Below are 115,343 nucleotides of genomic sequence, written 5' to 3'. Positions count from 1 at the left end.
ACGCTTCGGCGATAACTTACAGGCCTGGCTGGAGTCCCGCTTGGCCCATATTACGAGGAGTCAGCATGAGTAACGCCATGATGATGGGGCCAGCGTTAATGCTGGCGCTACTGGTGACGGGGTGTACGCCACGTATCGAAGTGGCGGCACCGACCCAGCCGATCACCATCAATATGAATGTGAAGATCGAACATGATATTCACATCACCTTGGATAAAGAGGTGGAAGCCCTGTTGAAGTCTAAACCCGGCCTATTCTAAGGGGGACGCGTGAATCGTTATCTTACAGGATTGCTGGGCATACTGTTGGCACTGAGCCTGGCGTCACCGGCCTGGGCCTTGACGCTGGATGAGGCGCGTGCCAGTGGACGTGTGGGGGAGACGTTAAGCGGTTACCTGGCGGCGCGTAGTCAGGATGCCGAGACCTTGGCGCTGGTGGCGCGGGTTAATCAGGGCCGAGCGCAGAGCTACCAGGCTCTGGCGCAGAGCAATGGCGTCAGTCGTGAGAGTGTGGCGCGTCTGGCCGGTGAGAAGTTGGTCGCACGCGCCCCGCGTGGGGAGTACGTCCAAGGGATCAATGGATTGTGGCTGCGTAAGCCCTAAGCCCTAAGCGCGTGCGGCGTGTCCTCGTCGGGTGCGCTTCGCTGTCCCGAGGTGTGAGAGCAGGGGGAGACGTCCGCGCGCGGGTAAGCGACGGTGTGTTTGGGCGGGGGAAAACCGACCCGACCCTCGATGGCGTTGCTTTTTCGGCGCGACGACGCGTGTTGGAGAGGGAAATTGCGCGCGGCGTCACACTCCGATGCGACGCCGTGCTGTGGTAAGATAGTCACATACCCGGATATTAACTGCCGCGTCGGCGCCTGTTTGCCTATCGGCACCTTTCCAATCCAAGGAATTCTGATCGTGAAATCCCCACTTGCTGCGCTGGTCGACCAGCTTGATGATGTCATGCTGCGCGATCGTCAGCGTTTACTGCGCCGTATCCAGGGCGCCAAGAAGATGACTCAGCCCGCCGCCGTGCAGGCGATCGCCGAGACGTTGGCCGGTGATATCGCTCAGGCGCGTCAGGTGACCGCCAATCGACGTGCCGCCTGTCCGACGATTAGTTATCCGCCAGGGCTTCCCGTCAGTCAGAAACGTGATGCGTTATTGGCGGCGATCCGAGACCATCAGGTGGTGATCGTCGCCGGGGAGACCGGTTCGGGTAAGACCACCCAGCTACCCAAGATGTGCCTCGAGTTAGGACGTGGCGTGCGCGGGATGATTGGCCACAGTCAGCCACGTCGTCTGGCCGCGCGTTCGGTCGCCGAGCGTATCGCTCATGAGCTTGAGACCCCGCTGGGAGGATGCGTTGGCTACAAGGTGCGCTTTAGCGATCAGGTGGGCGAGAATACCCTGGTTAAGTTGATGACCGACGGTATTCTGCTGGCGGAGATCCAGCAAGACCGCATGTTGATGCAATATGACACGTTGATCATCGACGAGGCGCACGAACGTAGCCTCAATATCGACTTCATCCTGGGCTATCTACGCCAGCTATTGCCGAAGCGTCCAGACCTGAAGGTGATCATCACCTCGGCGACCATCGATCCGCAGCGTTTCTCTCGCCACTTCAATCAGGCTCCCATCATCGAGGTCTCCGGGCGTACCTACCCGGTCGAGGTGCGCTACCGGCCGATTGCCGATGGCGACGGTGAGCGGGATCAGACGCAGGCGATCATCGACGCGGTCGACGAATTGGGTCACGAGGCACCGGGGGATATTCTGATCTTTATGAGCGGTGAACGGGAGATCCGTGATACTGCCGATGCCCTGACACGCCTGGCGCTGCCGCATACCGAGGTGCTACCGCTATATGCCCGCCTCTCCGCCGCCGAACAGAACCGTGTGTTTCACTCCCATAGCGGACGGCGCATCGTGCTGGCGACTAACGTGGCAGAGACCTCGCTGACGGTGCCAGGAATTAAATACGTTATCGATCCCGGTACCGCACGAATTAGCCGTTATAGCTATCGAACGAAGGTACAACGCCTGCCGATTGAGCCGATCTCTCAGGCCTCCGCCAATCAACGTAAGGGGCGGTGTGGACGTGTCTCCGACGGTATCTGCATCCGTCTGTATGATGAGCAAGATTTCCTGTCTCGTCCCGCCTTTACCGATCCGGAGATCTTGCGTACCAATCTGGCCTCGGTGATCTTGCAGATGACGGCGTTGGGACTGGGGGATATCGCCGCCTTTCCTTTCGTCGAGGCACCGGATAAGCGCAATATCCAGGACGGGGTTCGCTTGCTGGAAGAGTTGGGCGCGGTGACGTTGAATCAGCGTGGTCATCAGCAATTGACCGCCTTGGGACGTCAACTGGCCCAGTTGCCCATCGATCCGCGCTTGGCGCGCATGGTGATCGAAGGGGAACGTAACGGCGCCTTACGTGAGGTGATGGTGATTGCCGCCGGTTTGTCGATCCAGGATCCGCGTGAGCGTCCCGCCGATCGTCCTCAGGCCGCGGATGAGAAACATCGACGCTTCCAGGACAAGGAGAGTGATTTCCTGGCGCTAGTCAATTTGTGGGACTATCTGCGCGAGCAGCAACAGGCGCTCTCCAGTAATCAGCTACGCCGTCTGTGCAAGAGTGAGTTTCTCAATTATCTGCGGGTGCGCGAGTGGCAGGATATCTATACCCAGTTGCGTCAGGTGGTGAAGTCACTCGGTTTTCATATCAATAGCGCCCCGGCCGATTATCGCGCGTTACATTGCGCGCTGCTGAGCGGGCTGTTGTCCCATATCGGCCAGAAGGATGTCGAGAAGCAGGAGTTTACCGGGGCGCGTAACGCACGTTTCGCCATCTTCCCCGGCTCGGCCCTGTTTAAGAAGCCGCCCAAATGGACCATGGTGGCGGAGTTGGTGGAGACCTCGCGCTTGTGGGGACGCGTGGCGGCGCGCATCGATCCAGAATGGATCGAGCCATTGGCCCAGCATCTGATCAAACGCAGCTACAGTGACCCGCATTGGGAGAAGAGCCAGGGCGCGGTGATGGCCAGCGAGAAGGTCACCCTCTATGGTTTGCCGATCGTCAATGAGCGACGCGTCAATTACGGGCGTATCGATCCGCTGTTGTGTCGCGAGCTCTTTATTCGTCATGCCTTGGTGCAAGGGGAGTGGCAGGCTAAATACGCCTTCCTGCGCGCCAACCAACGTCTGCGCAGCGAGGTTGAGGAGCTAGAGCATAAGTCGCGGCGGCGCGATATTCTGGTAGATGATGAGACGCTGTTCGCCTTCTACGATCAACGCATCGGCCAAGAGGTGGTATCGACACGCCATTTCGATAGCTGGTGGAAGAAGGCGGGCGCCGCTCAACCCGAGCTGCTCAACTTCGAGAAGTCGATGCTGATCAAGGAGGGGGCCACGCGCATCAGTGCACAGGACTATCCCAACGTCTGGCAGCAGGGCAACTTCCGTCTGCGTCTCTCCTATCAGTTTGAGCCGGGAGCCGACGCCGATGGGGTGACGGTACATATCCCTTTGGCGATCCTTAATCAGATCGAGGATCACGGCTTCGATTGGCAGATCCCGGGTATCCGTCGCGAGCGGGTGATCGCGCTGATTAAGTCGTTGCCCAAGCCGCTGCGGCGTAATTTTGTGCCGGCACCGAACTACGCCGAGGCCTTCCTGGCTCGAGCCACGCCGTTAGCGTTGCCGTTGCTGGAGTCGTTGGAACGCGAGCTGCGTCGCATGACGGGAGTGACAGTGTCACGCGATGATTGGCAATTGGCGCAGGTCGCGGATCACCTCAGCGTCACCTTCCGGGTGGTCGATGAGCGTAACCGCCCGTTGGCCGAGGGCAAGTCACTGGAGGCGTTGAAGCTGCGTCTCAAGGATCGATTACAACAGACCCTCTCTGCCGTGGCCGATGACGGACTGGAGCAGCAGGGGTTACATCTGTGGAGTTTCGGTGAGCTGCCGCAGTGTTACGAGCAGAAGCGTGGTAACTACGCTATCAAGGCCTATCCGGCGCTGGTGGACGACAAGGACAGCGTGGCGATCAAGCTGTTCGAAACCGAGCAGGAGCAACAGCAGGCGATGGGCGCCGGCTTGCGCCGCTTGCTGCTGTTAAACATTCCCTCACCGGTGAAATACTTGCACGAGAAGCTGCCCAACAAGGCTAAGCTCGGCCTGTACTTCAACCCCTATGGCAAGGTGTTGGAGTTGATCGATGACTGCATCGCGTGCGGTGTGGATGCGTTGATAGCCCGTCATGGCGGCGCCGTTTGGCAGGCGTCGGCCTTCGCCGCGCTGCACGAGCAGGTGCGCGCCGAGCTCAATGAGACGGTGGTGACCATCGCCGCCCAGGTCGAGCGTATCCTGACCTGCGCCAACGGCATCAATAAGCGGCTGAAGGGGCGGGTCGATATGACGATGGCCTTGGCGCTCTCCGATATCAAAGCACAGATGGGGGGATTGATTTACCGGGGCTTCGTCACCGCGACCGGCGCCGAACGTCTGGCGGATGTGGAGCGCTATCTGCATGCCATCGAGCGGCGTCTGGAGAAGTTAGGCGTCGATCCGCATCGCGATCGGGCGCAGATGCTGCGTGTCGAGCAGGTACAGCAGGCCTGGCAACAGTGGATCCAGCGTCTGCCTGCCGTGCGACGCCAGGCGCCCGAGGTGCAGGCGATCCGTTGGATGATCGAGGAGCTGCGCGTCAGCTACTTTGCCCAGCAACTGGGCACGCCCTATCCGGTCTCCGATAAGCGTATTCAGCAGGCGATGGAGGCGTTGGAGCAGGGGTAAACATGTCGGGAGCGGCATGGCGCCGGCGTCGCTCCCTTCGCCCTGTTATTGCATCAGGCGTTGCAGCCCGCCTTGTAGGGCGGTGACCGCCACCGCATGGTTGTCGGCCAAGGCTCGGTTTTCCGGCGCGGGCGCCGAGCTTTGAATGGCGACTAACGTCCATCCCTTATCGTTTCGCATCAACAACGGTGAACCGCTATCGCCCGGTAGGGTATCGCAACGATGGCTCAAGACGCCACTCTGGGCCCAGCCGGTGATCAGACAGTCCTGATGGCGGTAGAGACCGTCCAGATGGTCCTGCGGATAACCGGCCTGGGTCACCTGACGTCGCTGCGCCTTCAGTGCGGCGCTCAACGCCGGTGCCGTGCCTTGCCAGACCGGCAGTGGGCGGATGTCAGGCAGCGGGCCGCCGCTGATTTCGACCAGACCATAATCCTGCGGCGCGGCCGCCGGCGGGACGATCCAGCCATCGCCGTCCGCCTTGAGTTTATTCTGCAACTGGGGATTGACCCGGGTACGCAGTTGGTGTGTCTGATAGCGCCACTTCCCATCGTTGGCGATGAAGCGCAGCGCTACGGCACGATCGATCTTCCCCGGCGGCGCCAGTAGGCAGTGACCGGCGGTCAATGCCCAACGAGGGGCGATCAGCGTGGCGGTACATAAGTTGCCGCTGGCCGTCTCCACCTGACCGATGGCCTGCCAAGGCCAGGCTGTGACATCGTTGACTTGGCTACGATCATCATGACCGAAGAAGAGTTGGCGTTGTTGCGCCGGGGTAAGGCCATCATCCGCTTGCGCAGTGGCTGGCAGCCAAGGGGTCAATAACAGCGTGAGACTCAATAGAGCGGGGAAACGCATAATCAAATCCATATGTCGTATGTCACAATCAACAGTATAGTCAATAAGTTGCCTGCCATGTCGGCCCGTGTCTTTGCTACAGATAAAAACTGGCTGCGATGAGACCGCATAGGATCAGCAACAATAGCAGCAGTTCGAAGCGATAGTGACGAAACATAGCGATACCCTGATGGTGCGGGCTGGCGATGATATTATGGTAGAAGATTACCGGGATGACGACTGTGGCAGAATGGTTTCGGCATGTAACCCTTTGTACGTCGTCAGGTAACCATGGCCCTTTCCCTCATCACGGGTATCCTCTTATCGCCGCGTCCACGCCATGCCGGGCGACGGGGCTTACAGTCGCCTGATCAACCTGGCGGGATTTCCGGCATAAATACCGGTTATCTCGATGGGTTTAACGACCACCGCCCCGGCGCCAATGACCGAGCCGCTACAAATGTAGGGCGATAGGATGGTGGCTCCGCTACCGACGACGACAGCCTCGGCGAGGGCGATCCTCAGCCAGCTTTTCGCCGACGGATCGGGCGTGCCGCTGCGAAACAGATCGTTGGCGAAGGTCACATTATGGCCAATAAAGCAGCGCTGCCCCAGCGTGACGTTTTGGCAGATAAAGGTATGTGACTGGATGCGACTCGCGTTACCGATCACGCACCCTTGCTGTATTTCGACAAAGGGGCCGACAAAGACGTCATCGCCAAGCTCGCATTCATAAATATTGGCCGGTTTAATGATGGTAACGTTTTTCCCACAAATGACGTCACGGATTTCACTCTCGACTATTCTCATCGTCCTAGCTCCAATGGCGGGGGAAGGGGCGCGAGCGGCAGGATAGCGCCGTGATACGCGTTATCGGCTCCTCGCTCGGAGGCCTGGGTGCTGGCGATTCCGTCGAGCAGAGAGCGAGGCGTGCCTGCATACCCGCGTTGTGATATCTGTTAGCTCGCGCAATACGTGAGGTCACCGGCACTAGGGTCGCGAGTAGTGTGATGACCGAGTGCGGTCGCGATAGCGAGCAGAAAGAGCAGAACAAAAAAACGGCGTAATGTAAATGTCCCTGATGATTTTCGCGGCGTAGTAGAGCGGGCTTGCGCAGATCGTCCCACCAATTGGCTCGCGCCAGGAAATCGCTCGCCTTATCGCTGGTTAGCGGCTAGTCACGGGCTGGGGCGAGAGCGACGCCGCGACATAACGAGAGCGTGTCGCCTACATTTACGTTAATTAGTTACAACATACATATGATCATGTTTTCTCCCTCTCCTGAAACCCATACGCCAACGAAAAGTTACCGCCACTCTTCAGGGAAGAAGGGAGACCTCTGACACACCACCGGGCAAGGGGGCTCTTTGACGGCCGCCTGACTGAGCTCTGATACTGATAAGGGGAAGGGAGATCGCTCTTTATGCATGTAGCAGGCCCGGGGAGGGCGCAGGGCGTCTTTCCCGGGCCGTACCGGCGTAAGATTACTGTGCTGCGTGATTCAGCACCGCATTAAATTGTTCGACCGGACAGAAGCCGTTGGCATCTATCGGACAGCCGCTGAGTGCAAGTGTCACCCGCTGCGGCGGTGACGCCAGCGTCAGGGGGGCGGCATCGCGTAGCTGGCGGGTGCTTTGATACAGGTACTCAATCTTCATCATCTCTCGGTTTTTTGCCGTATCTCGCCAGCGCTGGAATACGATTTTTCCGCCGATGGGCGTACGTTCATACTGGTCATGCAGCCGGTAGGGTTTGAAATCCAGCGCCGTCAGCAGCGAGGCGATGTTCGAATCATGTCCCACCAGTAGGGTTATTTTCGGCGCTTTCGCCGCGTCGGTCACCAGTGCCTTATCCAGGTATTTTACCAGCGGCTTGGCGACGTTACGCGCTACCGCCGGGGAGGTAAACAGGCTGTCTTGATAGCCGTTTTTCAGCTGCGACAAGCGCCGCCACTGCGCGTCGGTGTTGATCTCGCCCCATGCGACCTGATCCGCCGGAAAACCTTGGTAATACTGCAGGGTAAATGCATCGACCAGCGAATTACCGATCTTCAGCGGCCCGGAGACGCTCGGCTCCTGCCCCAGGTTGGCGCTAAAATGATCCTTTCCGTCCGCCAGCGAACACAGGTGCTTCTCTTTGCATGCCGGGGAGTCTTGATAGTCTACGATCTTCGCCAGCAGCCTGTAGCTATCGCCCAGCTGCATTTTTTGCCGCTCACTCTCCATCGCCTTCAGCGCCTGTTCGCGAAACGCCGGAGAGGCATCCGTAATCACCGGATTAAACGTGGGATCCATGGTGCCCATCTTATCCTGGTGATGCACCACGATATCGCACCCCGGAAACGCGCCGGTAATGAAGAACTGCGCAGTAGCGACGGTGCGCTGCAGGCTGTTGGCGTAGGCATATACCGCATCGGGGGCAGGACATTCGCCGCTGCTGATAAGCCCCTGTTGCACCAGCCATTCACGCACATAGTGTCCCATGTACACCTCGAGCACGCCGCCTTTGGTGGTGAGCTGTCCGCCTGGGACATCCCACTGCGGCCAGGCTTTGGCGGTTGATTGCTCCAGCACGCTCCCGTTATTGGCCAGTGGGGCTCGTAGATTGTGCCGGCTCATGATCAGCACCTGCTGCAACTGGTATCCCTGCGGTTCACTTTGCGCCTGTGCGGCACCGGCCGCCAGCAGCACCCCGACAACGACCGCGACTATCTGTTTTTTCATCCCAAACTCCTTACGCTTCTTTGATACGCCGTAAAAGTGTGACAGGTTGGCGATAATTTGCCTGGCGCTATACCGCAAAGTTACACCTACGCTGCATGTAGACTTTATCGGCAGGCGCTGGCCATGGGCATAAGTGGTAGAGGTCATTCGGCGTCTCTCAGCCGGAAAGGCGCCCGCGGCTTTTCCGTTTTATCTCCACAGGAGCGGCGCCTAGGCGCCATTAGGACAGAGTGCGGGCTCAGCGTGCAGGTTAGGCATACAGGAGATAATGTTGATGTGTTATTTTATTGTCTTGTAAGATTTTTTCTCATTATGGCCTGCTGTAACCTCACGCCCCGGCAGACAGGGAACCCTCTCTCCACCACATGAAAACCATGTCGTATAAAGAACCGTTCGGCAGCCTGGCTGACATTTGACGTAAGCGCACTCACGCCGAGTCGGATGGCCTCTTCATGCAGGCGATTCATCAGTAATGTCCCGACGCCTTGGCCGGAGCAGGCTCCCGAGACAAAGAAATGGTCTATGTATCCATTGGGCTGAAGATCGGCGTATCCAGCGATTTCGCCATTCATCTCAACGATAAAGGGGCGCAGCTCCCTCATATGGCGGGCCCATTGTTCTGGGTCGATATCGGCGGGAGCCCAGGCTGCGATTTGTTCACGAGTGTAGTAGCGTGATGCAATGGTATGTACAGAAGAGAAAAAGACGCGGAATAACGCCATTTCATCCCCATGTCTAAACCTTCTTATTTTCATCAAACCTCGCGGGTCAGGTGGGGGGAGCCCGGCTGATAAAGCCTCGTTCATGCCGTTCGATCTGCTGTTGCAACGTTATCCCGGCGCTTTCAGCCACAACCAACCTCAACCGACAAGGGGCGTAACTCCCTGGCGTGAGGCGCGGTGCTTGGCGAGGCTCCGTTGATAAAGCGCGACGTCATAACGGCCCCTCTGATGCAGAAAAAACGGAGCCGCCAGCGAATAGAATGGACTTGCGGCGCATTGCGCACACGCTGTTTATGCCTAACAGGCTCCGAGATCCCGCGCTGCGTCGCTAATAACGTCGAGAGCGGGATCGCGTCATGATTTTCTAGGCTATTGAGACAGACGATCATCGTCCATGCCCTCCCGCGGCGCGGAAGGTGCACACATGCCTTATCGTAAACACTCCTCTGTTTCCTGCGGGGAGCCAAGATAGCGTTGCTCCAGATGGCGCCGCAGGTAATCTGGGTTCAGCGGCTCCCCACAGGCGTTACGGATCAGGGTGTCGGTATCCCAGCGTGAACCATGGCGCCAGACATGCTCACGCAGCCAGTCGCTGACCGGCGCCAACATACCGGCCGCCACCTGGGCGGATAGATCGGGAATCGCTCGCTCAGCGGCGGCATACAATTGGGCGGCGTACATGGCGCCGAGGGTATAGGTCGGGAAGTAGCCGAAGGAGCCATCCGTCCAGTGAATATCCTGCATGCAACCATCGCGATCATTCCCTGCGGTACTTAACCCCAATGACTGGCGCATCTTCTCATCCCACAGCGCGGGAATGTCCTCCACCTCGATATCGCCTTCGATCAGAGCGCGTTCGATCTCATAGCGTAGGATGACGTGGGCCGGGTAGCTCACTTCATCGGCATCGACGCGGATGTAGCCAGGTGCGACGGATTGATTGAGGCGAACAAAATTGTCGGCACTAAAGGCGGGATCGTCGCCAAAGGCTTCGATGACCCAGGGGCGCAGGAAGTTCAGGAAGCCATGGCTACGGGCAATTTGCATCTCAAAGAACAAACTTTGTGATTCATGGATGGCGGTAGATCGCGCCTCCCCAATGGGTTGTCCAGCCCACTGTGTAGGGAGATTCTGCTCATAGCGCGCATGGCCGGTCTCATGCACGATCCCCAACAAGGCGCTGAGGAAATCGTCGTTGTCGTAACGGGTTGTGATGCGGACATCCTGTGGAACCCCGCCGCAGAAGGGATGCGCGCTGATATCCAGACGACCATGCTGGAAGTCGAAGCCCAAGCGCTCCATGATGCGCAACCCGAGTCGCCGCTGCGCCTCGGTGGCGAAGGGGCCACGTGGCTGATGTGCAGGCTGGCGCCGCTGCCGTTCCACGACACGTTGCAGTAACGCGGGGAGCCAGCCCTTGATATCGCCGAAGAGGCTATCGAGACGGGTGCTATTCATGCCAGGTTCATACAAATCCAGCAGGGCATCGTAGCGGCTGACGCCCGCGTGTTCGGCACGGATGCGTGCCTCTTCACGGCTTAGACGAACGACCGGACGGAAGTTTTCCATGAAACCTTGCCAGTCATTCTGCTGGCGCTGCGTGCGCCAGGCGTGTTCACAGCGCATACCCGCCAGGGATTTCTCTTCGACCAGCGCGGCGGGGAGTAGGCTGGCCTGCTGGTAGCGACGTTGCATCTCGGCCAGGTTAGCGCGCTGCTCCTCGCTGAGACTCTCTTGCTCCGCGCGTTGCAACCATTGACCGGTCTGTGCATCGCTCAAGATTTGATGCATCAGTAGGCTGAGTTCGGTCAGCGCCTCAGCTCGCGCGACGCTCCCGCCGGCAGGCATGTTGGTCTGCATATCCCAGCCCGTGATCGCGGAGAGATGGCCGAAACGAGCCAGGCGTTGAAAGGTATGTTCCAGATGCTGATAGGCATTTGTCATGATAGGACCTCCACGGCTCGTGTCGCGAGCCGTCTAATCGATTAGTCGAGATCAGGCCGAGGGTAACGGCGCTGATGGTAGGGCGGCGGCGTGACGTGGCCAGGTGAACAGGAAACTGGCGCCACCGAGCGAGGAGCTGCTGATGGTGATTTGACCCTGATAGGCCTGAACGATGCTGGCAACGATGGCTAATCCTAATCCACAACCGCCGGTGGCTCGATCACGGCTGGGATCGAGGCGGACAAAGGGTTCAAAGACCCGATCTCGCTCGGAGGCCGGAATCCCCGGGCCATCGTCCTCGACCTGTAGGCAAGCCTGATCACCGTCGAGCCACAGTCCAATGCGTAGTTTATCCTGATTGTAACGTAAGGCGTTGTTAATCAGATTATCTAACAAGCGTTCCAACAGGCGCACATCAATGGCGCCAAAGTCGCCACGATGCGGTATATCCAAGATGATCGCTTGCTGCGGATGCATCTGGCGTAACTCTGCGACCTTTTCATCCAGCCAGAGCGGTAGATCGAGCGCCTCAAGGTGGGTGCTGACTTGAGGGCGATCGAGCCGGGCATAGGTCAATAGCTCGTCGATCAAGCCTTCTAACTGACCAATGTCGCGGTTAATCGCGGTTTGCTCCTCGACACTGAGACTATCGCTCATCGCCAGGCGATAACGTAAACGCACCAAGGGTGTGCGCAGCTCATGGGCGATGCCGTCGATGAGCTGTTTCTTACTGGCGATCAGAGTATTGATATTATCCGCCATGCGGTTGAAGGCGACCCCTAGGCGATGCAGGCTTGAGGTGCTATCGAAATGGGTACGCTCTTCGAGATGCCCCTCGCCAAGGCGTTGAGCGGCATTTTCCAGTTTGAGTAAATCTTGCCAGTGGGGACGCATCCAGAGAAAGACCGGTAACGCTAACGATAGGCCGATGAGTAGCATCAGGGCGAAATCGAATAGGCGCATCTCATGCAAGAAGAACAGGTAGGGAATGGGGCCAACCGCCAACACGTAGTGACTGCGTGGAATACGCTGTAAAAAGGTGTACTCGTCGTCCAGCGCGACGATCTCGCCATCGCGGAGCTTGCGCTCCTGATTCGCCGAGAGCTGGCGCTTGCCGAGTGGCTCGATATGAAACTGAAAGGAGAGATTCCAGTCCAGTTTATTGATGGTCTTGTTCCAGTCACGCGGCGGAATCTCGCGTAACTGGCTGCGGATCAGGTATAACGAGCTTTTCATCAGATCATCCATCGACTGGCGGCCGGCTCGCTCGGCGGTGACCTTGTAGACCAGGCCCACCAACATGGCCATCACCAAGAAGCAGACAAACAGCAAGAGATAGAACTGGATGAATAATTTGCGCATCGCGTTACTCCCAGGCGTGGGGCGCGAAGAGATATCCCTTATTGCGAACGGTCTTGATGCGCAAGGGTTCCGGGCCGGTGTCGTGGAGCTTACGCCGTAAGCGTGAGATGGCGACATCGATGCTGCGATCCAGCCCGTCATAGCTAACGCCGCGCAGGTTTTGCAGCAGGGCATCGCGATCCATGATGGTACCCGCGTGGGTGGCCAGCTCCCAGAGCAGATCAAAATCAGACGTGGAGAGATGCACCTCATCGGCAGCGAGGCGTACCGCCCGGTTCACCGGGTCGATGTATAGCTGGCCGATCGTAAGCGGATTGAGGCGAGCCGAGGGTGAAGGCGCATGGTTCGCCTCAGGCTGCGGCGTTGCATGTTGACGCAGGTGTAGACGTAACCGCGCCAGCAGCACCGCCGGCGGGGTAGTCTTGAGGATATAGTCGTTAGCACCCATTTCCAGCGAGAGAATATGGTTCATGTCGCTATCGAGTGAGGTGAGTAGCACGATAGGCCCGTTATAGAGCGGGCGCAGGTCGCGGCATAAGCTCATGCCATCCTTTCCCGGCAGCATAATGTCGAGCAAGGCCAGGTCGGGTTTCAGTCGGGTGATGGTCTCCAAGGCGGTATCACCGCGTGGCTCTAATGTGACATCAATGTCATGTTTACCCAGATAGGCCGCAATCAGTTGACCAACATCGGGATCGTCTTCAACAAATACAATTCTGTTCATCGTCTCTTAGCCTGGTTAGCGCAGGGGGCGGCCACCGTCGACCCCTATGGTACGACCGGTAATGAAACGACTATTCAACAGGAAGTCAATGGCGTTGACAATTTCTTGTTCGCCTGCGGCAATTTTCATCAATGATTTGTCTAGCGCCTTGTGTCGATAGGTCTCATCATCCTCAGGGTTGAACAGGATCAAGGCGGGGGCGATGGCGTTGACTTTGACCTCTGGCGCTAACTTGCGAGCAAAAGAGCGGGTCATATTATCCAGCGCCGCCTTACTGGCCGCATACGCGATATGGCCGTCACTCCCGCGTTCGACCACATAGTCGGTGATATGGATGATATCGGCCCCGGCCTCGCCTTGGCCGCGTAGCTGTGGCTCAAGCAACTGGTTAAGGAGGTAAGGGGTATAGACATGAATTTGCAACATGGCGCTCAGCGTCTGCTCGGGCGGGACGCTACTCGACTCCGCCTGCCAGGCGCTCGCGTTATGGATCACCGCCCGCAGCTGTGGCGTGGCCTGCTGTACCCGCCGAGCGAAGTCATAGATCCCCGCGGTGGTTGAAAAGTCGCTTGCTAGACACTGTACTCCCGCCTGACGTAGCTGAGTCAGGGCAGGGTATTCGCTGCGGTAGGCAACGATGACCGGAATCGCCCGGGCGCGTAGTGCTAACGCGAGTGCTAGCCCGACACGACGGGCACCGCCGGTGATGAGAACCGGTGCGCTCGGTTGATTGTCCATCTCTATCTTTTCCTGTTAACAATATGGATGTGGAATGCGTAAATATTATGCCATTTGCTGCATGGCGATATCTATGGCGTTAATTCGATGTAAATAAATATAGGATAATACCAAAATAGTGCAATAGTGCACCTGATAACGGGAGTGCGAGATGGAGCGTGATCTTCGTCACCATTATTGACGACGATTGGAATAGCTTGCGGTAAAACAGTGCGTAACACTAGAGGTAATTATGTAAATAAAGACAACCACCTCATGGTTAATATGTCGTTATCTTTTTAAATACGTTTTTCCCTATCGTTGAAATACGCCATACCTATTAAGTTTTATCTCTTTAAATCAAAGTGTTGTTTATTTTTTGTTGTGCAGCTTATGTTAACTCGCTGCTAATAAACTGGGTCTGAAGTTAACCTGTTGATACGAGTATCATAGGCTATTTGTATGTTTAATCCTTGGCAGCCTAAAAGCCACAACTTTTATATTGAACTCTCACCAGTGAGTTGGAATAATAGCCCGATAGCGTAGAAATAAAATGCTATGCGCTATTCATGGATGTACTCAGCGCCAGCGTGATGCGATTAGGAGTCTGGAATATGTCTGATCTTCATCAGTCTGTCGGAAAACACGAACGGGTCTGTTTTGACTATACCCATTTTTTATCTGCATCTTGTAATAAGCGTTGGCGCTTCGTTGATGCCATTTGTGGCGTGATGCCGCTGTTTGGTATGGTGACTCGCGATAGCGGGGCCACCGAGCGCATCAGCCATAGTTCACGCCTTGGTCAGTTGGCGCTTCAGGTACTGTCGACCCAAGTGAGCGATGAGACCAACATTCTGCGTCTGATCGAGCTGGTGAATCATCAGGGCTTGCCGGAGATAGAGATTCAGCTACCCTATGCACTGGAAGAGTCTCAGTTGCACGCCATCGCCGCCCAGTCCACCATTCCAGTCCGTATCGAGCTGCATGGTGAGCGCCTCTTGATCGCACTCGAGTAAGCGTCAGGTATCGCGGGCTGGCCCGTCGTAGTGAAATAACTAAAAAGAAAAGGTGGCTAGGCCACCTTTTTGTGTTGTGGGATGGCGCCCCTTGGGGCGCGCATGTCTTAATGCAGGATAAACCACCCGGCGGGTAGGGTCGCCAAGAGCAACAGGCAGATCCCCCCTCGCTCTAGCAGACTCATGCGTTGACGATCTGTCAATGCCCGACGGGCGTACATAAAGACCAGCAGGCCCGGAGCGTATAGCAGCACCGACATCAGTAGATGCGTCAGGCCAGAGGCATACAACAGCCATAAGCCGTAGGCGCAGGCGCCGAGTGCCGCCAGGGTGATCCAACGGTCGCCACGCTGCCGCGCCACCTTATACAAGAACGCGCCAACCAGGAAGTAGGGTACCAAGATCATCTCTGAGGCGATGGTCAGCAGATTGTTGTAGTTGGCACCGGTCGCCCAGATGAGGATCAGGGTGATTTGGGCCGCCCCATTGGTCAGCCAGAGCGATGAGGCGGGCGCCTCTTTGGCATTCTGGCGGGCGAAGATCTTGGGAAATGCACCATGCTGTGAGGCGAGGAATGGAACCTCCGCCGCCATGATGGTCCAACTCAGGTAGGCTCCGCAGACGGAGACAATCAGACCCGCCGCGATCAAGAGTTCACCGACTGGACCAATCATCTTCACCATCAGCCCGGCCATCGAGGGATTACGCATCTCGGCCAACTCGGCACGCGGCACCACACCCAGAGAAAGCAGGGTGATCAGCAGGTAAACCACCAGCGCGGAGACGACCGCCAACATGGTGGCGCGTCCGACATCGCGTTTATGGCGGGCACGCGCGGAAACCACGACCGCGCCCTCGACCCCGATGAACACCCACAAGGTGAACAACATGGTGTCTTTTACCTGCTCCCAAACCGGCACCCCCATCTTCACGCCAGTGAAGTCGATCGTAAAGGTGTCTAGGCGGAAGGCGATGGCGGCGAGGATGGCGAAGAGGCCCAGCGGTAACAGTTTGGCCAGGGTCGCCACCAGATTGATACCGGCGGCCGTCTTCACGCCCCGCAGCACCATGAAATGCACGACCCATAATAGGATCGACTCACCCAATACCGCCTGCCAGGTGTTGCCATCACCGAAAATTGTCTGCTGTGCCGAGTCGGTAAAGAAACTCAAGGCGGCGAAAACGATCACCAGATAAGAGACGTTAGCGATTACCGCGCACAGCCAGTAGCCCCATGCCGAGCAGAAACCGACTAGCTCACCGAACCCCTCTTTGGCATAGGTGAAGATGCCACCATCCAGATCGGGACGCAGACGGGTCAACAGCAGCATGGCGAGCGCTAATAAGAGAATGCCGACGCCGGTAATGGCCCAGCCGATCAACAAGGCTGCGGGGCTTGCCACCTCCGCCATATTTTGCGGCAGGCTGAATACACCGGCACCGAGCATGGAGCTCAGAACCAGCGCCGTCAGAGCGGTAAGTCCGAGTTTTTTTTCCAAGGCGAAATCCAACAGATAGATAAATTAACCCATATTTTACATTGCTATGATGTAAAAACTGACGATTACCGAAGTCCATCGCGGAGCGTGGTAAAAGTGGCGCCGATTGTACGGAGTGTGCGCCGAGGGCGCAATGGAAGACTATGCAATTTGAGTAAAAAATTATTCAAAAATAGCCGGTGATACGAGGTTTATCATGGGAAAACGGCCCCGTAGGGCCGTCAATAGCAGCAAGTGTGGTTTATTTAAACAGATCGGCGCTAACGGTCAGGTTACCGCCGCTCTGATTCTGCCACTGGCGCGTGATGTGGTAATACTTCGCCCCTTTGGCTGCCGCCCGTTTTGCCGTCTCTATCGACATGTCGGTCATGCTGTTAAAACGACCGCTGAAGGTGATGGAGTCGAAGGGAACCATCTGTGCGGCGGTGGCGTTATTCAGTTCCTGGATCTGCTTACCGTCGGGGAGCGTGACAGTGTAACGATTTGCGGTGGAGGATTGCGTCTGCCAGAATTGACCGACGCTATGGCTCATGCTGGAAGAGGTCGCGACGCCCGGGATCTCGACATTGGCGGCCGCGGCACCCCCGGCGGCGAGCGCCGCGCGCCCCGCGTCAGAGTCTGCGGGAATGGCGTCGGGGCTCTGTACCTGGCGCTTAGGCGCATCAGCCTTAAAGACATAGGCGGTGACGCTCTGATTCCCACCATTGTTGGTATCGATCTGACGGACAATATAGAAGGCAGCGGCATCTTTCTTCTTCGCAGCCCGGGCTATCGCGTCATTCACCTCCGGCTGGCTATTGAAGAAGCCATTGACCGTGACCGTATCGAAAGGCTGTAAGCGGACGGCTTCCTGCTTGGGGAGCTCCTTGACGCCGAAGAACGTCCGGTAGGTTTGCGCGTTATCGACACTCGGCGCATCTTTCTTATAGATATCGGCGACGACACGCCAGTTACCACCGCCGTTGCTGGCATTAGTATCCTGAATATAAAAATAGGCGGCGCCTAATTGATCGGCACGACGGGAGACGGCATCGGCCGCCTCACTCAGCATATTGAAGCGGCCGGTGATGGTGATACGCTCGAAAGGCTTTAGCTCCGCGGCTTTCTCGGGCGAGAGCTCCTGGGCCGCCTGGGCAGAGCATGCCGCCGCGGAGAGGAGGGCCGACGCAATGAGGGTGGTTTTCAGCTTCATATCAAAAAATCCTTTACGCCTTATTCAGTTATATTGGTTAGCGGCAGAAGCGCACACCGAGGCATCCCACTTTTGCCAAACCTTGCCGCGCTTAACAATGACGACACACAATAATGCGCTCGATTATTACATGTAATTGCCTGCCTTGCCTCAGGATTTTATACGATAAATGCTTTGTGGGCCTGTTCACCTCGGCGTGCATCAAGCGAACTTGGCGGCAACACGATCGGCCTCCTTTAACATCCATTGATCCAGCCTCGCCACCCCGCAGATGCCCATTACACGCTTTAGTGTGTGTTTTTAGGCTGGAAACGGTGCAATAAATGTCCAGAAATCAGATGCTAGCCAGCATTACTATGACAAATAGGCAGATTTTATAATTTTACTGTCAAGCGTGATGAACAATAGTGGATCGGCGCATCTGTTTTCAGTAGTTTATAACAAGCTATTCAGCAATCTTCGCTAACAGCATACAAGGTCATCGCAGATTATGGATGACGCTCATCTTATTGACAGGTGAAAAGGGACGATTATGCGTATTGGTGTACCAAAAGAGCGGTTGGCCAATGAAGCCCGCGTAGCAGCGACGCCGAAGACGGTCGAACAACTGCTTAAACTGGGTTTCACGGTGGCTATCGAGAGCGGGGCCGGCAAGCTGGCCAGCTTTGAGGATGCAGCCTATCAACAGGCTGGCGCCGAGGTGGTTACGTTGGATGAGGTGTGGCAGAGTGATGTGATCCTCAAGGTCAATGCGCCGGAGGATGACGAGATTGCGCGCATGAAGGCCGGTACGACGTTGATCAGCTTTATCTGGCCGGCGCAGAATCAGCCGTTGCTCGATAAGCTCGCACAGCGTCAGGTGACGGTGATGGCGATGGATTCGGTGCCGCGTATTTCGCGCGCTCAGTCGATGGATGCCCTGAGCTCAATGGCCAATATCGCCGGTTACCGAGCTATCGTGGAGGCGGCGCATGAGTTTGGCCGTTTCTTTACCGGGCAGATCACGGCAGCGGGTAAAGTCCCGCCGGCGAAAGTGATGGTGATTGGGGCCGGTGTCGCCGGGTTGGCCGCCATCGGTGCCGCTGGGAGCCTGGGGGCGATTGTGCGCGCCTTCGATACTCGTCCAGAAGTGAAGGAGCAGGTGCAGAGTATGGGCGCCGAGTTCCTCGAACTGGATTTCGAAGAGGAGGCGGGCAGTGGCGATGGCTATGCCAAGGTGATGTCTGAGGCTTTCATCAAGGCGGAGATGGCACTGTTCGCCGCCCAGGCACAAGAGGTCGATATCATCGTCACCACGGCGTTGATTCCGGGCAAGCCAGCACCGCGTTTGATCACCAAAGAGATGGTCGCCACCATGAAACCGGGGAGTGTCATCGTCGATCTGGCGGCACAGACCGGTGGTAACTGCGAGCTGACGCAGGCCGACCACGTCGTGACCACGGAGAATGGCGTTAAGATCATCGGTTATACCGATTTGCCTAGCCGCTTGCCTACACAGTCTTCCCAGCTGTATGCCACCAACCTGGTTAACTTGCTCAAGCTATTGTGTAAAGAGAAGGATGGGACGCTACACGTGGACTTCGAGGATGTCATCATCCGCGGGGTAACCGTGACGCAGGACGGGGAGATTACCTGGCCGGCACCAGCGATTAAGGTCTCCGCGCAACCACAGGCGGCGAAAGTCGAACCTGTCGCTGCCGTGGCCGCCAAACCGACCTCACCGTGGCGGAAGTATCTGCTGATCGCCTTGGCCATTGTGTTGTTTGGCTGGATGGCCAGCGTGGCGCCGAGTGAGTTTCTCTCCCACTTTACCGTCTTCGCGCTCTCCTGCGTGGTGGGGTACTACGTGGTGTGGAATGTGAGCCATGCGTTGCATACACCGCTGATGTCGGTCACGAATGCAATCTCTGGCATCATCGTGGTCGGTGCGCTGTTGCAGATTGGGCATGGCGGTTGGATCACCTTCTTTGCCTTTATTGCGGTGTTGATCGCCAGTATCAACATCTTCGGTGGTTTCACCGTCACCCAGCGCATGCTGAAAATGTTTCGCAAGAACTGAAGGAGGTAACAAATGTCTGGAGGATTAGTAACCGCAGCATACATTGTTGCCGCCATCCTGTTTATTTTTAGTCTGGCTGGCTTGTCCAAGCATGAGACATCGAAGCAGGGTAACACCTTCGGTATGGTCGGTATGGCCATCGCCCTGATCGCGACCATCTGTGGCCCTGACGCCGCAAACATCGGTTGGATCATTGTGGCGATGGTGATCGGGGGGGCTATCGGTATCTATCTGGCGCGCAAGGTTGAAATGACCGAGATGCCGGAGCTGGTTGCCGTGCTGCATAGCTTCGTCGGTTTGGCCGCCGTCCTGGTAGGTTACAATAGCTATATCGAGCATGAGCCGGGCAGTATGGCGCAGGTGCTGGAGAACATCCATCTGGTGGAGGTTTTCCTCGGCGTCTTCATCGGTGCGGTGACCTTTACCGGGTCGATCGTCGCGTTTGGTAAACTACGCGGTATCATTTCGTCCAAGCCGTTGATGCTGCCTCATCGCCACAAGCTGAATCTGGCGGCGTTGGTCGTCTCATTCCTGTTGCTATTGTGGTTTGTGAACACCGGATCTACCGGCGCGCAGGTCGTTGCCTTGTTGCTGATGACCGTGATCGCACTGGCCTTCGGCTGGCACTTGGTGGCCTCCATCGGCGGTGCCGACATGCCGGTCGTGGTGTCGATGTTGAACTCCTATTCGGGTTGGGCCGCGGCGGCCGCCGGCTTTATGCTGAGCAACGATCTGCTGATCGTCACCGGCGCGTTGGTCGGTTCTTCCGGTGCCATCCTCTCTTACATCATGTGTAAGGCGATGAATCGCTCCTTCATCAGCGTAATCGCCGGTGGTTTCGGGACCGATGGTTCGTCGACGGGCGATGAAGGTGAGATGGGCGAATACCGTGAGGCGAGCGCCGAAGAGGTGGCCGAGATGCTGAAGAACTCCTCGTCGGTCATCATCACCCCGGGCTATGGTATGGCCGTCGCTCAGGCTCAGTATCCGGTAGCCGAGATCACCCAGAAGCTGCGCGATCGTGGTGTGAAGGTGCGTTTCGGTATCCACCCGGTCGCGGGGCGACTGCCTGGCCATATGAACGTGCTGCTGGCCGAGGCCAAGGTGCCTTATGACGTGGTGCTGGAGATGGACGAGATCAACGATGATTTCGCCGATACGGATACGGTGCTGGTTATCGGTGCTAACGACACGGTCAACCCGGCGGCGATGGAGGATCCCCGTAGTCCGATCGCGGGGATGCCGGTATTGGAGGTGTGGAAGGCGCAAAACGTCATCGTGTTCAAGCGCTCAATGAATACCGGTTATGCCGGGGTTCAGAACCCGCTGTTCTTTAAAGAGAATACTCAGATGCTGTTCGGCGATGCCAAGGATAGCGTCGAGGCGATTCTACGCGCATTATAAGCGTGATGGGCGGCCCGGCATGATGCCGGGCCTGCTCGTGATATCCAGCGCCCAACCGGGCGCTTTTTTTATGCGCGCCGGACTGATTAATCGTCTGCGTCGTCATCGATCTGTGCAGTGCCAGCGAGTGGCGACTGGTAGCCGTCGGGTTTTATCGCTAGCAGATCACACGTGAGGTGATCGATCACATGTTCAGCGGTATTGCCAATAAACGCCGCCGAGATACCGGTACGCCCCAGGGTGCCGAGGACGACTACCCCGGCATTGAGACGCCGCGCCACGTCGGGGATCACCTCTTCAGGTAGGCCATGTTCGACATGAGTGTGGCTTTCCGGGATGGCGAACTTCTGCCGGAGCGCCTTCATCGCGACCAGATGCTGGCCGCGAATGGCTTCGTTGTATACGCGTGGATCGAAGTCAGGTATCTCGATAGAGACATTGACCGGTGTGACGGGGTAGGCGGCGACCAGATGGATGTCGCTATGACCGACGCCTTTCGCCAGATCTAACGATTCGCGGATCAGTTTCACATTCAGCGGATCGTGATAAGGCTCTTCACTGGAGAGGTTCACCGCCACCAGCGCCGCGCCATTCTCCGGCCAGGGCTGATCCTTGACCATCCAGACAGGGCAAGGGCACTTGCGCAGCAGATGCCAGTCGGTCGGGGTGAAGATCACCGATTCGAGACGATCATGTTGGTGGGTCATCTTCAGTAATAGATCATGGCCGCCTTGGATCACCTCTTGGATGATGGCCTCATAGGGGCGGTTATGCCAGATGACCTTAATCTCGATGGCGACCCCCGCCTCCAGGTAGTAGTGGCACTGCTCACGGATCCAGGCTGTCCGTTGCGTTATCACCCCTTGGCGCATGGTAATGCGCTCGCTCGGCGATAACAGCGTGGTCATTTCATAGGACAGATCATAGATGGGGAGAAATGCCAAAATCTGGCCGCCGTTACGCTGCACCAGGTATACCGCGCGGCGGAGCGCCGGTTGGTCATCCTGGTTCGGATCGATAGCCACCAGTATTTTCTGATAGTCGGCCATATACCTTCTCCTTACTTCACCGTGATAGCCATATTTATACGATAAACTCATAGCTCACCATACAATAGAATAGGTAAGGAAAATGCTACTGGGCGACAAATTGCAAAATATAATCGTGAAGCAGGGCGAGGGGGCTGCGCCGATAAAAAAAACGGCGCATGCGCCGTTTCTTGTTAACCGCTTATCACGATTTACTCACAGGGAGTGCGTGGGTTACCCGCTAATTGGGCTAAAGCATCAATATCCTGAATTGTAATGTATTTACCTTTCACGCTCAGAATATCGCTTTTCTGGAAACGGCCAAGCAGGCGACTGATGGTCTCGACGGTGAGGCCAAGATAATTACCGATATCGCCGCGTGTCATGGTCAACCGGAACTCACGTGGCGAGAAGCCGCGCTGGGCAAAGCGACGGGAGAGGTTATAGATGAAGGCGGCCAGACGCTCTTCGGCGTTCTTCTTCGACAACAGTAGGATCATATCCTGATCGCCTTTAATCTCACCGCTCATCAGGCGCATCATCTGCTGACGTAGGCTAGGCATCTTGCCAGACAGATCATCCAGCGTCTCGAAGGGGATCTCGCACACCATCGAGGTTTCCAATGCCTGGGCGAAGCTGGGATGCATCTGTGCCCCGATGGCGTCGAACCCCACGAGGTCGCCTGCGAGGTGGAATGCGGTGATCTGCTCGTCGCCCTGTTCGGTGATGGTATAGCTCTTAATGGTTCCGGAACGGATCGCATACAGCGATTTCAGCTCATCCCCCGCCTTAAACAGCGCCTGGCCCTTTTGAATCGGCTTTTTCCGCTCAATGATGTTATCAAGCTGGTCCAGCTCATGCTCATTAAGCGTAAACGGGATACACAGCTGGCTGATGCTGCAATCCTGACAGTGGATCGCACAACCACCAGACTGGATTCGACGAATGACACGTTTTTCCGGAATCATAGGTGTTGCCTAAATAATATTGATATCGGTCAATTTTAACATCTTTTATGTGGGATAATAAACCCTATTGTTGATCCAGATGGTGAGATGCGAATTAAGGCACAATTCGTGTATAAGCTGTGATGCATCGCACATTATTGATTAGTGACATTGTCACTGGAATATGATTAGCGACATTAATTATGTTAGGGCTATGATTTTTCCTGTTGATGTGATGTTATTTCAGGCTAATGATAAGGGGTAAAAATAAGCGTTAGGGTAGAGTAGATGCGGCTTAGCCGTGAGGCAACGATCAGCGCGGAAATTAAAAGTTACAGCTTAGCCCCGAATAAAATCATACAAAATCACGCAAACCGTGAATACGGTATAAAAAGGTAATTTAATTATGATAACACGTCGGGTCGATGAGCGAATAGTCGCCGACTTCGCGTACCGCTGAGGCCACCAGGCATCAATGGCGAGAAATTCGTGTGGCCAGCCTTGTAACTCCCCCTGACGCGACTACAATAGCGCCGTTTTACACACTAACCACGGTAACTGCATGCGCCAACCCACGAACAAGCTTGAACTCCTCAGTCCCGCCCGCGAGGCGGCCATCGGCCGCGAGGCCATCCTGCACGGCGCCGACGCGGTTTACATCGGCGGGCCGAGCTTTGGCGCGCGCCATAATGCCGGCAACTCGCTGAGCGACATCGCCGGATTGACCAGCTTCGCTCACCGCTATGGGGCGAAAGTCTTCGTCACCTTGAATACCATCCTGCATGACAACGAGCTGGAGCCGGCTCGGCGACTGATCCACCAACTCTATGATGCTGGTGTCGATGCGCTGATCGTGCAGGATATGGGGATCCTACAGATGGATATCCCGCCGATCGATCTCCACGCCAGTACCCAGTGTGACATTCGCACCGTCGAGAAGGCCCGCTTTCTCTCCCAGGTGGGGTTCTCCCAGATCGTGCTGGCGCGTGAATTAAGCCTGACGCAGATCGCCGATATCCGTGACAATATCGATGCCAACATCGAGTTCTTTATTCATGGTGCGCTATGTGTGGCTTACTCGGGCCAGTGCTATATCTCTCATGCCCAGACTGGGCGCAGCGCTAACCGTGGCGATTGTTCTCAGGCTTGTCGTCTGCCCTATACCCTGAAGGATGAACAGGGGCGGGTCGTTGCCTATGAGAAACATCTGCTGTCGCTTAAGGACAATGATCAGAGCCATAACTTGGCGGCGCTGATCGAGGCTGGTGTACGCTCCTTCAAGATCGAGGGGCGTTATAAGGATATGAGCTATGTGAAGAATATCACGGCATATTATCGCCAGCAGTTAGATGCCCTCCTGGAGCAGCGTCCTGAGTTGAGTCGTGCCTCACTGGGACGGACCCACCATTTCTTCACCCCATCACCCGATAAGACCTTCCACCGCGGCAATACCGACTACTTCGTGCGTGAGCGGCAGATCGACATCGGTGCCTTCGACTCGCCGAAGTTTATCGGTGTGCCAATCGGTGAACTCACGGCCGTTGCGGCAACGCACCTGGATGTTGCCGTGAACGTCGAATTGCATAATGGTGATGGCTTAAACGTATTGGTTAAACGGGAGATCGTCGGCCTACGCGCGAATACGGTAGAGGCGCGCGGCGCAGGGCGTTACCGTGTCTGGCCTAACGAGATGCCGGCGGAGTTGGCGAAGCTGCGCCTGCCGCATCCCCTGAACCGTAACCTGGATCATGATTGGCAACAGGCGCTCCTGAAAACCTCCAGCGAACGTCGGCTAGCGCTCGATCTGCATCTGAGTGGGACGGCGCAGCAGTTGCAACTTACGGTCACCAGCGAGGATGGCGTCAGCGCGACGCAGTCATTGGCTGGGCCATTCGAACCCGCACGCCAGGCGGAGCGGGCGGAGCAGGGGTTACGCGATGGTTTAAGTAAGCTGGGACAAACCTTGTACCAGGCACGTACGGTTACGATCGATCTCGCGCAGCCCTATTTTGTTCCGAATAGCCAACTGAACCAGCTGCGTCGTGAGGCGATTGAGCGGCTGGATGCGTTGCGTGCGGGCCAAGATAATCGTCCACGACGCAAACCCGCGCTGATGCCGCCGGTGTTGTATCCGCAGACACACCTGACTTATCTGGACAACGTCTATAACCACCTGGCGCGCGAGTTTTACCAGCAGCACGGGGTGACGTTGATCGAGGCTGCCTATGAGGCGCATGCCGAGAAGGGCGAGGTACCGGTGATGATCACCAAGCACTGCCTGCGCTTCGCCTTTAATCTCTGCCCGAAACAGGCACGCGGTATCCAGGGGGTGAAGGGGCGCGCCTCACCGATGCAATTGGTGCATCAAGATGAGGTCCTAACCCTGAAATTCGATTGCAAGCAGTGTGAAATGCAGGTCATTGGGAAGATCAAACCTCATGTCCTCAAGATGGCGCTACCGGGGAGTATCGTGGCGAGCATTACACCGGATGATCTGCTGAAAACTTTACCGAATAGAAGAAAATAACGCGCTTACGCCCATCCATCTCAAGTCCTCAACCATGGCGGGAGGTTCTCTCCCGCCAAAAACCTGATCTAGCTTATATTTCTGACTTCTCATCTGGCAGTGCCTACCATCGATATTCTCGCAATCACCTGTTTTAAAAGGGTAAATTTTATTTACCTATTTTGAGATTATCATCAACATACATTTCGCGTAAGTCGTGGCCGACAGGGCGTTATATATTCAGGTATAGAATATCCATACAATTAACGTGGAGAAGTCATTATGTCACTTCGTTTGTCTGAGGCCGATGCTGATGCGGCATTGGCGCGCCTACGCCGTCACTACCGAGTCTATGCGCCGGTGGCGGAGTACCGCGGCGGACGTTTTTCCGATACCGATAATATCGTTTACCAAGAGGTAAGCCGCTGGCGAGATATCGTCTGGCAGGAAAAATCCCATATGGCCCCCAGTACGGTGATCTCCCCGATCACCGAGACGTTGTTCCACTTCGATCATGATGTCATCCAAATTGCCGAGGTTGACCGTCGCCCGCGTTTGATCTTAGCTCGCGCCTGTGACATTAACGCGATGAGTCGCCTCGACTATATGTATCTAAAGAATGGGAATAATGCCGACTATAGCTATGCCTTGATCCGCGATAGCATCAAGTTTGTCTTGATGGAGTGCGCGAGCAGCTTCGAAAACTGTTTCTGTGTCTCGATGGGGACGAACCGTACCGATAACTACAGTGCCGCGTTACGTTTCGATGAGCAGGGGGTGAATGTCGAAATCACCGATCCTGCGTTGCAAGAGGCCTTTGCTGACTTGGGGCAGGCATGCGATTACCATGCCGGCTTCGTCAGCGAGAACCCAGAGAAGGTCGTCACTCCCGACCAGGTCTGTGATGACCCGAAACGGGTACGTCAGATCCTACAGGACAGTCCATTGTGGAATGACTATCAACACCGTTGCATCGGCTGTGGCCGCTGCACCACCGGTTGCCCAACCTGTACCTGCTATAGCATCTTCGATGTCGCCTATGCCGAGAATCCACAGCGCGGTGAGCGCCGTCGCCAATGGGCCAGTTGCATGGTCGAGGGATTTACCGATATGGCCGGTGGCCATCACTTCCGTAATAAGGTCAGCGAGCGACTCCGTTTCCGCGCGCTACATAAGGTGAATGACTATCGCGCCAGAGCTAAAGAGGGCGAACATATGTGTGTCGGCTGTGGCCGCTGCGATGATCGTTGCCCTCAGTACATTAAATTCTCAAATATTATTAACAAGATGAGTGCTGAGGTCGCCCGCGTACTGCAGCAGGAGGAGCAGAAATAATGTGTAACGGTAACTGTGAGAAACGTCATCAAGTCCTGCTACCGGCGGCCTATCCGATCCTGGATATTGAGAAACACACCGATCTGGAGTGGAACTTCCGTGTCGCCTGTGATTTCCCGGTACATTATGGCCAATTTGTCGAGGTATCATTGCCACGTGTCGGTGAGGCACCGATTTCAGTCTCTGACTACGGCGATGGTTGGGTCGATCTGCTGATCCGTCGGGTTGGGACGGTGACCGATGCGCTATTCGCCTTGCAGGTTGGCGATCGGGTGTGGCTGCGTGGCGCCTATGGCAATGGTTACGATCTGACAAAGTTCCATGGTAAACGCCTGGTGGTGGTAGCCGGGGGGACCGGTGTCGCGCCGGTAAAAGGACTACTGCGCCATTTTTGTGAGCATCCCGATCAGGTGAAAAGCCTGGATATGATCCTCGGTTACAAGAATCCGCAGAGTGTGCTGTATAAGCGTGAGCTGGATTTCTGGCGGGGTCAGCACAATCTCTGCCTAACCTTGGATGAGGGTGAGCCGGTCGCCGAGTACTACCACTTAGGTCGAGTGACCGACCATCTGCCATACCTCGATTTTAGTGCGCCGGAAGAGGTCCAAGCCATCGTGGTTGGGCCACCGGTGATGATCCGTGCGACGGTGGCGTTGTTACAGGACAACGGCCTGCGCGATGAGCAAATCTGGGTCGACTATGAGCGGCGCATGGCTTGCTCGGTCGGGAAGTGCGGCCATTGCCGCATGGGGGATGTCTATATCTGTGTGGATGGGCCGGTATTTAACTATGCCGACGCGCGCACCATGGTCGATTAAAGGAGCCAACAATGAGTATCGATGTCGATATCTACCGCGCCCGAGCGCTAAATGAATACCGCTTCTCTAAGGTTCGCTCCGAAGCCATGGTCAGCGTGCGGATACCCGGCGGTATCCTGCCGGCGCGCCTGTTGAGCGTCGCCCAACAGATCGCCGAGCAGTACGGTAATGGTCTGATCCATCTGACGACCCGCCAGAAGTTAGCGATGCCAGGGATCCGTTATGAGGATATGGATAAGGTCAACGCCGCGCTAGAACCCTTCATCCGCGAGATAGAAATTGAGACTTGCGGCATCGAGGTGGAGGATCCGAAAGCGGGCTACCAGGCCATCGGCGGACGTAATATCGTCGCTTGCCAGGGTAACCGTATCTGCCAGAAGGCAAACACGGATACCACCGGCATGGCGCAGCGTCTGGAGAAACTGGTCTACCCGAGTCGCTATCACTTGAAGGTGGTGTTGGCGGGTTGCCCCAACGACTGCGCCAAGGCCACTATGGCCGACTTGGGTGTCTTGGGGATCGCGCGCATTAAGTTTACGCCTGAGCGTTGTATCGGCTGTGGCGCCTGTGTGCGTGCCTGTAAGCATCATGCCGTCGACTGCCTGTCATTACATAATGGTAAGGCCAGCAAGCAGGAGAGCCTATGCATCGGTTGTGGCGAGTGTGTGTTGGCTTGTCCAACGCTGGCTTGGCAACGGCAACCCGATCAACTGTATCAGGTGCGTCTGGGGGGGCGTACCAGTAAGAAGACGCCACGCGTCGGTAAAGTGTTCCTCAACTGGGTCACCGAGGATGTAATTCAGGCGGTCATTCGCAACATTTTTGAGTTCGAGCGTGAGATGTTAGACGGTACTCCGGTTTACCTACACATGGGGCACCTGATCGATCGCGCTGGTTACAATAACTTTAAACAGCGAGTGTTGCGTGGGGTGACGTTAAATCCTGGTGCCCAGGTCGCCGAACGCATGCATTGGCACGAAGATACCTATGTCGGCAATGTGCATCTGAAGTCGGTATAACCTTGTCCCATTGTCATTCTGTGGAGGCCCGTTGCGTACGGGCCTTTTGGTTTTTATAACCTGTAAAACTGGTTGTATATATTATTATTAATCGTTTTTATTAATTATTAATTTGTTTTACTCTAGACACAGTTGATAATTAATGAGGGTAATGTGATGAAAGACGTCGTCGATAAATGCAGTAATAAAGGGTGTGCAATCGATATTGGCTCCGTGCTGGATAACGACAATTGCACGACTGTCATCACCCAAGCCTATGCGACACGCGATGAAGCGGAAAAACAGCTGGCGCGCTTAACCAGTAAGGCTCAAGGTGTCGCTCAGTCCGAGTATCCCTGTGTGATTACCCATCAGATTAATGAAAAAGAAGGAGAGTTCGTTTTAGATGCTCACTTTACTTTTTCTTGTCAGGCAGAAACCGTTATTTTTGAGCTTTCATTGCGCCACGCTTAAGTAGTAGGGGATAATGTCATGGTTAGAGACAAGTTTATTTTAAAAAGTTTTTCAACCATTAAAGTATGGATCGCTAGTCATGTCCATTTGGGAATTAAGAGTGCCGATGTAGTCGCTATTTCTGGTTATTCCCGCTCTTATTTTCTACGTGAGTTTGAATTAGCGACAGGCATGACATTAGCCAACTACATCCGTCAGGAGCGACTTAAACGTTCGTTACAACAGTTGGAAGAGACGGATATGCGTATTAAGGAGATTAGCCATTCACTTGGTTATCCCAGCCAGAGTACCTTCTGCCAGATATTTAAGAATCAATATCGTGTTTCTCCTTCTGAGTATCGTCTACTGTGCCGTCGAACCGCGCGTCTGGCCAGTTAGTCTCTCCTGTCAGCGTGGTTGCGCCACGCTGACTTGTTTATCTTGGCAATGATACTCCCCGCCGACACACACTAAGTAACACATTGAAACCATTCTCTGGGGATCAACCACTCAAGTTTATGCCCGTAGCGCCGTTAGTTATAAGACAACATTATTAAGATTTATCTTACTGACTACACAGGCAGGTTTCTCATGTTCGATTCTATTCGGGCACGTATTCTCGCCACGACGGGTATCATTGTTGTGGTATCCCTTTGCGTTAATACATTAATTAATTATCGGATTGCTAATGATGCCAATAACGAGGCGATACAACATACACTCAGCTCATTGACCGCGAGCCATACTGCGACAGTTCAGCAATGGGTAGAGAACCAACGTGCATTAATCGCTTCCTTGACACCCCATGTGAGTGACAGCGATCCGCGACCACTCTTAAAGCAGATCGCCAATGCCGGCGGATTTATCAGTGTCGATATTGGTTATGCCAATAAGGTCGAACTCTCCTCTGATCCCAGCAGTGTCCCTGCCGGATTCGATCCCACGACCCGCGCCTGGTTTAATAATGCGCGTAAGGCGGGGAGGCCGATCGTGACGGCCCCCTATATGGATGCGAATACCCATACTTTAGTCGTGACCTTTGCCGCGCCCGGACAGGCAAAAGCCGGTGCGGTCGACGGTGTCGTGGAGGGGGATGTCCACATGGATAAGGTCATCGCCAACGTGCGTTCGATCCATCCGACACCGAAAAGTTTCGGCATGCTGCTTAATGACGATGGTACCATTATTGCTCATCCCGATGAGCAATTGACGCTGATGCCACTGTCCGAGATCGCGCCGCATCTCAGTCTGAGCCAGTTATTGACCACGAACCAGCCGGTAGACGCGACGCTTTCTGGCCGTGATATGTTACTGCTGGCGATGCCCGTTGCCGGAACGCATTGGTTTACGGTGGTCGCGATGGATAAAGCTGAAGCGACAGCGGGTATGCGTTCCTTATTACTCGCTTCGATGATCGCCTTATTGGTGTTAATCGTCATTTCGACGCTGGTTATCGGCTGGGTTACCACTCGTGCTTTACGCCCGCTATATCATATCCGTCTGGCGATGGAAAATATTGGTGCTGGGAATAATGCCGATCTGAGTAAACGGCTGACGATAGAAGGGAACGATGAGGTATCGCAGATCGCACGAGCCTTCAATCAGTTTGTCGATAAACTGGCCGGTGTGATGACATCCATCCATAGCACCAGCGAATCGGTACGCATCGCCGCGCGGGAGATCGCGGCCGGTAACGAGGATCTCTCAAGTCGCACCGAGTCCGCAGCCGCCAGTCTGCAACAAACTTCCGCAGCGTTGGAACAGATCTCCGCAACGGTAGCGCAATCGGCGGCCTCGGCACAGCAGGCCAATGAAGCCGTCGGTTCCGCCGCTCAAGTTGCCGAACGGGGTGGGGCGATGATCAGCCAAGTCATTTCAACCATGTCTTCGATTGAGGTGGCCTCGGCCAAAATTGGCGATATTACCGGAGTGATCGATGGTATTGCTTTCCAGACTAATATTCTGGCGTTGAATGCGGCAGTCGAGGCGGCACGCGCCGGCGAGCAGGGGCGCGGTTTCGCCGTGGTAGCCGGGGAGGTCAGAACCTTGGCGCAACGTAGTGCCCAGGCAGCTAAAGAGATTAAAGTGTTGATCGACTCGACCGTTAGCAGTGTCGCTTCGGGCTCGCATCAAGTTCGCCAAAGTGGTGAAACCATGACCGAGATCGTGAATAGCGTCGGTATGGTTAGCGCCATTATGGGAGAGATCACGAATGCAGCACAAGAGCAGAATCGTGGTATCAGTGAGATCAACCGTGCGGTGATCCAGTTAGATACCATGGTGCAGCAGAATGCCGCTTTAGTTGAACAATCGACGGCCGCGTCTTCCGCCTTACAAGGGCAGGCGGGTGAGTTGGCCGATGCGGTAGGTCAGTTCCAGATGTAATGTCCCCAACTGCGGAGCACAGTATCCTACCATTCTGTTCTCCGCAGTTTACACAATATATTCATATTATTTATATAATCCCACGACTCCTGCTATTCCTTCCTAATTCCCCTTGACGAATAGTCGCTATACTTACTACCAGCGCCATAATTATTCGGTGCCAATTTACCGTTGCTAGGCAAGATCATGCAATCTATTACGGGAGAGCACGATGAAATTGAAATATTCTCTATGGGCTGTGTTAGCTTGCGCCCCATTCGTATTAGGCGGTTGCGCCTCCGTCCCCGCAAGTATTCAGGGGAATAATAGCCCAATTTTACAGAAAAACTTCAGCCAGATACGCATGGCACCTAACCTGTATAACGGTCAGCAGGTCCGTTTGGGCGGGCAAGTTATCAATGTGATCAATCAGCCTAAACAGACGCTACTCGAAATTGCCATATTACCGCTCAATAGCGCGGCTAGGCCGGAGTTAGGTCAAGGATATCAAGGGCGTGTCATCGCCCGTAGCGATCATTTTCTCGATCCGGTCAATTATCGTCATCACTTAGTCACGGTATTGGGTACACTGAGTGGTAGTGAGCAAGGTAAGGTTGGTGCGACGCCTTATACCTTTGTTACCCTAAATATCAAGGGGATACAAGTATGGCGAGTCGATGAAACCTTGCCGCCGGTTGCAGAGTGGGATTATGGTATCGGCCCGAACTGGCCGTCAACCTGGCAAAACAATATGGATCCCGGCTGGGGATGGTATCCGGCGCTGCAACCTGAGGCCGTCGCCAACCGCTGATTGGATAAATAGACAACAAGTTGTATTAAATAGCCGCCAATATTGTGAGTATTGACGGCTTTTTTTTGCACAAAACAGGCTGCGCTAGGTAAAATCTCGTGGGTAATCCCTCGCATAAAATCTCAGATTTCACCTAGCGTTACCGATGGAGCAGGGGGATAAACGGTATCCGTATCGGCCTCGCGATACCAAACTGGTCGGAAAGGTGTAGCCGCGGGATTATAAGACGTTATTTGGCCATTTCACTATGGCGAGGCAGGATGTTTCATGCTGCCGATAGCGTTAGTTGAAGTGAAGGCCGGACGACAAGATCGATGCCGATAGCGAGCAACCGTCAGGCAAAACAGATCAGCGGATCGATACCGGCGATAACATGTGCGCATGCAGTATAGGAGAAGTAGGAAGAATGAGTTGGCGTTGGTGTGTAACACGCTTATCATCGCGGGCCATAGCTAAGGAAGTCCGAGTCGACATTGAACTTGAACTAATGTGGTACGCGAATGGCATAACGTTACTCAACCACAATCAGCTAAAGGTAAGGCACCATAGATCGTGTATAACCCGATGCTCGTACGGTCTAGGAGTCCAAGCCATCGCAAACTAGTAGCATGACTATGATTATAGTCTTTAGCATAGCGTCATTATACAAACCAAAATTTAATTATATTTTCATAAAGTAATGTAGCCAGAATAGAACTTATCATCCCTAATATAACTACGGAAGTAATTGATACCAAAAGAGATATAACTGGATGGGATTTAACAAAGTCAACCCATCTATAATATAATGGTTTTTTTATCCTTCTAATTTCATTCTTTATGCCTTGAATCAAGTTTAGAGGCATATTCTTTCCGTGAAATTTATGCTCACAATCTCTACATACTATTGGGAAGGAGCAGGACTCAACTAAATCCGTTTTTATACCATTCATATCAAACAAACAGCCTTTGGTCTCATCATGAGTAAAGCCAATAACGCTATCATAACCAGGTATCTCGTTGTCATTCTTCATATAAGCCATTGAATATGCGTACAAAACTCGAAGAATGGCGTTTTCCAAAGGAATGTTTGCGTATTCAAGAAAATCTTTGATTTCATGAAATGTAAACAGAACTCTATTATTACTCAGTCGTCTGCTATACCAATTATTTTCTAGTGGGACATTCGTTATTGCTATCAAGAAGTCATGCTCACGTATTTCTGGAAGTTGCTCTGACATAAGTCTATCTGAGAAGGCCCAGTCTTCTATATCTGAATCACATGTCAAAGAGTAATTATCAATACTTTTATCAATGCTGAAATATGATGACTTCCATTTTAATATTTTTTTCTTGTCAAACCTTGCTGGGATATGACCGAGTGTAACTAGTTTTATTTTTATTTCGCCCATAATTTATCTCTGATAGTCATTGCTTTTATTTCTATACGAGGTTTTATCTACAGCCTGCCAATCCTGCAATAGACACACGATTGGTTGAATTTTCACCGAAAAGCAGTTCGAGGTTCTGTGATACCCGAACTTTACCCCGGTTTCCCGGAGCTTTTCCTTTGTATATCATATCATTGAAGCTATTTCCTTTTACCGAAAATTTCCTCAGAACGTGACTGCAATGTCTTCAATGCTTCTAACATATCGTCGCCGTTTAGTGAGCACTGGGATTTTTTCTCGGCTGGTTTTCTGCGTCACCACGAAGGACTATAACCGGCAGGGATCTCCTGTGAATGATTGTTGTCGCGTTTATCTTGAACCAGTTTGATAAATTCGAGTATACGTCAGAGGCGCTTGTTGTCCACAATAACACCCAGGTCGATTTCCGAGAGGCATCATAAGTGGAGTAGGGAAGATCTGTACCGTTAAGCCGGAGCTCTTTTCATCCATCAGGATAATGCCAGACATCAATATATTTTCCGATAGCCTTTCGGCTTAGCTCTGTATCTTCTCCCGTGCCAATGTGGGACCAATATCTGAATAGCGTTCCCGGAGATACTCAACGCCGTTTCGCTCAGTGATGCTGGCAGCAGGCGATTTCCAGCGTGGCCACAACTTTGATTATTCATACCAAGCGGCCCGGACTGACGATGACGTTTTAGTAGTATTTCCGCAGTTTGGGCAGGACGTAGATTGCGATCGATGACATCCTGAATGATTTTGAGGAGGTTGATTTCTTTCACGGAGAACAAATAGACATTAGCATTGAGTCTCCATATGGGAAGTTCGCATAATGTATATTATGTTAAATTGATGCTGGCCATTAGGAACCCTGGCCGCTTCTCTACTCTGGGGCCAGATTCTCTATCTGGCGGCACCATATATTGGTAATGTTAACCGTACTTTCCCCCACCCTTGCTCCAAGAGAGGATGCTCATACTATGCATTACTCGTCGAGAATACAGCGTGAACCCGTGCTCTAGCGGGATCGCGACTAGTGGATATCATCTCGGTGATTGTCTAATACGGTTAGTGCGTGAGTCGATTAGAACATCGACACCGCCCAACACCATGTGTAGAGATCGTCTTTATGCATCAATGCGATGGTCACCGCCGCTGGAAATAAAGCCGCAGGTAAAGATGGCCTCTGATAATCTGGCGATCGCCGCTTTCTTTGCACTATCACGGATCGCTTTCACTCATGACTTTTTCTCGCTGTTCCGTGGCCAAATTTTAGCAATAGCGAGGCAGAAAATTACCTGGCGATAAGCGGACTAAAGTAGCGTCGCAGCTGCTGTTTCCCCTACTCTATTATTGGTAACGCTAGGTGAAATCTAAGATTTTATGCGAGGGATTACCCGCGAAATTTCACCTAACACACGCAAATGTGCGTAAAAAGCAGACTGCTTGCGGGCGGTGTTGATGCTAGTTTGAGCGATACTTGAGGGATTAGGTCTCTGGATAGCCTATTCCCGGTATTGATTTCCTAGGTGAGCGAGGCTGATTAGCGATTCCTACTCACCAAGAGCGTCAGGATCAACCAACCCTCGGGCGTCTTTTATCGTGATTTAACGGTTTACCGACAGTACCATCTTGTTCGAGAAGCATGCACCGATCGGTGATGAGGATCATCAGTAAGTTGGACTAAAGTTAAGACGTTAAGATGCAGGATATAAAGGCATCACCACCGCTCAATCGACGACGTTAGCAGATGACTCACAGAGCTATGCTCTTTTCGGTAGCGTTCGGTGCCGCGTTAAGCGGCACCCTGACCAAGCTAAAAGTGACAACGTCACTTATCTATTTCCACTCACCCCTCTTGCCTGCATAAAGAGGCAGCAAAAGCACGGTGCGCCATCGATGGTTAGGCGCCGGAAAATAGATACTTGCTATTCACGTCCTGTGCCAACTGGGTGAACAGTTGATTAGTTAATTCCTGTGTAACCGTTAATGCCTCGGCGCATGCCTGAGCACAGAATTGTTGTATCAAGAGACGTGCCTTGAGGCTATCTGATCGGTAGATGGATAAATATTCTCGCTCCATCTCCTGGCGTAATACTTCAAAGTGAATCTCTAATTGCTGGTAGCGCTGCTGCACCTGCGGCGCATAGCGTGTATAGTTTTGCATCGCCAAGGTTTGTAATTTACGGAACTGCCACTGAGCTGAAATATCCTCAGCCGTACCATCGGTGACGGTGCGGTACGCTAAAGGAAAATCATCGATGGCTTGGGGATAGCAAGGGATATAGACGGAGAGACTGGGCATGCCGTAGGAGATATACTCGACGTCGGCCAACTCGGCCGGTAACCCGCTACGTGATTGTAAAATATGCGATTGCTGGGTACGGAATAGTGAGATTGGCCGCCAAGTATAGTCTGGTGTTTCCGCATAGGGTTGCCGGCCTAAATTCTGATAACTATTTCTCAACCCCTGCTTCACCGCCTCCACATCCAAGGGCGCTTGTGGCTGCTCGAATACCGCAAAGTCATGGGGGCGTTGCAGGTCGCGTGCCGTATCGGGAGTATATAATTGCTGTAAGGCGAACACACGCGGATAGTTGTAGTAATGATCGTGCGGGTCATCGTGGCGGGTATAGACTCGCTCAAAGTCGAAGGCACCATCGCGCTCGGCATCGTAGAAACCCTGTTGTTGAGCAAAGGTGATCAGCGTCGCCGAAGCCATATAGTTTTCCTGATCATCGGGATCATAGGCACGTAACCTCCCCTGATTACCGGTGACAAAATAGCGACTCTCCGGCAGACGGGTCGCTAGCCACTGATGGGCACTACCCGTCTCCAGATACCAGATCTCATCGCGGTCAATAAAGGCCACGCCGAATCCTTCACCGGCACCATAGGTTTCGATCAGTTCTCCCAGACGCGCGGCACCTTCTCGCGCCGAAGTGACGTACGGTAGGACGACGTCGGTGATGCTATCTTCGGTGATACCGCTGGTCGGTAGATAGGGATCGCAAGCCAATATCTGTGGGTTGGCAAAGATAGTCTCGGTGGCCGTCATCCCGACACCAGACTGATTAAACCCTGCTGCTCCCCACGTCATTTGCTCGGCGCTTTTACCGATCTTACCATTCGCGAAGACGCTATAGGCCTGCGCTAGCGCCGGTAACGGGCAGCGAAATGCATTCTCGTTAGCCTGGAAGTGTGACTGCTGCTGAGTTCGGGCCGGATGTTTAAGTAATACTTTGGAGAGTAGCGGATCGTGGTCCTCTGTACGCGCGATAATGCGTGAGCCATCGCGTGTCGCCGCACTACCAATCAGGATTGTGGTGCAGGAGTCAGGGCGCGCTTCTGTTGATGAGCGCATATCCTTAGGTGTATGGGGAGTGACATTCATTATGATGCTCCATCACAGAATAAGAAAAGCATAGGTTCAGAGGATGTGAACCTTTTCGTCACCTTTCAGCATACGCCATCGCTAAATAGTCTGCAGCCGCATCTGATAATTATTGCATGCGTTATCGTTACTTAGGTAGTGGCTGCGGAGGTTATGACTATTATTCATACATCAAACAGTTATTTTGTGTTACCGAATTCAAGATGATACGGCTAAATTTGAATAGTAGGGCCAATAGGAGAAACGATTATGTATAGCAATATAATGATACTACTTGACCTGAAAACGGCATCACAGGCGGATGAGCAGTTATTGGACAAGGGGGTGGCGTTGGCGACGAGCCTGCATGCCCAGGTTCATCCAGTTCACGTGGTGCTGGATATCGAGCCGGGCGAAAATGGCAACCAATCTTTGTATTTCAAACAGTTAGAGGAGCAGGCAAATCACTTGCAACAGTCACGCGGCGCCGCGTGTCCAGAGATCGCCATTATTATCAGTAACGACTTTTCCTCCTCTTTACAGGATTTTATTCAGCAGAAAAAGATCGATTTGATAATTCTCGGCCATCATAACAGTGCTTTCGCCCAGAAATTTGTTTCTTTCCTCTCCGTTGCCAAAAACACTATCGACACGATTAACATTGATACGTTGATCGTGCCGTTAAGCGGTAACTAACGCTATCGCAGGCTAATAGACCCGGCACGTTTAGCGCCGGGTGCTATTCTTAGGTTATCGATCCAGAACCGATGAATAGCCTGCCATGAAACCATCGCGTACCATTCCCTTTTATCTGCATATCGCCTCACTATTTATCGGGTTACTGGTAGTCTTTTCTGCACTGATCTTGTGGTACCAATATCATGCCAGCACCCGTCTATTATTGAGTACGACCGATAATCACTATCGAAATGTGGCGCTTGAAACGGCTAATGAAATGGAGCAAGCCTACCATAGCGGTGCCCTATTAGTTGAGCTATTGGCGAATCAGCGGATTAATCGTGCGGATGACACGTTGACGCAGCGCCTGACGCATCTCACTTTTTATATCACGGCGTTACGCAATAGTCCGAAGTTAACCGCGCTATACACTGGCTACGATAACGGCAGTTTCTTTCTGGTGCGCCGCTATACTCCTTCGGCTGAAATCATTCGTCAGTTTGATCCGCCACCAGATACGGCCTGGATCGTACAGAGTCAAAGCGCTAATTCGGCGGGTAAGATGTCTGGCGATTATCTGTTCTATAACGCGGATCTTATGCTCTTGCAGCAACGCAGCGTCGAAGCTTATCGCTTTGATCCCCGTCTGCGTAATTGGTATCAACTGGCGCAGCAGGCTGGCAAGCTTTCGAGTACCTCGCCTTATCGTTTTGCGAGCGGCGGGCTTTTGGGGATCACGGTTGCCACACGCATGATGTATGCCCCGGGCGTGGTCGGTAGCGATATTCAGATCGACGGGCTGGAGCGTTTGCTACAAGCGGCTCGTGTCACACCCAATAGTCACCTGGCATTATTGAATGCACAGGGGCAACTTCTGGCCAGTGATGTCGATCTGCCCACGATGGATATGACGTATGATGTTGCCCCGCCCCGGCTAGCTCAGATGCAGCACTCCCCGTTAGCACCACTGATCTCGCTCGATGATAAACCCGCGTTACAAATGATACCGCTACACCAGGCTGATGGCCGAGCGTGGCAAGGGATGGTTGTGAAGTTTAGCATACCCGGTGGTGAGGTATTGCGCCTGCTGATGGCCTCACCCGACAATGAGTTGATGGCTAATGTCAAAGAGGATGTCGGCCGTATTTTGCGCATCTCGATCTTGATCCTGCTATTGGGATTGGTTGGTGCACTCTGGTTGGCGCATAGAGCCTCTAAACCATTGAATCTTTTGCTTGAGGAGGTAGGTAAGATCGAAGCGTTTCGTTTTGATGAGCCTGTTACCATCAAGAGTAATATCATCGAGATCCATCGTCTGGCCAAGGCGTTCGCTCAGATGAAGGACAGTATTAATCACTTTATGACGATTTCTCAGGCGCTGGTCGCTGAGCGTCATCAACAGACGCTCTTGGCGCGAATATTGGCAGAGATGACCCAACAAACTCATGCCTGTGGTGGGTTAATCCTATTAGAGGAGACGGGAACGCTATATCCGGTGCAGTCCCGTTGGCAGGCAACGACGTCGAGCATTGAGTCGCCGCAGCGTACCTGGGTTTCTGCAACAGGAATGGTGCGATTACAGCAGGCTATCCAGCAGAATATCCATCACCAGCTTATCACCCCGGTGGAGTTCGCCGCCGCCTTTCCGGCGTTTCCCCCGGTCATCGCTCCCCTCACTTTGTTGGTCCTGCCGTTGAGCAATGCGGAACAGGAACGCCTTGGTCTATTGTTACTGTTCATCGATCCGCAGCAATTCCCCGTGTCACCCCGTATGCTTGCTTTCGCTCAAGCCTTAGCGGGGAGTGCCGCTGTCGCGTTGAATACTCAGCACTTGTTGAATGAGCAAAAGCGCTTACTTGAGGATTTTATTCGCATGATCGCCGGTGCTATCGATGCGAAGAGTCCACATACGGGCGAGCACTGCCAACGCGTCCCGATTTTGGCAAAAATGTTAGCCCAGGCAGCCTGTGAACAACAGCGCGGGCCATTCGCCAACTTTTCCCTGAATGAGGATGAATGGGAGGCATTGCGCATTGCCGCTTGGTTACATGACTGCGGCAAGATAACCACGCCGGATTATGTGATGGAGAAGGCAACGAAATTAGAGACACTCCATGATCGTATTCATGAGATCCGTCTGCGTTTCGAATTGTTAAAGCGAGATGCCGATCTCGCCTATTGGCAGGGGGCGGCCACTGGCGGTGATGTGGTAGCATTAGCTCAGGTACGCGACGAATTAAAGGCGAAGCTCGATGAGGAGTTTACTTTTATTGCCCACTGCAATCTCGGTGATACAACGCTTAAGCCTGATGATATCGCCCGTATACAGCGTATTGCGCAACGGACCTGGACTCGTACCCTCTCCGATCGGATCGGTATTTCTCATGAGGAGATGCAGCGGAAACAAAAAACACCGGAGATGCCGCTTCCGGTTGTCGAGCCCCTCTTAGCCGATCGCCCGGAACATATATTACCTCACACCTCATCAGCGAATGGTGCTACGAAGCGGGCTGCGTCGCATGGCTTTAATATGACGATGTCTGAACATCAGTATCACCGTGGCGAGTTACATAACTTAACGATACGCCAAGGAACGTTGAATAACGAAGAGCGTTTTAAGATCAACGAGCACATCATTCAAACCATCTTAATGTTGGAACAGCTCACCTTCCCTCGCCATCTCCGTCAAGTTCCTGAGATCGCCGGGAGTCATCATGAGCATATTGATGGCTCTGGCTACCCGCGGGGTTTGACTCAGGCGCAAATGTCTTTGCCCGCGCGTATCATGGTGATCGCCGATATTTTCGAGGCGCTCACCGCCAGCGATCGACCCTATAAACCGGCAAAGACGTTATCACAGACGCTTGCCATTATGAGTGATATGGTTCGACGGCAGCATATCGATGCCGATCTCTTTCGTCTATTCGTACAGAGCGGCACTTACCTGGAGTATGCACGTCATTATCTGCAACCCGAGCAGATTGATCGGGTCGATGTCACCCACCTACTGCGTCAGTTGGCTGATATCTCAGCGGTGGTCCACTAAAAGGATGGCGCTCCGTAGACTAGAGCGCCTATCGTTAAGCACTATACTATTTTTTACAGGCGTGTTCGCAAAGTGCATTGCGTAATAATATATAGGTGTGGTTTGTAATAATACCCAGTCATTTCGGCGTCAATAGAATTAGACAAGTCGAAACTATCAAAACAGAGAATAAAGATAAACCAACAATCCTTTTGTCATGTCAGCGTTGATTATGGATTTCGATGAGAACAATCACACCATTTGTCGTATTGGTTGAGCTTGTATGTATTTTTACATAGCCTTTAATATAGGCAGTAGGATATCAGCTGTTTTTTATAGTATATCTATTTTATATGGCGTGCTAGTCTGCCCAACTTATTTTCACCCGCCTATCCGCTGATACGGTTTGATATGGATTGAATTATTATCATGGTTACATCCTGGGATAAATCTGGCATGATGCCAGCAGGTTTCAATGCGAGGGAGTGAGTATGAACGTGTTTATTACCGGTGCGAGCGCTGGGTTCGGCGCCGCTATCGCCCGTAAGTTTATCCACCATGGCCACCGTGTTATCGCTACAGGTCGGCGAGTCGAGCGTTTGCAGGCATTGCGCGATGAGTTAGGCGATGCCTTGACGATTTTACCTCTCGATGTGCGTAACCGTGCGGCGATCCGCAATGCGCTTGAGCAGCTAACACCGGCGCAGCGTACTATCGATCTATTGGTGAATAATGCCGGACTGGCTTTGGGGTTGGAGCCGGCGCATCAGGCCGATATCGAGGATTGGGATACCATGATCGATACCAACGTAAAAGGTGTGGTGAACATGACGCGCGCCCTACTACCTGACATGGTGGCACGCAACACGGGCCATATCATTAATATTGGCTCCACCGCCGGAAGCTGGCCTTACGCTGGCGGTAACGTATATGGCGCGACGAAGGCGTTTGTGCGTCAGTTTAGCCTAGGGTTACGCGCCGATCTGCATGGTACCCAAGTGCGGGTCAGCGACATTGAACCCGGTCTAGTCGAAGGCACGGAGTTTTCCAATGTGCGTTTTAAGGGCGATGAGCAACGTGTCGTCAATACCTATAAGAACAGCCATGCGCTGACGGCACAGGATATTGCCGAGGCTGTTTACTGGGTGGCCACATTGCCCGCTCACGTCAATATCAACACCATCGAAATGATGCCGGTATCCCAATCTTTCTCGCCGCTCGCCATATATCGTAGCGAGTAAGTTAACTTTTTATGGGGGGAACGGCTATAGCGGCGAAAGGAAAATCGTGGCAGAGTGAACCTATTGCACTCTGTATCATCTGAAGAGTGGCATTTTTGTTGAGGATAACACTGTGAAGAGAGAGAAACGATATCTACGCCGCGCCGCCCTCCCCATGGTGCTGCTGCTTGCTAACCTTGCCTGGCAAGGAAACGCGCTGGCGGCCAATTGTGAGGCTGGTAGTACCTGCGTATTTGGCTCTAGCGGCGGCCAAGATAATTCCCTGACCAAGGAGCAGGCGCGTGAGCAACGCGAGCAATGGGATAATACCCGTACGCTGCGCCATAAGGTGAATAACCATGTGGAAAAGGAGTTCGATAAGGCTGATCGCGCTGTCGATCAGCGAGAGCGCTGCGAAAGTAGCCTCAATGTGAACGCCTACTGGGAGGCGAATACGCGGCGCTGTTTAGATCGCCAGAGCGGTCGCCCATTAACCCCCTAATCTCCCCCTAACGTCACGATAGGTAACCTATGCGTAAGTCCCTTTTAGTCTCCCTATTACTGCTGACACCCTGGTTCGCTCAGGCTGCGGCGCTGGTCACCTGTGAGAGCATCCAGGAAGAAATTCAGCAGAAGATTCTAGCGAATGGTGTCCCGGCCGACGCCTTTACCCTGGAGATCGTGCCTAACGATCAGGCGCAACAAGCCGGGGGGCAAGTCGTTGGTCACTGTGGCAATGATACGCAGAAGATCATCTATCTTCGTACCGATGGCGCAGAGCCCGGCGCCTATAGCGGCAATCACGCGCCGCAGGATAGCCAGTAAGTGTGACGCCGGGCGACAACCCGGCGACTATTTTTTCTCATCGACTACCTCGATGCGCTCCCGTAATCCAGCACCTGCGGGGATCAACCAGGCTGCTAACAACGCTAACCAGGCGATCAGCGCGGCCGCGATGAATACCGCATGTAATGAGCTGGCGACCGGCATGAGTAGCTGGGAGACATCATCATTATGCTGTAGGCGATGCGCCATCAACTGTTGTACCGGATCGCTAACCTCTGGCAGGCGCCAGGCTAAGTTAAGGTTGAGGGTTGCCCCGAGGATCGCCGTCCCTAACGCCGACCCCAACATGCGGGTAAATACGGTACAGGCCGTCGCGATCCCACGCATCGCCTGCGGGGCACTATTCTGCACGGAAACCAGAAAGGTCGTGTTGGTCATCCCCATCGCGGCACCGATGATGAAGGCCGAGATCCTCCCCCACCATAGGCTGCCTTGCGGAGTTTGCCACAGTAGACATAGGCTACCGATGATTAACAGCATGCTACCGATTAACGCCGTCGTGCGATAAGAGGTGCGTAGCATCAGATGGCCACTCAGGGTACTGGCGATTGGCCAGCCGATCGACATCAATGCCAGCGTCATCCCCGCCTCTAGGGCCGAATGTCCCATTACGCCCTGAACATAGGTCGGTAAGAACGCGGCGACCCCCATCATCGAGGCGCCGACGATTAATCCACCGATATTGCCAGCCACCATAATGCGATCGCGCCAGAGTGCCGCAGGAAATAATGGCTCCGCCGCGCGTTGCTCTTGGCGCCAGAGCAACAGGCCACTTATCACCGCGATCGCCAGCAATACGATGAGCCAACGGCCAAGGAGCTCGGCCTGCAATAATGCGAGCAGTAGTGCGCTAACGCCGATAGCTAACCAAGCGGTGCCGGCGAGATCCAACACATGGCGCCGTGGGTGCAGTTGTTCCGGGAAATAGCGCCACAATAGATACATGGCACTACAACCGATGGGCAAGTTGATCCAGAAGACTAATGACCAGTGAAAATGTTGGACGATGAAAGCCCCCAAGAGCGGCCCGACGATCGCCGATATCCCCCATACACTGGAAAGGTAACCTTGGATGCGCGGTCGCTCCAGGGGGCTATAGACGTCGGCGATAATGGTGACTGCGATAGGGGTGATAGCGCCGGCGCCGGCTCCCTGTAAGGCGCGGAAGAGGATCAGCCATAGCATGTTCTGCGCGAAGCCACAGAGCACGGAGCCCAGCAAAAATAGCGTTGCCCCGATGTAAAACATCCGCTTGCGGCCATGCAGATCGGCTAGCCGGCCATAGATGGGGATCGAGATGGCCTGTGTTAATAAATAAGCGGCAAAGACCCACCCCAGCAGAGAGAAACCGCCGAGATCTGCAATGATAGTCGGCATGGCCGTGGAGACGATGGTCACCTCAATGGCCGCCATAAACGTCGCCAGCATACATGCTACTAGCACCAAGACCCGCTTGGGGTGAATTGCCTGTGTATCCGTACTCATAAGCCCCATATCACGACAAACGCTACTGGGAACATACTAGCACGCTATGTGGGAAACGCCGCGCCTTAGTTTCTACGCTAACCCATTGAAGGCGCACTGCTAGCGCCACCCACATCACCCTGTTCGTCGTGACATAATCGGGCATCAATACGGCACCACGCCCTCACACGCCGATACGACCGATTACCACCAGATCTCCGCTTGTACGCCAAAGCTTAACTGGTCAAGCTTATCGTCGTCGAAGGCAAACTGCGTGATCTCGTTTCGCTGCGTCTTCAGATAGGTGCTATAGAAACGGATCTCTGGGCGTGAGCGCAGCATGCTGGTATCGACCTTAAAAGCATGGAATAACGTCACCTTATATCCCTCTTCACGGTAGTCTCGTTGGTCGGCTCGATTCTTTTGGGTAAACCACCCCAACTCAATCCCAGTCTGGTTGAAGGTGTTCCAAATATAGGCTGGGCGGATCACTGCTCTGATCGCATCGAAGTCGCTATGAGCCATACGGGTCTCATAGCTATAGAGATCACTACCGTGAGCATAAACCAAGGCGTTCGCAACGATAATTTCTGGACAGAGATAGGCTTCACCTTGAGAGATTAAGCGAACCGCACTGCCATTAGTATGTTCACCACCATAGTACTCCCAGTTACCATAATGTGGGTTGGAGCTCGAAATACTCATGAAACCGCTGGCGACAGAGTTATTCGCACTCTGAAGCACAAATTCGTTGAAGCCGCCGCCAGCGAACTCTTGGCGTAGAATGATGGAGGCAAGATAGGCGTTTTTCATCGAAAAGTAGTCATCAGATTTCGCTTTGCTACTGCGATTAGCCATATCATAACGCCCCGCCAATTCTAACGTGGCTCCGTCCCATAACGGTAGGTTCCGGTAATGTAGTTCGATGGCATTGGTATTAACGTGGGTGTCCGATGCATAATCCCGGGTATAGAGTTTGAGATCTTGCCGCACCAGGGACAGATCCAGCAGGCCGGGCCCCAAGTTTACATTCTCGAGGCCGAACCCCCCTGCCGATAATGCCCAGTTGGTCTTCCAGTCCAACATCTGGATTTCATAGAAAGGCAAACTATTCTTTCCTACCCAGAAGGTTGCTTCGGGGAGAAAAGGAATAAAGCCGGTCGTATTAACAAAGAGATTGGAAAACTGTAATCGGTTATCTTCGAAGGTATTGAACCAACCGGAGGCATAGTCGTTGTTCACGTTACCATCTAATTGCACCACCGCATTGACCGTTTTACCCTCACGGGAGTACACTGGTTTGTCTAAGCGTAGATCGAACCAGGCACCATACTCGTTACCGAGACGCCCCAATGAGCCAACGGCGTAAGATTCGGCGCCCCCTCGCCGCGATGTTGCCCAGCCACTCCGGAAGTAGCCGGTATAGATCAACCCCATATCCTCTTTTCCCGTGCCGGGAGGGAGAGTCGCGCTGGGCGGGAGAGAGCCACTTTCGTCTTGAGGAATGCTCTCGCCCTCCTCGCTGAGTGGCTGGGTTGCTGGTGTCGATGAGGGCGTGGCTGGGTGTTGATACTCTTGTAATTGTTGTTGTGTCGCCTGTAATTCTTGTTTACTTTCCTGTAATGCCTTCTCCAATGACTCTAGACGCTGCTCCACCGAGAGCGGCGCCGCGCTAGCATAGCCACAGGATAATAGTATTGCGAGGAGTAATACGCTGCGCTTGAATCTGTATTCTTGATGCATGATGAATATTCCATGGCCGCGCATAAGAAGCGACAAAACTGAATGCGCCGTCGTTTCTCTAGCCGGATAATTTTTGTGATGAGTTCCGCGTCCAGTTCTATCGACACAACGGAAATATTCTTCGTCGCCTCTGTGTGAATGGCGTAAAGTGCCCTCAGTTGCCGATAAATAGCGGTAACTGATTGAGCGCTGTGTACAAACCATGATTAATCGTTAGGCTGAGGACATGATTTATCTCCTGGATCAACATTGTTATTTACTGTGCGGTAAGGTCTCGCCCGCATTCCATGCGTCTTGACCGTATCGTCATCTCGGCAATACGGCCTTATTGGGCTACTCTTTTCCCTGGCGTGCAGTGTGAATGGGCTACCTAACGTGCTGGACGATGGCGGCGTGGATGCCCCTTGTGCGCCAGGTAGTGAGAGTCCTGAGCGCTGGAAAGAGAGACTTCATGTGAGGAGACGGGGTCGAGGGTGCGTCGCCGCATGTTGATGACCAAGGTACGCGCATTACGCCTGCCACTAACCTGCGACTGACGCCAGATACGACGGCGCTCCTTGCCATACGTCCTGGCTGACCCGGTACCAACGCGCAATTGCAGAACCAGGATAACGGGTCAGATAGGTAATAATAACTTAATTTACCGTATTAGAATTCAGGCTAATCTATATCCATTTTTACGCTATCCCGCCCCCCTTTCTCTGAGGCATGAGCGCGGCTTAGTGCTGAAGCGAGGTCGACTCGACAATACCAATATCATTTCTGATAAGTATAGAGGATTGCTGTATTGGTATCGGTTATGACATAAATATAAGAGAACCACTTCACCATTACCTCTTTAGAGGTAATGGTGCATTCACGTTACGTCTATTTTTTACTTCAAGTCTTAACAAAGGCTAAACAGCATCATTATGTCACTTTGATTTTTCTTGAATATATATCTGAATTTAATGGATAGTGGCAGTCCAATAAAAAATGGATCTCTCCTTGTTATGCAAATATCAACGCACACCTTACCGAATGGGATCGCGCTATCTTGGTATCACCCTGCAGAAGAAGCAATTTCGCCAGTGATTATATTGTGCCACGGTTTCTGTGGTATTCAGCAGGCCTTGTTACCGGCGTTTGCGGAGGCTTTCGCTCAAGCGGGTTTCTCGGCATTGACCTTTGATTATCGAGGCTTTGGCGCCAGTGCCGGCGAGCGGGGTCGCCTGGTTCCCGCGTTACAGATCGCTGATATTATTAGCGTCATCGATTGGGCTACGACACAACCGGCCATCGATGCCGAGCGCATTGGACTGTGGGGCTCCTCATTAGGGGGTTGCCACGTCTTTGCCGCCGCCGCCGATGATAATCGAGTGAAGTGTGTCGTTAGCCAATTAGCTTTTGCTGACGGTGAGTCGATGGTGACGGGGCATATGAGCGCGGAAGAGAAAAGTACCTTTATCGCTTCACTGCTACGTATGGAAGAGAAAAAACACACTAGCGGTAAAGAGATGATGGTCGCCGTCACGCGAGTATTAAGCGATGAGGAATCTAAGGCCTTCTTTGCCGAATATCGCTTACGCTATCCACAGATGGATATCAAAATCCCTTTCTTGACGGTATTGGAGACCCTACGCTACCAGCCGGCTCGTTTTGCGGCACAGGTAAAATGCCCTGCGCTGGTGGTCGTGGCGGAACAAGATACGGTGAATCCGCCACAGCAAGGTATTGATTTATTCATGGCGCTGGGAGCGACCAACAAGCGTCTGTATATCGCGGATGGGGCGCGCCATTACGATATGTACGACGGGATGCATTTTCAGCGTGCTATTAGCGAACAGTTAGCATGGTTTAATGCCCACCTGTAAGTGAAATAACGGCTTCCTCTTGCGCCGCAGATGAAGTCATGCTGGATTGCTTGGATGTATGTCCTGCAATCCAGCACACCTTTCCTCACCTGTTCAATTCTCTCTTGTCCAATTTTCTCCCCCCTATTCCGAATAAAGATGGTGAGGTTAATAGATATTGCGTATCTGCTTTTCCTTTCTTTAATTATTCGATTGAGTCACAGCTAGTGTGAGAATTGAGGTATCCATCATATGGATATTTAACAAAATTTCCCCAGGCGCTGATGAGCAACAAAGTAACTTTCACCTTGTTTATTATGCTCATAGGTTATCAAAACTTACTACCGATAATGTCAACACCTGGCGCAAGTGTTGAGACCTCATGGTGCGAGGCAATAAAATCTTGTATATATAGTAGGTTAACCAGATCTCGTTCTGGCGCCTCGTGACAGCATCCGAAACGATATATTACAAAGAGGAATATACCAAGATAAAACACAGGATATTGTCATAGATTTACCATGATAGCGAAATTAGATTCTGTAAATCCTTTGTTAATCGCCGCACCCTATCCAAATGATAGGTGATGCCTAGCGCTATCGTTGACACTTATCAATTATCGCGGCGCTTCGCCCCGGCACTATGGGCGCGTCGGTTCGCCGGCATTTATCGGTTGCAGCCGCAGCCGTATTCGTACTCTCAAAAGGAGTTTTGTCACAATGAAAAAAATAACGAAATGGGCAGGCGGGATAGTTATTGCCGGTATTGCCTGTTACTTAGGGTTGGTCGGTTATGTCTACAATCACGATAAAGCGCGCAATACGTTGCCGAGTGAACCGGCAAGTTCTCCTCTTAACGCACAGGTCCTGGGCATCCTGAGCGAAAAGGGTTGCGACTACTGCCATACACCATCCTCGAACCTGCCGTTCTACGCTAAAGTTCCCGGCGTGAAGCAGTTGATGGAATATGACATGTACCAAGGATATAAGGCGTTCAACTTGATCCCGTTGCGGGAAAGTCTGTTGAAGCCTTCTCCGTGGAAGACCTCTAGTGGTCAACCGCCGACACTGACCGACCTGAATAAGCTGGAATGGGTTATCGAAAACCAAACCATGCCGCCGACCCGCTATACCATGATGCACTGGGCGGGTCGAATGTCTGAGGCCGATCGTGAGACTCTGCTGAAATGGATCAAGGATCAGCGTGAGAAATACTACACGACAACAGATATGGCGCCAGCGATGCGTAATGAGCCGATTCAGCCGATCCCTCAATCGCTAGCGGTCGATGCCGAAAAAGCTGCATTGGGCTTCCGCCTGTATCACGATCCGCGTCTCTCTGGCGATGACTCCATCGCTTGTGCCCACTGCCACCAGTTGTCCGCAGGTGGGGTCGACGGCCGCAAGACCTCGCTAGGGGTCGACGATCAAGTCGGGCCGATCAATGCGCCAACGGTGTTTAACGCGGCATTCAACATCGCCCAGTTCTGGGATGGCCGTGCGGCAACGCTACAGGATCAAGCGGGTGGCCCGCCGTTGAACCCGATCGAGATGTCATCGAAGTCATGGGATGAGATTATCGCGAAACTCGATAAGGATCAGGCCTTCAAGCAAGCGTTCCTCAAGGTGTATCCGCAAGGTTTCAGTGGTAAGACTATCACCAATGCGATCGCCGAGTTTGAACGAACCCTGATTACGCCGAACGCACCGTTTGACCGTTATTTACGGGGTGATGCGAGTGCGCTCACCGCGCAACAGAAGCATGGCTATCAGCTGTTCAAGGATAACCGTTGTGCGACCTGCCACGCCGGTGTATCCATGGGCGGTGAGTCCTATGAGCCGCTCGGTCTCATGGCCGATTATCCGTTTGGTAAGCTGACCAGCGCCGATATCGGTCGCATGAACGTGACTCAGGATCTGCGTGATCGTCTGCGCCAGAAGGTACCGACACTGCGTAACGTAGAGCTGACTGCCCCCTACTTCCATCGCGGCGACGTGAAGACGCTGGATGAGGCGGTGAAACTGATGCTGAAATACCAGGTCGGTGTCACGCTGCCCCAGAAAGATGTCGATGACATCGTCGCCTTCTTGAAGAGCCTCAACGGCGTCTATACGCCCTATCAGGCCGGACAGGAGAAGTCGATGAAAGCGGCACCGACCGGTGAGGCGAAGCCAGCAAGTGATGCTTCAGCCGCTCACGCCATGCCGGCAACATCTACATCGGCGGCCACGCCCGCCCACCCCTGATTGCCCTTCTCGAACGAACAAGGGCGTGCCAACGGCGCGCCCTTTTTTATCCATAATACACCACCGCTCAAGCGAGTCTCGAGTGTTGCTGTGATGTGTCGTATCACATTTCCCTGTTCCATACGGCCCTGAGCGATGACGAGCCCTGTGACTTCACGCCGCGATGTACCCTCTTCGCCTCATAACGTGCGCTCAGATGATAGGGATAACGCCTCCCGAGATGGATAACGGAAATCCTGTCATGCAATCACGCGACTCTGCATAGCGGGTTCGATAGGTGAGCGGAGAACAGCAGCGGAATGGTGTGCTAGAGAATGCCGCATCGTGCGGGCTGTATTTTATGCTGTACGGTACAATAACCCCCGTATCAAGCGGGGGTTAGAAAAAATACACGATATGGGTTAGGCGAGTGCGGAAAGATCGATATAACGTGCCAACGCCTTCTCTTCCGGCCGATAGAGATAAGGGATCTCACCCAATTGTGGCGCCGGTAACTTCTGACGCAAAGCATCGATGGTTTCGGCGTAATGCGATAGTCCAGGATTGATGCGGTTGGCAATCCAGCCGGCGAACGGCAGGCCGTCGTTGATGATCGCCTGCGCCGTCAGAATGGCATGACTGATACATCCCAGCTTGATCCCGACGACTAAAATGACCGGTAGTTGCTCCTGTACCACCCACTCTGACAAGGGGCGCAAGTCTTGCATTAAGACTCGCCAACCGCCGGTCCCTTGCACCACGACATGCTGAGCCTTGTCGCTCAACTGCTGCAATCCACGGCTCATGGCACCATAGTCCAGCGCTTCGCCGGTATACGCATTAGCAATCTCCTCACGCAAGGTGATCGGATTGACCTCGTCGTAGCTCAATGCCAGGCTCGAGGCATGCAACAGCGTCAATGCGTCGTGGTTACGCAGCCCCTGAGGTGTTTCTTCGCTGCCCACGGCAATCGGCTTATAACCGACGGCGCTTTCTCCTGTGGCCTGAATGGCTTGTAATAACGCACGAGACGCCACCGTTTTTCCAACTTCGGTGTCAGTGCCCGTAACGAATATGCGTTTTAACATGAAATAATGACTCCGGAGAGACTCCGATTAGTAATAAAAAAGCTCAGTGTGATCTGACCGGAATATGCTGTGTGCCCGCGATCACCGATAAACCGGAAAAGTCTAGGCGAAGCGTTGAGAGTACGGCTTGCGTTAGCTCAAATTTTTATTTATCGCATTGATGATTTTCCCGTTTTATGTCCGCAAAGTAACAAAATGGCAAAATTGCAGACACAAACGGGTTGCTTAACCAGGATTAGCCCTGCAAGAGTCGCAGTAGTAGTGAACCGTTGTACAACGCCTCTTTAACTAACGCGGCGGCCGGCATGGTGCCATGATTATGGAATTGACTGGCCTCGACGGCCAAATGTTGCGTGTAATGCGGCAGCGCTTGTTGACGGATGGCGCTGGCGATCGAGGGGTAAAGAATATCGGCCGCCTGATTCAACGGCGAACCGATGAGGATCTTCTCGGGATTAAACAGATTCACCATCACCGCCGCAATACGCCCAACGCTATGCCCGACACTGTTGATCAGATCGCGTCCAAGTTGGTCGCCTTGTAACGCCGCTTGGCAGAGCGCCTCAATGGTCAAGGGGCGTGTAGCGTGTAGCTGTGATGACGGTGACATCGCCAAGCGTTGTTCCGCTAGCGAGAGAATGTTCTGTAGGCCAGCGATGGTCTCAAGGCAACCATGGTTGCCGCAGTAGCACTGTTTACCATAGGGATCGACCTGGGTATGCCCTATTTCGACCAGGCTTTGACGACTGCCATTCAGCAAGCGTCCCTCGCTGATAACCCCGGCTCCCACGTTATAGTCGATGACGATCTGGATCAAATTTGCACACCCACTACCCGCGCCGAACAGTGACTCTGCCATGGTCCAGGCACAAACGTCATGCTGTAGATAGATCGGCAGCCCGGTGTGGCGTTCGAGCTCTTCGCTTAACGCCATATCCTGCACCTCGGCATAGTATGGCATGCGATGCACAATGCCCTGCGCCGCGTTAACCAGACCCGGCAATGTTACCGCGATGGCGGTCAGGCGCTCCAACTGGTGTTGATGACGCGTGAAGAAACGATCGATTTCGCCGATTAAGCGATTCAATAGCGGCACGTCACGTTGCGCCGGTAGCGCGATCTCCTCTTCGACCACCAAGGCACTGCTCAGATCGCGCAATGCTAACGTCATGGTACCGAGGCCGATGCGTACACAGAGGTAATGCCAAGAGGCCGTATCGAGGATCAGGCCAACGGCGGGACGCCCACGACACCCCGGCTCCTGAAACTCCGTCTCCTGCACCAGATGAGCCTCGAGCAGTTCGCGTACAATCTTGGTAATACTGGCGGGCGCCAGCTGTGCGCGTTTCGAAAGCTCAATGCGCGAAATAGGGCCAAACCGATCGATAAGACGATACACTGCCCCAGCATTTATCTGCTTGATTTGATCAATATGCCCCGGCTGACCGTCAGCAATCACCACCGCTACTCCCAGTTATTTTTCGCGCTTCAAAATAAATCTTACCGACAAAGGTGAGGATTTTACAAAAATGCGTAAACCATTTGATTCGTTATGTGATTAGGCGCACAAATACTTGCTTTTTCAGCCTAAGTTCTGTCCCGTTCGCTGCGCGTTAACGAACTTCTGCGGGGGCGCTGAGCAGCGCGATCAGGGCTTGAGCCTGGGCGCTTAACGGTCGCTGACGGTGATAGGCGAGCCAGATTTCGGTGTAGGCCTCCGGCTCCGCCAAGGGGCGATAACAGACACCATCCACCTGAATGCGCGTATAGGAGGCCGGTAAGATCGAGACGCCCAATCCTGCCGAGATCAATCCGACGATGGTCATCGCCTCGCCCACCTCTTGGGTAATGTAGGGAACGATCCCCGCGCGTTTGAGCAAGGTCAGCAGTTCGTCATAGAGCGCCGTGCCATCCCCGCGCGAGAAGAAGACGAAAGGCTGATCGGCCAAGTCGTTAAAGCGTAACGCCGCCTCCCGTTGCGCCAACGGATGATGGCGATGTAGCACGGCGACCAGGGGCTCACGTCGTAACACCTGATGGGTCAGGGTGCTGGGGAGTTTAGTATTGCGCAGGATACCGATATCCAGCTTGCCATCGTTCAACGGTTCGATCTGCTGTTTAGTATTCAATTCACGCATTTGCAGATGAACTTGGGGGTAATGTTGACGGTAGGCGAAAAGCGAGCGCGCGACCTGGGGAACAAACGGCATCGATGAGGTAAAGCCGATAGTCAGATCGCCACTCTCCCCACGATGCGCCCGTACCGCCTTTTCCGCCGCCTGCTCTAATTGCCCGACGATGGCATAGCACTCTTTTAAAAAGATTTGGCCTGCCTGAGTGAGGTTGACGCTACGGTTGGTTCGTAGCAAGAGACGGGCGCCAAGCTCTTTCTCCAATGCTTGGATCTGCTGGCTCAAGGGCGGTTGCGAGATGGCCAGTCGCTCGGCTGCACGATTGAAGTGCCGCTCTTCGGCGACGGCGATAAAGTATTTGAGGTGACGGATCTCGATACGCATAGCGATATTGATATCTTATAAATATTATTTGTTCTTATTAATATATTAGACATTCACTGGAGGCAATCCTATTCTCGGTGGCTAGTCGCTCTGCTAGCGATTCATGAGTGACAGTGTCACGTTTGTGTTTTACCCGTATTGAAGGATATTGTGTGAATACCTCCCCGGCAGATCTTGCGCCGGATGCCGCGATGCCGGCACCCGCACAAGCCAATGATGGCGTCAATGGCAAACTTCCCTTTATCACCCGTGAACGGCCCGATTTTAAACGCGTCACCCTGGCGCTCTTCTCCGCCGGTCTGGCAACCTTCGCCCTGCTCTACTGTGTCCAGCCGATCCTACCGGTGCTGTCGCAAGACTTCGCGATTACCCCGGCGCGCAGCAGTTTATCGCTCTCCGTATCAACCGCGATGCTGGCCATTGGCCTGCTGTTTACCGGCCCGCTCTCCGATGCCATCGGACGGAAAAACGTCATGGTCACGGCGCTGTTGCTGGCGGCGGGCTGTACACTGATCGGCGCGTTGATGAGCAGCTGGCATGGCATTCTGGTGATGCGCGCCCTGGTAGGGTTGGCTCTGAGCGGTGTCGCCGCCGTCGCCATGACCTACCTGAGCGAAGAGATGGATCCCTCCGTGGTCGCCTTCTCCATGGGGCTGTATATCAGCGGAAACTCCATCGGCGGCATGAGTGGCCGCCTGATCAGCGGCGTCTTAACCGACTATTTCTCCTGGCGTATCACGCTGGCGGTCATCGGCCTGTTTGCCCTGGCATGCGCCCTGATGTTTTGGCGTATCCTACCTCCCTCTCGCCATTTCCGCCCAAGCTCGCTGCGGCCGCGTACCTTGCTGCTTAATCTACGCTTGCATTGTCACGATCGTGGATTACCGTTGCTGTTCGCCGAAGGTTTTCTCCTTATGGGGAGCTTTGTTACGCTATTCAACTACATCGGCTATCGTCTACTAGAGACGCCCTATTTATTGAGTCAGGCCGTTGTCGGGATGCTTTCGCTGGTTTATATCAGCGGTACCTATAGCTCGCCGAAGGCCGGTACGCTGACCGCACGCTTCGGGCGTGGTCCGGTATTAAGCGTCGCGATTATCATCATGCTGCTAGGGTTACTCATTACCGCCTTGAGTCCCTTGTGGGTGATCTTTATTGGTATGCTCCTGTTTACCACGGGTTTCTTCGCCGCCCACTCCGTCGCCAGCAGCTGGATCGGGCGCCGAGCGCGGCGCGCCAAGGGGCAAGCCTCCTCGCTGTATCTGTTTAGCTACTATGTGGGTTCCAGCGTCGCTGGGACGCTGGGCGGCGTCTTCTGGCACCAAGCTGGCTGGAATGGCATCGTCATTTTCCTTGGTGCGATGCTGTTACTGGCCTGGCTACTTGGCCGTCGCCTACAACATTTACCCGAAGCCGCGTCACACTGAGAAACCGGCAGGCCGAGTATGCTCTTGGCCTGCGTTATTATAGCGCTGGAGCCGTGGTGATGATGGCCAGCATGAAACGGGTATGCTAGCCCGCTGGATAAGGCGTGATGACAGCCAACGCGCTTTCTCCAGCGTCGCTGAGCGGCATGCCAGACATTGCCCAGCGCTTGGTGCGCTTTCATTCTATTGATATTCATGCGCGCCCTATTCGTGCCGGAAGAGGTGGGCTCCCCGATCTTCGCGGGGCGGGTCTCCTTCCCGCCAACACCTTGCATGACATCGACGGCGCCCTCATCAGCAGATGACGGGAAATAGGGGAAAGTCCTACCCTGCTCATCGAGCCGTCAGCCGTTCGACCTGGCACCTATCAGGTCACCCCAATCAAGTCAGTAATACATCTCCAGCGTTAGCGCCGCTCTTCTCCCCGGGTGATGCCATGTCCTTTTTTCCTGTTTGGCTTTTGGGTTAATGGTTATGTTTGTCGGCGTTAATCTGGCAAGGAGTATTCGTGGTTTCAGGCGGAATAGAGTAAGATAGCCATATGTATGTTGTAACTAATTAGGTAAGGCATTAGCCTTATTAAAGGAGCATAAATGTCCACCAGCGAGATCGTTGAACAACTCCATACCTGCTTTCGCCAACTCGAGGAGGCGCTGGATGAGACCGACCACCAGCTAGCCGAGCTCTCACCATTACAGGCAGAGGTTTTCGAGCTCCCGGACATCGAAAAGGGACAAGAACATGACGCGATTCAACGAATCTCCGTCCTCCCTGCCAGCGGCGAGACGGCCTTTAACCTAGGACGCCAACATTTTCGTCGCCTCTTCCTGCATCATCATGGCCAGAATATCAGCAGTAAGGCTGCGGTTCGCCTACCTGGCGTGTTATGTTACTACGCGACCCTCCCCCAACGTCAGGCATTACAGCGTACCATCGAACGGGTTAATGCCCATAAGCAGCGGCTGGAACAGATCATTGCGGTCGAGAGCGGATTGGCCCCGGAGCAACGTTTCGAATTTGTCCATCGCCAGCTGAAAGGATTATTAACGCTCAGTGCCTACCGCGCCCTTACCCTACTGGACGCGCCGAGTAGCATTCATTTTGGCTGGGCAAATAAACAGGTGATCAATAACTTAACTCGTGCCGAGATGTTGAATCGTCTCGATAAAAGCCTGCGCGCCGGACGTGCCGTCCCCCCTTATACCCGGGAGCAGTGGACACAACGGTTGCTCGAAGAGCGAGATTTACTGATGACGCTGCCAGAAGATGTGCGTCTGAAGATACGGCGTCCGGTTAAGGTGCAGCCCATTGCCCGCGCCTGGTACAGTGCTAGCCAAAAACAGGTACAGCATCCTTGCAGCATGCCGCTTATCGCCTTGTACCAGGAGCCCGATCCATGCCCGCGTATCGGTACGTTGCCCGATTACGATGCCAATAACATCGCCCTACGCCACCGACCACGCGCGCGCCCGCTCATTCCGCTGATCCCGCGGCTACACCTTTATCGCGAGGCCGATACGGATACAGATTAAAAGAGTGCGCCACATCGCCCGAAGGGAAGCGCGGCGCTAACGCTGGAGATAGGTTACCAAACCCAGGACATGGGTTGCTCTTCTGCGCAATAAAACTAGCGGGCGCCTTGATATTATGCGTATTTCTTAACTGACTCTCATTTTCCGACGGATGCCGTGATCACTTTGCAGGACTCGTTAAAAATGATGATGGAGCGAGTATTGACGATGAGATTGGCTCTGTAGAGATATCATTGCATTTTTCATGGCTAAACCAACGATTCGAAGCATTCATCTTCCACGTGCAACATGATGTATTGTTAGCACGTTAACAGACGGCTAAAGGAATAACATCAGAAGGCGTTATCCCGTTTTCACCATTATCGGCACAGCGTCAATCCGAGGCTATCCGTGGATACCTCCTCTCTGTTAACAGAGCCAGCAGACGACGGCACGACAACGCGGATGTACGCAAAGAACCTGTAGGCTATTCAGCAAATTCCTTCAGATGCAGCGGAAGACGAAGTCAGCCGTCTGGAGGAAAGGAGCCTTCTCCTACCGTGCCAGGTAAAGCGGTTTACGCCATCTTCGCCTCCTATGGCAACCGACAATCGGCAGCAGAGGCCTTATCCGACCTTGTTCACCTTCATCGACGATCGAGCCTCTCGGGATATCGACCCCGATTACATAACCCATGCCTTTATGTGATGAGAGATCGCCCCACCCGACTCGCCTATCTCAGCATAGATGAAAAGTTAGGCACCAATAACGCCCCCCGATGGCAACGAGCCATTTTCAGCATCAATCCGCTTGCAGAAGCAGGGGCGGTTCCTGTTTACTGACACAAATTCACTTTTCACTGACTAGCGGAATCGACAGATGCAAAAGATGACCAACGCCATACAGCATTACGCCTGGGGTAGCCACGATGCGCTGACTAAGCTCTATGGCATCGCCAACCCGGATAACCAGCCGATGGCCGAAATGTGGATGGGTGCCCATCCGTTGAATAGCTCACGGGTACAAGACGCTCAAGGCGTGAGCCATACGCTGCGCGATCAGATCGCCGCCGCTCCGCGGGCACAGTTGGGCGATGCCGTTGCGCGACGTTTTGGCGAATTACCCTTCCTGTTTAAGGTGCTATGCGCCGCTCAACCCCTCTCCATTCAGGTGCACCCCAATAAGCGCGCCGCCGAGGAGGGGTTCGCACGCGAAGAGGCCGCCGGCATCGCGCGCAACGCCGCGAACCGCAACTATAAAGATGCCAATCATAAGCCGGAGCTGGTCTATGCACTGACGCCCTTCGCTGCGATGAATGGCTTTCGCCCCTTCGCACAGATCGCCACGCTGCTGCAGCCATTACGCCAGGCGCATCCCGACATCGATGCCTTTATCCGGCAGCCGGATGCCGAGCATCTGCGCACCCTATTCGCCAATCTCCTCAATATGCAGGACGACGTTAAAGCACAGGCGCTACGCTGCCTGCGTGACGTCTTAGCTCAGCAGCAGGGCGACGTCTGGGATACTATTCGCACCATCGCCACCATCTATCCCGATGACAGTGGGCTGTTCTCACCATTACTGTTGAATGTCATTCATCTGGCGCCAGGCCAGGCGATGTTCCTGGATGCCGAGACGCCTCACGCCTATCTACACGGCGTAGCATTAGAGGTGATGGCCAACTCAGATAACGTACTGCGTGCCGGCCTAACGCCCAAGTATATCGATGTCGCCGAGTTGCTGGATAATGTGCGCTTTGTCGCACGCTCTGCCGACACCCTGTTAACGGCCCCTCAGCGCCATGGCAACGAGACCCACTTCCCGGTCCCTGTCGCCGATTTCGCCTTCTCGGTACATACGCTTGACGCTCAGCCACAGCCACTACGCCAAGCGAGTGCCGCGGTGTTATTCTGTATTCGCGGCGAGGCACGGCTACAACAGGGTGAGCACAGCCTGATCCTGCACCCCGGTGATGCCTGCTACCTGAGTGCCTCCGAGGCGCCTGTGACGGTAAGCGGCCAAGGGGAATTGGCGCGCGTATTTAATCAATTAGATTAATTTTCCACGAATTATTTGCCAATCGGCACAGCTTGCCGCCACAATAAAAAAACGCCTGCGGGCGTTTTTTTTCCTTACCGGGCCCAACGATAATCGATGCCCGATTCTGGCTACATTAAGGACAGAGTATGAAAAAATCAGCCGTCGCCGTTGCGATCATCGTCGTGTTAGGTGCCGCCTGGAGCGGCGCATCCTGGTACACCGGGAAGCTTATCGAACAGCGTATGGACAGCGAGGTAGCCCGTATCAATACACAGCTCACTCAACAGCTCCCCCAGTCAGGTCTGAAAGTCAGCTACCAGGATTACCAACGCGGCCTCTTCTCCAGCCGGATGCAGATCGTTATCCAAGCCGATCCGACGCATAAGTCCGAGGGCTGGTTAAAACCGGGACAGACACTGAACCTGGACGAAACCATTAGCCACGGTCCTTTCCCGCTTACCCATTTCTCCCTGATGCCGAGTATGGCCGTCATCCATAGCCAACTCGCAGATACCCCCCTGGTCGCCACACTGTTTAAGGAGACGAAAGGTAAAACGCCGCTCGAGGCATATTCCCGCTTAGCTTATAACGGTGACAGCCAAAACCAGATCACCCTGGCAGCGCTGACGACTCAGCAAGGCACGACCAAGGTGGCGTTTGCCGGTGCACAGATCCAGGCTGATTTCGGCAATGGACTGAACCGTATCGACCTCAATGGTGACGTCAAGGGGATCACGCTTAGCGCCCCCAATGGCGAACAGTCTGAAACACTGGCGCTGGAGGGGGTCACCTTTAGCTCCCATACCACGCTTGGTAAGTTCGACATCAATGTCGGTAAACAGCAAATGGCGGCCAAACGGTTAAGTCTGACGGGGAATGACAAGGAGAGCGTCGTCCTGGATGATGTGTCCCTACACGCTAACCTGAGCGAAGATGAGCACACCTTGAGTGCTAAGGCCGACTATGCGCTGGGCGCGTTGCAGATCAATGGCAAGGCATTTGGTGGCGGTGCGCTGACGTTAAGTCTCGACAGATTCGATGGTAAAGCGGTACAAGCATTCAGCGAGCAGTACCAGCGCTTCCTCAGCCAACAGCTAGCCAATGGTAACAGCAGCGATAGCCTCGCCTACCAACAGCAACTGACGGCCTTGATGGACGCCGCGCTGCCCTCGCTACTAAGCGGTAACCCACAGATCACCATCAAGCCGCTCAGCTGGAAGAACAGCGCCGGAAGCAGTCAGTTCGATCTCAATCTGCTGCTAGGTACACCGCAGAAAACGCCAGCGGATAGCACGCTACCGCCGTTGCTACAGAGGGTTCGCGGCCTGGATTTCTCCCTCGACATCTCCATGCCTATGGCGACGCAGTTGGCCGCCCATGTCGCCGAACTGGAGGGCTACCCCGCCGATCAGGCACAGAAGCTGGCGACCCAACAGGTACAAGGCGTCTCAGCCATGGGGCAGATGTTTAAATTGACGACACAGCAAGATCAGAGCATCGTCAGCAAACTGCATTACGCCGACGGTCAGATCACGCTGAATGGTAAGCAGATGAGCCTAGCGCAGTTCGCCGGTCTATTCGGCCTGCTCGATGGTATCGAGGGTCAAGCGCCCGCCGGACAGTAATCTATCTCCGCAACCTCACAGCGCCTGTGCCTCGGGCGCTGTGATACTCCCCACCAATGCGCGCCTCGCCATCCCCCCCTTTTCCCCGCTCCTGCGATGAACCAACCGCCACGCCTTTGCCGATAAGGCGCCAAGAACCGTCTTAGCGTATCCTCCGCGACTAAACAGGATTACCCACGCTACTAACGCCAGTGCTACGACGGCGCCTACAAGATCGACAGAAAGGTGTAAGCGGTGGGGGAAACACGCATAACTGTATAAATATACAGTTATGCCATAAAACGGCTATCCTCGCGGATATTTTGTGATGCTCATCACATTTATATGTAACGGAATAGCAAATTACATCGCATTGTTTTTATACTGATGCGCACTTTACGTCCGATAACTGAGAGTGCTCATCATGATTGATTCGCGTTTTCCCCTGACCGACCTGCACCGCCATCTCGACGGAAACATCCGACCGCAAACGATCCTCGATCTGGGACAACAGTATCATCTGGCCCTACCGGCCAATGAGCTGGAGGCATTACGTCCTCATGTACAAATCGGCGACAACGCGCCCGACTTGGTCACCTTTCTGCAAAAATTAGATTGGGGTGTGGCGGTCTTAGCCAGCCTGGATGCCTGCCGTCGTATCGCCTATGAGAACGTCGAGGACCTGCAACGTGCCGGGATCGACTATGCCGAGTTACGCTTCTCGCCCTACTATATGGCGCGTCAGCATCAGCTCCCGCTACAAGGGGTGGTCGAGGCGGTGATCGACGGCGTCAACGCCGGAGTGCGCGATCTCGGTATTCCGGTACGTCTGATCGGCATCCTGAGCCGCACCTTCGGCCAAGCGGCCTGTGACCAAGAACTGGAGGCGCTGCTGGCCTGCCGCGATCATATCACCGCGTTGGATCTGGCTGGCGATGAGCTGGGTTTCCCTGGCGCCCTATTCCTGCCACACTTCAAGCAAGCACGTGACGCTGGCTGGCACATCACGGTACACGCTGGCGAAGCCGCCGGCGCGGACAGCATCTGGCAAGCGATCCGTGAACTCGGCGCCGAGCGCATCGGCCATGGTGTTAACGCCATTCACGATGCGCGCCTCATGGATTACCTGGCCGAGCATGCCATCGGTATTGAGTCCTGCCTGACCTCGAATCTCCAGACCAGCACCGTCAGCTCACTGGCCCAGCATCCGCTGAAACACTTCTTAGCACATGGCTGCCTGGCCAACATCAACACCGATGATCCGGCGGTCGAAGGCATCGAACTGCGCCACGAATACCAGGTCGCCGCCCCGGCCGCCGGGTTAAGCGGCGAGCAGATCCGCCAAGCACAGTACAATGGCCTCAGCATGGCCTTCCTCTCGCCTGCCGAGAAACAGGCGCTACGTGATGCCAAATCATTGGGTTAATAGTTAGCACCTGACACGCTAGCTCACCATAGGGCGCCGCCAGGGCGCCCTATGCGTTTGTCGTCGCGGGGAGATTAACGACGCGCCACCGGCTCCGTCTCGCTCGACTGTTGAGCCCGCTGTCGCGCGTAACGCTGCGCCAGCCAGGCACAGACCATCAGTTGGAGCTGATGGAAGATCATCAACGGCAACACCATCATGCCGACTGAAGCCGCCGGAAACAGCACATTCGCCATCGGAATACCATTCGCCAGGCTCTTTTTAGAACCGCAGAACACAATCGTGATCTCATCGGCTTTATCGAATCCCAACGCCCGCGCGGCAAAGGTGTTTATCAACAGCACCACCGTCAGCAATACAGCAGAAACCAGCAGGATCACCAGCAGCGACCAACCATCAATGCGATGCCAGATCCCCTCGATCACCGCCTCACTAAAGGCGGTATAGACCACCAGTAAGATGGAGGAGCGATCGGTCACGTTGATCAGACGGCGATGGCGGCCGACCCACGACGCCGTGAGCGGGCGCGACAGGTGACCGAGCACAAACGGCACCATCAATTGCAAGATGATCGCGCCAATGGCATGCAAGCTATCGATGCCACTGCCCTGCGTCTGCATCAATAGACCGACCAGCAACGGCGACAAGAAAACACCCAGCATACTGGAAGCCGAGGCGCTACAGACGGCGGCGGCCACGTTCCCCCCAGCCATCGAGGTGTAGGCGATCGCCGATTGTACGGTCGCTGGCAAGGCGCACAGATAGAGGAAGCCTAAGTAAATCACCGGACTCATCAACGCCGGCACCACGACACCCAGAGCCACACCCAGCAAGGGAAACAGAGCAAAGGTACTGAGGAAAACCAGCAGATGCAGACGCCAGTGGCCCATGCCGGCGACGATCGCCTCACGCGATAACTTGGCGCCATGCATAAAGAACAGCAGGGCAATCGCTGCCGTCGTCAAATGGCTGAAGAGCGCTTTGGCCGTTCCCTGGCAAGGAAATAACGAGGCCAGCAGCACCACCAGGATCAAGACCAGCAGAAACGGATCAATCCGCAAACGTTGTAACCAACACGACATGGCACCTTATTCCTTAGTCAACGACGGCAATTCCTCTCCATGATAATCCGCTTTAAGCGTGACGCCAGCACCATTATCTCGTAGACACGCTAATTGTATGGATTATGTATACGTGCCATTTGATAAATTTGTAATCCAAATCACTAATCTCTCTCTAGACGTATTAGCGTAATTACTGAATACTGTTATTCATTATACATATTCGCCTAATACAACGACCGAAAAATGAGCACAATTGAATTTCTGCATAAGTTCCGCAAGGTAAATAATAGCGAGAGTCTGGAAAAGCTTTTTGACCATTTAAATTACTCGCTGCATGACGAAAAAGAGATCATCAATATGTATCGTGCCGCCGATCATCGTCGCGCCGAGCTAGTTAGCGGCGGGAAGTTGTTCGATCTTGGCTGCGTCCCCAAGGAGATTTGGCATTACGTCGTCTAATCTCGTATACGCCCTCCCTACCCGCTATTTTTACCAGCGAACCTTGCACAGGGGCGCGTGGTAGGGCTATCGCACTAAATGTCTGCCTCATGCTACGTCGCACACGAGCATTAGCGAGACTTATACAATCTGGCGCTAACCTAACGGCTCACCGCTGCCGTTTGCCTCGCTCTCCTGCTGGGCAACGTAGCCGATGCGATCAAATTAGCTTTGCCCCTCATGGTCGAAGAAACAATTACTCCGAGTAATTAACGCGCCACGATGAATTATCGCGCTTATTTTTTCGCCGCTATTTACAGTGAAATATCCGTAATTATTTGCGCTTTCACCAAGTAACCGTTTGCGTGCTATGGCATAATCAGCAGTATTCTCCGCCTAGGCGTATAATCACTGGCGCGCAGCCTCTCCCGCCTTGCGGCCAGTGGTCGGCAGCGCCTGGGTTTACACTGTCTCTATAAAGGATTACGACACGCTATGACATCTCGCTGCGAAACGATGCCCACCCACCAACCCGCGTTGCAGCCGATCGCCGCCATCGCCAAGCGGATAGGCATCTCTCCGGAGGCGCTCATTCCCTATGGCCCCTATGCGGCCAAGGTTGATCTGCGCCGTATCGCCCACCGCGCACCGCGCGGCAAGCTGGTCCTGGTCTCCAGTATTACCCCGACGCCATTGGGTGAAGGTAAAACCGTTACCACCCTCGGTCTGAGCCAAGGGCTAAACCACCTAGGCCACCCCGCCATCGCCTGTATCCGCCAGCCCAGCCTGGGGCCAGTCTTTGGCGTCAAGGGCGGTGCCGCCGGTGGTGGGGCCTCGCAGGTACTGCCGATGGAGCAGCTCAACCTGCATCTGACCGGGGACATTCACGCCATCAGCGCGGCCCATAACTTGGCCGCCGCCGCACTCGATGCGCGCCTCTTCCACGAGCAACGACTCGGCGACGAATTTACGGCACAGAGCGGGTTGGCTCGACTGGATATCGATCCACAACGCATCGTCTGGAAGCGTGTCATGGATCATAACGATCGCGCGCTACGCAGCATCGAGGTCGGCGTGGGTGGCGGTAACAACGGGGTGCCTCGCCACGACGGCTTTGACATCAGCGCCGCCTCGGAGCTGATGGCTATTCTGGCCCTCTCCGAAAGCCTGGCCGATATGCGGGCGCGTATCGGTAAGGTGATCCTCGCCTATTCGACCCAAGGGCAAGCGATCACCGCCGACGATCTGCAAGTCGCCGGGGCCATGACGGTGGTGATGAAAGAAGCGATTCACCCGACGCTGATGCAGAGCAGCGAGCAGACCCCAGTACTGATCCATGCCGGGCCGTTCGCCAACATCGCCCACGGCAACTCATCGGTATTAGCCGATCGCCTGGCGTTACAGTTGGCCGACTATGTGGTCACCGAGGCGGGTTTCGGCTCCGACATGGGGATGGAGAAGTTCTTCAATATCAAATACCGCCAGTCGGGGATCGCCCCCTCCTGCGTGGTGCTGGTCGCCACCCTGCGTAGCCTGAAGGCCAATAGCGGGCGTTTCAATATGAAGCCAGGTCAGGCCTTGCCGGAAGAGGTGAAACAACCGAATGCCGATCTGCTGCGACTCGGCTGTGAGAATCTGGGTTGGCATATCGCTAACGCTCGTCGCTATGGTTTACCCGTGGTGATCGCCGTCAACCGCTGGCCGGAGGATAGCGCGCAGGAGTTAGCCATCCTGCGTGACTATGCACTCAGTGCCGGCGCCTTTGGCGTCGAGTTCAGCGAGGCCTTCGCCCGCGGTGGTGAGGGTGCGGCGCGTCTGGCCGCCTGTGTCACCGACGCCTGCAGTCAGCCGGGTCAGGTGACACTGCTCTATCCGGATGATCTCCCGCTGGCCGATAAGTTGCAGACCCTCGCCCGCAGCTACGGCGCTAGCCAAGTCGAACTCACGGAACAGGCGCAACAAGAGTTGGCGGCGCTGGAGCAGGCGGGCTTCGGCCACTTGCCGCTGTGCATGGCCAAGACGCCGTTATCGATCAGCGCCGATCCGGCATTGAAGAATGTCCCGCGTGACTTTACGCTGCCGGTACGTAGCCTGCAGGTCTCCGCCGGGGCGGGCTTTATTCGCGTCTATGCCGGCAACATTATGACCATGCCGGGGCTGAGCACACGGCCAGCCTATCTCCACATCGATATCGATCAGGACGGTAATACCGTCGGCCTCAGTTAAACCGACGACCCGATCTCTGCACCCAGTGGCGCCGGGATCGGGTATACTGCCCGCCATCCGTTTTTTACTCGGTACTTTACCTTATGAAAACTGACCGCATCGGCGGCTGGCTGTTTGCCCCCTTGGCGTATATGCTGCTCTCTCTCCTCTCCTCCAGCCTAATGCTGGTTCTCTTCATCATGGCCTTGCTACAGCATGGCGCCGGCCAACGGATCTGGACATTAGGTGGGGTCTTCTTCACACAGTGGGGATTCTCGCTGATGATCACCGCCGCCGTCTGGGGATTCTCCCTGTATGTGCTGCGTCTGTTCTTTAAGCGCTCATGCCGCTTTCCCAAGCTGTTTATCGTTTGGCTGCTGGTGATGTTGCTGCTGGCGCTGAAATCCTTCGCCTTCTCGCCGGTCAGCGACGCCGTCGCGCTACGCGGTATCATCATGCCGCTCCTTGCCGCCGCGATCTTCGTACCCTATATCAAGCGCTCGGCACGCGTACGCCAGACATTTATCGAGCCGTAGACGCTTTTTCGGCCATCCTGGCCCGCTACAACGGGGGGAATTTGCGCAAATCGTAATAACCCCACGTTTCATCTGTTGTCGTCGGCCGGTTAAACCCCGATAATACAGCGGTTTTATCTTCCGGCTGATCTTTCTGCATTGTAGGTTTTGTGTGATGACCGATTACCTGTTGTTGCTGGTCGGCACCGTCCTGGTCAATAACTTCGTCTTAGTTAAATTTCTCGGCCTCTGCCCCTTCATGGGGGTATCGAAAAAACTTGAGACGGCGATGGGCATGGGGCTGGCAACCACCTTTGTACTCACCTTGGCGTCTGTCTGCGCCTGGGCCGTCAACCAGTTTATCTTGGTTCCGCTAGGTCTGGCCTATCTGCGCACACTGACCTTTATCCTGGTCATCGCGGTGGTGGTACAATTCACCGAGTTGGCGGTACGTAAGACCAGCCCGGTGCTGTATCGCCTATTGGGCATCTTTTTACCGTTGATCACCACCAACTGCGCGGTGCTCGGCGTGGCGTTGCTCAACGTCAATCAGTCGCACAACTTCTTGCAGTCGGCGGTGTACGGCTTCAGTGCCGCCGCCGGTTTCTCGTTGGTGATGGTGCTGTTCGCCGCCATCCGCGAACGGTTGGCATTGGCCGACGTTCCGGCGCCGTTTCGTGGATCGTCCATTGCCCTCATCACCGCCGGGCTGATGTCTCTTGCCTTTATGGGCTTTAGCGGATTGGTGAAATTCTAATGTCTTCATTGTGGATAGCGATAGCCGCCGTCAGCGCCATCGCGCTGCTATCCGGCTTAATCCTGGGCTTTGCCGCCCGCCGTTTTCAGGTGGAGGCTGACCCGATCGTCGAACGTATCGATGCCCTCCTGCCACAGAGCCAATGCGGCCAGTGTGGCTACCCGGGGTGCCGCCCCTACGCCGAGGCGATCGCCGAGGGCGAGAAGATCAATCGTTGCGCACCGGGCGGTGAGACGGTGATGCGTAATATCGCCGCCCTGCTGGCCGTCGATCCACAACCGCTGGAGGGGGAAGCCGCCCAGGCGACACCGCAGCGCCAGGTGGCGATCATCGATGAGCACAACTGCATCGGCTGTACCAAATGCATTCAAGCCTGCCCTGTCGATGCCATCGTCGGTGCGACGCGCGCGGTGCATACCGTTATCAGCGCACAATGCACCGGTTGCGGCCTGTGCCTGTCTCCCTGCCCGACGGAGTGCATCCAACTGATCCCCGTGCGTAACTCTACCGCCAACTGGAAGTGGGATTTGCACACCATTCCCGTACAAATCCTGGAAGTTGAACGCCATGTTTAAGCTGTTCGCCGCGCTGCGCAAAGAGAAACTATGGGACTTTAAGGGCGGGATCCATCCGCCGGAGATGAAGCAGATCTCCAGCGAGGTTCCCCTGCGCCGCATTCCATTGCCCAATTTGCTGATTATTCCGTTACAGCAACACCTCGGACCGGAAGGCGATCTCCTGGTCAAGGTGGGCGAACAAGTACTGAAGGGGCAAGCGCTGACGCGCGGCAACGGGCGCACTCTCCCGGTGCATGCCTCAACATCAGGCACCATCAGCGCCATCTCACAACAGGTCACCGCCCACCCCTCTGGCCTCACCGAGTTGTGCATCAGCCTGATCCCGGATCACCAGGAGCGCTGGGCCGAGCGTAAAGCGCTACCCGATTACCAGGCACTCAGCCCACAGGCGTTGATCGAACATATTCACCAGGCCGGGATCGCCGGGCTCGGTGGCGCCGGTTTCCCGACGGCCGCCAAGTTGCGGGGCGGTGCGGACTGCGTCAATACGCTGATCATTAATGCCGCCGAATGTGAACCTTATATCACCGCCGACGATCGTCTCATGCGTGAACATGCCGATGAGATCGTCGCAGGCTGCGCCATCCTACAGCACATCCTGGCGCCGGAGCGGATACTGATCGGTATCGAAGACAACAAACCGCAAGCCATCGCCGCGCTACGCCAGGCGTTACAGTGTCACACGCAGATTCATCTGCGTGTGATCCCGACCAAGTATCCCTCCGGCGGCGCCAAACAGTTAATCAAGATCCTCACCGGGATGGAGGTGCCCTATGGCCATCACTCCTCATCGATCGGTGTCTTGATGCAAAACGTGGCGACGGTCTATGCCATCAAGCGCGCCGTCATCGATGGCGAGCCTCTGATTGAGCGCATCGTCACCCTGACCGGCGAGCAGATGCATCGCCCCGGTAATGTGTGGGCGCCACTGGGGACACCGGTCAAACATCTACTGCAACACGGCGGTTTTATCGCTCAAGATAAACACCCGATGGTCATCATGGGCGGCCCGTTGATGGGCTTTACCCTCTCCCGCCTCGGCGTGCCGGTCGTCAAGATCACGAACTGTATTCTGGCGCCTTCGCGTGACGAATTTAGTGCGCCGCAAGAGGAGCAACCCTGTATTCGCTGCAGCAGCTGCGCCGATGTCTGCCCCGTCCGCCTGTTACCTCAGCAGCTTTATTGGTATAGCCGCGGCCAGGAGCATGACAAGGCGCGCAGCCATCACCTACAAGAGTGCATCGAATGTGGCGCCTGCGCCTATGTCTGCCCGAGTAATATCCCCTTAGTACAATATTACCGCCGAGAGAAGGCCGAGATCCGCGCCTTGGACGACGAGGCACGCCGAGCCGCCGAAGCGAAGGCACGCTTCGAAGCGCGCCTCGCCCGCTTGGAGCGGGAGAAGGCCGCGCGCCAGCAACGTCACCAGCAGGCTGCCGTCAGCGTCAGTCACAGCGATCAGGCTACCATTCAAGCCGCCTTACAGCGCATCAATCTCAAGAAAACCCAGGCAGAGAACGTGGCCAGCGAGGCCCCGAACGATGCTCGCCAGGCTGCCTTGGCCGCCGCTATCGCTCGCGCCAAGGCCAAACAGGCTGGGGCCACACCGGCCCCGTCGAGCGCTGATCACACCGACGCCGCGCCAGCGCCACAGGACGATCCGCGTAAGGCGGCCATCGCCGCCGCTATCGCCCGCGCCAAGGCGAAACAGGCTGGGGCCACACCGGCCCCGTCGAGCGCTGACCACGCCGACGCCACGCCAGCGCCACAGGACGATCCGCGCAAGGCGGCCATCGCCGCCGCTATCGCTCGCGCCAAGGCCAAACAGGCTGGGACCACACCGGCCCCGTCGAGCGCTGACCACGCCGACGCCGCGCCAGCGCCACAGGACGATCCGCGCAAGGCGGCCATCTCCGCCGCTATCGCTCGCGCCAAAGCCAAACAGGCTGGGGCCACACCAGCCCCGTCGAGCGCTGACCACGCCGACGCCGCGCCAGCGCCACAGGACGATCCGCGCAAGGCGGCCATCGCCGCCGCTATCGCTCGCGCCAAGGCCAAACAGGCTGGGGCCACACCAGCCCCGTCGAGCGCTGACCACGCCGACGCCGCGCCAGCGCCACAGGACGATCCGCGCAAGGCGGCCATCGCCGCCGCTATCGCTCGCGCCAAGGCCAAACAGGCTGAGACCACACGGAGTAGCAGCGTCAGCGACACCCCGACGGATCACGCACCTTCGCCAGCCGCCGCCCGTGTACAGGCTGCCTATGGTGAGGTACATCCCGCAACGGAGCCCCTACGTCAGGAAACGGATGACCCGGCACGTCAGGCAGCCATCGCCACGGCAATCGCCCGGGTTAAGGCCCGCCAGGCATTGAGCGCCGAAGACGCCCCCGCCACACCGGCATCATCATCACCGACGGAAGCCCAAAAAGCCGCCGTCGCGGCCGCCATCGCCCGAATTAAGGCGAAGCAGTCATCCGCAGCAGCCAGCGAGGAATAAATGGCCTTCAGAATCGCCAGTTCACCCTTTACCCATAATCGCCAGAATACGGCGCGCATCATGTTCTGGGTCGTGGCCGCCGCCCTACCCGGCATCGTGGCGCAAATCTACTTTTTTGGTTACGGCACGCTGATCCAACTCACGTTGGCCATCCTCACCGCCTGCCTCTGTGAGGCGCTGGTATTACGCCTGCGGCGTCGCCCGCTCGCCACGCTCGGTGACAACTCCGCGTTGCTAACCGGTCTACTACTCGGCATTAGTCTGCCGCCCCTCGCTCCGTGGTGGCTGGTGGTACTGGGCAGCGCCTTCGCCATCATCGTCGCCAAGCAGTTGTATGGCGGCCTAGGACAGAATCCCTTTAACCCGGCGATGGTCGGTTACGTCATGCTGCTGATCGCCTTCCCGGTGCCGATGACCAGCTGGTTACCGCCGCAGAGCCTGCTGGCGCAACCGATCGACTTCGGCCTCGCCTTCGCGCAAATCTTCAGCGGCCATAGCAGCGAACTGCATGCGTTACTGGCTGTCGATGGCATCAGCTCCGCCACCCCGCTTGATAGCGTCAAGACCGGGCTGCGCAGTGGCCTGAACATGTCTACGATCTTCCAACAACCCATCTGGCAGAGTGAGTGGGCCGGGCTCGGCTGGCAGTGGATCAACGCCGGCTTCTTGCTCGGAGGCCTGTTACTCCTACTGCGTCGCGTCATCCACTGGCAGATCCCGCTGGGTTTCCTGGGCGCCATGGCGCTGTGCGCCGCTATCGGTCATAGCCTGGCACCGGGTAGCATCACCTCGCCGCTGATCACCCTGTTCTCCGGCGCCACCATGCTGGGTGCCTTCTTTATCGCCACCGATCCGGTCACCGCCTCCACCACGCCGCGTGGACGCCTGATCTTCGGCTTGTTATGCGGCCTGTTAGTCTGGTTGATCCGCACCTATGGCGGCTACCCTGACGGCGTGGCCTTCGCCGTGCTACTGGCCAATATCTGCGTTCCGCTGATCGATCACTACACCCAGCCACGCGTCTATGGCCATCGCTAAGGAGCCGCCATGCTAACCACTATGCGCCGCCACGGCATCCGCCTGGCCCTGTTCGCGGTACTCGCCACCGCCCTGACCGCCGTCGTCCACCAGTTGACGAGCCGCACCATCGCCCAACAGGCGGCACGGCAACAGCAACAACTGTTCGACCAGGTGATCGCGCCCGCCGACTACGATAACGATTTGCAGGGGAGCTGCCGCCTGATCCGCGACGCCCGGCTCGGTGACGATCAGCCTCATCGCCTCTATCTGGCACAGCGCCAAGGGCAGCCCGTCGCCGCTCTGGTCGAGGCCACCGCCCCCGACGGTTACGCTGGCGCCATTCGTCTCTTGGTCGGTACCGATTTTGCCGGTAAGGTCCTCGGTGTACGCGTCATCGAGCAGCATGAAACACCAGGACTCGGCGATAAGATCGAACGCCGCGTCTCCGATTGGATCGACAGCTTCCGCAATAAAGTGGTACATGGTGCCGCCGATCCGACGTTCCGGGTGAAAAAAGATGGCGGGGAGTTCGACCAATTCACCGGCGCCACCATCACCCCACGCGCGGTGGTCAATGCCGTGCGCCGTTCGACCCTGGTGATCCAGGATAGCCGTCCTCAGTTGGCGAGCCTGCCCGCCTGTGGAGAAAGAGAATGAGTGAAGCGAAAAATCTGCTGATCAATGGGCTATGGAAGAATAACTCGGCCTTAGTGCAACTACTTGGTCTGTGTCCACTGCTGGCCGTCTCCTCGACCGCGACCAATGCTCTGGGACTCGGACTGGCGACCACGTTAGTACTGGTATTGACCAATAGCGCCGTCTCGGCGTTGCGCCGCTGGGTGCCGACCGAGATCCGCATACCCATCTACGTCATGATCATCGCCTCGGTGGTCAGCGCGGTACAGATGCTAATCAATGCCTACGCCTTCGGCCTCTATCAATCGTTGGGGATCTTCATTCCCTTGATCGTCACCAACTGTATCGTTATCGGCCGAGCCGAAGCTTACGCCGCCCACAATCCGGTTGGCCTGGCGGCGCTGGATGGATTGGCGACCGGGTTAGGTGCCAGCGCCGCCTTGCTCGTCTTGGGTGCCCTGCGCGAGATCTTGGGTAATGGCACCCTATTCGATGGTGCCGATCAGTTACTCGGCCCTTGGGCCAGTGCGCTACGCATGCAACTCTTCCATAGCGATACCCCGTTCCTACTGGCTATTTTGCCACCGGGCGCATTCCTTGGCCTTGGATTTATGCTGGCGGGCAAATATGTTATCGATCAGAAGATGCGTAGCCGTCAGGCGCTGCGCGCCGCCCAACACACCCGTCGCACCGAGCTAAGCGATACGGCAGCGTCAAACCATGAGCAGGCATAATGAATCAGGCAAAACGTATTGAGATCCTGCGGCGGTTGCAAGCCGCCAACCCACAACCTACCACCGAATTACGCTACGCCTCACCGTTCGAGTTGTTGATTGCCGTACTGCTATCGGCTCAGGCGACCGACGTCAGCGTCAACAAGGCAACCGCGACCCTCTTCCCGCTCGCCAATACCCCGCAGGCCTTGTTAGATCTCGGTGTCGAGGGTATCAAACAGCATATTAAGACCATCGGCTTGTATAACAGCAAGGCCGAAAATATCGTCAAGACCTGCCGCCTGCTGCTGGATTTGCATGGCGGTGAGGTCCCGGAAGATCGTCAAGCCCTGGAAGCCTTGCCCGGCGTTGGGCGCAAAACGGCCAATGTGGTGCTTAACACCGCCTTCGGTTGGCCGACCATCGCCGTCGATACGCATATCTTCCGCGTCTGCAACCGCACTCGCTTCGCCCCAGGTGACACGGTGAATGCCGTCGAGGAGAAGCTGCTCAAGGTGGTACCGGCGGAGTTCGCCCTTAACTGCCACCACTGGCTGATCCTACATGGGCGCTATACCTGCATCGCTCGTCGTCCACGCTGTGGCTCTTGCTTGATCGAGGATCTGTGCGAGTACCGTGACAAGGTCTACCCTGAAGCGTAACACACCGCCCTGGCGCCAGAATGGCGCCTAGGCGCTACGCCGCGTACGACCAGCGCATTCTCGCGCGCCTGACTGTGATCGTTCCCGCCTTTTTACCTCTGCTCACCTCTCTGCACGAGCTCACTATTGACGCAAGCACTTTCGTTTTCATTATTTTGAACTAGATCACATTTAAGTGGTTAAATTTATTTCCCGAATGATAAACCATTGTTAGTTAATTGGATGATTTTGGAAAAATATCATTCTTTAGAAGAATGAAAGGCATTTTTAGCACTCAGCCAGACGATATCCCTATTTTTTAGCAAAATAGCAAAACATATAACGAAAAGCGTTTTGCATAGCAATTCGGCAAAATTTTACATCGCAAAACCCATTTTATGCGCGAGTTCCCTCTGATTAACATTTGTAACATTATCGGATTATTCCAGAAGCGGTTTATGTAACAGGATATTACAAAGGTATTGTCATCCCATAAAATATCGTGAAGAGTACCTCTCTTCTCGTCACGTATAACAATGTAAATAGTGTTTTTTTTAAACAACGCGCCGTGACTATTACCCGCTACGTAGCGGGCATGAATAACCAGAGGTAACTTGTGTCAAACGCAAACAACAACCCCGAAATTAGCCTAAACGCTTTTAAGCAACCCCGAGCCTTCTATCTCATCTTCTCCATCGAGTTATGGGAACGTTTCGGTTACTACGGCCTACAAGGCATCATGGCCGTCTACCTGGTCAAGATGCTCGGCATGACCGAGGCCGACTCGATCACCTTATTCTCGTCCTTCAGCGCCCTGGTATATGGCTTCGTCGCCATCGGTGGCTGGTTGGGTGACAAAGTCCTCGGCGCCAAACGCGTCATCATGCTCGGCGCCCTGGTCTTAGCCATCGGTTATGCCTTCGTCGCCTACTCCGGCCATGACTTATCACTGGTCTACGTGGGGATGGCGACCATTGCGGTCGGTAATGGCCTGTTTAAGGCTAACCCTTCCTCTCTGCTCTCGACCTGCTATGAGAAGAATGACCCGCGTTTAGACGGCGCCTTCACCATGTACTATATGTCGGTGAATATCGGCTCCTTCTTCTCTATGCTGGCCACCCCGTGGTTGGCCGCCCGTTTCGGGTGGAGCGTTGCCTTCTCGCTGAGCGTGGTCGGTATGCTGATCACCTTGGTTAACTTTATGATGTGCCGCCGTTGGGTCAAGGATCAGGGGTCCAAGCCTGACTTTGCGCCGTTGCAAATGGGCAAACTGGTGATGACCCTGATCGGGGTCGTGATCCTGGTCGCTATCTCTACCTGGCTGCTGCATAACCAGACCATCGCTCGTTGGGCGCTGGCCATCATCTCTGCCTGCATCGTACTGATCTTCGCCAAAGAGACCTTCGCCCTGCAGGGTGGCGCTCGTCGTAAGATGATCGTCGCCTTCCTGCTGATGCTGGAAGCCGTGGTGTTCTTCGTACTGTATAGCCAGATGCCGACCTCGCTGAACTTCTTCGCTATCCATAACGTCGAGCACAGCATCTTCGGTATCGCCTTCGAGCCGGAGCAGTATCAGGCACTGAACCCGTTCTGGATCATGGTCGCCAGCCCGATCCTGGCTGCAATCTATAACAAGATGGGTGACCGTCTGCCGATGCCGCATAAATTCGCTATCGGTATGGTGCTGTGCTCCTGTGCCTTCCTGGTCCTGCCGTGGGGCGCCTCCTTCGCGAACGACGCGGGCATCGTCTCCGTTCATTGGCTGGTGTTGAGCTATGCCCTGCAGAGTATCGGCGAACTGATGATCTCCGGTCTGGGTCTGGCGATGGTGGCACAGCTGGTTCCGCAGCGCCTGATGGGCTTCATCATGGGGTCCTGGTTCCTGACCACCGCCGCCGCCGCGCTGATCGCCGGTAAGGTCGCCGCACTGACCGCCGTCCCGGGTGACGTCGCCGATCCGCACGCCTCGCTGGCCATCTATAGCCACGTCTTTATGCAGATCGGTATCGCCACCGCCGTGATCGCCGTGCTGATGATGCTGACCGCACCGAAACTGAATCGTATGACGCAGGGCGACTAATCATCCCCCAACGCTTCATCTAAGGCGCCCACTCGGGCGCCTTTTTTTTGCCCTACTCACGCCGTCTAACAAGAAATTCTACCGTTTGCACAGACAGCGCCGATCCGACTGACTACGCTAAGAGGATGTTCTTTCTTCCCACAGGAAACGTCCAAGGAGCGAGCGATGAAGTTATTCTATAAATCAGGGGCCTGTTCACTCTCGCCACATATTGTTCTACGCGAGGCGGGGTTAGACTTCACCATCGAAAGCGTCGATCTGGCCAATAAGCGCACCGAACATGGCGGTGACTATCTGCAAATCAACCCCAAAGGGCAGGTACCGGCATTACTGCTCGATGATGGCACTCTACTGACCGAAGGGGTCGCCATCGTGCAGTATCTGGCCGATCGCGTCCCCGATCGTAAGCTGATCCCCCCTGCAGAGACGATGGCGCGCTATCACGCCATCGAGTGGCTCAACTATATTGCCACCGAGCTCCACAAGGGATTTGGCCCATTATTCAACCCCCGTCTGTCGGACGAAAACAAAGCGGCGGCACGGGCCGGGCTGGAGAAACAGTTTCACTACCTCGATACGGCCCTCGGCGAACGCCCCTACCTACTCGGTCAGGACTTTAGCGTCGCCGATGCCTACCTGTTCACCATCCTCTGTTGGGCGAAGGCGATGCATTTCGATCTGAGCCAATGGCCGACGTTGGCCGCCTATATGGCGCGCATCGCCGCCCGTCCGGCGGTGGTGGCGACGCTGAGCGCCGAAGGATTGGCATAAGCCTAACGCCAAGCGATACCAGAAACGAAAAGGCCTCCCAACGGGAGGCCTAACACAGCGTGATCGGTCGCGCGACTTAGCCGTGCAATGCCCGCGCCGTATAATGATGTTGCGGTTGCGCGATGCGATCTTGCGCCGCCACCAGTTGGAGCTCATATTCCCCCATCGCCTGCGTGGTCAACATCACCTCGTAAACCGCGGCGGTCACATGCTCCAGTGCACTCTGCAACGACTCGCCTTTCAGGAGATTGACCAGTAGCAGGCCGCTGGTCAGATCGCCCACCCCAACCGGCTGACGCGCACCGAAGTCCACCAGCGGACGGGCGATATGCCAGGCCTCCTGAGCGGTGACCAGCAACATCTCGAAACGGTCGTGATCATAACCGGCATTATGCAGATGTTTGACCAGCACGATGCGCGGCCCGCGAGCGATCAGCTCACGCGAGGCGGCCAAGGCTTCATCGACACTGCTGATGCGGCGATCCGTCAGCGTCTCCAGTTCTAGCAGGTTAGGTGCCATGATGTCGCTACAGGCCACCGCCTGCTGGCAGAAAAACTCCGCGACGCCCGGCGCCACGATGCACCCCTTCTCCGGATGCCCCATCACTGGGTCGCAAAAATACCATGCTGCGGGGTTACTCTGTTTCACCTGACGGACGATCTGCAGGATATGCTCGCCCTGCTGCGGTGAACCGATGTAGCCGCTCAACACCGCGTCGCAGCGCTGAAGCTCCCCGATATCGGCAATCCCTTGCACAATCTCGGTCAAATGCGTCGCCGGCATCACGCTGCCGGTCCAGTGACCGTACTGAGTATGATTGGAGAACTGAACGGTATTCAGTGGCCAGACATTCGCCCCCATGCGACGCATCGGGAAAACGGCGGCACTGTTACCGGCGTGGCCAAACACCACGTGAGATTGTATGGAAAGGATATTCTTCATCGTATTTTTACTTATCTGCCCGGAGGCAGCCGTTGATTTGAGTGGGGGCCGTAGCCCCCTTTGCTGTGATTACTTCCAGCAGATCAGGCAATAGTTCTTCTTGCCACGACGCAGCAGCGTGTAGCGGCCGAACAGACGATCGCTGTCGCTGAAAGTGTATTCGGGATCGGCTTGTTTCTCGCCGTTAACGGTGACCGCATTGGAGGCGATGGTCTTACGCGCCTGGCCACGGGACGGTTGCAGCTCGGAGTCGACCAACGCCTGCTGGAGATCGGCGCCGATGCTCATTTCGATCATCGGCATGCCATCCTGTGCCAGTTGCGCGAAGTCGGCTTCGGTCATCTCGTTCAGGCTGCCCGAGAACAGGCTGTGAGTGATGCGTTGTGCCGCCTGCAAACCTTCCGCGCCATGCACCAGGCGTGTGACTTCTTCGGCCAGCACATACTGGGCACGCGGGGCCTTGCCACTGTTCTTATCTTCCTCTTCCAAGGCATCGATCGCCTCGAGGCTCATAAAAGTAAAGAACTTGAGGAAACGGTATACATCAGCATCGGAGGTGTTGATCCAGAACTGATAGAACTTGTACGGGCTGGTCTTCTTCGGATCCAGCCACACCGCCCCACCCTCGGTCTTGCCGAACTTGGTGCCGTCGGCCTTAGTGATCAACGGTACCGTCAGGCCCCACACTTGCTGTTGGTTCAGACGACGGGTCAAGTCGATACCGGAGGTGATGTTACCCCACTGGTCGGAGCCGCCGATCTGCAACTCGACGCCATGCATACGGTTCAGGCTGGCGAAGTCGTAGCCCTGCAACAAGTTATAGGAGAATTCGGTGAAGGAGATGCCGACATCGTCGCGATTCAGGCGCTGCTTAACCGCTTCCTTGTTAATCATCTGGTTAACGGAGAAGTGCTTACCGATGTCGCGCAGGAAGGTCAGCACATTCATGCCGCCAAACCAGTCGTAGTTATTGGCGGCGATGGCGCTGTTAGCCCCACAATCGAAATCCAGGAACGGTGCGACCTGGTGGCGGATCTTCTCGACCCAACCCTGTACCGTCTCTTCCGTATTCAGCTTACGCTCGCTCGCCTTGAAACTCGGGTCGCCGATCAGCCCTGTCGCCCCGCCGACCAACGCCACCGGCTTATGCCCGGCCAGTTGGAAGCGCTTCAGACACAGCAGGGGAACCAGATGGCCCAAATGCAAGCTGTCTGCGGTCGGATCGAATCCGCAATACAGTGCGATAGGCCCCTGCGCCAGTCGCTCTGCCAACGCCTCTTCGTCCGTAACCTGGGCCACGAGGCCCCGCTCTTGCAATTGTTTAATCAGGTTGCTGCTTGCCATTAATAACTCCATTAATTATACACACACCGTAATCCATGCCAGACGCTGCCGGCAGGCCGATGCCAGGGCGGATTATAAACGCTATAGGATAAAGCGCCGGGCGCCGTCACGCCAGCCTTTAACCGGGAAATTACGCCGCTAGGGCGCTAAGCGATCGATCTGCCAGCCATCCTCGGCGCGCTGGTACAGAAAACGGTCATGCAGGCGATTTTCTCGCCCCTGCCAGAACTCCATGCTGTCGATGGCTACGCGATATCCCCCCCAGAAACTGGGTAGTGGAACCTCGCCTTGTAAGAACTTCTGCTTCAGCTCGAGGAACTTGCCCTCCAGGATGCCGCGGGTCGAAATACGCGCCGACTGATGAGAGACCCAAGCGGCGATTTGACTATCCTTGGGACGGCTGTGGAAATATTTCATCACCTCCAAGGTGGAGAGACGACTGGCGCACCCGGTCACGCTGACCTGACGATCCAGCATGTGCCAGGGAAAGTGCAAACTGATACGAGGATTCGTCTCCAACTGCTGCGCCTTATTGCTGCCCAGGTTGGTATAGAACACCATCCCCTGCTCATCATAGTGTTTCAACAGGACGATACGCTGATGAGGCTGCCCCGACTTATCTACCGTCGCCACACACATGGCGGTGGGATCGGCAAGACGCGCGTCGCATGCCTGGCGCAGCCAACGCTCGAACAGATCCAGCGGATTGGCGGTTAAATCCTGGCGACGCAGGCCACCACGCATATACTCGCGGCGCAAGTCGGCAATATCAAACTCGTTGTTTTCACTCATATTCAACCTCCCGACAGCGTAACTATCTTTATTCTGCCCCTTGATCGTCACGATCTCAATCGTCGCCCATCGTGACGCCGGCGCATCCGGCCTCACCGCGTGTTATTTGCCTGACAAATGACACCGTCCCACACACTTATCAGGTGGATAAGGTATTTTATTCTATTGATTTATATAGAGATAAAAACACCGCCCTCCCGAAGGCCGGGAGGACGGTGACAGCGGAGGGGAAACTATAGGGACAGTACTGGCGCGGGCTGGAGGAGACAATCATTCACGATGATGTGACCATCGCGCTCCACAAAAGCCCCATCGCCCTTCGACCAGAAGGTATACTGCCCATCGCTGTAACGCACCCCCGATGCCGACACGGTTTGGCGCAGGGTCAGTGCCCGACCATCCAGTACCATGCGTACCTGGCGCTGGGCATTATCCTGTTGCACCGTCAATGGCAGGGTGCCACACCGGTAGTGCAAGGTCTGCGGCGCGCCCACGCCAAACAGCTGACAACCGCCGAGCAACAGCGCCGCGCCGACTAGCATCATAATACGCATCACTCACCTCCCGCTCGCCAGATGGTCATCATCGGGGTTAGCCGGATAAATAGCGCCTAACAGGGTTGCGCGATCGGCACCCGTCACCGATGGCAGATTCCCCGGTAAGCCGGAGAGCGTCCGGTAGGCCAACCAGGCGAAGGCCAAGGCCTCCATATCATCCGCGCTGACGCCATACTTGTCGCTGCGTGCCACCTCGGTGCCGGGTAACAACGCGGCTAGCCGTGCCATCACCAGTGGATTATGAGCACCGCCACCACAGACCAATAGACGCTCACAGCCACCGGCCAACTCGACCTGATCGGCGATGCTACGCGCCGTCAGCTCGGCTAGCGTCGCCTGCACATCCTGCGGCGCAATCGCCGGCCAGCGCTGCAATTGACGCTCCAGCCACCCCAGATTAAACCACTCGCGTCCGGTACTCTTCGGCGCCGGACGCGCAAAATAGGGATCGGCCAGCATCTGCGCCAGTAATGCCGCATGCACTCGCCCCTCTCGTCCCCACGCGGCGTCAGCATCATAGGGGCGGCCGCATTGGCGCCAGATCCAGGCATCCATCAACATGTTACCCGGCCCGGTGTCAAAGCCACGTACCGCTTGCCCCGGCAGCAACAGCGACAGATTGGCAATCCCGCCAATATTCAGCACCATGCGCCGTTCCTCGGGATGTGCCAGCAACGCCTGGTGAAAAGCGGGCACCAGCGGCGCCCCCTGACCACCGTAGGCCATGTCGCGCCGCCGAAAATCCCCCACGGTAGTAATCCCGGTCAATGCCGCGACACGGTTATTGTCGCCCAATTGCAGGGTAAACGGCGCCGCGCCATCGGGTTGATGCCAGACCGTCTGGCCATGACAGCCGATAGCCACGATCTCCCTGGCCGTTAAACGTTGTTGCTCCAACAGGTGGTTCACCGCCTCGGCATACAGGGTTCCCAGGGTACGATCCAACTCGCCCACCGCCGCCAGTGTGGTCGCCTGCCCCTGGCACATCGCCAGGATCGCCGCCTTCACCGCCGCGGGGATCGGGTGTGTGTAGTGCCCCTGACGCGCCACGAACGTCTCGTCGATGGCGGCCAATACCACATCGATGCCATCCAGACTGGTGCCCGACATGATGCCAATATAGCGTCCCGTTTTCATTTCCCCTTCCCCCTACTCGATCTCTTCGCCCGCCATACCTTGACCAGAGCCTAACACTCAACCTATGGATTGCCTTAAGTTTTCGCAGGATCGCTGCCCGATTTACGCCAATTGCAGACAAATCCGACGCTCGCAAAAAGCTGCAACATAATTTCCATTTTCCAGCTTCTTAACCCACCGATTTATCACTAGAATATCATCATACCTGTCAGAAGACTGGGCTGCCCGGTACGAAGATCGCCGGTTTAACCACGGTTCAGCCATTTTGACATACACTGAAACTATCACGATGCAATCACCGGCGCTCTGCCCCGCCACACCGTACGCCTAGCGCGACGGCCGCACGGGGAGGAACACAGGTAATGGTAATAAAAGGAACCCAATCATGATGAAGCGTCTTATTATTGTCGCCATTGCTAGCGCAACTCTGGCTGGCTGCGCCAACACCAGTACCCTCTCTGGGGATGTGTACAGCGCCAATCAGGCTAAACAGGTGCAACAGGTGAGTTACGGGACTATCGTCTCCATAGAGCCGGTGCGCATTCAGGCGGGCAACGAGGCCAATATGATCGGTACCATCGGCGGCGCCGTCATCGGTGGGCTGTTGGGGAATACCATCGGGGGAGGAACCGGTCGTAGCTTGGCGACCGCCGCAGGGGCTGTCGCGGGTGGCGTCGCGGGCAACAGCATCGAAGGCGCGGTCAACCGTACCGATGGGGTGCAGTTGGTGATCAAGATGGATAGTGGTAAGACCATCGCCGTGGTACAGAAGGCCGACAAACAAGCCTTCCGCGTCAATCAACGCGTCATGTTGCTCAGCAACGGCAGCAGCGTCAACGTCTCGCCGATGTAATCGGCACATCAGCAACAAAAAAAACCGGAGGGATACCTTCCGGTTTTTTTGTTAGCGATGGAATAAAACTGAGTTATTTATTCTGTAAGTGAATAATATTCTGTTCCAATCGCTCTACCAAATTGGTCAGCAACGCGATTTCATCCGTTGAGATGCCATCCAGGATCTCACTGCGCGTCAGCGAAATCACACCCGTCACTTCTTTAATCACAGGCTCGGCGTCGTCCGTCAGCTTAATACGCTTAGCTCGACGATCATTCGCACAGATATGGCGGGTAATCAGCCCCTTATCTTCTAGCTGATCCAGCGTCCTGACTAAGGATGGTTGTTCGATACCGATCGCCTTGGCCAGTTGGATCTGAGATTGATCCGGAGGTAAGCGGTGAATGTTATACAACGTCACCCAATGAGTCTGCGTCAGCTCTAACGGCTTCAAACGCTGATCGATCAACGCACGCCACACTCGTACCAACCGTGATAAATCCGAGCCCAATGTCGATTCCAATTTAATCTCCTTATAATGAGTGTGCTAATCCATAACCCCGATACACCTGCTCCAGATGCTCGTCGAGCGGCCGAACCTATTTGGCTGACTGCTACGGCGCGCGACTCGGTGTTCACGAGGTATTGCAGAGACGGCAAACTCACACTACGCGTAGGCTAAACGGCGTAAGACGCCGACGCGCTACCGCCTCACCCTCGTGCCGGGTACATATCGGCCTATTCCTTTTGTTGCACTCTCGTTAGTCCCTTGCACACCCACTAATGGTGTGAATAAACCAACGATTGCATGCGAATAATATTAACCAGTTAGCTAAACAATATAAAGCGAAATAATAAAAAAAGTCTTATTTATTTGCGTGGTTCACCCATTAAAAAACATACATATTGCAAATAAAGCCTGCATTCTGTGCATAACATGATGAAAACATCGCCATGCAGGCCAGAAGGCGCCTGGGCTCGCTGACCACAGTGACGGTTCCCTCAGCAATAATCGCAATGATTTATTGCTTTAATATACAATATAAACAATCAACATATATATTTATCACATAAATTTGCGATGCATATAAAGGAATCGCCGAATGCTATTTAAAGCGACATTATAATGATTAACAAATATAACTAATAAAGATACGCTTATCAGTCCCCTCGTAATCACTCCCTCGACGGAATGGCCGAACAGTGCTTAGCCCATTGCCAAGACAGCAGGCGCTATGACACTATTGAAACGTCCTTTTAATCAGCCAGTGTTGAGGATACTATGCGCGTACTTCATACCATGCTGCGGGTCGGTGATCTGAAGCGTTCCGTCGATTTTTATACTCAGGTACTGGGCATGCGCCTGTTGCGTACCAGCGAAAACGAAGCCTACAAATACTCTCTGGCCTTCGTCGGCTATGGCGATGAAAGCCAGGGTGCGGTGATCGAACTGACCTATAACTGGGGCGTCGACAGTTATGAGATGGGCACGGCCTTCGGCCACATCGCACTAGGCGTGGATGACGTCGCGGCCACCGTCGAACAGATCCGCCTGGCTGGCGGCAAGGTGACCCGTGAGGCCGGCCCGGTCAAAGGGGGTCACACGGTCATCGCCTTCGTTGAAGACCCCGATGGCTACAAGATCGAATTGATCGAGAATCGCTCTGCCAGTCAGGGGTTAGGCCGCTAACCGCCGGATGTGAGATGGGCGGCCCCTATCGGTCGTCCATTCGCGCTCTCCCCCGCTCACCCCGTGTAAATCCCCGTGAAATTTGCCATAATAGGCGCTGCACTCAAAAATAAAGACACCAACGAACTCATGGCTGACACCTCTAACCTCAACGCGCTAAGCGCGCGTTTCCGTGGCTTTTATCCCGTGGTTATCGATGTAGAAACTGCAGGCTTCGACGCCAACCGCAACGCCTTACTCGAAATCGCCGCCGTTACCCTGCGGATGAACGACGCCGGCTGGTTGGAAACCGATCAATGTTTACACTTCCATATCGAACCCTTTGAGGGTGCCATCCTCTCTCCCGAGGCATTAGCCTTCAATGGCATCGATCCGCACAACCCGCTACGTGGCGCAGTCAGCGAGTATGAGGCGCTACACGCCATCTTTAAGGTTGTGCGTAAAGGGATCAAGGATCAGGAGTGCAATCGTGCCGTCATCGTGGCCCATAATGCCCACTTTGATCACTCCTTCCTGATGGCAGCCGCCGAACGCGCCAAGCTGAAACGCAACCCTTTCCACCCCTTCGCCACCTTTGACACCGCCGCACTCAGCGGACTGGTATTGGGGCAGACGGTATTGGCCAAGGCCTGCATCAGCGCCGAGATCCCCTTCGACAGTAGCCAAGCGCATTCCGCATTGTATGACACACAGCAGACGGCGCTCCTGTTCTGCGAGTTGGTCAATCGCTGGAAACGACTGGGCGGCTGGCCGCCGGCTCATCTCACGGATGCCGTGGCGGAGAACGAGGCTTAACTCGACGCCACCTCCTCTTCACCGCGCTTCTCGATGCCCGCCTACGCGGGCATTTTTCTCCCCTCGCCCTATTGCCGCGCCAGCGGAAGGGCACAAAACGTCACGACAGTGTATTTTTTTGTCGTAGCACGCACAGAAACATGCTAATAATCGTGCTACCGCCTTGATTGATTTTTAGGACATTGACGTCTATGAATGCTGTTGTTATTGCCGTTGTCGTAATGCTGGCGCTCAGTCTGCTGCGGATCAATGTGGTGATCGCCCTGATCGTCGCCGCATTGGTCGCCGGGTTAAGCGGAGGACTCCCATTAGAAACCACCATTACTACCTTTAGTGGGGGACTAGGCGGCGGCGCCGAGATCGCCCTAAGCTACGCCATGCTAGGAACCTTCGCCGTGGCAATCTCTCGCTCTGGGATCACCGATGTATTAGCTCAAGGCGTGATCCGACGCATGGGGCTAACGCCTAGCAGTAACCGTCTCTTCTGGTTCAAGTATGGCCTGTTACTGATCCTGACCCTGATCGCCATCTCGTCGCAGAACCTCATTCCGATTCACATCGCCTTTATTCCGATCCTTATTCCCCCGCTGTTGCACGTTTTCTCTCGCCTGCAACTCGACCGCCGCGCGGTGGCCTGTGTGCTGACCTTTGGTCTAATCACCCCCTATATGGTGCTGCCGATCGGCTTCGGTGGCATCTTTCTGAACAACATCCTACTGAAAAATCTTAACGATAATGGATTGCACGTCAGCGCCTCACAGGTACCGACCGCGATGTTGTTACCGGGACTGGGCATGTTATTTGGCCTGTTGCTGGCGCTGTTTTTTAGCTACCGCAAGCCACGACGCTATAACGAGGGGCGTATTTTATCGGCCGAACCGGAGCATAAACGCATCAACCTACGTTCCGTCTGGGTTGCCGTGTTGGCGATCATCGCCGCGCTCAGCGTACAGTTGGCGACAAACTCCATCGTACTCGGTGCCTTGATGGGCTTTGTGGTCTTTATCCTCGGCGGAGTGATCCATTGGCGCGAGACGCAGGATGTCTTTACTCGCGGCGTCCACATGATGGCCATGATCGGCTTCATCATGATCACCGCCTCCGGTTTCGCCGCCGTCATCAAGGCCACCGGCAGCGTCGATACCTTGGTCAACGCCATCGAGGGCGCCATCGGTGACAACCGTGGGCTGGCAGCCTTATTAATGCTGGTGGTCGGCCTGATCATCACCATGGGCATCGGCTCCTCCTTTTCTACCATCCCCATCATCGCCGCCATCTACGTCCCCTTGTGTATCGCCTTCGGCTTCTCACCGATGGCCACCATCGCTATCGTCGGTGTCTCCGGCGCCTTGGGTGATGCCGGTTCACCGGCCTCCGACTCCACCTTGGGACCCACCTCCGGGCTCAATATGGATGGTCAGCATGATCATATCTGGGACTCGGTCGTGCCGACTTTCCTGCACTACAACTTACCACTGCTCGCCTTCGGTTGGGCGGCCGCGATGATCCTTTAACGAGGATGGGACAGTCGCGCATGCTCTAGATACCATAAAGGCGCCCACCGGCGCCTTTATGATGTCACCCACAACGGGTATTACGCATTATCTTGATCTTGGCTATCCGCACTATGGCGGGCCGCCGCTTCCTTAATCAGGCTCTGCAACTCACCGCGTTGATACATTTCCATCATGATATCGCAGCCGCCGATTAACTCGCCCTCGACCCACAGTTGCGGGAAGGTCGGCCAGTTAGCGAACTTCGGTAATTCGGCACGAATGTCCGGGTTTTGCAGGATATCCACATAGGCAAAACGCTCGCCACAGGCCGACAACGCCTGCACCGCCTGCGCAGAGAAACCGCAACTCGGCAGCTTCGGTGAACCTTTCATATATAGCAGGATCGGGTTCTCGGCGATCTGACGCTGGATCTTTTCGATGGTGGTCATTGTCTCTACTTCCTTTATTCAGTGTTATACCTGTTAGGCTGCCATTATCACCCAAGCGTATCCTCGGGGACAAGGCGCTCGATGCTGAGCCCCATCCCCCTATCCACGCTCCCTACACGACGCAAGAGATCGCCCGCGACAAGGCCGGGTGTCGCTATTGTAGCGGTGACGGGCAGCGGAAAAAAACACCCCATTTTGTGTGGTCTCTTCAGCGCATCACGCTAACCCCCAGCGCGCTCGCCAACTCGATATCCCCAGCGATTTATCGGGGAAAATAGACGCTATTTTCCCCAGAAAAAATAGGGGATGACGCGAAATGCACCAATTGAAATATTTGCTCACAATTAGACGCTAATACGTAAACATCAGTACTGTTATCTTCGGCATTATTGAATTAATACTGTAGTTTCTAGGTTTTTATTTTAGTGTTTGGCTCGGAAGCGATTGATGATGCGTCTATTCGTTGCGCTCTTTGTACTGCTGTTTACCCAATGGTTTACCACCTCGGCGGCGGCCGCACCGGCCCACAAGATTAGCGCCGATCAGCGGAAGTCTGCGGCGTCTCACAGCCAGCATGCCGAGCGTAAGAAGCGTAAAAGCGAGCACGGCAGCGCCAAACAACGCAGCGCCACGCATCAGGCCAGCGCACACGTTCAGCGTACCTCCCATTCCGCTTCCCGTCCCGTCACCGCCACGCATGCTAGCCACCCCCCCCGGCGCGGCGCAAAAACTCACACGGAGCGTAGTCGTCATTCATCGGCCGCACGCAAGCAGAGCGCGCCAAAGAAACACTATGGCCGCCCTTCCGCGCGGCAAGTGGCGCATCATGTCACTCGGCGCCACCCACAGGAAGATAGACACCCCCTGCGTCTCAGCCCGCAGCACAAAAAACGCTATCAGCATGCCAAACAGACGGCGATGAATAAGCTGATGCGCCAGATCGGGAAACCCTATCGCTGGGGAGGCAGCTCGCCCCACACCGGTTTCGACTGTAGCGGTCTGATCTACTACGCCTACCAGGATCTGCTGAATATCAAAATGCCACGCACGGCAAACGAGATGTATCACCTGCGCGATGCCGCGCCGGTCAAACGCAACGAATTACAACGCGGCGATCTGGTCTTTTTCCAGATCAATGGCCGTGGCGCGGCCGATCATGTTGGGGTCTACCTGGGGAACGGTAAGTTCATCCAGTCACCGCGCACCGGCGAGGAGATCCGCATCAGCTACCTCGGCGATGACTATTGGCAGGATCACTATCTTGGCGCTCGTCGTGTGATGACGCCGAAAACCATTCGCTGATCGCCCGTCATCACCCTGCGGCGGTCTGCACATGATCGCCGCGTCTCTCCTTGCTGTCTCCACCGACGCCCCCGCTGCTGCACATTTCACCATTCGATCGACTAAAATACAGCTACCCCCTGTCTTTAATGGTAAAACTTGCTAGAATCACAAACCATAACAAGCGGACAACAAGATTTTTTCATTTTTATCTCACCGCTGGCGTACGCTCCGGCGTCGCGTCTACGGTTCAACCGGCTTGTCACAAAAGCATTAAGGAGAGAGCTATGTCATTTGAATTACCTGCATTACCGTACGCCAAGAATGCGCTGGAGCCGCATATCTCCGCCGAAACCCTGGAATACCATTACGGTAAGCACCACAACACCTATGTGGTTAACCTGAACAACCTGATCAAGGGGAGCGAGTTCGAAGGTAAGTCTCTGGAAGAGATCATCAAGACCTCCAGCGGCGGTATCTTCAACAACGCCGCTCAGGTATGGAACCACACCTTCTACTGGCACTGCCTCTCTCCGAACGGCGGTGGCGAGCCGACCGGCGCGTTGGCCGACGCGATCAACGCGGCCTTTGGCTCCTTCGCCGCCTTCCAGGAAGCGCTGACCAAGTCTGCCGTCGCCAACTTCGGCTCCGGCTGGACCTGGCTGGTGAAAAAGGCGGATGGCAGCCTGGCCATCGTCAACACCTCTAATGCCGCCACCCCGCTGACGGGTGAAGACAAGCCGCTGCTGACCGTCGACGTATGGGAACACGCCTACTACATCGACTATCGTAACGCCCGTCCGAAATACCTGGAAAACTTCTGGGCGCTGGTTAACTGGGAATTCGTCGCGCAGAACCTGGCCTGATCCCGATCATCCGGTGATAAAAAAGGCGCTCTTTGAGCGCCTTTTCTCTTTGCCTCCGGCTCTGTCCCCGCCGCCTTGGCTCACTCTCAATGTAGTGCGACAATCAGGCCTGCGACGACGATCAGCGACAGGGCTACCACCGTGGTCACCAAGGAATATTTCAGATCGCTTTCCATTTTGACACCTCTTGTTTTACGTTCTATATCAATTTTTGCCCATAAAGCAAACACGCTAAATCTGTGTTAAATCATTTTTACATAAATCACTCATTAAAACACGCAGAAAATCTTATGATTACATCCTGCGCAAATCGCTAATTAGTGCTTCCCCTTTTGCGTAAGATCAGCCAGAATTTGCGGTTTACTGCCGCGTGGCGACGTTATAATTTTAAACAAGAAACGACACACGTCACCCTATTTGCGCAACCGCAGCGATGCTGTACTACCGAGATTTGCGCGGGCGTCGTTACACGCAGGCAAACGATTAACAAACCGGCGACGCACCGCGTACGCCTAGGAGTCATTTGTTTCATGGCAACGATTAAAGATGTGGCAAAACGCGCAGGCGTGTCGACCACCACGGTGTCTCACGTCATCAATAAAACTCGCTTTGTCGCCGACGAAACCAAAGCCGCCGTGTGGGAGGCCATCAAAGAGCTACACTACTCGCCCAGCGCCGTTGCCCGTAGTCTGAAGGTTAACCATACCAAGTCCATCGGCCTGTTGGCGACCTCCAGCGAGGCGCCTTACTTCGCCGAGGTCATCGAGTCGGTCGAGAACAGCTGTTACAGCCAGGGCTATACCCTGATCCTGTGCAACTCCCACAACAATCTGGAGAAGCAAAAGGCCTATTTGGCCATGTTGGCGCAGAAACGCGTCGATGGTCTGCTGGTCATGTGCTCCGAGTACCCCGAGAATCTGCTGGAGATCCTGGAGGATTACCGCCATATCCCGATGGTGGTCATGGACTGGGGTACACGGCGTAGCGACTTCACCGATGCGATCCAGGACAACGCCTTCGAGGGTGGCTATCTGGCTGGCCGCTACCTGATCGAACGCGGCCATCGCGATATTGGCGCCATCACCGGCCCGGGATCGCGCAACACCGGCGGCGGCCGTCTGCGTGGCTTCATCAAGGCGCTGCAAGAGGCTAACATTACTCCGCAACCCGAGTGGCTCGTCGAGGGTGATTTCGAGCCGGAGTCCGGTTACGCAGCGATGCAAAACATCCTGGCTCAGAAACAGCGCCCGACCGCCGTGTTCGTCGGCGGGGATATCATGGCGATGGGGGCCATCTGTGCGGCAGATGAGATGGGCTTGCGCGTGCCGCAAGATATTTCCGTCATCGGCTACGATAACGTGCGCAACGCGCGCTACTTTACCCCGGCGTTGACCACCATTCACCAGCCGAAGGAGCGTCTCGGCGCCATGGCGTTTGACATGCTGCTCGATCGCATCACCAGTAAGCGTGAAGACGCCAAGACCATCGAGGTGCATCCCAAACTGGTCGAGCGACGCTCCGTCGCCGATGGGCCGTTCATCGATTACCGTCGCTAAGCGTGTCACGGCTGGCGATCTTCCCGCTACTGGTACTGCTAGCTGGGTTATTGCCGCTGGCGGCGATGCTGCCCGCCACCCTGCTGCCGCTGCAACAGGGGGATCTCGCGAGCACCTGGCAACAACTGCTGCACTGGCCCGCACTGGGCGGCAGTCTACTGCTCTCGCTGCTCAGTAGCCTCGGCGCCTCATTGGGGGCGCTAACGCTCGGGTTAGCGCTGGCCGGGCGGACGCTACAACAGCGGCGCCGCCATCGCCTGACGCCGGCCCTACTACTCGCCGCCCCCCATATCGCCCTGGCCACCGGCCTATTGATGCTCGTGGCTCCCACCGGCCTCGTGTGGCGCCTGTTGGCACCACTGTTCGGCTGGCAGCACCCCCCCGATTTGCCGCTGCCCAACGATCCCTATGCCCTGAGCCTGATGCTGCTGCTCCTGCTCAAGGAGACCCCCTTCTTCTATCTGCTGGTGCTGGCTCAGGCCGAACGCTGCGCGGCGGCGCAACAACTTAGTGCCGCCACCGCGCTCGGCTATCCACCGAGCCAGGGATGGTGGCGTATCGTGGTGCCGCAGTTATTGCCCGGCTTACGCCTGCCGATGTTCTGCGTGCTGGCCTTCTCGCTCTCGGCGCTGGATCTGGCCCTGTTGCTTGGCCCGCAACGTCCCTATCTGTTTGCGCAACTCTTATGGCAATGGATCAGCGACGGTGAGCAGGGCGCGCTGGCGGCGCTCGGTGCGCTGGTGTTGCTGTTACTCAACGCCCTGGCGCTGCTGATCTGGTTCGCTATCGAACGCGTCTGGATCCACTATTGCCGCCGGCCGCCACGCCGCCATCAGCGGCAGATGAGAGGACGAATCGCACTCTATTGGCCCATCGCCTTAGGCCTCACGGCAAGCGTCTACCTGATGTTACTGCTGATCTCCCTGGCACAGCGTTGGCCGTTTCCCTTGCGCTGGCCGCAACAGTGGCGCTATGACAGTTGGCTGTACAGCTTCAATGACTGGAGCGGCCCACTGTGGCACACCCTATGGATCGCCCTGGCGGTCAATCTGTTGGCGTTGCCCTTGGCGCTGGGCACCCTGGAGTGGTATGCCGCGCGTCGACGCCAACCCGGAGCCTGGCTGCTCTTACCCCTACTGCTACCGCAAATGGGGCTGATCTTCGGCCTACAGCTCTTCGCCGCCCATTATCACTGGCTGGGTCGCTATCCAGTGGTGATCTATGGTCAACTGCTGTTCGTCACCCCCTATTACCTGTTGACGCTCTCCGGCCCCTGGCTGCGTTTCGATCAGCGCCAGATACGCGTCGCGCTGGCGTTGGGGCAGACACCCTGGCGGGCCTTCTACCGCGTCAAGCTGCCGCAACTCATGCCGGCACTCCTGCTCGCCCTCGCCTTTGGTGTGGCGGTCAGCGTCGGCCTGTATCTCCCAACCCTAGGGCTGGGCGCCGGGCGCTTGCCCACCCTGGCCACCGAAACCGTCGCCTACGCCAGTGGCATCGATCGCCGTCTGGCGGCCATCGGCGCCCTGTGGCAAACGCTGCTGCCGTTACCCGCCTTCCTGTTAGCGCTCTGGCTGCCGTTGCGTGGCGTGCGAGGATCTTCTCGTCATGACTTCCCTTAAACTCGAAAACTTCTGCGTGACGTTGTCACATAAGCCACTGCTGCCCGCACTCTCCCTGACGGTAGCACCCGGAGAGATCCTCACGCTGATGGGGCCGAGCGGCTGCGGTAAATCGACGCTCTTAGCCGGGATCGCGGGCCAGCTCCCCCCGCCACTGCGTGCCGAAGGCGCACTGTGGCTGGGTCAGCGCGAACTCAGCCAAACGCCCCCTTGGCGTAGGGGGATCGGGCTGTTGTTCCAGGACGATCTGCTCTTCCCTCACCTCACGGTCGAGCAGAATCTCCGCTTCGCTCTCTCCCCGCAGGCGGCACCGGATGCCGTCGCTCAGGCGTTATGCCAAGCGGAGATGGCGGAGATGGCCGCCGTTTATCCGGCAACCCTCTCCGGCGGGCAACGGGCTCGCATCAGCGTGCTGCGCACGCTGCTCGCCGCCCCACAGGCGCTACTGCTCGATGAACCCTTCTCTCGCCTGGACACGCCATTGCGCCGGCGCTTCCGCCACTGGATCTATCAGCAGATCGCCCAGCGCGCCATCCCCACCATCCTGGTCACACACGATGCGGCCGATGTCCCCCGCGCGGGACGGATCATCACACTGGCTGTGGCATGAGCCACTCCTGATTCATGGTGCGCGTATCGCCGAGGTAATCGAGTAACCAGTCGAGCGCCGGCGAACGACTGTGGTCTTGCCAGGTCACGCAGCACGCGCTATCGGGAAAGGATTGACTCAAACGCAAGGCGTGCAGACGCCCGGCGGCGATCAAGGGATCGGCGGCATGTGCCGGCATCAGGCCGACACATAACCCGGCCTCCAGACAGTCGATGGCGCACGGCCAATCCGGCGCCACCAGGCGCCGCTGGTTATCCAACAACCAGGTATCCCGCTTGGGAAGAGTGCGCGAGGTATCCTCGATACTCAGCGCCGGAAACGGTCGCAGACGATCGTCATCCAACTCACCGTCGAAGCCCGCCAAGGGGTGATCGGGGCTGACCACGCAGCGCCAGTGGAGAAAGCCCATGTCGCGGAAGGCGTAGCGCCCCCCGGCTGGCACCGCTCGCGTGGCGCCGATCGCCACCTCGACCCGACCGTTGATCAGCGCGTCCCATACGCCATTAAATACTTCGCTGTGGATCATCAACTCCATGTCGGGGAAGTGGCGGTAAAAATCCACCACCAATTGCTGGCAACGCTGCGGACGGACGATTCGGTCGACCGCCACATGGAATTGGCCGCGCCAACCGTTGGCGACCTGCTGGCACTGGCGCCGGGTGGCATGCATTTTTTTGATAATAGCGCGCGCCTCATCGACGAAAAACGCCCCAGCCTCCGTCAACTCCACATCGCGGTGACGCCGCTCGAACAGCGTGACCGCCAACCAATTCTCTAACTGCCGTACGGTGTAGCTCACCGCAGAGGGCACCCGGTGCAGCTCCTGTGCCGCCGCGCTAAAGCTACCGGTACGTGCCACGGCATCGACCACCTCCAGCGAATACTCCGACCACATAGCTAACCCCCTCTCACACTGCTTTCAAAATTTTTCACTCATAATGCCAAATAATAGCGTTTCACAAGCGCGATGCCAGCCAATAAACTCTCAGCCGTCACATTCTCCGCCTGCAAAATATTCATAACGAGTCAAAATAATGAGAAGTAAATCAGGTTTCATGTTCTATCTGGCCGGCCTCAGTATGCTGGGATACCTGGCCACCGATATGTATCTGCCCGCCTTCGGCGCGATGCGCCAGGATCTGGGCGCCTCCGCCGGTGCCATCAGCGCCAGTCTGAGTATCTTCCTGGCCGGTTTTGCCTTTGCACAACTGCTGTGGGGACCGCTCTCCGATCGCATCGGACGCAAGCCGGTGCTGGTGTTGGGCCTGAGCATGTTTGCGTTGGCCTGTCTGGGCATGCTGTGGATCGAGAACACCAGCCAGCTGCTGGTACTGCGTTTCGTGCAGGCGGTCGGCGTCTGTTCCGCCGCCGTCACCTGGCAGGCCTTGGTTATCGACCGCTACAGCAAAGGGGTTGCCAACCGCGTCTTCGCCACGGTGATGCCGCTGGTCGCCCTGTCACCGGCATTAGCCCCGCTGCTCGGCGCTTGGTTACTCAACCACTTCGAGTGGCAGGCGATCTTCGCCATGCTGTTCCTGATCACCCTGCTGCTGCTGATCCCCACACTGCGGCTAAAAGAGCATCGAGCCGCCGCCGCGAATACCCGCGCGCCGAACATCGGCTTCCTGCATCTGATGCGCTCCAATATTTTTAGCGGCAACGTGCTGATCTACGCCGCCTGCTCCGCCGGTTTCTTCGCCTGGCTGACCGGCTCGCCCTTTATCCTCGGCGAGATGGGCTATAGCCCGAACGATATCGGCCTGAGCTATGTGCCGCAAACTATCGCCTTCCTGTTGGGTGGCTACGGTTGTCGCGCCCTGCTGAGCCGCATCGGTGGATCCCTGCTGTTGCCTTGGTTGTTGGTGATCTATTCACTGAGCATGCTGGCGATGCTGGTGATGGCGCTCAGCTATCAACCCGGCCTGCTGGCGTTGCTGGTCCCGTTCTGCATCATGGCGATGATGAACGGTGCCATCTACCCCATCGTGGTGGCCAGTGCCCTGACCCCCTTCCCGCATAACAGCGGCAAGGCGGCAGCCTTGCAGAACACCCTACAACTGGGGGTCTGCTTCCTGGCCAGCCTGCTGGTTTCGGCGCTGATCCACCTGCCACTGTTGGCGACCACCGCCATCATGGCCGCGACGATCCCGCTGGTAGTCCTGGGTTACTGGCTCAAGAGTGACAGTGTCACGACCATGCTCGAGAAACGCCGCGAACAGCAACGCGGCCAGCACGCCCTCACTCGCCATTAATCACCCCGCCCACCTTCTGCGGTGAAAAAGACGGCACTTGAGCCGCTTTTCACCGCAGCCTATACTGGATGAGATATGACCTGGTTCATATTTCTTCCCTCCAGGTCGTTATCATTTGCGTGTTCTGTGGATGGCATCACATTAGCCTGAGCCCTATCGGGCCGTCAGAGACGCTTTTTCACCCTGATTCATGGTGTTGATTGGGCAGACGCCCCATCCGTTGGCATAGTTTTCGTAGCGGTCGCGACGTGCGCCTCGGCACGCCGTTCGTCAGATTTGGCTAGGGAGCAACGATGAGTTCATCATGTGTAGAAGAGGTCAGCGAACAGAATGATAGCTGGCAACGCATCGCCAGCGAGATGTTAGGACGGGCCGGTATCACACTCAACGGTGATCAACCCTATGATATCCAGGTTATCCATCCCGGCTTTTACCGCCGGGTACTGCAACAGGGATCGCTGGGCCTGGGTGAAAGCTATATGGATGGCTGGTGGCGATGCGAGCGATTAGATATCTTCTTTCATCAGGTATTACGCGCCGGCCTGGAGCGCCAACTGCCGCATCACTGGCGCGACACCCTACGCGTCGCCAGCGCTCGCCTGACCAATCTCCAGTCCCGCCGCCGCGCCTGGATGGTCGGACGCGAACACTACGATCTGGGCAACGATCTCTTCAGCCTGATGCTCGACCCCTATATGCAATACTCCTGCGCCTACTGGAAACAGGCCGAGACCCTGGAACAGGCGCAACAAGATAAGCTGCGCTTGATCTGTGAGAAACTCCAATTGCGTCCCGGCATGACCTTACTGGACATCGGCTGTGGCTGGGGGGGGATTGGCGGCCTACGCCGCCCGCCACTATGGGGTTCGGGTCGATGGGGTAACCATCTCGGCCGAACAGCAGAAGCTGGCAGTCGAACGCTGCCACGGGTTGGATGTGCGCATCCTGTTGCAAGACTACCGCGATCTGAACGCGCGCTACGATCGGATCGTCTCCGTCGGCATGTTCGAACACGTTGGTCCAAAGAACTACGCCACCTATTTCGCCGTCGCTCGGCGCAATCTTAAGGATGATGGGCTCTTTCTGCTGCATACCATCGGCGCGAACCACACCACGCCGGATGTCGATCCCTGGATCAATAAGTATATTTTCCCCAACGGATGCCTCCCCTCGCAGCGCCATATCGCCCAGGCCAGCGAACCGTACTTCGTGATGGAGGATTGGCATAACATCGGTGCCGACTACGACCGCACCCTGATGGCTTGGCAACAACGCTTCCTCGCCGCCTGGCCGACGCTACAAGAACGCTACTCCGAACGCTTCTTCCGTATGTTCAACTACTATCTGTGCGCCTGCGCCGGTGCGTTCCGTGCCCGCGATATCCAACTCTGGCAGGTTCTGTTCTCCCCACAAGGGATCGCCGGGGGGATACGGGTCGCGCGCTAAAGGGCATCAGGGGCCAGACGGGCGGCACACCCAGGATGGGCCGCCCGCTCTCCTGCGTTTAGCGAGTCACCCGATGCAGAGCGCGGCGTTGACGATGCAACCAGATCAGCTTATAGGCCGCCGGGATGATAAACAGCGATAGCAGCGGCGCGGTGATCATCCCACCGATCATCGGCGCAGCGATACGGCTCATCACCTCCGAGCCGGCGCCGCTTCCCCACAGGATCGGCAGCAGACCGGCGATGATCACCGCCACGGTCATCGCCTTGGGGCGTACCCGCAGCACCGCACCATGATACAACGCCTCATCCAACGCCGCCGGGGTAAAACGTTCACGCTGGCATAACGCCGGATCTTGCTCGATAGCCTGGCGTAAATACATCAACATCACCACGCCAAACTCGGCGGCCACACCGGCCAGGGCGATGAAGCCGGTACCGGTGGCGACCGACAGATGAAAGCCCTGCCAGTAGAGGAACCAGATGCCCCCTACCAGGGCGAAGGGCAGGCTCATCAGGATCAGCAGTGCCTCTTCGACCCGCCGGAAAGCCAGATAGAGCAGGATGAAGATGATCACCAGCGTCATCGGCACCATCAGCATCAGCTTGCGATTGGCATGCTCCAGCAGTTCGAATTGGCCGGAGAAGCTGACGCTGGTGCCCGGTGCCAGGGTGACCTGCTGCCGGATCGCCGTCTTCAGATCCTCAACCACCGACACCATATCGCGGCCACGCGCATCAATGTAGATCCAGCTGGCCGGACGCGCATTCTCGGTCTTCAGCATCGAAGGCCCAGAGGCCACGCGCACCTCCGCCACGTCGCCCAGGGTGATCTGCTGCTGTAACGGCGTCAGGATCGGTAATTGGCGTAGCGCCTCGGGCGACTCTCGCCAGGCCTGAGGGTAACGTAGCGTGATGGGATAACGCGCCACCCCCTCGACGGTCTCTCCGACCATCGCCCCGCCGATGGCGGAGGAGACGAATAGCTGCACATCGGCGACCGTCATGCCGTAGCGCGCCGCCTTCTGGCGCTGGATCTGAATGTCGAGGTAACGCCCCCCCTCCAGGCGCTCCGCCAGCGCCGAGACCACGCCGGGTACCCCCTTCGCCACCGCCTCGATACGCTGGGCCGTGACGTCGATGTCGCCCAGCACGGTACCCGATACCTTGATGCCGATCGGACTCTTGATCCCGGTCGAGAGCATGTCGATGCGGTTGCGGATCGGCGGAACCCACAGGTTCGCCAACCCCGGCAGACGTACCGTGGCGTCAAGTTCGGCGATGATCTTGTCCATCGTCATCCCTGGACGCCACTGATCCTGCGGTTTCAACTGAATGGTGGTCTCGATCATCTCCAACGGCGCCGAGTCAGTCGCCGTCTCCGCCTTGCCGCTCTTACCAAAGACACTGGCCACCTCTGGCACCTGCTTGATCAGTTTGTCCGTGGTCTGCAACAGTTGCGCCGCCAGGGCGGGCGAGATCCCCGGTAGCGTCGAGGGCATGTACAACAGATCGCCTTCGTTGATGGTCGGCAGAAACTCGCCGCCGATACGCTGCAACGGCCAGATCACCGTCACGATGGACAACGCCGCCACCAGCAGGGTGAGTCGCGGCCAACGCAGCACGGCGAGTAACAGTGGATGATAGATCCTGATCAGAAAGCGATTCAGTGGATTACGACTCTCTGGTGGGATGTTGCCACGGATCCAGAACCCCATCAGGATGGGGATCACGACGATAGCCAACGCCGCCGCCCCGGCCATGGCGTAGGTCTTGGTGAACGCTAATGGACCGAACAGCCGCCCCTCCTGCCCCTCGAGGGTAAAGATGGGGATAAATGAGAGCGTGATGATCAGCAGGCTGATGAACAAGGCCGGCCCCACCTCGACCGCCGCATCCGTGATCACCCGCCAGCGCGTCGCGTTGTCGATAGGGCTGTCGGGATGACGATGCGCCCACTCCTCCAGGCGTTTATGGGCGTTCTCGATCATCACGATCGCCGCATCGACCATCGCCCCTACCGCGATGGCGATGCCGCCCAATGACATGATGTTGGCGTTAATCCCCTGATAGCGCATGATGATAAAGGCGATGCACAGCCCCAGCGGCAAGGAGACGATGGCCACCAGCGCCGAACGCACATGCCAGAGGAACAGGGCGCAGACCAGCGCCACCACGATAAACTCCTCCAGCAGTTTGAGGCTCAGGTTGTCGATCGCCCGATCGATCAGTTGGCTGCGGTCATAGGTCGTCACCACCTCCACGCCGGGTGGTAGGCTGCTTTGTAGCGTGGCGAGCTTCGCCTTCACCGCACTGATCACCTGGCGCGCGTTCTCGCCCGAACGCAGGATCACCACGCCCCCGGCCACCTCACCCTCGCCATCCAGCTCGGCGATCCCCCGACGCATCTCCGGCCCAATCTGGACGCGAGCGACATCGTGCAGGGTGATCGGCACGCCCTGCTGGTCGCTCTTCAGAACGATGTGGTTAAAGTCGTCGAGGGTGCGCAGATAGCCGTTGGCGCGTACCATATACTCCGCCTCGCCCAGCTCCAGCGACGCGCCGCCCGCCTCCTGATTGGATGCCCCGACGGCCTGCTTCACCGCCGCCAGGCTGATGCCATACTGTGTCAGCTTCAACGGGTCGACCTGGATCTGATACTGTTTCACCACCCCGCCGACCGAGGCCACCTCCGAGACGTTAGGAATAGTCTTCAACTCATACTTTAGAAACCAATCCTGGAGTGAGCGTAGCTCGGCCAGATCGTGCCGTCCGCTCCTATCCAGCAGCGCATACTCGAAAATCCAACCGACGCCGGTGGCATCGGGTCCGATCTCCGCGCTCACCCCCGCCGGGAGCTTACCCTGTACCTGATTCAAATACTCCAGCACCCGCGAACGCGCCCAATAGAGGTCGGTGCCATCGGCGAAGATGACATAGACATAGGAGGTGCCGAACTGGGAGAAACCGCGCACCGTCTTGGCCCCCGGCACCGACAACATGGTGGTGGTCAGCGGATAGGTCACCTGATCCTCCACCAACTGTGGTGCCTGCCCGGGGTAGCTGGTCTTGATAATCACTTGCACATCGGAGAGGTCGGGTAACGCATCCACCGGCGTGTTGGCGATGGTCCACGCGCCCCAGAGGCTAAGGAACAGCACTCCCATCATCACCAGGAAACGGTTGGCCACCGAGCGGCGAATGATCCATTCAATCATGACCCACTCCTCCCTGCTCGTGAGACGCCGTAGACGAACCCGTACGGGCAGATGACGATGGCGCCTCCCCTTCATTCGCCTGGCGCATACGCGCCAACGCGCCGCTAATGCTAGCCTCCGAGTCGATCAGGAACAGGCCATTGGTCACCACCGACTCGCCCTCCGTCAACCCGGCGGCGATGGCTGCCTGCTGCTGCGCCTCTTGCGCCACCGTGACGCGCTTCGGCAGGAAGCGCCCCTCCGGCGTCACGGTGATCACATGCTGCTCGGCGCCGTTATCGACGATCGCCTGGGCGGGGATCAATAACATCGGCGGGCTCTGCGTCTCGAGGCGTAGCGTGGCGTTCATCCCGGGTCTCAGCCGACCGTCGGGATTCGCCAGCGAGAGACGGATCTGTAGGGTGCGTGTCGTCGCATCGGCGCGGGGCAGCGTGCGCCAGTCGAGTAGCGAAAAGCGCTGCTGAGGATAGGCGGGCACCGTCAGCTCGAAGCGGCTGTCCGCATTCAACTGCGCCGCCATCGTCTCAGGCAGTGCGGCAGTGACCCAGACCGGATCGATGCCCTGGATCTGGGCGACCACCTTATCCTTGGAGAAGTTCATTCCGGCGCGCAGATCGAAGGCGGTGATCACCCCGTCGATCGGTGCACGCAGGGTGAAACGGGTCTGGATGCGACGCGTGGTACGCAGACGCTGGATGTCTGCCTCCGGCATCCCGCTTAGACGCAGGCGCTCCAGTACCCCCTGGCGCTGCGCCTCTTGGCTCGCACCCTGAGTGAGGAGTAGATATTCGCTCTGTGCCTCAACCCAGGCGGGAATAGTCATGTCGACCAGTGGCGTGCCCCGCGTGATCCGATCGCCGTTGGTCAACGGATAGACCTTTTCGACAAAGCCCTCCGCGCGCGCCTGCACGATCACATATTGGTATTCGTTAAAGCCGATGGTCGCGGGCAAGGTGATGCTGTCGCGTAATCGCCCTTGGCGTACCGTGACCGTCTTTAAGCCCAGGTTCTGTTGTTGGGCGGGATCGATGCGTATCCCTGCCGCCTGATCCTGTTCCGCCCCCTCATCGGCGTATTTCGGCACCAGATCCATGTCCATAAAGGGGGATGGACCCGGCTGGTCGAATTTGACATCGGGTTTCATCGGATCATACCAAAACAGGACGCGGCGTTCGGCGGGAGCCGAGGCCGTCGAGGCTGACGGCGTCAGATAAGCATACAGGCCGACGCTGATCAGCCCTCCCAGAATTAAGCCACAGGCAAGCGCTGTGGCATATTTTATGTGTAGAGCGGGCATGACAATCCCCATTCGCTAGCCGGTCATTCACGACGGACGTAGAGTCGAGCAGCCGGTGATGGCTTAAGAAATAACCGGCATAAATTTCATCGGAGAGATCACCCGATCAGAGGGGGTGAATCGTGACCAGCCGGGCGGTCGTGCCTTGCTGAACGAACGAGAACGTCACCTGATCGCCCGGTTTTATCCCCGCCACTTGGCTCGCCTCGCTGAAGGTAAAGCGCATCGTCATCGCTGGCCACGCTAGCTCGGGGATCGCCGGGTGGCTGAGGGTGATCTTCTTCGCCGCCAGATCGATCGCTTTCACCTCTCCACGCGTCGTGATCTGTGGGGCTTGCGCCTGATCACTGGCCGCCGGCTGAGCGTGTTGATGAGCACGCTCCGCCGCCAGCGCCGGGACGCTACCCGCCATGATGAATAGCGTGCATAAAGCCAGGTTGATTGCCGTTTTCATAAGGTTCACTCCATTGGATTAAGGGCAGGCGTTATGCCTGCCAGCCACCGCCTAACGCGGCGAAAAGGGTTATTTCATTCGCTTGTTGTGCATAGCGCAGATCGAGCAGCGTCTGTCGCGTCGTAAATAACGCGCGCTCGGCATCCAACACCTCGAGATAACTCAGCGCGCCATGCGCATATAAGCCACGGGCGCGCTGCAAGGTAGCCTGGAGGGCGTCGAGGTAACGTTGTTGCGCCATGAGTTGATCGGCGAGGCTATCGCGTGTCGAGAGGGCATCATCCACCTCCTTAAACGCTGCCTGGATCTTGTTTTCATAGTTCACGATGGATTGTTGCTGACGTAATTCGGCGAGTTGCAGATTGGCGCGATTGCGCCCGCCATTAAAGATCGGCAGGGTTACCTTGGGCACGAAGCTCCACATCCCCCCGGCGGCACTAAATAGCCCGGCTAAATCAGAGCCACTGCTGTTCACACCACCACTCAGCGAGATCGAGGGAAAGAAGGCGGCGCGCGCCGCGCCGATATTGGCATCCGCCGCTTGCAGCAGATGCTCCGCCTCCATAATGTCGGGGCGTTGCAACAGGATCGTCGACGGCAGCGGCACCGGCAGCGCCAGCGGCTCAACGCCGCGCGCTAAGCCCTCCTGATCGCCGGGCAGATCGCCATACACACCGACCAGGCGTTGGATGGCATGGTTGGCCTGTGCCAGCTCCCCCTCGCGCCGTGCCAGCGTCGCCTGAGTACTCTCGATCTGTCCGCGAGCCTGCTCCAACGCCAGCAGGTTGTTACTGCCCGCCCGCACCTGTTGTTCGATCAGGGAGTAGGACTGACGATAGTTTTGCAACGTCTCTTCGGCGATACGCAACTGAGCATAAGCCAGTTGCTGAGTAAAATAGGCCTGGGCGACGTTGGCGACCACCAGGATCTGCACCGCGCGTTGCGCCTGCTGGCTCGCGAGAAAATTCTGCCGCTCCTGCTCGCTCATCGACTGCAACCGACCGAACAGATCCAGCTCAAACCCCAACGCCCCGCCCAGTTGATACTCCCGGCTACTCGCGCCCCCCGCAAACGGATCTCGGTAGTTGGCCTGCGCGCTGGCATCGAGTTGGGGATAACGCTCCGCCTGCTGCAACGCCAGTTGCGTACGCGCCAGACGCACATTGAGCACCGCCTGGCGCAGGTCACGATTGTTGCGCAATGCCTGCTCGATCAGCCGCTGAACCTGCGTCTCGTGAAAGAATTGGCGCCAGCCGTGATCCTGGTAGTGCGATGGCGCCTCGACACTGGCCGCCTGCGACGAGGAGAACCGTGCCGCTACCGGGGATGGCGGGCGCTGATACTCTGGCGCGAGGGAGACGCACCCCGTCAGGGCCAATACCATACTGACGCCTAATTGCTTTATCTTAACCATAACGCTGATAGCCCAAACACGTCGATGAAGGGGCCCCATCAGGCCGCCAAAGGATGTGGGCAACCTTAACAAACCCATACGCTTTGTCCGGTGACGGGAAAATGACAAAGCTGTCATTTTCCCGTTCATCGATTGATCTCACTCGCGTGCGCCCTACAATGGCCGAGACGTCACGAGATAACGGAGCATAGGGTGAAGATACTGATCGTCGAAGATGAGGTAAAAACCGGGAAATACCTGAGTAAAGGGTTAACCGAGGCGGGATTTGTCGTCGATCTCACCGACAACGGTTTGACGGGATATCATTTGGCGATGACTGCTGGCTATGATCTGATCATCCTCGACATCCTGCTGCCCGACGTCAATGGCTGGGATGTGGTGCGCATGCTGCGCAACGCCAACCAAGGGGTGCCGATCCTACTGCTCAGCGCCCTGGGTACCATCGAGCAACGGGTGAAGGGATTAGAACTCGGGGCCGACGATTATCTGGTCAAGCCCTTTGCCTTCGCCGAACTCCTGGCTCGGGTGAGAACCCTGTTGCGTCGCGGCAACAGCCACATACCGGAGCGTCAGTTTCAGGTGGCCGATCTCACCCTCGATCTCCTCTCGCGGAAGGTGACACGTAGCGGCAAGCGTCTCACCCTGACCGGTAAGGAGTTCACCCTGCTGGAGTTTTTCATCCGCCATCAGGGGGAGGTTCTGCCCCGCTCGTTGATCGCCTCCCAGGTCTGGGACATGAACTTCGACAGCGATACCAATGCCATCGATGTGGCCGTCAAGCGCCTGCGCGCCAAAATCGATCTCGACTTCGAGCCTAAGCTGATCCAGACGGTGCGCGGTGTAGGCTACATGCTTGAGGTGCCCGATGAGCCGTAACCCCCTACGACGCCCCATCTCGCTGGCGGCACGCCTGACCCTGACCATCTCCCTGGCAACCAGTCTCGCCTTCGCCGTGTTCACCTGGATCATGATCTACTCCGTCGAGCGTCACTTCGCCGAGCTGGATAACGGCACGCTCCAACAGGTGCGCAGCAGCATCCTGCGCGTCTTGCAAGAGCCACCCCGTCCCGACGTCCCTCGCCAGGAGATGCTGAACCGCGTACTGGCTGGCTATCAGAACATCAGCGTCGCGATCCGCGCCGATGACCAGCGCTTCCTCTACCGCTCAGACTCCGCCGCCCACCTCAACGCCGTCTGGCAATTACCCGCCTTGCCGCATTACCTACAAAGCGGCCAAGTCTTCCGCTGGTCGAATACCCGGCACGCGTCCCCGCACGATGCGGCGCACCCCGAGGCGTACCGTCTGATCGCCAGCACCGTCTACCCGGCGGGCGATCCACAGGCCCCCTACACCCTGTTGATTGCCCTCTCGATCAACGTACACCTGCACTATCTCGACCAGCTAAAGCGGGATCTGATGATCTGCGCGGCCTTTATCAGCCTGCTGATCATTTTCATCGTGCTGCTCGCCGTGTACAACGGACACCAACCGCTACGCCAACTCAGCGGCACGATCAAGAGCATCACCGCAAAGAACCTCGATACCCGCCTCGAACCGGGCGCGGTGCCGATCGAGCTGCAACAACTCGTCCTCTCCTTCAACCAGATGCTCGCCCGCATCGAGGATGTTTTTACCCGCCAGGCAAACTTCTCTGCCGACATTGCCCATGAGATGCGTACCCCCATCACCAACCTGATCACCCAAAGCGAGATCGTGTTAAGCCAGGCGCGTACCCAACACGAGTTGGAGGAGGTCATCTATTCGAATCTCGAAGAGTACCAGCGTATGGCGAAGATGGTGAATGACATGCTCTTTCTGGCGCAAGCGGACAATCAACGCCTCGGCCTAAACTGCCTTCCGTTCGATCTCCGCGAGGAGACCCTGAAGGTCTTCGACTTCTTCGAAGCCTGGGCAGAGGAGTGCCGGGTAACCCTGCGCTTCGACGGCCAGGCCGCAGCCGCCTGGGGCGATCCCTTGATGGTGCGACGGGTCATCAGCAATCTGTTGTCTAACGCCATCCGCCATACGCCGGCAGGCCAATGCATACATGTACGACTCAGCGAGACAAAGGACAGGGTACAACTCTGCGTCGCTAACCCCGGCACGCCGATCGCGGCGCAGCATCTGCCCCGGCTGTTTGACCGCTTCTATCGCGTCGATCCCGCACGCCAGCGTAAGGGGGAAGGAAGCGGCATCGGCCTAGCCATCGTCAAGTCGATCATCACGGCACATCAAGGCCAAGTCTGGGTCAGCTCCGATAGCGAGGCCACCCGCTTTCACTTTTCCCTCGCACGCGCCGAACACGGCAAGGCGTAATCTCTGCCTCAACTACCGGCCCCTTGAGGCACGCGTTGCCCTCTGGCGCAGCGCGCCTCAGGGCAACGCCAGCGGAGACTCAACGACTCGTGCCGCACGATCCACACGCTTCGCGCCCTCGCGCGACAAACGCTCACACACCACCGATACCGACGCGCAGGCTCGATGCTTCGCCGTCCTCGACCTCGTCCACGTTCACCCACCCGACAAACGAGGTGAATAATAGTGATAAATCAATATGATGATAGATGACAGTCTCGTCACGCTCCCGTCACGCGCGGCTGCGGATCGCTTCGTTATACTGGCCCCCATCGGCAGGGAGTGAGCCCACTTAAACACGGGCCACCCCACCGAATGACGGGGCGGCTTCCCGCCGCCTTCCCCCTTTGTTCGCCTGAACGATGCCGTGGGCATCATAGGCTAACCTGACTGACCTGGAGCCATACCGATGAAACTCGTGATCTACACCACCCTCTTCATGCTAAGCATCAGCGGCGCCAGCTGGGCCAACGGCACAGTGGATATCCATCAACAGGTGGATAACGCCCAAGCGGCGGCGCATCAACGCCTCTCCTCCGTGCCAACGGCGACAGCGCCCGCGACCGGGGATGACATCAACGCCCTAGATGCGCATCAACGCGCGATGATCGCCCATCAGGCGATGGATAACGGCAGCGCCAGCGCACATCAGCAGATCATTCAGCACCATCAGAAACTGCATGATGCCGAAGCACTGCGCAGTCGCGAGTAAGCGCGAGGGCGCGCTTCCCTCACGCGCCCTCGCGTCGACCTCAGCACCCGGTATCGACCGGGCGCTGAGGGGGACGTTACTCCCACTCCGGGCGTAACGCAGGGGGTTCCGCCGAGCGGTAGTAGGCGTCGGCCTCGGCGAAACGCCGCTGTACCGCCGCCGACGGCGCGCGATCCAACAGGCTAACCAGCACGATCCCCACGCCCGCAAAGAAGAAGCCGGGGATAATCTCATACAGTCCCAACCAGGCGTACTGCTTCCAGACGATCACCGTGAGGGCACCGATAATCATCCCGGCCAGTGCGCCGTTTCGCGTCATGCGCGACCAGAGCACCGAACAGATCACCACCGGCCCGAAGGCCGCCCCAAAACCGGCCCAGGCATAACTCACCAACCCCAGCACCCGGTTTTCCGGGTTAGCCGCCAGCGCGATAGCGACCAGCGCCACCACCAGCACCATCGCCCGCCCGACCCATACCAGCTCCTGCTGTCCGGCCTGCTTACGCAGAAAGGCCTTATACAGATCCTCGGTAATCGCGCTGGAGCATACCAACAGCTGACAGCTTAAGGTCGACATCACCGCCGCCAGGATGGCCGAGAGCAGAACACCGGCGATCCACGGGTTAAACAGCAACTGAGCCAACGCAATGAAGACCCGTTCGGCGTTGCCCTCCACCGCGCCAGCCAGCTCAGGATGGTTATTGAAGTAGGCGATGCCGAAGAAACCGACGGCGACCGCACCGAGTAGGCAGAGGATCATCCAGGTCATGCTAATGCGACGCGCATTGACCAGACTATAGTGTGAGTCGGCGGCCATAAAGCGCGCCAGGATATGGGGCTGACCAAAGTAGCCCAGCCCCCAACCGAGCAACGAGAGGATGGCGACCAGATTCAACCCCTTCAACATATCGACGTTCTCGATGCTTTTCTGTTGGATCACCGCCAGGGACTCATCGAAACCGCCAACGGCGATGACCACCATCACCGGTGTCAGGATCAGGGCAAAGATCATCAGACTCGCCTGCACCGTGTCGGTCCAACTGACCGCCAGGAAACCACCGATGAAGGTATAGATGATGGTCGCCGCCGCGCCGGCCCATAGCGCCGTCTGGTAACTCATGCCGAAGGTGCTCTCAAACAGACGCGCACCGGCCACGATCCCGGAGGCGCAGTAGATGGTGAAAAAGAGCAGGATCACCAGGGCGGAGATGATACGCAACAGACGACTGTTGTCGGCGAAACGGGCGGTAAAGTAATCCGGCAGTGTCAACGCATTATTATTCGCCTCGGTATGTACCCGCAGGCGCCCGGCCACCAGCCGCCAGTTCAACCATGCCCCGAGCGTCAGGCCGATGGCGATCCAGCTCTCCGAGATGCCGGCGATGAATACCGCGCCGGGCAGTCCCATCAGCAACCACCCGCTCATATCTGAGGCGCCAGCCGATAGCGCAGTGACGAAGGGGCCGAGGCTACGCCCACCGAGAATGTAGTCATCGAAGTTCTTCGTCGATCGCCATGCCAAAAAGCCGATCAGGATCATGCCCAAGATGTAGATACAAAATGTCACCAACATGGGTGTGCTCATAGCCATTAACGTACTCCTGAAACTATCGTCTGGCACTCGAGGCCAGTCCTGGATGCCACCGTCGGAGTCTAGCCTGCGCAATCTTACGCGTCGCCGCCCCACGCCGCGAGGTATAGGCAATAACCATCGCTTAACACATCATTTACACAGAATCCCTTCGACGCAGAGAGAAAAGTGAGCACAAGCCGTACCAGATCACATTTATCTCGGTTGCACTTTTTTATTTTGGGATTGTGCGCACGGAAAATCGGCGCAACTTATTATCCACATTTTCTATAATGACATTATTGCCATGGGAAATTTCATTTTCAAACTTGCAAGCCAGGTCGCACTTAACAAGGTTGCACAAAGTTGCAACATAATAGATATTTTCGCGAAACAAATTGGCGCAATAAACCATCCGCGCCGAATGATGGCCACGATCCTCGCTATCCAGCGTTAACGGCGGCCTATCCCGCGAACACTGACGCGAGGCACCCACCCCTGCGGTTGGCTTCCCGTATATGATGAACGCGACAGACTGAGCGAAAAGGAGTGAATGAGATGGCAACGACAACCATGGGAGTCAAGCTCGATGACGCCGCCCGCGAACGTATCAAGGCGGCGGCCAAGCAGATTGACCGTACGCCGCACTGGCTGATCAAGCAGGCCATCTTCAGCTATTTGGATCGTCTGGAGCAGGGTGAGCTACCAGCGGAGCTCCCGACCACCGGCCTCGAGCCCCTCTCGTCAGGCGAGACGGCGACGTCATCGCCGGAGGCGTATCAGCCTTTCCTGAGCTTCGCCGAACAGATCCTGCCGCAGTCGGTGTTACGAGCCAACATCACCGCCGCCTACCGCCGTGCAGAAACCGATGCCGTACCGATGCTGCTCGAACAAGCCCGGCTAGCGGCCCCGCTCGCCGAGCGGGCCTATCAACTGGCCTACCGCCTCGCGCAGCAACTGCGTAACCAGAAGAACATTGGCGGACGGGCGGGTATGGTACAGAGCCTGCTGCAAGAGTTCTCGCTCTCCTCACAGGAGGGCGTTGCGTTGATGTGCCTGGCCGAGGCGCTGTTGCGCATCCCCGATAAGGCGACGCGTGATGCGTTGATCCGCGACAAGATCAGCGGCGGGAACTGGCAGGCCCACCTCGGCCGTAGCCCCTCACTCTTCGTCAATGCCGCCACCTGGGGGCTCCTGTTTACCGGCAAGTTGGTCGCCACGCATAACGAGACCCATCTCGCCCACGCCCTGAGTCGTATCATCGGCAAGAGCGGCGAGCCGCTGATCCGCAAGGGCGTCGACATGGCGATGCGCCTGATGGGTGAGCAGTTTGTCACCGGTGAAACCATCGCCGAGGCCTTGGCGAACGCAGAACGCTTAGAAGCCAAAGGCTTTAGCTACTCCTACGACATGCTGGGTGAAGCGGCGCTGACCCACGCCGATGCACAGGCCTACCTCCTCGCCTATCAACAGGCGATCCATGCCATCGGCAAGGCCGCTAATGGGCGGGGCATCTATGAGGGGCCGGGGATCTCGATCAAACTCTCCGCCCTACACCCACGCTACTGCCGTGCCCAGTATGAGCGCGTGATGAGCGAGCTCTACCCCACCCTCAAGTCGCTCACCCTACTGGCACGCCAATATGACATCGCGATCAACATCGATGCCGAGGAGGCCGACCGTCTGGAGCTCTCCCTCGATCTGTTGGAGCGCTTGTGCCATGAGCCCGAGTTAGCAGGCTGGAACGGAATCGGCTTTGTGATCCAGGCCTATCAGAAGCGTTGTCCCTGGGTGATCGACTACCTGATCGATCTCGCCACGCGTAGCCAACACCGCCTGATGATCCGCCTGGTGAAGGGGGCCTACTGGGACAGCGAGATCAAGCGCGCCCAGGTCGACGGGCTGGAGGGCTACCCGGTTTACACCCGTAAGGTCTATACCGACGTCTCCTACCTGGCCTGCGCCAAGAAACTCTTGAGCGTACCCAATCTGATCTACCCGCAGTTCGCCACCCACAATGCCCACACCCTGGCCGCCATCTACCAACTGGCCGGTCAGAACTACTACCCCGGGCAATATGAATTCCAGTGTCTGCACGGTATGGGCGAGCCGTTATACCAGCAAGTGGTCGGCAAAGTCGCCGATGGCAAGCTCAATCGCCCCTGCCGCATCTACGCCCCCGTCGGTACCCATGAGACACTATTGGCCTACCTGGTGCGCCGCCTGCTGGAGAATGGCGCCAACACCTCCTTCGTCAACCGCATCGCCGATGCCAGCTTGCCATTAGAGGAATTAGTTGCCGATCCGGTCGCCGCCGTGGATGCCCTGACGACGCAAGAGGGGCGTCCCGGGCTTCCCCATCCGAAGATCCCGTTGCCCCGCGATCTGTATGCGCCGGAAAGGGTTAACGCCGCGGGACTGGATCTGAGCAATGAGCAGCGTCTCGCGTCGCTCTCCTGCGCCCTATTGAACACGGCCCATCAGCGACTCGTGGCGCTGCCCCTGTTGGAACAACCTTGCAGCGAAGGCGAGCTACGCCCCCTGCCGAATCCCGCCGATCCGAGCGACATCGTCGGCTATACCCGTGATGCCAGTGAGCAGGAGGTTGAGCAGGCCTTAGCGAATGCACAGCGTCATACCCCTATCTGGAGTGCCACACCGCCACAGGCGCGGGCCGCTATCCTGGAGCGAGCCGCCACCCTGATGGAACGCCAGATGCCGACGCTGATGGGGATCCTGATCCGTGAGGCGGGCAAGACCTTCGCCAACGCCATCGCCGAGGTCCGTGAGGCCGTCGACTTCCTCCACTACTACGCCGCACACATCCGCGCCAACTTCGATAACCAGACCCATCGCCCCTTGGGATGCGTCGTCTGTATCAGCCCGTGGAACTTTCCACTGGCCATCTTTAGCGGTCAGATCGCCGCCGCCTTGGCCGCTGGCAACAGCGTGCTGGCCAAGCCCGCCGAACAGACACCGCTGATCGCCGCCCAGGCCATCGCCATCCTACGTCAGGCTGGCGTTCCGGCGGGCGTGGTGCAACTCCTTCCGGGACGCGGTGAAACCGTGGGCAGCCAATTGGTCAACGATCCGCGGGTGCGCGGCGTCATGTTTACCGGGTCGACGGCGGTGGCCAAACTATTACAACGCGCCATCGCCGATCGCCTCGATGCTCAGGGGCGGCCAATACCACTCATCGCCGAAACCGGCGGTATCAACGCGATGATCGTCGACTCATCGGCGCTCACCGAACAGGTCGTAAGTGACGTTGTCACCTCTGCATTCGACAGCGCCGGACAACGTTGCTCCGCCCTACGCATTCTCTGCCTGCAAGAGGAGATCGCCGACCCTACCCTGACCATGCTGCGCGGCGCCATGGCCGAATACCGCCTGGGCAACCCGGAGCGCTTGAGCTGCGACATCGGCCCGCTGATCGACGCCGAGGCGCAGGCCGGTATCGAACAACATATTCATGCCATGCAGGCTAAGGGGTTTCCGGTATTCCAGGCGGCATATAACTCACCTGACGATGCCCCACCTCGTGCCCGGGGTACCTTCGTGCCCCCCACGCTGATCGAATTGGATAGCCTCGATGCATTGCAGCAGGAGATCTTCGGCCCGGTACTGCACGTGGTGCGCTACCGCCGCGAGCAGTTGGATGCCTTGCTGGCTCAGATCAACGCCTCGGGCTATGGTCTGACCCTCGGGGTGCATTCGCGTATCGACGAGACCATTGCCCACGTCAGCAGCAATGCCCATGTCGGCAATATCTACGTCAACCGTAACATCGTCGGCGCCGTCGTCGGTGTGCAACCCTTCGGCGGCGAGGGCTTATCCGGTACCGGCCCCAAGGCGGGGGGACCGCTATATCTCTACCGCCTCCTGGCCCGCAGCCCAGAAAACGTGTTGGCCTGCGCTGCCGCTCCTACCACGGCTCAACCGGACGACGACCGAGCCGAGGTAGCGTCGCCGTTGCAAGCCCTGAGCGACTGGGCGGCCGATCGCCCGGCGCTGCAGATCCTTTGTCAGCGCTACGCCGATCAATGTCTGACCGCCCCTCGCCTGCTGAGCGGACCGACCGGTGAACACAACACCCTGATCTTCGTCCCACGCGAACGTGTGTTATGTATGGCCAGCAACGAGGGCGACGCGCTGATCCAACTGGCGGCGGTGATGGCGGTCGGCTGTCAGGTCATCTGGCCAGACACGCCGCTGCATAGCGCGCTACTGCGGGATCTCCCGCCGACGGTTGCAGCACGCATCACACTCAGCGCACCGGACACGCTGATGGCACAGCCATTCGACGCGGCGATCTACCATGGCGACAGCGATCAACTGCGTACCCTCAACGGGCAGATTGCCGCCCGGAGTGGCGCCATCGTCTCGCTGCAAGGCTGGGCCCACGGTGAAACCCAACTGCGGCTGGAACTACTGCTTCATGAACGTGCCGTGAGTATCAATACCGCGGCGGCCGGCGGCAACGCCAACCTGATGACCCTGAGTTAACCCCGCCCTACGCGCCATCTTGGCGCGCCCCGGGCCCGACGTCGCGACCACTGGCGTCGGGCCATAGCGCGGCGAAGTCATCCCCATCGCCTCCCTAAGCCCCCCGCTCACGTTAGCGCCCCCCGCCGAGGAGTCGCTCACACTCACGCTAGCGCCTCCCGCCTAGCGATACTTCATCCGACCAGTGCACTGCAGCCCATCCGGTAAACGTCTGCCCCGATGACGCACCTTTAGGGGCGCCACTCACGGATGGCATCTCACCCCACACGCGACCTGACCTTGCACGCAAAAAAATACCGCCCCCATGCGGTGAGCGGTACTTTTGCCTTAGCTCGTCACGTCACGCCGAAGCGGGACACGCGTGCGCATTACTTCAGATACTGGCCGCTGCGCAACGCCTCGATACGCTTATCCAATGGCGGATGCGACAGGAACAGCTCACCAAAGGAACGGCTGCCGCGCCCGTTGATGCAAAACGCCATCATGCTGCCCGCTTCCTGCGGCTCGTAGCTGGTCTTCAGGCGTTGCAACGCCGCGATCATCTTCTCACGCCCAACCAGATTGGCCGAGCCGGCATCGGCGCGGAACTCGCGATAACGCGAGAACCACATGGTGATGATGCTTGCCAGAATACCGAACACCAGCTCCAGTACCATCGAGACCGCGAAGTAGATCATCGGGTTGCCACTGCTCTCACCTTCCCCTTCATCACGGTTGCCGGAGAGGAACCCCGCCGCCACCTGAGCGATCAGACGCGAGATGAAGATAACGAAGGTGTTCACCACCCCCTGCACCAGGGTCATGGTCACCATGTCCCCATTCGCCACGTGGCTGATCTCATGGGCCAACACCGCCTCGGCCTCGTCACGGCTCATGCTCTGTAGCAGACCGGTACTCACCGCGACCAAGGATGCATCGCGCCGCGCGCCGGTCGCGAAGGCGTTGATATCCGGCGCATGATAGATGGCCACCTGCGGCATGCCGATGCCCGCCTGTTGGGCCTGACGGCGCACCGTCTCCATCAGCCAGCGTTCGGTTTCGTTACGCGGCTGTTCAATCACCTCGCCCCCGACGGAGCGCAGCGCCATCCATTTAGACATTAGCAGCGAGACAATAGAGCCGCCAAAGCCAAACAGCAGCGCCATGATCATCAGTCCCTGCACGCTGCTGGACTGAATGCCGGTCAGGCTCAGTACCAGACCGAACACCAGCATCACTGCCAGGTTAGTCAACAGGAACAAAGCAATACGCATCATATCGTTGTCAATCCTCTCAAACATCTCGCCCTATGCGATGATCAGATGGTAAGGCCATCTACGCGGGTTTCAAGGGTTATGGCTCGATAAGACGGCAAAGAAACAAAACTTTACATTTTCGCCACCTTAACAGGTTAAGTTTTACACACCATCCGAAGAAATCAACTAGTTGCCCGCCAAGTCGGCGGGCAACATCGGGAAAGTTTTGTAACAAATTGGCGGGATCTACTCCCGTTTCCCGGCCCAGACCACCATCACGCGATCTCGCCCATCATCGCGGATAAACGCATAGCCCTGCGGCCATGGCACGGCGATCTGGCGCCCCTTGCCGATAGCCGGATGACGGGCCCGAAATTGGCCAAGCTTCTGCCAGTGCGCGAGCGTCACCGCCGCTTTGCCATCGAGGTCCGCCCAGTTCATGTCTGAGCGGGTACCCTGCAACGGATCCGAGCCACTCGGCCCTAACGGACGCTCGCTCTCATCACCGTAGAAGATTTGTACCGCCCCCGGCGTCAACAGTAACAACTCGGCGGCCCGACTGCCCGCGCCGCGAAAGAGACGGGTATCATGCGACGACAGGTAGCTGAGCACGTTGAACGCCTGTAACTTCTGCGCCATCTGCTGCCACAGCGGATCGATGTTGGACAGGCAGTCCGCCGCCTGCTCAGCCTGCTCCTGGTAGTCGAAGTTGATCATCGCATCGAAGCCGTGACGGTAGTAATCGCTGCGCATCACGCCATGCCCCCAGGCCTCACCGGTCATCCAGAAAGGCGCATCGTCCAGCGCCTGTTGCGGATGGGCCTGTTTCCACGCCGCCAACGCGGCGCTGGCCTGGTTTTTCAACTGCTGCCACGCCGCCGGCTCGACATGCTTTGCCGTGTCGACCCGGAAACCATCGATGCCATATTCACGGACCCATTGACTGAGCCAATGCGTCAAGTAGTCACGCGGGGTATAGCCGGGAATGGCCACGGCACGCGTATCAGCCTTATTGCGGTAGAAATTCGGTAACCCAACCGCCTGCGTCGACTCGGTCTTGACATCGGGCAGGAAGGAGAGCGACAGGGTAAAATCCGTGAAGCCGGGAGCGTCGTAGTCGCCGATATCGCTACGTACCCAGCCCTTGCCCCACCACCGTTCCCAGGCGGCACTATCACCGAAATCGATGTAATCGTTAAAGCTATGCCAATTCTGCCCCGCGCCTGGGCGCCAATCCCCCCAGTGCTGACCCAAGGTCTGCTGTAGCGCCGCCCCCTTAAGATAGAGCGCGCCAAACTGATACTGCTGCATATCGGCCAGGGTGGCGTAGCCGGTATGGTTCATCACCACATCGAACAAGACCCGGATACCGCGTTGGTGCGCCCCATCCACCAGAATCCAGGGGGTAATAGCCGTGATAGGCATAGTGCGGAAAGTCCCCTTTCGTACCACCACCGACCCAGCCATGGATCTGCTCCAGCGGGGAGCTGATCCATAATGCATTGACCCCCAGGCGCTGGAGATAGTCTAGCTTCGCGGTCAACCCCCGCAAGTCGCCGCCATGAAAGGTGCCAATCTCCTGCAGGCCATCCCGATGGCGACCATAGCTATTATCGTTACTCGGATCACCGTTGGCGAAACGGTCGACGAGCACGAAATAGACCGTCGCATTGTGCCAGTCGAATGCCGCCGGCCCACGCGTCTCGGCGGACTCGAGCAATAGCAGGCCGTTGCTACCCGCCGCCGGCTGCAAGGTGACCGTCCCTTGCTTGACAGGCACGATCTGGCCGCTGTAGAAATCCCGGACCGACGTCCCATCGGCAAAGGCACCCGCGACGGGCACCGTCAGCGCATCGCCATTCCAACGCGGACAACGGCGCACGGCGAGTTTCGTCGTCGCCTGGGGGTGTACCGAAAGTGTCAGCGTCGGTGTGCCGGAGCGCGTATCGATGCGCGCCTGATACAGCCCGGCGCGATAACGATGCCAGTCCAGCGCCTCCCCCTGGCAGGGTGCCAACGAAAGCGTCTGATTCAGGCGGATGGCCTCGGCGGGTTGCCAGCAACGATCGCCCTGATAGAGGCGTAGCGCGGCATGCCCCTTCTCCAGGGTGTGCTCGGCGCTGAACACCCCCTCCGCGGAAGAGGTAAACAGCGGGAAATCGGGGGCGTGCCAATCGGCCCACACCGCCCCCGGGATCAGTAATGCACAGAGGAAGGGATATTTCATCGTCGGCTCCTATGACAGGGATGCGTCACAGTGTGCCAGTCGCCGCAGCGGCTGTGCTCCTCCCCATGCAGGGAGGACAACGGGGGTGGAGAGCGCGTGCGCGTCATCCGGCCATCGGCCAGACGTGAGGCCTTCTCGCGATGCTGCGTAAGCGCTCTGGGACGCATAACCAGGCGGGAATGGCTGTGCAGGCGATCGCCGAGCCTATCAACGCAGAAGAGAGCGAGGGTGCGCCCCGCTAACCGCCCGACACGCTAGCGCGATGACGGCCCCCTCACCTCGCAGGAAGGACTCAAGAGGTAAAAAAACACCGACTATACAGGTGGTATTGATAACGCCCCATAGGGGCCTCACACAACGTCTTTGCCTGTTCTGAGCGCGTTAACGTCCAAGACAATAAGCACAGCCCAAAACGGTTGCTGTCCTCCTCCATCGGTGGGGATGTTAATGCCGGCATAAAAAAGCGCGGCCTTGGCCGCGCTTTCGGTAGATGACATCATGGATGCCGTCGCTTACCCCTGGGACGCCTTCGCGTTCTGCTGCTCCAACTGGGCCAAGTCTTCGGCGATCTTCACCGTCTCGTTCAGGTAGGGATCCGGCTCCTGATAATCCTTCGGAATATCATCCAGCGAGCTGATCGGCTTCTTACCCGCCAGCTTCAGACGCGCATTGATGCGCTGGAGCCGAACGGCATCGTCCTCTTTATTCTCTTTCTCACGCTGTGCGTAGTTAAGCGAGACGATGTTACGTCGGGCCTTCAACGCCTTGTAGTGCGCAATATCCTGTTCGATATACTGGAACTCGGGATCCTTGGCGATGCGTGCATCGTGCAACACCAACAGTTGCGGGTCGAAACGTTGCACATCCCCGGCCTTGGTATACTCGGCGGCACGAATGCTATCCCACGGCAAGGCATTGTCTTCGAAGCTCTCACCGGTATCCGCCGGGTCAACGCCGGTCGGCATCACGATATCCGGGGTGACGCCCTTACGCTGAGTACTGCCACCGTTGATACGGTAGAACTTCTGGATGGTGTATTGCACCGATCCCAGCTCCGGCCACTCCGGACGCAGCATCTGATCGTAGATACGGTTCAGCGAGCGATACTGCT

General features: G+C 56.4%; 90 protein-coding genes and 3 pseudogenes (2 of these 93 only partly in view). 54 read left to right on the top strand and 39 right to left on the bottom strand.

The features are described 5' to 3' along the window. The 4 genes from DCL27_RS08510 to hrpA all read left to right on the top strand — a co-directional run. A protein-coding gene (locus DCL27_RS08510; RefSeq protein ID WP_035598849.1) for a YdbH family protein crosses the window boundary here: on the top strand, nt 1–73 show its final stretch. The gene continues 2,534 nt to the left of window position 1, outside the view; only the last 73 of its 2,607 coding nucleotides appear in the window; its start codon lies off the left edge, out of view; its stop codon occupies nt 71–73. Beyond that, nucleotides 66–260: a YnbE family lipoprotein gene (locus tag DCL27_RS08505; RefSeq protein WP_005285910.1), complete on the top strand. Its 195-nt coding sequence runs from the start codon at nt 66–68 to the stop codon at nt 258–260. The genes DCL27_RS08510 and DCL27_RS08505 overlap by 8 nt, the downstream gene beginning before the upstream one ends. Before the next feature lie 9 nt (nt 261–269). Next, on the top strand, nt 270–602 hold the full coding sequence (locus DCL27_RS08500; protein WP_005293696.1) for a YdbL family probable chaperone protein: 333 nt from the start codon (nt 270–272) through the stop codon (nt 600–602). 300 nt (nt 603–902) lie between these two features. Beyond that, nucleotides 903–4,787, top strand: coding sequence for an ATP-dependent RNA helicase HrpA (hrpA, locus tag DCL27_RS08495; protein ID WP_035598852.1), 3,885 nt, complete (start codon nt 903–905; stop codon nt 4,785–4,787). Between the two features lie 45 nt (nt 4,788–4,832). Here the strand turns inward: hrpA and DCL27_RS08490 are convergent, their stop codons facing one another. The 9 genes from DCL27_RS08490 to folM all read right to left on the bottom strand — a co-directional run bounded on the left by DCL27_RS08490 (nt 4,833) and on the right by folM (nt 13,837). Next, entirely contained in the window at nt 4,833–5,645 is an 813-nt protein-coding gene (locus DCL27_RS08490; protein WP_005293702.1) for a trypsin-like serine peptidase, read from the bottom strand. A gap of 76 nt (nt 5,646–5,721) precedes the next feature. Next, nucleotides 5,722–5,802 carry a small membrane protein YdgU gene (ydgU, locus tag DCL27_RS17850; RefSeq protein WP_455709028.1) on the bottom strand — a complete coding sequence of 27 codons (81 nt, stop codon included), beginning with the start codon at nt 5,800–5,802 and terminating at the stop codon, nt 5,722–5,724. Between the two features lie 179 nt (nt 5,803–5,981). Next, the gene (locus tag DCL27_RS08485; protein WP_005285919.1) at nt 5,982–6,434 is read right to left on the bottom strand and encodes an acyltransferase; all 453 of its coding nucleotides are present in this window, start codon (nt 6,432–6,434) and stop codon (nt 5,982–5,984) included. 674 nt (nt 6,435–7,108) lie between these two features. Then, nucleotides 7,109–8,347: a bifunctional glucose-1-phosphatase/inositol phosphatase gene (agp, locus tag DCL27_RS08480; protein ID WP_035598855.1), complete on the bottom strand. Its 1,239-nt coding sequence runs from the start codon at nt 8,345–8,347 to the stop codon at nt 7,109–7,111. A 284-nt stretch (nt 8,348–8,631) separates the two neighbouring features. Further along, nucleotides 8,632–9,102, bottom strand: coding sequence for a GNAT family N-acetyltransferase (locus DCL27_RS08475; RefSeq protein WP_035598928.1), 471 nt, complete (start codon nt 9,100–9,102; stop codon nt 8,632–8,634). Between the two features lie 396 nt (nt 9,103–9,498). Beyond that, nucleotides 9,499–11,013: a carboxypeptidase M32 gene (locus DCL27_RS08470; RefSeq protein WP_035598858.1), complete on the bottom strand. Its 1,515-nt coding sequence runs from the start codon at nt 11,011–11,013 to the stop codon at nt 9,499–9,501. A gap of 51 nt (nt 11,014–11,064) precedes the next feature. Continuing rightward, complete coding sequence (gene rstB, locus DCL27_RS08465) at nt 11,065–12,375, bottom strand: two-component system sensor histidine kinase RstB (RefSeq protein WP_005285933.1); 1,311 nt, start codon at nt 12,373–12,375, stop codon at nt 11,065–11,067. A 4-nt stretch (nt 12,376–12,379) separates the two neighbouring features. After that, nucleotides 12,380–13,099, bottom strand: a complete 720-nt coding sequence (gene rstA, locus DCL27_RS08460) for a two-component system response regulator RstA (RefSeq protein WP_035598861.1) — start codon at nt 13,097–13,099, stop codon at nt 12,380–12,382. A gap of 15 nt (nt 13,100–13,114) precedes the next feature. Beyond that, nucleotides 13,115–13,837 carry a dihydromonapterin reductase gene (gene folM, locus DCL27_RS08455; RefSeq protein WP_035598864.1) on the bottom strand — a complete coding sequence of 241 codons (723 nt, stop codon included), beginning with the start codon at nt 13,835–13,837 and terminating at the stop codon, nt 13,115–13,117. 593 nt (nt 13,838–14,430) lie between these two features. Between folM and DCL27_RS08450 the strand changes: the two genes are divergently transcribed. Further along, nucleotides 14,431–14,832, top strand: coding sequence for a hypothetical protein (locus tag DCL27_RS08450; protein ID WP_005293714.1), 402 nt, complete (start codon nt 14,431–14,433; stop codon nt 14,830–14,832). 107 nt (nt 14,833–14,939) lie between these two features. On the opposite strand, the gene DCL27_RS08445 is transcribed toward DCL27_RS08450, so the two are convergent. Beyond that, on the bottom strand, nt 14,940–16,331 hold the full coding sequence (locus tag DCL27_RS08445) for an amino acid permease (RefSeq protein ID WP_228594420.1): 1,392 nt from the start codon (nt 16,329–16,331) through the stop codon (nt 14,940–14,942). 241 nt (nt 16,332–16,572) lie between these two features. After that, on the bottom strand, nt 16,573–17,523 hold the full coding sequence (gene ydgH / locus DCL27_RS08440) for a DUF1471 family protein YdgH (RefSeq protein WP_005285942.1): 951 nt from the start codon (nt 17,521–17,523) through the stop codon (nt 16,573–16,575). Nucleotides 17,524–18,055: 532 nt separating this feature from the next. On the opposite strand from ydgH, the gene pntA reads away from it, so the two are divergent. Then, nucleotides 18,056–19,582, top strand: a complete 1,527-nt coding sequence (gene pntA, locus DCL27_RS08435) for a Re/Si-specific NAD(P)(+) transhydrogenase subunit alpha (protein ID WP_035598870.1) — start codon at nt 18,056–18,058, stop codon at nt 19,580–19,582. A gap of 12 nt (nt 19,583–19,594) precedes the next feature. Continuing rightward, on the top strand, nt 19,595–20,986 hold the full coding sequence (gene pntB / locus DCL27_RS08430) for a Re/Si-specific NAD(P)(+) transhydrogenase subunit beta (RefSeq protein ID WP_005285952.1): 1,392 nt from the start codon (nt 19,595–19,597) through the stop codon (nt 20,984–20,986). 86 nt (nt 20,987–21,072) lie between these two features. On the opposite strand, the gene uspE is transcribed toward pntB, so the two are convergent. Continuing rightward, the gene (gene uspE / locus DCL27_RS08425) at nt 21,073–22,035 is read right to left on the bottom strand and encodes a universal stress protein UspE (protein WP_005293721.1); all 963 of its coding nucleotides are present in this window, start codon (nt 22,033–22,035) and stop codon (nt 21,073–21,075) included. A gap of 191 nt (nt 22,036–22,226) precedes the next feature. Then, on the bottom strand, nt 22,227–22,982 hold the full coding sequence (locus tag DCL27_RS08420; protein ID WP_005285956.1) for an FNR family transcription factor: 756 nt from the start codon (nt 22,980–22,982) through the stop codon (nt 22,227–22,229). Nucleotides 22,983–23,523: 541 nt separating this feature from the next. On the opposite strand from DCL27_RS08420, the gene DCL27_RS08415 reads away from it, so the two are divergent. The 8 genes from DCL27_RS08415 to DCL27_RS08380 all read left to right on the top strand — a co-directional run bounded on the left by DCL27_RS08415 (nt 23,524) and on the right by DCL27_RS08380 (nt 32,246). Further along, nucleotides 23,524–25,488: a peptidase U32 family protein gene (locus DCL27_RS08415; RefSeq protein ID WP_035598873.1), complete on the top strand. Its 1,965-nt coding sequence runs from the start codon at nt 23,524–23,526 to the stop codon at nt 25,486–25,488. Between the two features lie 261 nt (nt 25,489–25,749). Continuing rightward, on the top strand, nt 25,750–26,802 hold the full coding sequence (gene asrA / locus DCL27_RS08410; RefSeq protein ID WP_035598876.1) for an anaerobic sulfite reductase subunit AsrA: 1,053 nt from the start codon (nt 25,750–25,752) through the stop codon (nt 26,800–26,802). Beyond that, nucleotides 26,802–27,620 carry an anaerobic sulfite reductase subunit AsrB gene (gene asrB / locus DCL27_RS08405; protein ID WP_035598879.1) on the top strand — a complete coding sequence of 273 codons (819 nt, stop codon included), beginning with the start codon at nt 26,802–26,804 and terminating at the stop codon, nt 27,618–27,620. The genes asrA and asrB overlap by 1 nt, the downstream gene beginning before the upstream one ends. 11 nt (nt 27,621–27,631) lie before the next feature. Then, nucleotides 27,632–28,639: a sulfite reductase subunit C gene (gene asrC / locus DCL27_RS08400; RefSeq protein WP_005285964.1), complete on the top strand. Its 1,008-nt coding sequence runs from the start codon at nt 27,632–27,634 to the stop codon at nt 28,637–28,639. 156 nt (nt 28,640–28,795) lie between these two features. Then, nucleotides 28,796–29,092: a DUF406 domain-containing protein gene (locus DCL27_RS08395; protein ID WP_035598882.1), complete on the top strand. Its 297-nt coding sequence runs from the start codon at nt 28,796–28,798 to the stop codon at nt 29,090–29,092. Nucleotides 29,093–29,110: 18 nt separating this feature from the next. Continuing rightward, nucleotides 29,111–29,470: a helix-turn-helix transcriptional regulator gene (locus tag DCL27_RS08390; RefSeq protein WP_005293727.1), complete on the top strand. Its 360-nt coding sequence runs from the start codon at nt 29,111–29,113 to the stop codon at nt 29,468–29,470. Between the two features lie 192 nt (nt 29,471–29,662). Next, nucleotides 29,663–31,456 (top strand): methyl-accepting chemotaxis protein, encoded by a 1,794-nt coding sequence (locus DCL27_RS08385; protein WP_035598885.1) that lies wholly within the window; start codon nt 29,663–29,665, stop codon nt 31,454–31,456. A gap of 211 nt (nt 31,457–31,667) precedes the next feature. After that, nucleotides 31,668–32,246, top strand: a complete 579-nt coding sequence (locus DCL27_RS08380) for a Slp family lipoprotein (RefSeq protein ID WP_035598889.1) — start codon at nt 31,668–31,670, stop codon at nt 32,244–32,246. Nucleotides 32,247–32,887: 641 nt separating this feature from the next. On the opposite strand, the gene DCL27_RS08375 is transcribed toward DCL27_RS08380, so the two are convergent. The 3 genes and pseudogenes from DCL27_RS08375 to DCL27_RS08365 all read right to left on the bottom strand — a co-directional run bounded on the left by DCL27_RS08375 (nt 32,888) and on the right by DCL27_RS08365 (nt 37,001). Continuing rightward, on the bottom strand, nt 32,888–33,637 hold the full coding sequence (locus DCL27_RS08375; protein ID WP_035598893.1) for a hypothetical protein: 750 nt from the start codon (nt 33,635–33,637) through the stop codon (nt 32,888–32,890). Nucleotides 33,638–33,816: 179 nt separating this feature from the next. Next, nucleotides 33,817–34,187, bottom strand: a pseudogene (locus DCL27_RS08370) (ISNCY family transposase); the annotation flags it as partial. Nucleotides 34,188–35,540: 1,353 nt separating this feature from the next. Then, nucleotides 35,541–37,001, bottom strand: coding sequence for a C69 family dipeptidase (locus DCL27_RS08365; protein ID WP_035598895.1), 1,461 nt, complete (start codon nt 36,999–37,001; stop codon nt 35,541–35,543). A gap of 279 nt (nt 37,002–37,280) precedes the next feature. On the opposite strand from DCL27_RS08365, the gene DCL27_RS08360 reads away from it, so the two are divergent. From DCL27_RS08360 to DCL27_RS08340, 5 genes are all read left to right on the top strand, one after another. After that, a complete protein-coding gene (locus DCL27_RS08360; protein WP_005285979.1) occupies nt 37,281–37,706 on the top strand; it encodes a universal stress protein in 426 nt (141 codons plus the stop codon). 85 nt (nt 37,707–37,791) lie between these two features. Beyond that, nucleotides 37,792–40,734, top strand: coding sequence for an HD domain-containing phosphohydrolase (locus DCL27_RS17715; RefSeq protein WP_035598897.1), 2,943 nt, complete (start codon nt 37,792–37,794; stop codon nt 40,732–40,734). Nucleotides 40,735–41,204: 470 nt separating this feature from the next. After that, a complete protein-coding gene (ydfG, locus tag DCL27_RS08350; RefSeq protein ID WP_005285986.1) occupies nt 41,205–41,954 on the top strand; it encodes a bifunctional NADP-dependent 3-hydroxy acid dehydrogenase/3-hydroxypropionate dehydrogenase YdfG in 750 nt (249 codons plus the stop codon). A gap of 154 nt (nt 41,955–42,108) precedes the next feature. Next, complete coding sequence (locus DCL27_RS08345) at nt 42,109–42,435, top strand: DUF1283 family protein (RefSeq protein ID WP_050979603.1); 327 nt, start codon at nt 42,109–42,111, stop codon at nt 42,433–42,435. 29 nt (nt 42,436–42,464) lie between these two features. Then, nucleotides 42,465–42,758 carry a DUF1161 domain-containing protein gene (locus tag DCL27_RS08340; RefSeq protein WP_005285990.1) on the top strand — a complete coding sequence of 98 codons (294 nt, stop codon included), beginning with the start codon at nt 42,465–42,467 and terminating at the stop codon, nt 42,756–42,758. Nucleotides 42,759–42,785: 27 nt separating this feature from the next. Here the strand turns inward: DCL27_RS08340 and DCL27_RS08335 are convergent, their stop codons facing one another. Together DCL27_RS08335 and DCL27_RS08330 are read right to left on the bottom strand one after the other, a co-directional pair. Further along, a complete protein-coding gene (locus DCL27_RS08335) occupies nt 42,786–44,264 on the bottom strand; it encodes an MDR family MFS transporter (RefSeq protein WP_005293738.1) in 1,479 nt (492 codons plus the stop codon). Between the two features lie 183 nt (nt 44,265–44,447). After that, the gene (locus DCL27_RS08330) at nt 44,448–45,986 is read right to left on the bottom strand and encodes a carbohydrate porin (RefSeq protein ID WP_035598900.1); all 1,539 of its coding nucleotides are present in this window, start codon (nt 45,984–45,986) and stop codon (nt 44,448–44,450) included. A 992-nt stretch (nt 45,987–46,978) separates the two neighbouring features. On the opposite strand from DCL27_RS08330, the gene uilS reads away from it, so the two are divergent. Together uilS and DCL27_RS08320 are read left to right on the top strand one after the other, a co-directional pair. Further along, a complete protein-coding gene (gene uilS, locus DCL27_RS08325) occupies nt 46,979–47,839 on the top strand; it encodes a UilS family quorum-quenching N-acyl-homoserine lactonase (RefSeq protein ID WP_035598901.1) in 861 nt (286 codons plus the stop codon). 698 nt (nt 47,840–48,537) lie between these two features. Next, nucleotides 48,538–50,064, top strand: coding sequence for a cytochrome-c peroxidase (locus DCL27_RS08320; protein WP_035598903.1), 1,527 nt, complete (start codon nt 48,538–48,540; stop codon nt 50,062–50,064). A gap of 401 nt (nt 50,065–50,465) precedes the next feature. On the opposite strand, the gene bioD is transcribed toward DCL27_RS08320, so the two are convergent. From bioD to DCL27_RS08305, 3 genes are all read right to left on the bottom strand, one after another. Beyond that, nucleotides 50,466–51,131, bottom strand: coding sequence for a dethiobiotin synthase (gene bioD / locus DCL27_RS08315; RefSeq protein ID WP_035598906.1), 666 nt, complete (start codon nt 51,129–51,131; stop codon nt 50,466–50,468). 235 nt (nt 51,132–51,366) lie between these two features. Next, the gene (mlc, locus tag DCL27_RS08310) at nt 51,367–52,590 is read right to left on the bottom strand and encodes a sugar metabolism global transcriptional regulator Mlc (protein WP_035594988.1); all 1,224 of its coding nucleotides are present in this window, start codon (nt 52,588–52,590) and stop codon (nt 51,367–51,369) included. 154 nt (nt 52,591–52,744) lie between these two features. Continuing rightward, nucleotides 52,745–53,647 (bottom strand): LysR family transcriptional regulator, encoded by a 903-nt coding sequence (locus DCL27_RS08305; protein ID WP_035598910.1) that lies wholly within the window; start codon nt 53,645–53,647, stop codon nt 52,745–52,747. A 191-nt stretch (nt 53,648–53,838) separates the two neighbouring features. On the opposite strand from DCL27_RS08305, the gene DCL27_RS08300 reads away from it, so the two are divergent. The 5 genes from DCL27_RS08300 to add all read left to right on the top strand — a co-directional run bounded on the left by DCL27_RS08300 (nt 53,839) and on the right by add (nt 61,655). Continuing rightward, on the top strand, nt 53,839–55,074 hold the full coding sequence (locus tag DCL27_RS08300) for an MFS transporter (RefSeq protein WP_005286031.1): 1,236 nt from the start codon (nt 53,839–53,841) through the stop codon (nt 55,072–55,074). Between the two features lie 593 nt (nt 55,075–55,667). After that, the gene (gene tus, locus DCL27_RS08295; protein ID WP_035598916.1) at nt 55,668–56,606 is read left to right on the top strand and encodes a DNA replication terminus site-binding protein; all 939 of its coding nucleotides are present in this window, start codon (nt 55,668–55,670) and stop codon (nt 56,604–56,606) included. A gap of 858 nt (nt 56,607–57,464) precedes the next feature. Next, complete coding sequence (gene manA, locus DCL27_RS08290) at nt 57,465–58,643, top strand: mannose-6-phosphate isomerase (RefSeq protein ID WP_005286056.1); 1,179 nt, start codon at nt 57,465–57,467, stop codon at nt 58,641–58,643. Nucleotides 58,644–58,771: 128 nt separating this feature from the next. Continuing rightward, nucleotides 58,772–60,250 (top strand): YdgA family protein, encoded by a 1,479-nt coding sequence (locus DCL27_RS08285; protein WP_035598919.1) that lies wholly within the window; start codon nt 58,772–58,774, stop codon nt 60,248–60,250. A gap of 403 nt (nt 60,251–60,653) precedes the next feature. Beyond that, nucleotides 60,654–61,655 carry an adenosine deaminase gene (add, locus tag DCL27_RS08280; RefSeq protein ID WP_005286063.1) on the top strand — a complete coding sequence of 334 codons (1,002 nt, stop codon included), beginning with the start codon at nt 60,654–60,656 and terminating at the stop codon, nt 61,653–61,655. Nucleotides 61,656–61,729: 74 nt separating this feature from the next. On the opposite strand, the gene DCL27_RS08275 is transcribed toward add, so the two are convergent. Beyond that, nucleotides 61,730–62,737 carry a bile acid:sodium symporter family protein gene (locus tag DCL27_RS08275; protein WP_005293754.1) on the bottom strand — a complete coding sequence of 336 codons (1,008 nt, stop codon included), beginning with the start codon at nt 62,735–62,737 and terminating at the stop codon, nt 61,730–61,732. Nucleotides 62,738–62,962: 225 nt separating this feature from the next. On the opposite strand from DCL27_RS08275, the gene ydgT reads away from it, so the two are divergent. From ydgT to gstA, 12 genes are all read left to right on the top strand, one after another. Continuing rightward, entirely contained in the window at nt 62,963–63,178 is a 216-nt protein-coding gene (gene ydgT, locus DCL27_RS08270) for a transcription modulator YdgT (protein WP_005286073.1), read from the top strand. A gap of 474 nt (nt 63,179–63,652) precedes the next feature. Next, entirely contained in the window at nt 63,653–65,383 is a 1,731-nt protein-coding gene (locus DCL27_RS08265; RefSeq protein WP_005293757.1) for a formate--tetrahydrofolate ligase, read from the top strand. An 83-nt stretch (nt 65,384–65,466) separates the two neighbouring features. Continuing rightward, a complete protein-coding gene (locus tag DCL27_RS08260; protein ID WP_035598922.1) occupies nt 65,467–65,898 on the top strand; it encodes a DUF2569 domain-containing protein in 432 nt (143 codons plus the stop codon). Nucleotides 65,899–66,052: 154 nt separating this feature from the next. Beyond that, nucleotides 66,053–66,634 carry an electron transport complex subunit RsxA gene (gene rsxA, locus DCL27_RS08255; protein WP_005286085.1) on the top strand — a complete coding sequence of 194 codons (582 nt, stop codon included), beginning with the start codon at nt 66,053–66,055 and terminating at the stop codon, nt 66,632–66,634. Beyond that, a complete protein-coding gene (gene rsxB, locus DCL27_RS08250; protein WP_005293761.1) occupies nt 66,634–67,209 on the top strand; it encodes an electron transport complex subunit RsxB in 576 nt (191 codons plus the stop codon). Before rsxA ends, rsxB begins: the two co-directional genes overlap by 1 nt. Continuing rightward, complete coding sequence (gene rsxC, locus DCL27_RS08245) at nt 67,202–69,712, top strand: electron transport complex subunit RsxC (protein WP_115377617.1); 2,511 nt, start codon at nt 67,202–67,204, stop codon at nt 69,710–69,712. Before rsxB ends, rsxC begins: the two co-directional genes overlap by 8 nt. Further along, entirely contained in the window at nt 69,713–70,750 is a 1,038-nt protein-coding gene (gene rsxD, locus DCL27_RS08240; RefSeq protein WP_005286101.1) for an electron transport complex subunit RsxD, read from the top strand. A 9-nt stretch (nt 70,751–70,759) separates the two neighbouring features. After that, the gene (rsxG, locus tag DCL27_RS08235) at nt 70,760–71,389 is read left to right on the top strand and encodes an electron transport complex subunit RsxG (RefSeq protein ID WP_035600678.1); all 630 of its coding nucleotides are present in this window, start codon (nt 70,760–70,762) and stop codon (nt 71,387–71,389) included. Continuing rightward, nucleotides 71,386–72,102 (top strand): electron transport complex subunit E, encoded by a 717-nt coding sequence (locus DCL27_RS08230; protein ID WP_005286106.1) that lies wholly within the window; start codon nt 71,386–71,388, stop codon nt 72,100–72,102. The genes rsxG and DCL27_RS08230 overlap by 4 nt, the downstream gene beginning before the upstream one ends. Then, on the top strand, nt 72,102–72,743 hold the full coding sequence (gene nth, locus DCL27_RS08225) for an endonuclease III (RefSeq protein ID WP_005286109.1): 642 nt from the start codon (nt 72,102–72,104) through the stop codon (nt 72,741–72,743). Before DCL27_RS08230 ends, nth begins: the two co-directional genes overlap by 1 nt. Before the next feature lie 595 nt (nt 72,744–73,338). Beyond that, complete coding sequence (gene dtpA, locus DCL27_RS08220) at nt 73,339–74,802, top strand: dipeptide/tripeptide permease DtpA (RefSeq protein ID WP_035600675.1); 1,464 nt, start codon at nt 73,339–73,341, stop codon at nt 74,800–74,802. A gap of 165 nt (nt 74,803–74,967) precedes the next feature. Beyond that, entirely contained in the window at nt 74,968–75,573 is a 606-nt protein-coding gene (gene gstA, locus DCL27_RS08215; RefSeq protein WP_005286120.1) for a glutathione transferase GstA, read from the top strand. Between the two features lie 76 nt (nt 75,574–75,649). On the opposite strand, the gene pdxY is transcribed toward gstA, so the two are convergent. The 5 genes from pdxY to anmK form a co-directional block, all read right to left on the bottom strand. Further along, nucleotides 75,650–76,516 (bottom strand): pyridoxal kinase PdxY, encoded by an 867-nt coding sequence (gene pdxY / locus DCL27_RS08210; protein WP_005286122.1) that lies wholly within the window; start codon nt 76,514–76,516, stop codon nt 75,650–75,652. A 69-nt stretch (nt 76,517–76,585) separates the two neighbouring features. Beyond that, nucleotides 76,586–77,860, bottom strand: coding sequence for a tyrosine--tRNA ligase (tyrS, locus tag DCL27_RS08205; RefSeq protein ID WP_005294292.1), 1,275 nt, complete (start codon nt 77,858–77,860; stop codon nt 76,586–76,588). A gap of 138 nt (nt 77,861–77,998) precedes the next feature. Continuing rightward, a complete protein-coding gene (gene pdxH / locus DCL27_RS08200; RefSeq protein WP_005294291.1) occupies nt 77,999–78,652 on the bottom strand; it encodes a pyridoxamine 5'-phosphate oxidase in 654 nt (217 codons plus the stop codon). A gap of 233 nt (nt 78,653–78,885) precedes the next feature. Continuing rightward, entirely contained in the window at nt 78,886–79,206 is a 321-nt protein-coding gene (locus tag DCL27_RS08195; RefSeq protein ID WP_005286135.1) for an MliC family protein, read from the bottom strand. A gap of 3 nt (nt 79,207–79,209) precedes the next feature. Beyond that, nucleotides 79,210–80,346 (bottom strand): anhydro-N-acetylmuramic acid kinase, encoded by a 1,137-nt coding sequence (gene anmK / locus DCL27_RS08190; RefSeq protein ID WP_005286137.1) that lies wholly within the window; start codon nt 80,344–80,346, stop codon nt 79,210–79,212. Between the two features lie 385 nt (nt 80,347–80,731). Here anmK and DCL27_RS08185 point away from each other — a divergent pair, with 385 nt between their 5' ends. Further along, complete coding sequence (locus tag DCL27_RS08185; RefSeq protein ID WP_005294289.1) at nt 80,732–81,199, top strand: outer membrane lipoprotein; 468 nt, start codon at nt 80,732–80,734, stop codon at nt 81,197–81,199. Nucleotides 81,200–81,272: 73 nt separating this feature from the next. Here DCL27_RS08185 and slyA read toward each other — a convergent pair whose 3' ends face one another. Continuing rightward, nucleotides 81,273–81,704: a transcriptional regulator SlyA gene (gene slyA / locus DCL27_RS08180; RefSeq protein WP_035600831.1), complete on the bottom strand. Its 432-nt coding sequence runs from the start codon at nt 81,702–81,704 to the stop codon at nt 81,273–81,275. A gap of 759 nt (nt 81,705–82,463) precedes the next feature. Between slyA and gloA the strand changes: the two genes are divergently transcribed. From gloA to DCL27_RS08165, 3 genes are all read left to right on the top strand, one after another. Next, on the top strand, nt 82,464–82,871 hold the full coding sequence (gloA, locus tag DCL27_RS08175; protein ID WP_005294285.1) for a lactoylglutathione lyase: 408 nt from the start codon (nt 82,464–82,466) through the stop codon (nt 82,869–82,871). A 129-nt stretch (nt 82,872–83,000) separates the two neighbouring features. Further along, complete coding sequence (gene rnt, locus DCL27_RS08170; RefSeq protein ID WP_005286155.1) at nt 83,001–83,666, top strand: ribonuclease T; 666 nt, start codon at nt 83,001–83,003, stop codon at nt 83,664–83,666. A 191-nt stretch (nt 83,667–83,857) separates the two neighbouring features. Continuing rightward, the gene (locus DCL27_RS08165; protein WP_035600834.1) at nt 83,858–85,180 is read left to right on the top strand and encodes a Na+/H+ antiporter family protein; all 1,323 of its coding nucleotides are present in this window, start codon (nt 83,858–83,860) and stop codon (nt 85,178–85,180) included. 80 nt (nt 85,181–85,260) lie between these two features. On the opposite strand, the gene DCL27_RS08160 is transcribed toward DCL27_RS08165, so the two are convergent. Then, nucleotides 85,261–85,611, bottom strand: a complete 351-nt coding sequence (locus DCL27_RS08160) for a Grx4 family monothiol glutaredoxin (protein WP_005286163.1) — start codon at nt 85,609–85,611, stop codon at nt 85,261–85,263. A 450-nt stretch (nt 85,612–86,061) separates the two neighbouring features. Between DCL27_RS08160 and DCL27_RS08155 the strand changes: the two genes are divergently transcribed. Beyond that, nucleotides 86,062–86,913 carry a C40 family peptidase gene (locus tag DCL27_RS08155; protein WP_109691529.1) on the top strand — a complete coding sequence of 284 codons (852 nt, stop codon included), beginning with the start codon at nt 86,062–86,064 and terminating at the stop codon, nt 86,911–86,913. 266 nt (nt 86,914–87,179) lie between these two features. Beyond that, nucleotides 87,180–87,758 carry a superoxide dismutase [Fe] gene (sodB, locus tag DCL27_RS08150; RefSeq protein WP_005286175.1) on the top strand — a complete coding sequence of 193 codons (579 nt, stop codon included), beginning with the start codon at nt 87,180–87,182 and terminating at the stop codon, nt 87,756–87,758. 86 nt (nt 87,759–87,844) lie between these two features. Here sodB and cydH read toward each other — a convergent pair whose 3' ends face one another. Continuing rightward, nucleotides 87,845–87,934 carry a cytochrome bd-I oxidase subunit CydH gene (gene cydH, locus DCL27_RS08145; protein ID WP_097364649.1) on the bottom strand — a complete coding sequence of 30 codons (90 nt, stop codon included), beginning with the start codon at nt 87,932–87,934 and terminating at the stop codon, nt 87,845–87,847. Nucleotides 87,935–88,288: 354 nt separating this feature from the next. Here cydH and purR point away from each other — a divergent pair, with 354 nt between their 5' ends. The 3 genes from purR to DCL27_RS08130 are packed head-to-tail and all read left to right on the top strand — an operon-like array spanning nt 88,289 to nt 91,546. Further along, nucleotides 88,289–89,314 carry an HTH-type transcriptional repressor PurR gene (gene purR / locus DCL27_RS08140; protein WP_005286181.1) on the top strand — a complete coding sequence of 342 codons (1,026 nt, stop codon included), beginning with the start codon at nt 88,289–88,291 and terminating at the stop codon, nt 89,312–89,314. A gap of 2 nt (nt 89,315–89,316) precedes the next feature. Beyond that, nucleotides 89,317–90,936 (top strand): ABC transporter permease family protein, encoded by a 1,620-nt coding sequence (locus DCL27_RS08135; RefSeq protein ID WP_035598696.1) that lies wholly within the window; start codon nt 89,317–89,319, stop codon nt 90,934–90,936. Next, nucleotides 90,923–91,546 carry an ATP-binding cassette domain-containing protein gene (locus DCL27_RS08130; RefSeq protein WP_035598699.1) on the top strand — a complete coding sequence of 208 codons (624 nt, stop codon included), beginning with the start codon at nt 90,923–90,925 and terminating at the stop codon, nt 91,544–91,546. The genes DCL27_RS08135 and DCL27_RS08130 overlap by 14 nt, the downstream gene beginning before the upstream one ends. On the opposite strand, the gene punR is transcribed toward DCL27_RS08130, so the two are convergent. Then, nucleotides 91,527–92,441, bottom strand: coding sequence for a DNA-binding transcriptional activator PunR (gene punR / locus DCL27_RS08125; RefSeq protein ID WP_035598702.1), 915 nt, complete (start codon nt 92,439–92,441; stop codon nt 91,527–91,529). The two genes, DCL27_RS08130 and punR, sit on opposite strands and share 20 nt — an antisense overlap. A gap of 139 nt (nt 92,442–92,580) precedes the next feature. Here punR and punC point away from each other — a divergent pair, with 139 nt between their 5' ends. Further along, nucleotides 92,581–93,798: a purine nucleoside transporter PunC gene (gene punC / locus DCL27_RS08120; protein ID WP_005294279.1), complete on the top strand. Its 1,218-nt coding sequence runs from the start codon at nt 92,581–92,583 to the stop codon at nt 93,796–93,798. Between the two features lie 293 nt (nt 93,799–94,091). After that, nucleotides 94,092–95,244: pseudogene (gene cfa, locus DCL27_RS08115) on the top strand (cyclopropane fatty acyl phospholipid synthase). Nucleotides 95,245–95,302: 58 nt separating this feature from the next. On the opposite strand, the gene DCL27_RS08110 reads toward cfa, so the two are convergent. The 4 genes from DCL27_RS08110 to DCL27_RS08095 form a co-directional block, all read right to left on the bottom strand. Continuing rightward, on the bottom strand, nt 95,303–98,461 hold the full coding sequence (locus DCL27_RS08110) for a CusA/CzcA family heavy metal efflux RND transporter (RefSeq protein WP_035596435.1): 3,159 nt from the start codon (nt 98,459–98,461) through the stop codon (nt 95,303–95,305). After that, entirely contained in the window at nt 98,454–99,758 is a 1,305-nt protein-coding gene (locus tag DCL27_RS08105; protein WP_005294277.1) for an efflux RND transporter periplasmic adaptor subunit, read from the bottom strand. Before DCL27_RS08105 ends, DCL27_RS08110 begins: the two co-directional genes overlap by 8 nt. 106 nt (nt 99,759–99,864) lie before the next feature. Further along, a complete protein-coding gene (locus tag DCL27_RS08100) occupies nt 99,865–100,212 on the bottom strand; it encodes a copper-binding protein (protein ID WP_005286201.1) in 348 nt (115 codons plus the stop codon). Between the two features lie 31 nt (nt 100,213–100,243). Continuing rightward, a complete protein-coding gene (locus DCL27_RS08095; protein WP_005294274.1) occupies nt 100,244–101,626 on the bottom strand; it encodes a Cu(I)/Ag(I) efflux RND transporter outer membrane protein in 1,383 nt (460 codons plus the stop codon). 192 nt (nt 101,627–101,818) lie between these two features. Here DCL27_RS08095 and DCL27_RS08090 point away from each other — a divergent pair, with 192 nt between their 5' ends. From DCL27_RS08090 to DCL27_RS08080, 3 genes are all read left to right on the top strand, one after another. Further along, nucleotides 101,819–102,502: a copper/silver response regulator transcription factor gene (locus DCL27_RS08090; RefSeq protein WP_109691528.1), complete on the top strand. Its 684-nt coding sequence runs from the start codon at nt 101,819–101,821 to the stop codon at nt 102,500–102,502. Further along, nucleotides 102,492–103,943 carry a Cu(+)/Ag(+) sensor histidine kinase gene (locus DCL27_RS08085; RefSeq protein WP_035596441.1) on the top strand — a complete coding sequence of 484 codons (1,452 nt, stop codon included), beginning with the start codon at nt 102,492–102,494 and terminating at the stop codon, nt 103,941–103,943. The genes DCL27_RS08090 and DCL27_RS08085 overlap by 11 nt, the downstream gene beginning before the upstream one ends. A 448-nt stretch (nt 103,944–104,391) precedes the next feature. Next, the gene (locus tag DCL27_RS08080; protein ID WP_005286217.1) at nt 104,392–104,694 is read left to right on the top strand and encodes a hypothetical protein; all 303 of its coding nucleotides are present in this window, start codon (nt 104,392–104,394) and stop codon (nt 104,692–104,694) included. A 76-nt stretch (nt 104,695–104,770) separates the two neighbouring features. On the opposite strand, the gene putP is transcribed toward DCL27_RS08080, so the two are convergent. Beyond that, nucleotides 104,771–106,285: a sodium/proline symporter PutP gene (putP, locus tag DCL27_RS08075; protein WP_035596444.1), complete on the bottom strand. Its 1,515-nt coding sequence runs from the start codon at nt 106,283–106,285 to the stop codon at nt 104,771–104,773. 537 nt (nt 106,286–106,822) lie between these two features. Here putP and putA point away from each other — a divergent pair. Then, the gene (putA, locus tag DCL27_RS08070; protein ID WP_035596447.1) at nt 106,823–110,770 is read left to right on the top strand and encodes a trifunctional transcriptional regulator/proline dehydrogenase/L-glutamate gamma-semialdehyde dehydrogenase; all 3,948 of its coding nucleotides are present in this window, start codon (nt 106,823–106,825) and stop codon (nt 110,768–110,770) included. A 368-nt stretch (nt 110,771–111,138) separates the two neighbouring features. Here putA and htpX read toward each other — a convergent pair whose 3' ends face one another. From htpX to prc, 3 genes and pseudogenes are all read right to left on the bottom strand, one after another. Continuing rightward, the gene (gene htpX / locus DCL27_RS08065) at nt 111,139–112,026 is read right to left on the bottom strand and encodes a protease HtpX (RefSeq protein WP_005294266.1); all 888 of its coding nucleotides are present in this window, start codon (nt 112,024–112,026) and stop codon (nt 111,139–111,141) included. Between the two features lie 225 nt (nt 112,027–112,251). Further along, a pseudogene (locus tag DCL27_RS08060) lies at nt 112,252–114,232 on the bottom strand (alpha-amylase). 512 nt (nt 114,233–114,744) lie between these two features. Further along, on the bottom strand, nt 114,745–115,343 hold the 3' end of the coding sequence (gene prc, locus DCL27_RS08055; RefSeq protein ID WP_035596450.1) for a carboxy terminal-processing peptidase. Its footprint extends 1,444 nt past the window's final position; only the last 599 of its 2,043 coding nucleotides appear in the window; its start codon lies off the right edge, out of view; the stop codon is at nt 114,745–114,747.

This window comes from Edwardsiella tarda ATCC 15947 = NBRC 105688 (genome assembly GCF_003113495.2).
In the GTDB taxonomy this organism is placed as follows: Bacteria; Pseudomonadota; Gammaproteobacteria; order Enterobacterales; family Enterobacteriaceae; genus Edwardsiella; species Edwardsiella tarda.
Note: the sequence above shows the minus strand (reverse complement) of the source record. Positions and strands in the feature narration are given on the sequence as shown.

Bases quoted from the DNA above. Each gene is read 5' to 3' on its own strand.
- nth (WP_005286109.1), top strand. From the start codon at position 72,102: ATGAATCAGGCAAAACGTATTGAGATCCTGCGGCGGTTGCAAGCCGCC.
- DCL27_RS08345 (WP_050979603.1), top strand. From the start codon at position 42,109: ATGGTGCTGCTGCTTGCTAACCTTGCCTGGCAAGGAAACGCGCTGGCG.
- DCL27_RS08470 (WP_035598858.1), bottom strand. From the start codon at position 11,013: ATGACAAATGCCTATCAGCATCTGGAACATACCTTTCAACGCCTGGCT.
- rsxD (WP_005286101.1), top strand. From the start codon at position 69,713: ATGGCCTTCAGAATCGCCAGTTCACCCTTTACCCATAATCGCCAGAAT.
- DCL27_RS08395 (WP_035598882.1), top strand. From the start codon at position 28,796: ATGAAAGACGTCGTCGATAAATGCAGTAATAAAGGGTGTGCAATCGAT.
- DCL27_RS08380 (WP_035598889.1), top strand. From the start codon at position 31,668: ATGAAATTGAAATATTCTCTATGGGCTGTGTTAGCTTGCGCCCCATTC.
- DCL27_RS08080 (WP_005286217.1), top strand. From the start codon at position 104,392: ATGAAACTCGTGATCTACACCACCCTCTTCATGCTAAGCATCAGCGGC.
- DCL27_RS08475 (WP_035598928.1), bottom strand. From the start codon at position 9,102: ATGAAAATAAGAAGGTTTAGACATGGGGATGAAATGGCGTTATTCCGC.
- DCL27_RS08195 (WP_005286135.1), bottom strand. From the start codon at position 79,206: ATGCGTATTATGATGCTAGTCGGCGCGGCGCTGTTGCTCGGCGGTTGT.
- DCL27_RS08130 (WP_035598699.1), top strand. From the start codon at position 90,923: ATGACTTCCCTTAAACTCGAAAACTTCTGCGTGACGTTGTCACATAAG.
- tus (WP_035598916.1), top strand. From the start codon at position 55,668: ATGTCCACCAGCGAGATCGTTGAACAACTCCATACCTGCTTTCGCCAA.
- DCL27_RS08160 (WP_005286163.1), bottom strand. From the start codon at position 85,611: ATGACCACCATCGAAAAGATCCAGCGTCAGATCGCCGAGAACCCGATC.
- rsxC (WP_115377617.1), top strand. From the start codon at position 67,202: ATGTTTAAGCTGTTCGCCGCGCTGCGCAAAGAGAAACTATGGGACTTT.
- DCL27_RS08375 (WP_035598893.1), bottom strand. From the start codon at position 33,637: ATGGGCGAAATAAAAATAAAACTAGTTACACTCGGTCATATCCCAGCA.
- DCL27_RS08330 (WP_035598900.1), bottom strand. From the start codon at position 45,986: ATGCATCAAGAATACAGATTCAAGCGCAGCGTATTACTCCTCGCAATA.
- rsxG (WP_035600678.1), top strand. From the start codon at position 70,760: ATGCTAACCACTATGCGCCGCCACGGCATCCGCCTGGCCCTGTTCGCG.
- gloA (WP_005294285.1), top strand. From the start codon at position 82,464: ATGCGCGTACTTCATACCATGCTGCGGGTCGGTGATCTGAAGCGTTCC.
- asrA (WP_035598876.1), top strand. From the start codon at position 25,750: ATGTCACTTCGTTTGTCTGAGGCCGATGCTGATGCGGCATTGGCGCGC.
- DCL27_RS08265 (WP_005293757.1), top strand. From the start codon at position 63,653: ATGACATCTCGCTGCGAAACGATGCCCACCCACCAACCCGCGTTGCAG.
- tyrS (WP_005294292.1), bottom strand. From the start codon at position 77,860: ATGGCAAGCAGCAACCTGATTAAACAATTGCAAGAGCGGGGCCTCGTG.
- rsxB (WP_005293761.1), top strand. From the start codon at position 66,634: ATGTCTTCATTGTGGATAGCGATAGCCGCCGTCAGCGCCATCGCGCTG.
- folM (WP_035598864.1), bottom strand. From the start codon at position 13,837: ATGGACAATCAACCGAGCGCACCGGTTCTCATCACCGGCGGTGCCCGT.
- pdxY (WP_005286122.1), bottom strand. From the start codon at position 76,516: ATGAAGAATATCCTTTCCATACAATCTCACGTGGTGTTTGGCCACGCC.
- DCL27_RS08165 (WP_035600834.1), top strand. From the start codon at position 83,858: ATGAATGCTGTTGTTATTGCCGTTGTCGTAATGCTGGCGCTCAGTCTG.
- pntB (WP_005285952.1), top strand. From the start codon at position 19,595: ATGTCTGGAGGATTAGTAACCGCAGCATACATTGTTGCCGCCATCCTG.
- DCL27_RS08185 (WP_005294289.1), top strand. From the start codon at position 80,732: ATGATGAAGCGTCTTATTATTGTCGCCATTGCTAGCGCAACTCTGGCT.
- punR (WP_035598702.1), bottom strand. From the start codon at position 92,441: ATGTGGTCGGAGTATTCGCTGGAGGTGGTCGATGCCGTGGCACGTACC.
- DCL27_RS08365 (WP_035598895.1), bottom strand. From the start codon at position 37,001: ATGCGCTCATCAACAGAAGCGCGCCCTGACTCCTGCACCACAATCCTG.
- putP (WP_035596444.1), bottom strand. From the start codon at position 106,285: ATGGCTATGAGCACACCCATGTTGGTGACATTTTGTATCTACATCTTG.
- DCL27_RS08230 (WP_005286106.1), top strand. From the start codon at position 71,386: ATGAGTGAAGCGAAAAATCTGCTGATCAATGGGCTATGGAAGAATAAC.
- DCL27_RS08320 (WP_035598903.1), top strand. From the start codon at position 48,538: ATGAAAAAAATAACGAAATGGGCAGGCGGGATAGTTATTGCCGGTATT.
- purR (WP_005286181.1), top strand. From the start codon at position 88,289: ATGGCAACGATTAAAGATGTGGCAAAACGCGCAGGCGTGTCGACCACC.
- add (WP_005286063.1), top strand. From the start codon at position 60,654: ATGATTGATTCGCGTTTTCCCCTGACCGACCTGCACCGCCATCTCGAC.
- agp (WP_035598855.1), bottom strand. From the start codon at position 8,347: ATGAAAAAACAGATAGTCGCGGTCGTTGTCGGGGTGCTGCTGGCGGCC.
- DCL27_RS08100 (WP_005286201.1), bottom strand. From the start codon at position 100,212: ATGAAAACGGCAATCAACCTGGCTTTATGCACGCTATTCATCATGGCG.
- bioD (WP_035598906.1), bottom strand. From the start codon at position 51,131: ATGTTAAAACGCATATTCGTTACGGGCACTGACACCGAAGTTGGAAAA.
- manA (WP_005286056.1), top strand. From the start codon at position 57,465: ATGCAAAAGATGACCAACGCCATACAGCATTACGCCTGGGGTAGCCAC.
- DCL27_RS08155 (WP_109691529.1), top strand. From the start codon at position 86,062: ATGCGTCTATTCGTTGCGCTCTTTGTACTGCTGTTTACCCAATGGTTT.
- DCL27_RS08340 (WP_005285990.1), top strand. From the start codon at position 42,465: ATGCGTAAGTCCCTTTTAGTCTCCCTATTACTGCTGACACCCTGGTTC.
- punC (WP_005294279.1), top strand. From the start codon at position 92,581: ATGAGAAGTAAATCAGGTTTCATGTTCTATCTGGCCGGCCTCAGTATG.
- DCL27_RS08105 (WP_005294277.1), bottom strand. From the start codon at position 99,758: ATGCCCGCTCTACACATAAAATATGCCACAGCGCTTGCCTGTGGCTTA.
- DCL27_RS17715 (WP_035598897.1), top strand. From the start codon at position 37,792: ATGAAACCATCGCGTACCATTCCCTTTTATCTGCATATCGCCTCACTA.
- DCL27_RS08385 (WP_035598885.1), top strand. From the start codon at position 29,663: ATGTTCGATTCTATTCGGGCACGTATTCTCGCCACGACGGGTATCATT.
- uilS (WP_035598901.1), top strand. From the start codon at position 46,979: ATGCAAATATCAACGCACACCTTACCGAATGGGATCGCGCTATCTTGG.
- uspE (WP_005293721.1), bottom strand. From the start codon at position 22,035: ATGGCCGACTATCAGAAAATACTGGTGGCTATCGATCCGAACCAGGAT.
- DCL27_RS08360 (WP_005285979.1), top strand. From the start codon at position 37,281: ATGTATAGCAATATAATGATACTACTTGACCTGAAAACGGCATCACAG.
- ydgT (WP_005286073.1), top strand. From the start codon at position 62,963: ATGAGCACAATTGAATTTCTGCATAAGTTCCGCAAGGTAAATAATAGC.
- pntA (WP_035598870.1), top strand. From the start codon at position 18,056: ATGCGTATTGGTGTACCAAAAGAGCGGTTGGCCAATGAAGCCCGCGTA.
- rnt (WP_005286155.1), top strand. From the start codon at position 83,001: ATGGCTGACACCTCTAACCTCAACGCGCTAAGCGCGCGTTTCCGTGGC.
- DCL27_RS08490 (WP_005293702.1), bottom strand. From the start codon at position 5,645: ATGCGTTTCCCCGCTCTATTGAGTCTCACGCTGTTATTGACCCCTTGG.
- DCL27_RS08505 (WP_005285910.1), top strand. From the start codon at position 66: ATGAGTAACGCCATGATGATGGGGCCAGCGTTAATGCTGGCGCTACTG.
- rstB (WP_005285933.1), bottom strand. From the start codon at position 12,375: ATGCGCAAATTATTCATCCAGTTCTATCTCTTGCTGTTTGTCTGCTTC.
- ydgU (WP_455709028.1), bottom strand. From the start codon at position 5,802: ATGTTTCGTCACTATCGCTTCGAACTGCTGCTATTGTTGCTGATCCTA.
- DCL27_RS08335 (WP_005293738.1), bottom strand. From the start codon at position 44,264: ATGAGTACGGATACACAGGCAATTCACCCCAAGCGGGTCTTGGTGCTA.
- htpX (WP_005294266.1), bottom strand. From the start codon at position 112,026: ATGATGCGTATTGCTTTGTTCCTGTTGACTAACCTGGCAGTGATGCTG.
- DCL27_RS08285 (WP_035598919.1), top strand. From the start codon at position 58,772: ATGAAAAAATCAGCCGTCGCCGTTGCGATCATCGTCGTGTTAGGTGCC.
- pdxH (WP_005294291.1), bottom strand. From the start codon at position 78,652: ATGAGTGAAAACAACGAGTTTGATATTGCCGACTTGCGCCGCGAGTAT.
- gstA (WP_005286120.1), top strand. From the start codon at position 74,968: ATGAAGTTATTCTATAAATCAGGGGCCTGTTCACTCTCGCCACATATT.
- ydgH (WP_005285942.1), bottom strand. From the start codon at position 17,523: ATGAAGCTGAAAACCACCCTCATTGCGTCGGCCCTCCTCTCCGCGGCG.
- asrB (WP_035598879.1), top strand. From the start codon at position 26,802: ATGTGTAACGGTAACTGTGAGAAACGTCATCAAGTCCTGCTACCGGCG.
- DCL27_RS08300 (WP_005286031.1), top strand. From the start codon at position 53,839: ATGCCGGCACCCGCACAAGCCAATGATGGCGTCAATGGCAAACTTCCC.
- cydH (WP_097364649.1), bottom strand. From the start codon at position 87,934: ATGGAAAGCGATCTGAAATATTCCTTGGTGACCACGGTGGTAGCCCTG.
- anmK (WP_005286137.1), bottom strand. From the start codon at position 80,346: ATGAAAACGGGACGCTATATTGGCATCATGTCGGGCACCAGTCTGGAT.
- sodB (WP_005286175.1), top strand. From the start codon at position 87,180: ATGTCATTTGAATTACCTGCATTACCGTACGCCAAGAATGCGCTGGAG.
- DCL27_RS08085 (WP_035596441.1), top strand. From the start codon at position 102,492: ATGAGCCGTAACCCCCTACGACGCCCCATCTCGCTGGCGGCACGCCTG.
- DCL27_RS08415 (WP_035598873.1), top strand. From the start codon at position 23,524: ATGCGCCAACCCACGAACAAGCTTGAACTCCTCAGTCCCGCCCGCGAG.
- rsxA (WP_005286085.1), top strand. From the start codon at position 66,053: ATGACCGATTACCTGTTGTTGCTGGTCGGCACCGTCCTGGTCAATAAC.
- DCL27_RS08420 (WP_005285956.1), bottom strand. From the start codon at position 22,982: ATGATTCCGGAAAAACGTGTCATTCGTCGAATCCAGTCTGGTGGTTGT.
- rstA (WP_035598861.1), bottom strand. From the start codon at position 13,099: ATGAACAGAATTGTATTTGTTGAAGACGATCCCGATGTTGGTCAACTG.
- DCL27_RS08260 (WP_035598922.1), top strand. From the start codon at position 65,467: ATGAAAACTGACCGCATCGGCGGCTGGCTGTTTGCCCCCTTGGCGTAT.
- asrC (WP_005285964.1), top strand. From the start codon at position 27,632: ATGAGTATCGATGTCGATATCTACCGCGCCCGAGCGCTAAATGAATAC.
- putA (WP_035596447.1), top strand. From the start codon at position 106,823: ATGGCAACGACAACCATGGGAGTCAAGCTCGATGACGCCGCCCGCGAA.
- DCL27_RS08110 (WP_035596435.1), bottom strand. From the start codon at position 98,461: ATGATTGAATGGATCATTCGCCGCTCGGTGGCCAACCGTTTCCTGGTG.
- DCL27_RS08390 (WP_005293727.1), top strand. From the start codon at position 29,111: ATGGTTAGAGACAAGTTTATTTTAAAAAGTTTTTCAACCATTAAAGTA.
- DCL27_RS08305 (WP_035598910.1), bottom strand. From the start codon at position 53,647: ATGCGTATCGAGATCCGTCACCTCAAATACTTTATCGCCGTCGCCGAA.
- DCL27_RS08095 (WP_005294274.1), bottom strand. From the start codon at position 101,626: ATGGTTAAGATAAAGCAATTAGGCGTCAGTATGGTATTGGCCCTGACG.
- DCL27_RS08275 (WP_005293754.1), bottom strand. From the start codon at position 62,737: ATGTCGTGTTGGTTACAACGTTTGCGGATTGATCCGTTTCTGCTGGTC.
- ydfG (WP_005285986.1), top strand. From the start codon at position 41,205: ATGAACGTGTTTATTACCGGTGCGAGCGCTGGGTTCGGCGCCGCTATC.
- DCL27_RS08485 (WP_005285919.1), bottom strand. From the start codon at position 6,434: ATGAGAATAGTCGAGAGTGAAATCCGTGACGTCATTTGTGGGAAAAAC.
- DCL27_RS08450 (WP_005293714.1), top strand. From the start codon at position 14,431: ATGTCTGATCTTCATCAGTCTGTCGGAAAACACGAACGGGTCTGTTTT.